The 104,662-nt window shown below is 41.7% G+C and carries 105 protein-coding genes and 3 pseudogenes; 46 read left to right on the top strand and 62 right to left on the bottom strand.

The features are described 5' to 3' along the window. Positions 1-877, bottom strand: a pseudogene (locus tag ICL16_RS44925) (hypothetical protein); the annotation flags it as partial. A 24-nt stretch (positions 878-901) separates the two neighbouring features. Next, entirely contained in the window at positions 902-1,207 is a 306-nt protein-coding gene (locus tag ICL16_RS24705; RefSeq protein ID WP_190833214.1) for a glucose-6-phosphate dehydrogenase, read from the bottom strand. Positions 1,208-1,509: 302 nt separating this feature from the next. Here ICL16_RS24705 and ICL16_RS47785 point away from each other — a divergent pair, with 302 nt between their 5' ends. The 4 genes from ICL16_RS47785 to ICL16_RS24725 all read left to right on the top strand — a co-directional run bounded on the left by ICL16_RS47785 (position 1,510) and on the right by ICL16_RS24725 (position 3,608). Next, positions 1,510-1,851 (top strand): 2OG-Fe(II) oxygenase, encoded by a 342-nt coding sequence (locus tag ICL16_RS47785; protein ID WP_420485300.1) that lies wholly within the window; start codon positions 1,510-1,512, stop codon positions 1,849-1,851. Between the two features lie 155 nt (positions 1,852-2,006). Next, entirely contained in the window at positions 2,007-2,588 is a 582-nt protein-coding gene (locus ICL16_RS24715) for a tyrosine-type recombinase/integrase (RefSeq protein ID WP_190833226.1), read from the top strand. After that, a complete protein-coding gene (locus tag ICL16_RS44930) occupies positions 2,585-3,055 on the top strand; it encodes a hypothetical protein (RefSeq protein ID WP_202895711.1) in 471 nt (156 codons plus the stop codon). Before ICL16_RS24715 ends, ICL16_RS44930 begins: the two co-directional genes overlap by 4 nt. Positions 3,056-3,173: 118 nt before the next feature. Further along, on the top strand, positions 3,174-3,608 hold the full coding sequence (locus ICL16_RS24725) for a hypothetical protein (RefSeq protein ID WP_190833229.1): 435 nt from the start codon (positions 3,174-3,176) through the stop codon (positions 3,606-3,608). Between the two features lie 253 nt (positions 3,609-3,861). On the opposite strand, the gene ICL16_RS24730 is transcribed toward ICL16_RS24725, so the two are convergent. From ICL16_RS24730 to ICL16_RS24745, 4 genes are all read right to left on the bottom strand, one after another. Beyond that, the gene (locus tag ICL16_RS24730; RefSeq protein WP_190833232.1) at positions 3,862-4,449 is read right to left on the bottom strand and encodes a DUF4102 domain-containing protein; all 588 of its coding nucleotides are present in this window, start codon (positions 4,447-4,449) and stop codon (positions 3,862-3,864) included. After that, entirely contained in the window at positions 4,446-5,084 is a 639-nt protein-coding gene (locus ICL16_RS24735; protein WP_190833234.1) for a hypothetical protein, read from the bottom strand. The genes ICL16_RS24730 and ICL16_RS24735 overlap by 4 nt, the downstream gene beginning before the upstream one ends. 68 nt (positions 5,085-5,152) lie before the next feature. Next, positions 5,153-5,506: a hypothetical protein gene (locus tag ICL16_RS45955; RefSeq protein WP_238360942.1), complete on the bottom strand. Its 354-nt coding sequence runs from the start codon at positions 5,504-5,506 to the stop codon at positions 5,153-5,155. Positions 5,507-5,639: 133 nt separating this feature from the next. Further along, complete coding sequence (locus ICL16_RS24745) at positions 5,640-6,032, bottom strand: hypothetical protein (RefSeq protein WP_190833236.1); 393 nt, start codon at positions 6,030-6,032, stop codon at positions 5,640-5,642. 138 nt (positions 6,033-6,170) lie between these two features. Between ICL16_RS24745 and ICL16_RS24750 the strand changes: the two genes are divergently transcribed. From ICL16_RS24750 to ICL16_RS24785, 8 genes are all read left to right on the top strand, one after another. After that, positions 6,171-6,353 carry a hypothetical protein gene (locus tag ICL16_RS24750; RefSeq protein ID WP_190833238.1) on the top strand — a complete coding sequence of 61 codons (183 nt, stop codon included), beginning with the start codon at positions 6,171-6,173 and terminating at the stop codon, positions 6,351-6,353. A gap of 93 nt (positions 6,354-6,446) precedes the next feature. Then, a complete protein-coding gene (locus ICL16_RS24755) occupies positions 6,447-6,638 on the top strand; it encodes a hypothetical protein (RefSeq protein ID WP_190833240.1) in 192 nt (63 codons plus the stop codon). Positions 6,639-6,643: 5 nt separating this feature from the next. Beyond that, positions 6,644-6,838 carry a hypothetical protein gene (locus ICL16_RS24760; RefSeq protein ID WP_190833242.1) on the top strand — a complete coding sequence of 65 codons (195 nt, stop codon included), beginning with the start codon at positions 6,644-6,646 and terminating at the stop codon, positions 6,836-6,838. A 97-nt stretch (positions 6,839-6,935) separates the two neighbouring features. Further along, the gene (locus ICL16_RS24765; protein WP_190833244.1) at positions 6,936-7,268 is read left to right on the top strand and encodes a hypothetical protein; all 333 of its coding nucleotides are present in this window, start codon (positions 6,936-6,938) and stop codon (positions 7,266-7,268) included. 5 nt (positions 7,269-7,273) lie between these two features. After that, positions 7,274-7,756, top strand: a complete 483-nt coding sequence (locus ICL16_RS24770) for a hypothetical protein (RefSeq protein WP_190833246.1) — start codon at positions 7,274-7,276, stop codon at positions 7,754-7,756. After that, on the top strand, positions 7,753-7,989 hold the full coding sequence (locus ICL16_RS24775; RefSeq protein WP_190833249.1) for a hypothetical protein: 237 nt from the start codon (positions 7,753-7,755) through the stop codon (positions 7,987-7,989). Before ICL16_RS24770 ends, ICL16_RS24775 begins: the two co-directional genes overlap by 4 nt. Positions 7,990-8,329: 340 nt before the next feature. Continuing rightward, positions 8,330-9,700 (top strand): IS110 family transposase, encoded by a 1,371-nt coding sequence (locus ICL16_RS24780; RefSeq protein ID WP_190833252.1) that lies wholly within the window; start codon positions 8,330-8,332, stop codon positions 9,698-9,700. Positions 9,701-10,144: 444 nt separating this feature from the next. Next, a complete protein-coding gene (locus ICL16_RS24785; protein ID WP_190833254.1) occupies positions 10,145-11,509 on the top strand; it encodes an NAD(P)/FAD-dependent oxidoreductase in 1,365 nt (454 codons plus the stop codon). Here the strand turns inward: ICL16_RS24785 and ICL16_RS47790 are convergent. Further along, the gene (locus tag ICL16_RS47790) at positions 11,491-11,583 is read right to left on the bottom strand and encodes a hypothetical protein (RefSeq protein ID WP_420485301.1); all 93 of its coding nucleotides are present in this window, start codon (positions 11,581-11,583) and stop codon (positions 11,491-11,493) included. The two genes, ICL16_RS24785 and ICL16_RS47790, sit on opposite strands and share 19 nt — an antisense overlap. Here ICL16_RS47790 and ICL16_RS45960 point away from each other — a divergent pair. The 6 genes from ICL16_RS45960 to ICL16_RS24820 all read left to right on the top strand — a co-directional run bounded on the left by ICL16_RS45960 (position 11,548) and on the right by ICL16_RS24820 (position 15,618). Next, entirely contained in the window at positions 11,548-11,760 is a 213-nt protein-coding gene (locus tag ICL16_RS45960; protein WP_238360943.1) for a hypothetical protein, read from the top strand. The two genes, ICL16_RS47790 and ICL16_RS45960, sit on opposite strands and share 36 nt — an antisense overlap. 123 nt (positions 11,761-11,883) lie before the next feature. Next, positions 11,884-12,093 carry a hypothetical protein gene (locus ICL16_RS24800; protein ID WP_202895712.1) on the top strand — a complete coding sequence of 70 codons (210 nt, stop codon included), beginning with the start codon at positions 11,884-11,886 and terminating at the stop codon, positions 12,091-12,093. Beyond that, on the top strand, positions 12,090-12,518 hold the full coding sequence (locus ICL16_RS24805; RefSeq protein WP_190833258.1) for a type II toxin-antitoxin system VapC family toxin: 429 nt from the start codon (positions 12,090-12,092) through the stop codon (positions 12,516-12,518). Before ICL16_RS24800 ends, ICL16_RS24805 begins: the two co-directional genes overlap by 4 nt. A gap of 294 nt (positions 12,519-12,812) precedes the next feature. After that, positions 12,813-13,706 (top strand): helix-turn-helix transcriptional regulator, encoded by an 894-nt coding sequence (locus ICL16_RS24810; RefSeq protein ID WP_190833260.1) that lies wholly within the window; start codon positions 12,813-12,815, stop codon positions 13,704-13,706. Between the two features lie 125 nt (positions 13,707-13,831). After that, the gene (locus ICL16_RS24815; RefSeq protein ID WP_238360944.1) at positions 13,832-14,728 is read left to right on the top strand and encodes an SDR family NAD(P)-dependent oxidoreductase; all 897 of its coding nucleotides are present in this window, start codon (positions 13,832-13,834) and stop codon (positions 14,726-14,728) included. A 278-nt stretch (positions 14,729-15,006) separates the two neighbouring features. Further along, positions 15,007-15,618 (top strand): molybdopterin-binding protein, encoded by a 612-nt coding sequence (locus ICL16_RS24820; protein WP_190833263.1) that lies wholly within the window; start codon positions 15,007-15,009, stop codon positions 15,616-15,618. A gap of 35 nt (positions 15,619-15,653) precedes the next feature. Here ICL16_RS24820 and ICL16_RS24825 read toward each other — a convergent pair whose 3' ends face one another. The 8 genes and pseudogenes from ICL16_RS24825 to ICL16_RS24865 all read right to left on the bottom strand — a co-directional run bounded on the left by ICL16_RS24825 (position 15,654) and on the right by ICL16_RS24865 (position 21,739). Continuing rightward, positions 15,654-16,085, bottom strand: a complete 432-nt coding sequence (locus tag ICL16_RS24825; protein ID WP_190833265.1) for a substrate-binding domain-containing protein — start codon at positions 16,083-16,085, stop codon at positions 15,654-15,656. Beyond that, positions 16,086-18,497 (bottom strand): annotated as a pseudogene (locus tag ICL16_RS46905) (TonB-dependent siderophore receptor). A gap of 75 nt (positions 18,498-18,572) precedes the next feature. Then, positions 18,573-18,911, bottom strand: coding sequence for a hypothetical protein (locus tag ICL16_RS24840; RefSeq protein WP_190833271.1), 339 nt, complete (start codon positions 18,909-18,911; stop codon positions 18,573-18,575). A 20-nt stretch (positions 18,912-18,931) separates the two neighbouring features. Beyond that, entirely contained in the window at positions 18,932-19,867 is a 936-nt protein-coding gene (gene modA / locus ICL16_RS24845; RefSeq protein ID WP_190833274.1) for a molybdate ABC transporter substrate-binding protein, read from the bottom strand. A gap of 186 nt (positions 19,868-20,053) precedes the next feature. Continuing rightward, a complete protein-coding gene (locus tag ICL16_RS24850; protein WP_190833276.1) occupies positions 20,054-20,611 on the bottom strand; it encodes a hypothetical protein in 558 nt (185 codons plus the stop codon). Then, on the bottom strand, positions 20,568-20,801 hold the full coding sequence (locus ICL16_RS24855; protein WP_190833278.1) for a hypothetical protein: 234 nt from the start codon (positions 20,799-20,801) through the stop codon (positions 20,568-20,570). The genes ICL16_RS24850 and ICL16_RS24855 overlap by 44 nt, the downstream gene beginning before the upstream one ends. Beyond that, a complete protein-coding gene (locus ICL16_RS24860; RefSeq protein ID WP_190833281.1) occupies positions 20,764-21,315 on the bottom strand; it encodes an ABC transporter substrate-binding protein in 552 nt (183 codons plus the stop codon). The genes ICL16_RS24855 and ICL16_RS24860 overlap by 38 nt, the downstream gene beginning before the upstream one ends. Before the next feature lie 139 nt (positions 21,316-21,454). Then, on the bottom strand, positions 21,455-21,739 hold the full coding sequence (locus ICL16_RS24865; RefSeq protein WP_190833283.1) for a DUF7219 family protein: 285 nt from the start codon (positions 21,737-21,739) through the stop codon (positions 21,455-21,457). A gap of 399 nt (positions 21,740-22,138) precedes the next feature. Here ICL16_RS24865 and ICL16_RS24875 point away from each other — a divergent pair, with 399 nt between their 5' ends. The 3 genes from ICL16_RS24875 to ICL16_RS24885 all read left to right on the top strand — a co-directional run bounded on the left by ICL16_RS24875 (position 22,139) and on the right by ICL16_RS24885 (position 24,092). After that, entirely contained in the window at positions 22,139-22,486 is a 348-nt protein-coding gene (locus tag ICL16_RS24875) for a hypothetical protein (protein ID WP_190833285.1), read from the top strand. 281 nt (positions 22,487-22,767) lie between these two features. Then, positions 22,768-23,709: a type I restriction endonuclease gene (locus ICL16_RS24880; protein ID WP_190833287.1), complete on the top strand. Its 942-nt coding sequence runs from the start codon at positions 22,768-22,770 to the stop codon at positions 23,707-23,709. 26 nt (positions 23,710-23,735) lie between these two features. After that, positions 23,736-24,092 (top strand): hypothetical protein, encoded by a 357-nt coding sequence (locus ICL16_RS24885; RefSeq protein ID WP_190833289.1) that lies wholly within the window; start codon positions 23,736-23,738, stop codon positions 24,090-24,092. 132 nt (positions 24,093-24,224) lie between these two features. On the opposite strand, the gene ICL16_RS24890 is transcribed toward ICL16_RS24885, so the two are convergent. Then, entirely contained in the window at positions 24,225-24,434 is a 210-nt protein-coding gene (locus ICL16_RS24890; RefSeq protein WP_190833291.1) for a TOBE domain-containing protein, read from the bottom strand. Positions 24,435-24,602: 168 nt separating this feature from the next. On the opposite strand from ICL16_RS24890, the gene ICL16_RS24895 reads away from it, so the two are divergent. Then, positions 24,603-24,980 carry a substrate-binding domain-containing protein gene (locus ICL16_RS24895; RefSeq protein WP_190833293.1) on the top strand — a complete coding sequence of 126 codons (378 nt, stop codon included), beginning with the start codon at positions 24,603-24,605 and terminating at the stop codon, positions 24,978-24,980. On the opposite strand, the pseudogene ICL16_RS24900 reads toward ICL16_RS24895, so the two are convergent. Beyond that, positions 24,966-25,171 (bottom strand): annotated as a pseudogene (locus tag ICL16_RS24900) (TOBE domain-containing protein). The gene ICL16_RS24895 and the pseudogene ICL16_RS24900 overlap by 15 nt on opposite strands. A gap of 382 nt (positions 25,172-25,553) precedes the next feature. Further along, positions 25,554-26,540 (bottom strand): methyltransferase domain-containing protein, encoded by a 987-nt coding sequence (locus ICL16_RS24905; protein WP_190833295.1) that lies wholly within the window; start codon positions 26,538-26,540, stop codon positions 25,554-25,556. 210 nt (positions 26,541-26,750) lie between these two features. Between ICL16_RS24905 and ICL16_RS24910 the strand changes: the two genes are divergently transcribed. After that, the gene (locus ICL16_RS24910; protein WP_190833297.1) at positions 26,751-28,100 is read left to right on the top strand and encodes an aromatic ring-hydroxylating oxygenase subunit alpha; all 1,350 of its coding nucleotides are present in this window, start codon (positions 26,751-26,753) and stop codon (positions 28,098-28,100) included. A gap of 36 nt (positions 28,101-28,136) precedes the next feature. Here the strand turns inward: ICL16_RS24910 and ICL16_RS24915 are convergent, their stop codons facing one another. Together ICL16_RS24915 and ICL16_RS24920 are read right to left on the bottom strand one after the other, a co-directional pair. Further along, positions 28,137-28,361: a hypothetical protein gene (locus tag ICL16_RS24915; RefSeq protein WP_190833299.1), complete on the bottom strand. Its 225-nt coding sequence runs from the start codon at positions 28,359-28,361 to the stop codon at positions 28,137-28,139. A gap of 130 nt (positions 28,362-28,491) precedes the next feature. After that, positions 28,492-29,376, bottom strand: coding sequence for a LysR substrate-binding domain-containing protein (locus ICL16_RS24920; RefSeq protein WP_190833301.1), 885 nt, complete (start codon positions 29,374-29,376; stop codon positions 28,492-28,494). Positions 29,377-29,480: 104 nt separating this feature from the next. On the opposite strand from ICL16_RS24920, the gene ICL16_RS24925 reads away from it, so the two are divergent. Genes ICL16_RS24925 through ICL16_RS24935 form a run of 3 tightly spaced genes read left to right on the top strand, consistent with a single transcriptional unit; the run spans position 29,481 to position 33,731 of the window. Then, positions 29,481-30,524 (top strand): zinc-dependent alcohol dehydrogenase family protein, encoded by a 1,044-nt coding sequence (locus ICL16_RS24925; RefSeq protein ID WP_190833303.1) that lies wholly within the window; start codon positions 29,481-29,483, stop codon positions 30,522-30,524. A gap of 12 nt (positions 30,525-30,536) precedes the next feature. Then, on the top strand, positions 30,537-31,967 hold the full coding sequence (locus ICL16_RS24930; protein WP_190833305.1) for a carotenoid oxygenase family protein: 1,431 nt from the start codon (positions 30,537-30,539) through the stop codon (positions 31,965-31,967). Positions 31,968-31,991: 24 nt separating this feature from the next. Further along, positions 31,992-33,731 (top strand): glycosyltransferase family 39 protein, encoded by a 1,740-nt coding sequence (locus ICL16_RS24935; RefSeq protein WP_190833308.1) that lies wholly within the window; start codon positions 31,992-31,994, stop codon positions 33,729-33,731. 12 nt (positions 33,732-33,743) lie between these two features. On the opposite strand, the gene ICL16_RS24940 is transcribed toward ICL16_RS24935, so the two are convergent. From ICL16_RS24940 to ICL16_RS24960, 5 genes are all read right to left on the bottom strand, one after another. Then, the gene (locus ICL16_RS24940; protein WP_190833310.1) at positions 33,744-34,094 is read right to left on the bottom strand and encodes a phage holin family protein; all 351 of its coding nucleotides are present in this window, start codon (positions 34,092-34,094) and stop codon (positions 33,744-33,746) included. Positions 34,095-34,373: 279 nt separating this feature from the next. Then, a complete protein-coding gene (locus ICL16_RS24945) occupies positions 34,374-35,573 on the bottom strand; it encodes a PQQ-dependent sugar dehydrogenase (protein ID WP_190833313.1) in 1,200 nt (399 codons plus the stop codon). A gap of 132 nt (positions 35,574-35,705) precedes the next feature. Next, complete coding sequence (locus ICL16_RS24950) at positions 35,706-36,530, bottom strand: SDR family NAD(P)-dependent oxidoreductase (protein WP_190833315.1); 825 nt, start codon at positions 36,528-36,530, stop codon at positions 35,706-35,708. Between the two features lie 98 nt (positions 36,531-36,628). Further along, entirely contained in the window at positions 36,629-37,183 is a 555-nt protein-coding gene (locus ICL16_RS24955) for a CAP domain-containing protein (protein ID WP_190833317.1), read from the bottom strand. A 95-nt stretch (positions 37,184-37,278) separates the two neighbouring features. Continuing rightward, on the bottom strand, positions 37,279-39,306 hold the full coding sequence (locus ICL16_RS24960) for a cation:proton antiporter domain-containing protein (RefSeq protein WP_190833319.1): 2,028 nt from the start codon (positions 39,304-39,306) through the stop codon (positions 37,279-37,281). Positions 39,307-39,732: 426 nt separating this feature from the next. Here ICL16_RS24960 and ICL16_RS24965 point away from each other — a divergent pair, with 426 nt between their 5' ends. From ICL16_RS24965 to ICL16_RS47795, 6 genes are all read left to right on the top strand, one after another. Next, positions 39,733-41,394 carry a mechanosensitive ion channel family protein gene (locus tag ICL16_RS24965; protein ID WP_190833321.1) on the top strand — a complete coding sequence of 554 codons (1,662 nt, stop codon included), beginning with the start codon at positions 39,733-39,735 and terminating at the stop codon, positions 41,392-41,394. Between the two features lie 260 nt (positions 41,395-41,654). Beyond that, positions 41,655-41,987: an ArsR/SmtB family transcription factor gene (locus ICL16_RS24970; RefSeq protein WP_190833323.1), complete on the top strand. Its 333-nt coding sequence runs from the start codon at positions 41,655-41,657 to the stop codon at positions 41,985-41,987. Continuing rightward, positions 41,972-42,520, top strand: coding sequence for an SRPBCC family protein (locus ICL16_RS24975; RefSeq protein ID WP_190833326.1), 549 nt, complete (start codon positions 41,972-41,974; stop codon positions 42,518-42,520). The genes ICL16_RS24970 and ICL16_RS24975 overlap by 16 nt, the downstream gene beginning before the upstream one ends. Next, a complete protein-coding gene (locus ICL16_RS24980) occupies positions 42,517-43,125 on the top strand; it encodes an ATP-dependent Clp protease proteolytic subunit (RefSeq protein ID WP_190833328.1) in 609 nt (202 codons plus the stop codon). The genes ICL16_RS24975 and ICL16_RS24980 overlap by 4 nt, the downstream gene beginning before the upstream one ends. Before the next feature lie 242 nt (positions 43,126-43,367). Then, positions 43,368-43,586 (top strand): hypothetical protein, encoded by a 219-nt coding sequence (locus ICL16_RS24985; protein ID WP_190833467.1) that lies wholly within the window; start codon positions 43,368-43,370, stop codon positions 43,584-43,586. Between the two features lie 70 nt (positions 43,587-43,656). Continuing rightward, complete coding sequence (locus tag ICL16_RS47795) at positions 43,657-43,752, top strand: GAF domain-containing protein (protein WP_190833452.1); 96 nt, start codon at positions 43,657-43,659, stop codon at positions 43,750-43,752. A gap of 8 nt (positions 43,753-43,760) precedes the next feature. Here ICL16_RS47795 and ICL16_RS24995 read toward each other — a convergent pair whose 3' ends face one another. From ICL16_RS24995 to ICL16_RS25055, 13 genes are all read right to left on the bottom strand, one after another. Next, positions 43,761-45,416, bottom strand: coding sequence for an alpha/beta hydrolase (locus ICL16_RS24995; RefSeq protein ID WP_337907117.1), 1,656 nt, complete (start codon positions 45,414-45,416; stop codon positions 43,761-43,763). A 148-nt stretch (positions 45,417-45,564) separates the two neighbouring features. Then, a complete protein-coding gene (locus ICL16_RS25000) occupies positions 45,565-46,818 on the bottom strand; it encodes a glycosyltransferase (RefSeq protein ID WP_190833330.1) in 1,254 nt (417 codons plus the stop codon). 80 nt (positions 46,819-46,898) lie between these two features. Continuing rightward, a complete protein-coding gene (locus ICL16_RS25005) occupies positions 46,899-47,390 on the bottom strand; it encodes a HugZ family pyridoxamine 5'-phosphate oxidase (protein ID WP_190833332.1) in 492 nt (163 codons plus the stop codon). Between the two features lie 9 nt (positions 47,391-47,399). Further along, entirely contained in the window at positions 47,400-49,013 is a 1,614-nt protein-coding gene (locus ICL16_RS25010; protein WP_190833334.1) for an AAA family ATPase, read from the bottom strand. Positions 49,014-49,134: 121 nt separating this feature from the next. Beyond that, entirely contained in the window at positions 49,135-49,509 is a 375-nt protein-coding gene (locus ICL16_RS25015) for a hypothetical protein (RefSeq protein WP_190833336.1), read from the bottom strand. A 3-nt stretch (positions 49,510-49,512) separates the two neighbouring features. Continuing rightward, positions 49,513-50,751, bottom strand: a complete 1,239-nt coding sequence (locus tag ICL16_RS25020) for a vWA domain-containing protein (RefSeq protein WP_190833339.1) — start codon at positions 50,749-50,751, stop codon at positions 49,513-49,515. A 43-nt stretch (positions 50,752-50,794) separates the two neighbouring features. Beyond that, entirely contained in the window at positions 50,795-51,826 is a 1,032-nt protein-coding gene (locus ICL16_RS25025) for a cation-translocating P-type ATPase (protein WP_190833342.1), read from the bottom strand. A gap of 250 nt (positions 51,827-52,076) precedes the next feature. Then, positions 52,077-53,885, bottom strand: a complete 1,809-nt coding sequence (locus ICL16_RS25030; protein ID WP_190833344.1) for a hypothetical protein — start codon at positions 53,883-53,885, stop codon at positions 52,077-52,079. Positions 53,886-53,941: 56 nt separating this feature from the next. Further along, complete coding sequence (locus tag ICL16_RS25035; protein ID WP_190833347.1) at positions 53,942-54,823, bottom strand: hypothetical protein; 882 nt, start codon at positions 54,821-54,823, stop codon at positions 53,942-53,944. Next, positions 54,807-55,706 (bottom strand): TRAFAC clade GTPase domain-containing protein, encoded by a 900-nt coding sequence (locus ICL16_RS25040; RefSeq protein WP_202895713.1) that lies wholly within the window; start codon positions 55,704-55,706, stop codon positions 54,807-54,809. The genes ICL16_RS25035 and ICL16_RS25040 overlap by 17 nt, the downstream gene beginning before the upstream one ends. Then, positions 55,693-56,445, bottom strand: coding sequence for a GTPase domain-containing protein (locus ICL16_RS25045; protein WP_190833349.1), 753 nt, complete (start codon positions 56,443-56,445; stop codon positions 55,693-55,695). Before ICL16_RS25045 ends, ICL16_RS25040 begins: the two co-directional genes overlap by 14 nt. 9 nt (positions 56,446-56,454) lie before the next feature. Then, positions 56,455-57,009 (bottom strand): 4Fe-4S single cluster domain-containing protein, encoded by a 555-nt coding sequence (locus tag ICL16_RS25050; protein ID WP_190833352.1) that lies wholly within the window; start codon positions 57,007-57,009, stop codon positions 56,455-56,457. 2 nt (positions 57,010-57,011) lie between these two features. Then, a complete protein-coding gene (locus tag ICL16_RS25055; RefSeq protein WP_190833355.1) occupies positions 57,012-58,091 on the bottom strand; it encodes a hypothetical protein in 1,080 nt (359 codons plus the stop codon). A gap of 71 nt (positions 58,092-58,162) precedes the next feature. Between ICL16_RS25055 and ICL16_RS25060 the strand changes: the two genes are divergently transcribed. From ICL16_RS25060 to ICL16_RS25070, 3 genes are all read left to right on the top strand, one after another. Continuing rightward, a complete protein-coding gene (locus tag ICL16_RS25060; protein ID WP_190833357.1) occupies positions 58,163-58,342 on the top strand; it encodes a hypothetical protein in 180 nt (59 codons plus the stop codon). Positions 58,343-58,438: 96 nt separating this feature from the next. After that, the gene (locus tag ICL16_RS25065; protein ID WP_190833359.1) at positions 58,439-58,936 is read left to right on the top strand and encodes a glycine-rich domain-containing protein; all 498 of its coding nucleotides are present in this window, start codon (positions 58,439-58,441) and stop codon (positions 58,934-58,936) included. Between the two features lie 122 nt (positions 58,937-59,058). Beyond that, positions 59,059-60,171 (top strand): M48 family metallopeptidase, encoded by a 1,113-nt coding sequence (locus ICL16_RS25070; protein ID WP_238360945.1) that lies wholly within the window; start codon positions 59,059-59,061, stop codon positions 60,169-60,171. A 26-nt stretch (positions 60,172-60,197) separates the two neighbouring features. Here ICL16_RS25070 and ICL16_RS25075 read toward each other — a convergent pair whose 3' ends face one another. Next, complete coding sequence (locus ICL16_RS25075; protein ID WP_190833367.1) at positions 60,198-62,528, bottom strand: helix-turn-helix domain-containing protein; 2,331 nt, start codon at positions 62,526-62,528, stop codon at positions 60,198-60,200. A 503-nt stretch (positions 62,529-63,031) separates the two neighbouring features. Between ICL16_RS25075 and ICL16_RS25080 the strand changes: the two genes are divergently transcribed. The 4 genes from ICL16_RS25080 to ICL16_RS25095 all read left to right on the top strand — a co-directional run bounded on the left by ICL16_RS25080 (position 63,032) and on the right by ICL16_RS25095 (position 67,897). Further along, on the top strand, positions 63,032-65,584 hold the full coding sequence (locus ICL16_RS25080; RefSeq protein ID WP_190833369.1) for a protein kinase domain-containing protein: 2,553 nt from the start codon (positions 63,032-63,034) through the stop codon (positions 65,582-65,584). A gap of 11 nt (positions 65,585-65,595) precedes the next feature. Further along, positions 65,596-67,134, top strand: coding sequence for an NB-ARC domain-containing protein (locus tag ICL16_RS25085; protein WP_190833371.1), 1,539 nt, complete (start codon positions 65,596-65,598; stop codon positions 67,132-67,134). A gap of 72 nt (positions 67,135-67,206) precedes the next feature. After that, complete coding sequence (locus ICL16_RS25090; protein WP_190833373.1) at positions 67,207-67,542, top strand: type II toxin-antitoxin system RelE/ParE family toxin; 336 nt, start codon at positions 67,207-67,209, stop codon at positions 67,540-67,542. Positions 67,543-67,552: 10 nt separating this feature from the next. Then, positions 67,553-67,897, top strand: coding sequence for a helix-turn-helix domain-containing protein (locus ICL16_RS25095; RefSeq protein WP_190833375.1), 345 nt, complete (start codon positions 67,553-67,555; stop codon positions 67,895-67,897). Between the two features lie 36 nt (positions 67,898-67,933). Here ICL16_RS25095 and ICL16_RS25100 read toward each other — a convergent pair whose 3' ends face one another. From ICL16_RS25100 to ICL16_RS25115, 4 genes are all read right to left on the bottom strand, one after another. Continuing rightward, a complete protein-coding gene (locus tag ICL16_RS25100; RefSeq protein WP_190833376.1) occupies positions 67,934-68,560 on the bottom strand; it encodes a hypothetical protein in 627 nt (208 codons plus the stop codon). Positions 68,561-68,635: 75 nt separating this feature from the next. Beyond that, entirely contained in the window at positions 68,636-69,826 is a 1,191-nt protein-coding gene (gene bioF, locus ICL16_RS25105) for an 8-amino-7-oxononanoate synthase (protein ID WP_190833378.1), read from the bottom strand. A gap of 59 nt (positions 69,827-69,885) precedes the next feature. Beyond that, entirely contained in the window at positions 69,886-70,527 is a 642-nt protein-coding gene (ruvA, locus tag ICL16_RS25110; RefSeq protein WP_190833380.1) for a Holliday junction branch migration protein RuvA, read from the bottom strand. Next, positions 70,524-71,273 carry a sucrose-phosphate phosphatase gene (locus ICL16_RS25115; RefSeq protein WP_190833383.1) on the bottom strand — a complete coding sequence of 250 codons (750 nt, stop codon included), beginning with the start codon at positions 71,271-71,273 and terminating at the stop codon, positions 70,524-70,526. Before ICL16_RS25115 ends, ruvA begins: the two co-directional genes overlap by 4 nt. 265 nt (positions 71,274-71,538) lie before the next feature. On the opposite strand from ICL16_RS25115, the gene ICL16_RS25120 reads away from it, so the two are divergent. Next, on the top strand, positions 71,539-73,281 hold the full coding sequence (locus ICL16_RS25120; RefSeq protein WP_190833385.1) for a sensor histidine kinase: 1,743 nt from the start codon (positions 71,539-71,541) through the stop codon (positions 73,279-73,281). 64 nt (positions 73,282-73,345) lie between these two features. Here the strand turns inward: ICL16_RS25120 and xseB are convergent, their stop codons facing one another. The 4 genes from xseB to ICL16_RS25140 are packed head-to-tail and all read right to left on the bottom strand — an operon-like array spanning position 73,346 to position 76,647. Then, the gene (gene xseB / locus ICL16_RS25125; RefSeq protein WP_190833387.1) at positions 73,346-73,555 is read right to left on the bottom strand and encodes an exodeoxyribonuclease VII small subunit; all 210 of its coding nucleotides are present in this window, start codon (positions 73,553-73,555) and stop codon (positions 73,346-73,348) included. Beyond that, entirely contained in the window at positions 73,552-74,814 is a 1,263-nt protein-coding gene (gene xseA, locus ICL16_RS25130) for an exodeoxyribonuclease VII large subunit (protein WP_190833389.1), read from the bottom strand. The genes xseB and xseA overlap by 4 nt, the downstream gene beginning before the upstream one ends. A 26-nt stretch (positions 74,815-74,840) precedes the next feature. Continuing rightward, a complete protein-coding gene (locus tag ICL16_RS25135) occupies positions 74,841-76,265 on the bottom strand; it encodes a sensor histidine kinase (RefSeq protein ID WP_190833391.1) in 1,425 nt (474 codons plus the stop codon). A 7-nt stretch (positions 76,266-76,272) separates the two neighbouring features. Continuing rightward, positions 76,273-76,647: a response regulator transcription factor gene (locus tag ICL16_RS25140; protein WP_190833393.1), complete on the bottom strand. Its 375-nt coding sequence runs from the start codon at positions 76,645-76,647 to the stop codon at positions 76,273-76,275. Between the two features lie 264 nt (positions 76,648-76,911). On the opposite strand from ICL16_RS25140, the gene ICL16_RS25145 reads away from it, so the two are divergent. Continuing rightward, positions 76,912-78,201, top strand: coding sequence for a serine hydrolase (locus ICL16_RS25145; RefSeq protein ID WP_190833461.1), 1,290 nt, complete (start codon positions 76,912-76,914; stop codon positions 78,199-78,201). Positions 78,202-78,369: 168 nt separating this feature from the next. Then, positions 78,370-78,744, top strand: coding sequence for a hypothetical protein (locus ICL16_RS25150; RefSeq protein ID WP_190833396.1), 375 nt, complete (start codon positions 78,370-78,372; stop codon positions 78,742-78,744). Positions 78,745-78,849: 105 nt separating this feature from the next. Here the strand turns inward: ICL16_RS25150 and ftsH3 are convergent, their stop codons facing one another. The 4 genes from ftsH3 to ICL16_RS25170 form a co-directional block, all read right to left on the bottom strand. Then, a complete protein-coding gene (gene ftsH3, locus ICL16_RS25155) occupies positions 78,850-80,715 on the bottom strand; it encodes an ATP-dependent zinc metalloprotease FtsH3 (protein ID WP_190833404.1) in 1,866 nt (621 codons plus the stop codon). Positions 80,716-80,808: 93 nt separating this feature from the next. Next, positions 80,809-81,630: an aminotransferase class IV gene (locus tag ICL16_RS25160; protein WP_202895715.1), complete on the bottom strand. Its 822-nt coding sequence runs from the start codon at positions 81,628-81,630 to the stop codon at positions 80,809-80,811. Positions 81,631-81,651: 21 nt separating this feature from the next. Beyond that, positions 81,652-83,826, bottom strand: coding sequence for a caspase family protein (locus ICL16_RS25165; RefSeq protein WP_202895716.1), 2,175 nt, complete (start codon positions 83,824-83,826; stop codon positions 81,652-81,654). Positions 83,827-83,972: 146 nt separating this feature from the next. Then, positions 83,973-86,723: a CHAT domain-containing tetratricopeptide repeat protein gene (locus ICL16_RS25170; protein ID WP_238360946.1), complete on the bottom strand. Its 2,751-nt coding sequence runs from the start codon at positions 86,721-86,723 to the stop codon at positions 83,973-83,975. 326 nt (positions 86,724-87,049) lie between these two features. Here ICL16_RS25170 and ICL16_RS25175 point away from each other — a divergent pair, with 326 nt between their 5' ends. Further along, positions 87,050-87,307, top strand: a complete 258-nt coding sequence (locus ICL16_RS25175; RefSeq protein ID WP_190833409.1) for a hypothetical protein — start codon at positions 87,050-87,052, stop codon at positions 87,305-87,307. 283 nt (positions 87,308-87,590) lie between these two features. On the opposite strand, the gene ICL16_RS25180 is transcribed toward ICL16_RS25175, so the two are convergent. From ICL16_RS25180 to ICL16_RS25190, 3 genes are all read right to left on the bottom strand, one after another. Further along, a complete protein-coding gene (locus tag ICL16_RS25180) occupies positions 87,591-87,869 on the bottom strand; it encodes a toxin-antitoxin system HicB family antitoxin (RefSeq protein ID WP_190833411.1) in 279 nt (92 codons plus the stop codon). 93 nt (positions 87,870-87,962) lie between these two features. Beyond that, positions 87,963-88,247, bottom strand: a complete 285-nt coding sequence (locus tag ICL16_RS25185; protein ID WP_190833413.1) for a type II toxin-antitoxin system RelE/ParE family toxin — start codon at positions 88,245-88,247, stop codon at positions 87,963-87,965. Then, positions 88,244-88,459 carry a hypothetical protein gene (locus tag ICL16_RS25190; RefSeq protein WP_190833415.1) on the bottom strand — a complete coding sequence of 72 codons (216 nt, stop codon included), beginning with the start codon at positions 88,457-88,459 and terminating at the stop codon, positions 88,244-88,246. The genes ICL16_RS25185 and ICL16_RS25190 overlap by 4 nt, the downstream gene beginning before the upstream one ends. A gap of 304 nt (positions 88,460-88,763) precedes the next feature. On the opposite strand from ICL16_RS25190, the gene ICL16_RS25195 reads away from it, so the two are divergent. Next, entirely contained in the window at positions 88,764-89,276 is a 513-nt protein-coding gene (locus ICL16_RS25195; protein ID WP_190833417.1) for a hypothetical protein, read from the top strand. On the opposite strand, the gene ICL16_RS25200 is transcribed toward ICL16_RS25195, so the two are convergent. The 7 genes from ICL16_RS25200 to ICL16_RS25230 all read right to left on the bottom strand — a co-directional run bounded on the left by ICL16_RS25200 (position 89,269) and on the right by ICL16_RS25230 (position 97,241). Beyond that, on the bottom strand, positions 89,269-90,420 hold the full coding sequence (locus ICL16_RS25200) for a glycosyltransferase (protein ID WP_190833420.1): 1,152 nt from the start codon (positions 90,418-90,420) through the stop codon (positions 89,269-89,271). The two genes, ICL16_RS25195 and ICL16_RS25200, sit on opposite strands and share 8 nt — an antisense overlap. Positions 90,421-90,561: 141 nt before the next feature. Further along, positions 90,562-92,859, bottom strand: coding sequence for a polyprenyl synthetase family protein (locus tag ICL16_RS25205; RefSeq protein WP_190833422.1), 2,298 nt, complete (start codon positions 92,857-92,859; stop codon positions 90,562-90,564). A 93-nt stretch (positions 92,860-92,952) separates the two neighbouring features. Then, complete coding sequence (locus tag ICL16_RS25210; RefSeq protein WP_190833424.1) at positions 92,953-93,741, bottom strand: hypothetical protein; 789 nt, start codon at positions 93,739-93,741, stop codon at positions 92,953-92,955. 240 nt (positions 93,742-93,981) lie between these two features. Continuing rightward, entirely contained in the window at positions 93,982-94,623 is a 642-nt protein-coding gene (locus ICL16_RS25215) for a type I restriction endonuclease subunit R (RefSeq protein ID WP_190833426.1), read from the bottom strand. A gap of 236 nt (positions 94,624-94,859) precedes the next feature. Further along, complete coding sequence (locus ICL16_RS25220; protein WP_190833434.1) at positions 94,860-95,474, bottom strand: PEP-CTERM sorting domain-containing protein; 615 nt, start codon at positions 95,472-95,474, stop codon at positions 94,860-94,862. 284 nt (positions 95,475-95,758) lie between these two features. Beyond that, positions 95,759-96,013 (bottom strand): MerR family transcriptional regulator, encoded by a 255-nt coding sequence (locus ICL16_RS25225; RefSeq protein ID WP_190833437.1) that lies wholly within the window; start codon positions 96,011-96,013, stop codon positions 95,759-95,761. Beyond that, the gene (locus tag ICL16_RS25230) at positions 96,003-97,241 is read right to left on the bottom strand and encodes a tRNA nucleotidyltransferase/poly(A) polymerase-related protein (RefSeq protein ID WP_190833439.1); all 1,239 of its coding nucleotides are present in this window, start codon (positions 97,239-97,241) and stop codon (positions 96,003-96,005) included. Before ICL16_RS25230 ends, ICL16_RS25225 begins: the two co-directional genes overlap by 11 nt. 86 nt (positions 97,242-97,327) lie before the next feature. On the opposite strand from ICL16_RS25230, the gene ICL16_RS25235 reads away from it, so the two are divergent. Continuing rightward, on the top strand, positions 97,328-97,576 hold the full coding sequence (locus tag ICL16_RS25235) for a Ycf34 family protein (RefSeq protein ID WP_190833440.1): 249 nt from the start codon (positions 97,328-97,330) through the stop codon (positions 97,574-97,576). Between the two features lie 120 nt (positions 97,577-97,696). On the opposite strand, the gene ICL16_RS25240 is transcribed toward ICL16_RS25235, so the two are convergent. Then, positions 97,697-102,106 (bottom strand): nSTAND1 domain-containing NTPase, encoded by a 4,410-nt coding sequence (locus tag ICL16_RS25240; protein WP_190833442.1) that lies wholly within the window; start codon positions 102,104-102,106, stop codon positions 97,697-97,699. Positions 102,107-102,411: 305 nt separating this feature from the next. Between ICL16_RS25240 and fusA the strand changes: the two genes are divergently transcribed. Continuing rightward, positions 102,412-104,409 (top strand): elongation factor G, encoded by a 1,998-nt coding sequence (gene fusA / locus ICL16_RS25245; RefSeq protein ID WP_190833444.1) that lies wholly within the window; start codon positions 102,412-102,414, stop codon positions 104,407-104,409. Positions 104,410-104,662 lie beyond the last annotated feature (253 nt).

The following is a 104,662-nucleotide window of genomic DNA, read 5'->3' on the forward strand; positions in this document are numbered from 1 at the left end:
ATACAAGTCCCGTAAAGGTTCTAGCGCTAATGGTACGTTTTAGAGCCTCAATTTTTTGAGGACTATCATTTTCAAAAACGGGATTCCAAGTGGCATATTCCTTACCGCCAAAATATGGTGGAGGTGGTTCTGGCTCTGGTTCTTCTGGAGGAAACGCGGCATTGTAGACTGTATCCGCAATTATTCCACCAATCAATCCACCAACCAACCCACCAACCGGACCGCCTAATGCAGTACCAATGATAGTTCCTGCTAAACTACCGCCCGTACCATAAGCTGCTTGAGCTGGTGGCTGTCCGGCGGCTACGCGAACACCAAACTCGACTGCAGCACCAATAGCAAAGCCTCCTAAAGCATTTTTAGGCGCTGGTGTTGGTGCAGGAGGTTTAGCTGGTGGAGGTGGAACAGGTTCCGGTGGTGGCGGCGGCGGTAGTGGTGGCGGCGGCGGTGGTGGCGGCGGTGGTGGTGGGGTCGGCGCTGGTAAAGGAGCAGGTTTGGGAATTTTTGGCGCTGGTTTGTGAGGCGGATCAAGTCCAATCGTTTCTTGAGCAGGGTTGGGTAATGGCTTTGGTTCAACTGGCATCGGAACTGGGTCTAAACCAATTCCCCCAATTGATTCTTGAGCCAAATTTGGTATTGACTTTGGTTCAACTGGCATTGGAATTGGGTCTAAGCCAAATGTTCCTGGATTCGGGTTTGGTAATGGCTTTGGTAGCGGATTTTGATTAGGAACCAGACCTGGAGTAGAACCAATTGTTTCTGGAGTAAAGTCTGGTTTACCCAGTGGGGAGTACTGATAAGACTGAGGTTGATTGTAAACATCAAGAGGCAATGGTAACGGCTTTTGTACAGGTTGACGTTGTAATTCCCCGCTCATATCAAGTACTCCTTTTACTGTTTGTTAGGCCGCTACCTTAAATTCATTGGGAATTGCTGTCTGCGACAATGCTTCCGCATAAGTCCACGGATTGCTAGTACCTGACAAATGATCAGATGACATGGGCAAAGATACTCGAATTAACAATCTATGTTTATTGTCAGCATCAATGAAAAAAGTACCTGCCTGACAAGTTCTTTGTGAGTAGTTGGGAGCTTCTATCGCCGTCAATGTTAGGTTAATAGACGCGAGAGATAAGCCTACCCAAGCTGCAAGTTTTTCTAAAGTATCAATGTTCGATGGAATATCGCTGGTAGAGAAAGCAGTCATGTTAATTAATTTGTCTGTACATATATCTATTACTATTTAATAACTAATATTGGTTTTAGATAATTAGTAAAAATATTGGTTTTTTTTTTAGATCAAACTTACGTATGAATACTTGCTTTCGTATAGATAACTTTTTAAGCTTTAAAGAAAATCAAGCTATCTTGGATTGGGTACTTAACAACGAAAATAGGTTTAGCCAAAGCTGCGTTACAACTAAAGTCGAAGGTTACAGGCGTTCAAGAATTGCTCATATATTTCCGGTGGGAAGCTATGTGCTGCCTAAACTTATTGACCTCCTACCCATGATCACTGAAACCTTGGAGTTGACGTTTGAACTGGGAGTAATTGAATCTCAAATTACTTCAAGCAATGACCAGGATTACTTTAAAAGCCATTTGGACGCTTCCATAGATTGCCCAAAACGTGTGCTTAGCTACGTTTACTATTTTCACAAACAGCCCAAAGCATTTACGGGTGGGCAATTAGCACTTCACCATAACATAACAACTTTAATTGAACCACTCAACAATTCGTTGATCTGCTTTCCAAGTACATGTTTGCATGAGGTGTTAACTGTTCAATGTCCGAGCAAGATTTTTTCGGATGGGAGATTTACTCTTAACGGTTGGATTAATTGTAAGTAATTCCTCTTTTATGTAAATTCAGAACTACTTCTGATGACGTACATACCTTGCTATACATAGCATTGAAACAGTTAATAGCCCTAGCCAAAAATCAAAATGTTCCGAAATTATTACTCACAATAATAAATCCGGAACATTTAAGAAAGAAACAGCAAATGAAAAACAACCGAAATGGACAAGCATCCATTTTAAGTACCGAAGAATATTCTAAGCTTCGTAAACAAATCCAAAGTCAAAAATACAAACTTCTTTTTGATTTGGCATGGTTTACCGGAGAGCGGTGGGGAGCTTTAGTACAGCTGCGTGTTGAAGATGTGTACAACCAGGATTTAACTCCTCGCGAGTACATCACTTTTCGCTCGCGTACGCGAAAGGCGTCCCCCGACGGAAAGCGACAAACCCGACAAATTCCCACGCATCCTACACTGCTTGAATCGCTTAAGGCATACTCGCCCGATCCAGAATCAGTTTGGCTTTTTCCGAATAAGGACTCAACCAAACCCATCACCCTCAGATGGGCTGACGCTATCTTGCGCAAAGCCATAGAGAGAGCAGGATTTGAAGCAAAAGGCATTTCAACTCACAGTACCCGCCGGAGCTTTATCACTAAGCTCCACAAAAACGGGACTGACCTTTACACCATCAAGCGCATCACTGGGCATTGCAATTTTCAAGCCCTGGAACGTTACGTAGACATCGACTCTGACCGCATCAAAGGAGCCATCGCCACTTTATGAAACCATTGCTTTTGTTTCACAACAAGTTGGGAGACTCAAGTCAGTTGTTGGAGGGACGCCTACTGCTAATTGACTCAGAATCCAACACAATCAAAAACGTTTACCGCGCTACTTCCGGTAGTGCAGGTTGGCAGGAACATCACGAACTAGCGGTAAGGGGAAAGGGAAGTATACCACCCCAAAGCGATGTAAACATCCCACATTACACTGTTGCCACCAAACCAATTCCAATGCCAAAGCTCAAAGGAGTTGAAGGCAACTTTTACAAGATTGATCCGCATTTGGTGCGAATAAATGGTCAACAACGGGGTGATTTTGGTATACACCGAGATGCCAATGTTCCCGGCAGCGCCGGTTGTGTTGTATTAACAACAATCCCTGGTTGGGAAGGATTTCAGTTAGATATGCGAAATCTAGCAACCTCTGGAGTTCAAAAAGTTCCTTTACTCGTAAGTTACATCCGATGACAATACAGCAATCTTATATTTTCCTTCAAATTGAAGAATTCTAAGCCCAACTCCAGAACGGACAATTCGACCACCCACTGGACTTGGCACGATCACTCCAGGAGCTTGCCGACAAGGGATGGGACCAGGTAGAAGAACTTTACGCGCCCTGCATCTGCATAGTTCCTTAATCGCTACAATGCCGTGTAACAACGGCAATGTAGCGATGAAAAATAAAACTACCTGGACTAATATCAATGGCTCCTGGCAACATGGGAAAACTAAAGTTATCAGGGTGCCCGAAGCTCTGGCTGAGCGAATACTCGAATATGCTAGAGCAATTGATGCTTCTGCTCCTATATCTGACACGGCATACGACATCCCCGACCGCTACGGGGATGTTTCTCAACAGCAGGAAATTATTCTCCAAGCCCTGGCGTCATATGTTAAGTGGAAGAGGAAGAACTATCACCCAAACCAAAATTCAAAACAATTGAATACTGACACCAGAGCCTGGGATGAATTTAGAAAGTTTCAAACAATGGTTCAGGAAAACCCGGAATTGTTGATTTAGTTAACACTTAATCTGGTGAAAGGTTTTTTGACAGATTTGACAAATCCAATAAAGAATGGGAGTGCCATCACTTAAAACGCTTCCGCCATTTTGATTGGTTTCAATACTTAAACAAAATGGGCATTGTGCTATACGCTTTACACCTCTTCTTTGTTGGAAAGTTTTTCGGCAGTCTTGACAAAAATATCTTTGAACGATAATGCCATCGCAAAGGGTGTTACTGCCATTTTTGTAAGTTCGATTGGATTCGCATTTAGGGCATTGTGGTCTTTGGTTCATGATTTGAAAGTAGTAACTGCTTTATTTCACATGGTGACAGTCCCGACGCGATCGCAATCTCCACAGCTTCCTTTTTTGTTTGAGCGGCGCGAGATCGCACACTGCCAATGTAAATGCGATTGAGTTTGCGCCCCTGCATCCACATATAGCGGTAGTACCAATATTTATTCCCACCGCGCTGCACCCAATACTTCTCCACCCAGTGAGCGGTATCGTGTTGGGGAGCAGATTTTTTAGTATCTTGTTTAACTTGCTCCCCAACAAGTGAATCTACTAGGTCTGTTGTTGCATTTTCTGTAACTTGCTCCCCAACACTTTGGTACTGAGATTGGGTTAAAGTTTGTTGGGGAGCAGACAGGAAAGAAAGTTGCTCCCCAACAAAGTCATCGTGTTGGGAAGCAGTGCCGTAAAGATTACATTCGTCAAAGTTATCACAGTCCTCACTTTGGGACGACTCACGTAGAATTTCATCCCAGTAAGGATCGAGAATTGGTACGTAGGGATTTGACGGTTTCGTTGGAGCTATGTTGAGGGGAAGTTCTAATTGCTCGTGTTCTTTCATAGTGCCACCCCTATTTCTTCCCAATATCGCCACTGCAAACAATCGATTAGCCAACCTTGTGGATTACGGATTTTTTCATGCCCACCGCGAATGAAGAATGAAGCAATGGCTAGCTTGATTTCTTCTACTGAGTAAGTAAAAATTCTCGCTGGTTTATTAGGAGGATAATTGATACCAGCCTCGTTACAGATTTCCAGTATTTCCTCTTTGTCCCCCGCGTCATTGTGAGGATAGCTGCTGCTGTTAACCTCGTTTTCAATTGACTGCGGATTTGAGGTTTGTGAAGCGTAAATTTCATTCTGCTTTTGTAAGTTTTTTTTCGGTAGCAACCAGTCAAGTGGGCGTGTAACTATTTTGACAATCCGCCAAGTGTACTGTTTTATGAGGGTTATGACCCTACACTCTACGAGTTTGGCAAGTGCATTTTTGAGCGTGAGACGACAGTAGCCTTTACCTCGGTGCTTCTTTACCCAATCGTTGAATTCGGCTAAGTCTGGTTCGGTTTCTTCACCAATCCCTTGAATTATCAGCCACTGCCATAGAAGCTTGGCGGCGGGGGGAATTTGATTTTCTAAACAAAAAGCCTCGTGTTTTTGTGACCAGCTTGATAGTCTGTTTTTGGTTTTTTCTGTCATAATTTGGTTAGTAATTGTGCCATGAGCCGCTTGATAGTTGATAGATAAAAAGCGGCTTTTTGGTTTTTTTAGTGCCGATCGCGCTCTAAGTCGTAAATCACTTTCTCTAAGTACCAGTTATCTGACTTGCCTTTGTGTAGTTGTCGCTGCTGCTTTAGTAAGCGTTTAGCTGTAGCAATGTCACCGCGAAGTAAGCCGATAAGTCTATGCTGTAGTTCCCGGTTTCTCGGGTCATTGCGGTAGGATGATGACCATTTGCCCTGTCGCTGCTGTGGTGAACGTCGTGGCTTTTTTGGGATTTGAAAACCAATTGGTTCACGAGATTTGAAATAGTGCCTGAACCTTGCAAAGAGGTCTTCTACTGATGCAATTAGGTAAACTATCTGCTGCAACAGGTAGAGTATTTGTGTTAGTAATTCCATAGGTTTGAGTATTGAAGACTACTCAATCCAACTTGCGGGGTATTTCCTAGTACAGCATCGGGAAAACTCCGCATTTTCATTTGAAGAATTACCACATACATGAAAACCGTCCTACTTGTGGGGTGGGACGGCTCTATTCGGATTCCACTTCTTGTTCACCCAAAAGCTCAAGTACCTGCTTTTCTAGGTGCTGTATGGTTTCAATAATTTGGTTTCGGTGTTCTGTATCTGCAGCTAACTGAGATTCAAGGGATTTTCTGCGGTCGTCTAAAAATGCCAGGTGAGCTTTTTGTAAATCTCTCAACTGGCTAGCAATTTTCCCAGCACTTCCTTGTCCTCCACCAATATCTTCTTCTCCAAGTGAATCTCTCCGCGTGCTATTTGGGTTAGAAATTTGGTTCGAGTCATGCCCATCTGTTGAGCTTTGACTTGAAGGGCTTCCCAATCTTGAATTGACATTCTCAACGTTGCGTTTACGGTTTTCTTCTGCGGTTGCGAGTTTTGGTCTGTCATCGTTAGCTTGCATAATCATCCCCTTAAATTATTGCACGTGCTAATCAGCGAGAGTTTGCACGTGCTTGTTTAAAAAACCCTTGACTTTTACTTTTGCACGTGCAATTAATAATTACATACCAAGGTTATCACGTGCAAGTAGTTTTGCTAAGTGATACCAGCCCCCTCCCACGCTGCTTTATGCCTAGTGGGACACCCAAATAAACCGGGGCAAGCACCCATGACACTGCAGCGCGTGCCGTCGTGGAAACAACCTAAAACTGAATACACATCCATCGCGATCGCGCTTCTTGCTTCGCGCACTCAACCAAACCAAGGAGGACACTCTATGTAATAAAACACTCACAAACGAAACGTTCTTGCAAATCGCACCAGCTACCTGGGTGCTGATTTGTGCTGGTGCTTCTTAAAACTTGGATTCAATTTTATGACATTAGACAGTTCAACTCACAAACCGTGGGTAGTTTTCCGTGTGCTGAAAATTCAATATTGCCAGCCCGTAGGACGCTTCCGTTCGCGGGTCGATGCAGACTGCTACCTTAAAGTCGCGAGGAAATTGCAGCCGGGATGTTACACGACGGTTTGGCAGCCACCACAGCCACCAAAATCTGAATCTTAAATGATATGACTAAACCCAAAAACCACATTAAGCCGTGGGCAATTTTTCGATGGACCTCACCCGTCAATAGCTCTTGTATCATGCGATTCCGGCATCGAGGGGATGCTGAGGGATACCTGCAAATTTTGCGCCAGAATTCACCTGGCGCGAATTTGCGGCTAGTGTTTGACCATGATAGTACCACTGTCAAGATAGATTAACCCGGACTACATGTGAGCGAGGCTTTGAAACTCACATGTGGTCAACAGGATCTATCTACCTTAAAGCACAGTATAAGCGGCTCTTTCAGGAAATGTCATGCAATACAAGACCATTGTTTATGAACGAAGCAAGGGCGACAACTACAATCGCCAATCGCTTAGATTTGAAGTTCAAGTAGGCGAAAATGAGGATTTAGTATCAATCTTGGATTGCCTAACAGCAACCGTAGATCAACAACTGGGAATCAACTCGGAAATATTAGAGCGGGAAACCAAACGACTCGAAGGTAGGAAGCTCGATTTAACTAACGAGATTGAAAACATAGAATCTCAGCTTATTCTTGCCAAAGAACGCATTATGAAGGCAAAGCTTTTTTTAGAAAAGAATGGTATTCCCATACCAGGAGAATATGACCACTTACCATTTTAAAAGTCATGGCAACTCAAAAACATATAGCTCAAGCAAAGGAAGTAATAAAAGAGTATATTCGCAGCGCGGTAGTGGGCGGCGGCATCAGGATACCTGTAGAGGATGAAGCTAATTTGGCTCTTTTTCAGCAAGTCAACCGTAGTGCCGACATTCAAAGTATGGCAGCACAAAAGCACATCGCTGCCATAGAATTTTACATTCCCGACGTGGTAGGACAAGCCAAAGAACACATGCTGAAATACATTAATGGGGCAAGGAGTGAGGTCAGGCAAGTAATTTTTCCGTGCTTGCATCAAGACTACGTAATTTATCATCAAGCATTGCAATCAGATGAAATTCAACGCGCCTTACAGCGACGTGGGATAACTGCATCTTTGCGCACTGTAAGCAGGGATGGGGAGCCTTGCCCGGACATCATAATTGCGACTCTTGAAGATGCCCACAACGGAAAATTAAAACGCTTCTTAGAAAAGTTTGAAGGACCATGAATGAAACTTTAGAAAATAACAATCATCCCCTACCAGATCCAGCTTGGGATTACTACGAAACCTGGGAACAACTGCTCAAAGCTAAAGAGGAAATCGACAAAGCTCTTGCACTGATAAAAGTAGAAGAAGTAGGTAATGATGATTGCGACTTCCACGCTAATCAGCACGTACAAGACGCGATCGCGGCTTTAGACTCAATTGATTTTGGGATTGACAAGGAAGATTACAAATAACGCCCGATGAGTCGGACTAACCCACCGGCGAAACGGGTCAAGTTAGCGGTAAAGGGCGTAGCGGTCAATGCTGGCAAGTGGTGCTTTTTGGTATGCCACACTCGCACGTCTACCCGTCGCGTATTGGGTCCAAACCATTGCGTCCCGTTATCAGCAGGGAATGCGGTGTTAAAGAGGAAATGCGCCCCAAAGAGCGTATCGTTTTTCAGGCGCAGCTTCCCTGTTGAGCGCGGGTTTCCCAGTTCGTTAAGGAGTGAATCGCGCATCTTGTGTGAGGCGTTAGGGTGATTCTTGCGTTAACTGGGTCTTAAATTTAGACAAAACCCAAATTTACAGAACCATGACAACTGAATTAAAAGTGATCGGCATCGATGTTTCAAAATCAAACGTCACGGTTCACATTTTATCCGCTTATCCCAAAGGAGGGTTAAAAAACTATTGGGATAAAACTAGGAATAAGTCCTCAAGCTTGTACCCAGTTTTTTACAGCAACCCTCGCAATAAAGAAACACAGAAAAGTGCTTTTGAGTTTGCTGATTTTGTCAAAGAAAATCAACTCAATTTGGCTATATTGGAGCCAACAGGAAACCACTACAGTCGATTGTGGGCAATGATATTGTCAAGTTTAAAAGTCGAAATTCTTTGGGTAGGACACGTCGAGTTGCGGCGCTACCGTGAAGGCAAGAACTTGCCCAACAAATCTGACGCTGCTGATGCCCTGGCAATGGCTGCGTACACGTTAGATGTGGAACATCACACAGAAGATGGGGAATTGAACAAGCGATACTTCCTGCTGCACCGCCCTTACCCCATTGATGACCTCAGGGAGATGTGCCAGCAGTTGGAACATCTCAACCGAGTTCAAAACCCAATTATCAATTATGCCAGACAACTACTCGCTTGGCAGTTCCCGGAAGTCGCGCTTTCTCAATCAAGAACTACTTTAGAAGGAAAGGTCCCTCCACTGTGGGGATGGCTGGCATCTCGACAGTCCGAGGTAGCTCCTAACAGTTGGAAGCGTTTACAAAATCAGTACACCAAATCAATAGCTAACGCTTACTGCATCAACTTTGATCCATTTTTGAAGTTACATGCAGATTGGTTGTGTGACATTGAATTGTATGCTCAACAACTAGAGGGTAAAATCTCCCAGTTATTAGCTAACGAATGCTTTAGTGTTTACAACCGCATCTTTGATACATTTGGCTTTGGTTTACGAGTTCGCTCTAGGTTACTAAGTCGAATTTACCCATTTGAAGCTTTTCTGGTTGACAGCAAACCTCTCATTGAGTACGAGATCCGAGAAGTTAAAAAGGTAGAGAAACAGCGCATTGATGGAAAAACCGTCGTCAAACGTTCCCCTGGAGACAAGAAACGAATTAAACGCAACCGCAGCCGGGACGCCTTCAAAATGCGGCTAGGTATGGGGACGGTGCTTGAGTCGTCAGGTGATGAGTTGGTAGAGAAAGCTAGTGGTTCGGCGCTGTGCCGAAAATCAATTTGGCAATATGTGCTTTGCCAAATTGAAACCGGAAAGCTTCCCGTCAACAACATCACTCTTGAGCTTGTCAAATACAGGGATGACCTAAAAAATCTTACCAACTCCCAGGGCAAGCAACTTCTTAATGGTAAGCACTTGCAGGGCAAGCTGATGGCCAAAGTGGTCAATTTGCTCTTTCGGGAACTCGTAGCGGCGATCGCCAAAAAGTAGTAAGATTTTCTAACGCCTGGTGCCGCGTAATTTTAGGGAAGGCTAGAATTTAAAACCGAGGGGAGGAAGTGAAAACTTTCGCCTCTCAACCCAAAAATTATTAATTGAGCTTATCTAAATAGAAGCGATTGATTTCCGGCGGGAAATCAATCGTTTTCAGACTATCGGTTGCGAGAATCGTTTTATACTTGATACTTAACGCAGTTGACTAGAGTGAAAAAAGGTACGACATTAATTACCTGAGGAATATCCCGAATTGGCGTATCAGTTCCATTTCTAAGATTCACACGCCCGCCTTGATCGGCTTTCTGATTTAATTGCTGTAATTGAGACTACTTTTAGTATTTCTTCAAAGGTTGTAAATAAACGGCAGCCTTTATTCTAATTTTGCTAGATATTTGTTAAGAAAATTTACAAGCCCCTTAACAAAAGGAAATAGTTCTTATGGTAGTTGTACATGAGAATAATGCACTACATCACGTTGTGATCATTGGTGGAGGCTTTGGTGGACTGTATACAGCAAAGACTCTTGCCAAAGCGAATGTCAATGTGACTCTGATCGATAAACGTAACTTTCATTTATTTCAGCCGCTTTTATATCAAGTTGCGACAGGTACGCTATCACCTGCTGATATCTCCTCACCATTACGAGCTGTATTCAGGAAAAGCAAGAATACAAAAGTGTTGTTGGGAGAAGTAAATGATATTGATCCAGAAGCCCAAGAAGTTATTCTGGGTGATAGAACAATACACTACGATACATTAGTTGTTGCTACAGGTGCTAACCATTCCTATTATGGTCACGATAACTGGAGACCATTGGCTTCTGGCTTGAAAACTGTTGAAGACGCCATAGAAATACGTCGCCGGATATTTTCGGCATTTGAAGCAGCAGAAAAAGAAACTGACCCCGAACTACGCCGAGCTTGGTTGACTTTTGTGATTGTCGGAGCAGGTCCGACAGGTGTAGAGTTAGCAGGTGCGATCTCAGAATTGGCAAAAACTCTCAAAGAGGATTTCCGCAACATCGACACAACAGAGACTAAAATTTTATTACTACAGGGGGGCGATCGCGTTCTCCCTCATATGGCACCACAGTTATCAAAAGTAGCAAAAGAATCTTTGCAGAAGTTGGGTGTAGTTACCCAAACTAATACCAGGGTGACGAATATTGAAAATGAGATCGTTACTTTCAAGCAAGGCGATCAAGTTGAACAAATTACCTCAAAGACTATATTATGGGCAGCAGGTGTGAAAGGTTCCGCTTTAGGGCAAGTTTTGGCAAACCGTACAGGTGTAGAGTGCGATCGCTCCGGACGTGTGATTGTAGAACCAGACTTGACGATTAAAGGCTATAAAAACATTTTTGTCATCGGAGATTTAGGCAACTTCTCTCATCAAGATGGGAAACCCTTACCTAGTGTTGCACCCGTAGCCAAACAAGAAGGAGAGTATGTAGCTAAACTCATTCAAAAACGCCTTACTGGTCAAACACTACCACAATTTCGTTACAATGACGTTGGTAGTTTGGCGATGATTGGCAAAAATTTAGCTGTTGTAGATTTAAGTTTCATCAAACTCCAAGGTTTTGTTGCTTGGATATTTTGGTTAGTCGTTCATATCTACTTCTTAATCGAGTTCGACACTAAATTAGTAGTAGTATTTCAGTGGGCTTGGAATTATATCACTCGTAATCGTCGCTCCAGATTGATTACAGGTCGAGAAGCTTTTGGGGAAGCGACAACTGTTACCAACGATGTTCCGTTAACTACTATAAAAGTGCAAGAAGCTTACAAGGTAGGAGTCTGAAAAAATGGATATTTCAGTGAAAAGTTAAATGGGCTACAATGTCGAGAGTGTTCTATTTGACAGATATTTTTCAGATCACCATTAACCGACTCAATACAGAAATCATTCACGTCATGAAAATCTCACGCCAAGACGCACTCGTCGCAAAAAAACCTTGGCGTCTTGGCGTCTTTGCGATCGAGCAAAAAATAATTCATACACGAATTCAGCAACGCCGAAAAAGCTATACTTATGGTACGTATGCCAGTTGATGTCGTAGATGTTGACACACAAGAGATTACTCAATCGATAAGATAGCTCACCCTTTGAATAAAGAAATGCGATCGCATTCCCAATGGGCGCTAGTATTATAGAAGATTTGGTTAGTGAAAACTATGGAAACTAAACTTGTCAAAGATATGACTGTTGATGAACTCAAAGCTTTGATAGCTTCTGTTGTCGATGAGCGGCTACGTAATAAGGAACAACCAGGAGAAAAACGCTCTTTACAAGAGATTTTTGACTCTATCGATCGCCATAGATGGACACCACCACCAGGTGCAAAATCATCGCTCGAACTCCTGCGTGAGGATCGAGAAAGATGAAAGCAATCTATGTGGTAGATACAAGTGTAGTGATGCAGTATTTACTCACAGAGACTTACACCTCACATGCAATAGTTTTGGTACAGCAGTTGCAACAAGGCGCTCAATTATGCATACCAGAGTTTTGCCTACTAGAGTGCGCGAATGTGTTGTGGAAACAGGTACGCTTTCAGGGGATGTCACAAACAGAAGCCTCACTGCTACTTGTTGAACTTTTGGCTTTACCATTAGAGATTATGCCAGTAGGCAATTTACTACAACGAGCTTTACTAATTGGTCTAGACCACCAATTAGCTGTTTACGACTCATTTTACATTGCTTTGGCAGCTCGTCTTAGTTGCCCGTTGATTACTGTAGATCAAAGGCAAGCTCAAGCCGCAACGGCTAGCAATGTAGTTATTAAACCCATCACTGATTTTGTGTAAACGAGTGCGATCGCCTATTCAATTCAGGGTATAAGTTAAAGGATTTTTATAATACTTTGTCTATTAAAAAAGCCCCTATTTTGTAACGAATGGGGCTGAAAAATATTTACTAGCAAGAAGACAGATAGTTTATAGATAAAACTATGCCACCTTGCTAGTATTCTAGCAACAGGTTAGTTGCTCTTGCTATAAGAAGAAAAACTTAGCTAGAATTCTAGCAAAATGTATGCTAATCTTGCTATAAGACATTAAAAAAGGTAAGCATTTTGGCAATAATCGCCCTTCTAGTTGGACATGACCAGTATTAAAATCAGGCGTAGAGACGGTTCGGTTGCTGCTCTAAATACACTTGTTGATGGATTATCTAGTCCGGCGAAACTGATAGAAGGGATTGGATTTGTTCAACGTTTTGAGGTAGCTGCTGGGGAAACGTCGGAAATTATCCGACTCGATCACCACCTTACGCTCAATCGAAGAGGAAATTTTACGCTAACCTCAACTCATGAGGGGCAACGACTAGGGGCGTGCCTCGTGAGTGCAGGGCATATTCATTTCCGTCCGGCATTAATGCCACATTCTTCAGTGTGGGATGGTGAAACAGCATTTACGGTAATTGCGCTCAATCCTACTTTTGTTCAAACCTGTGCAATAGATTTTTTTAAGCAAGTCTGTTTTGCTACGTTTCGTCCAGTAATTGCACAACAGGATCAGTTATGCTGGGCGCTTGGTTCTCGCCTTGAAGCGGCTGCTTATGATGAAGTACAGTCTCCTCGCGTTTTTGTAGAGGAAGTTGCAACCCTGCTAGCAATGCATTTACTTCTGACTTACGGTAGCAGTGTTTCTACTCGTGCAGTGTCACATATTGCTTTAACTGAAACAAAACTCAAACAACTATATGACTATATTGAAGATCGTATTTGCGAAGATATTGGGTTGCATGAGTTGGCAAGCTTGTGTGGTTTAAGCAAATATCATTTCTGTCGCCAGTTCAAGCAAATTACTGGAATGACTGCACATCAATATGTTATTCATCGTCGAATTGAGGCGGCGAAACGGTTGCTTGCTAAACAAGAACTAACTATCAGAGCCGTGAGTGAATGTTTGGGATTTGCAAGTCACAGTCAGTTTACTGCATTCTTTCGTAGGTATACAGGTGTAACGCCTCAAGTATTTCGACAAAGGCTGTAGCTCTATCTGAAGAAGGATTTTGGTAAACAACCGCAACTTTTGATCAGCTTGGGCAAGATTTACTCAAGACAACTTTGAGGTAGCTTAGTAATCTCTGTATAGAGGTTTCAGTAGGCTAATAATTGATGAAATCTAAGACACGGCGTAGAGTAATCATTGGGAGTGGAGCTACTCTAACAGGTTTAACAGCTGGCACAATTACGGCAAATCAAACGAATGCTCAACCAATGCCTCCTGCTTCAAATTCACAAGGTGCAGGTCGATTTAGTAACAAGGTTGTGCTAATTACAGGTGGTACAAGCGGTATCGGTAGGGCAACTGTTGAGGCGTTTGCAGCTGAGGGAGCGAAAGTGACTTTCTGCGGACGGCGCGAACAACTGGGTAAGGAAGTTCAGGCGAACGTTCGTGCTAAGGGCGGTGATGTACTCTATATTCGTGCGGATGTGCTCAACCCTGATGATGTACAAGCGTTTGTGCAGAAGACGATCGCTACCTATGGTCGGATCGACATTGCATTTAACAACGCGGGAGTCTCCACTCAAGGCAAAGTTCATGAAACCTCTGAGGAGGAGTGGGATCGAGTTGTTGATACCAACCTCAAAGGCGTATGGCTTTCAATGAAGTATGAAATTCCGCAGATGCTCAAGCAAAAAAGTGGTGTCATCATTAACAACTCGTCCGTACAGGGGTTTGCAACTCGTCCTGGTGGATCGCCTTATGCTGCAACTAAAGCTGGCATTATGAGCCTGACTCGCTCGGCGGCTCTTGAGTATGGCACTTCTGGTATTCGAGTCGTTGCGATCGCACCAGGTATTATTGATACTCCATTGTTTCGACGCTATAGTGAACTGGCGAAAACTTCAGAGGGGCTTGCCCAAATTGCAGAAAATGTCGGTGGTTTAAAGCGAATTGCGATAGCAGATGAAGTAGCAAAGGCAGTGCTGCTACTCAGTTCTGACGAGGCATCTTATATTACAGGATCTCCCCACATCATTGATGGTGGCTTACTAGCAGGGTTTTGAAAACTGAACTATGGGAACGTGAAATATGATTCAAGTGAAATTTCCTTAAGATTAATTTGTTAAAGCTATATATATTAGGGTAGCTAGTTTTCTGGCTACCCTAAATATCTTTTTTACTTAGGGGAGTGAGTGTATAGTACCGTGTTGTGGTATAAACAAAGTTGGTAAAGTGGTTGGTAACTCCAATAGTTACTTTGTAGTAATTTCCAACTGGAAGTTAACGGCACTATCCTTAGCCAAACGGTTTAATTTTTTAATAGTAGGTAGACGTATAGTTTATGAACATTACTCGTGGGATTGCAATTGTATCTTTAACACTGTCATTACTAGGGGGATTAGGACAACCTACCTTAGCTAACCCTGTAGGAAAAAACTCAACCTCTAGGGAACAAACAGATTGTTCAGGTGGTAGGTCTGAGCAATTTGAATTGGGTGGTCAAGTCGTAAATCGCAGAACCTTCAACTTATCAGATTTGCAATCATTCCCAGCAATAGAAGTCAATGCCAGCTTCCGAACAATGCAAGGACAGGAAAATCGTACCTATGTCGGAGTGCCTTTATGGAATCTGATCCAAGCAGCAGGCGGACTTAGACCCAATCCCGATCCAACAGTAAGAAACAACTTCCTTCGTCAGTACATTGTGATTGAAGCTACTGATTGCTATCAGATAGTTTTGGCGGTGGGTGAAATTCAACCAAACTTTGAAGGTAAGAATGTAATAGTTGCTTATGCAACCAAAGACGATTCGTCTGATGATCCACAACTACTAGGAGATGATCTAGGATTTGCTCGTCTAATAGTTCCAGGCGATCAAGCCGGTGGACGTAATATTTTCTATATAAGGCGTATTCAAGTGCTATCTGCTCCTGATTTTCGTTTTAAACGTTAGAAAAGTCTTGAACATAATTAGCACTCTGCTTGATTTCAACTTTCAAGATTCAAGATATTTTTCCTCAAAACAACAACTATACCAACCGCAAGAAGAATTCCATATATATCTTGAGATTCTGGGATAGAAGCTGAAGCAGTACCAGAGGGGCTAGTAAAACCATACTTTGCTAGGATTTTTTGTCCAGATGGTGAAAGAATATAATCAACAAGTTTTGCTGTATCAGGGTTTGCATTTTTGATGATTGTTAAACCGTATTCGGCTTTAACTGCTAAATTCTCTGGTAATTCTACTACCTGTAGATTCGGTGACAATTCCAGTGCTGAAATGGCGCTGGTGTAATAAACGATTTCTGCATCTACTAGTTGAGTATCTTCAATAAAGTAGACAATACTACCACCTGAACTATTTCTTTCAGGTGGTAGTGTTCCTGACAAAATGATGGATTTTGCATCTTCGTTGTTCAATCAAAACTCTAGAGAAATTGTTCCTAAAATAGTGAGTGGCGCACCTGGAAAAATTTGCGTTCTGCTTTGTGCCGACTCAAAATAGCGGGTGTCAAATAAGTTTTTGATGTTGAGTGCGGCACGAAGATTGCCGTAGTTGTAATAAACAGCAGCATCAACGCGGGTATAATTGGGTAAAGTAAAACTGTTGTTTAAATCTCCAAACCGAGAGTCGGCTATAAACACACCAGCACCAAAACCTAATCCCTGCAAACTTCCTCCCTTTATTTCATAAGTAGTCCAAAAACTAAAGGTATTACGTGGCACACTAGCAAGGCGATTACCAGGAGTAAATGTATTATCTGAGGTAATAATTGCGTCGGTGTAGGCATAGGATGCGATCGCATTCCATCCTGGTAAAATTTCACCAATCAAATCAAATTATACACCACGACTGCGTTGTTCACCAGTTTGTATAAAAAAATTTGCCCGCTCAGGATCTGCTGTTAAAACGTTAGTTTTAGTGATTTGATAAAGTGCTAAGGTTGAGGAGAGACGACCATTAAACCAGTCAGTTTTCACACCCACTTCATACTGAGTTCCCCGTTCTGGTTTAAAAGGTGTACCATCAAAAGTACTACCAGACTGTGGTACAAAAGAACGACTGTAATTAGCATAAAGTGAGACAGCTTGAGTTGGTTGATAAACAATTCCGATTTGAGGGCTAAACGCTTCACTATATGTATTTGTGTTTGTACTTCGTAAATTGTCCTTAAGGTCGAAATTGACAGTATCAAAACGTCCACCTATCAAAAACTTTAGATTATTTGTCAATGCTATAAGGTCTTGCAGATAAATACCAAACTCTTTAGTTTGTTCATTTTGATCGACATTTTTTGTCAAGCTACCCACTGAGAAGCGGTATGTGGGGTTAAAAATATCAAAACATCCTGCATTGCCATTGAAATTTGTCACCCGTCTTAATTCTTGATTCAATTCAAAGCCAATTAAGGTCGAGTGCTTAATCGTACCTGTGGTAAATTTACCGACTAAATTGGTTTGAAAAGTATCTGTACTATAAAATTGCTTGCTGTCTTGAGCGGTTAAAGATACTAGATTATTCAGTTGTGACGGACACTGCAGCGCACCCGCACCAGAACCTTGCCCAGTACCTGCACCAGAACCTTGCCCAGTACCAATTCCCGTACCTTGCCCTGTACCAGTACCTGCACCAGTACCTGCACCAGTACCTTGCCCTGTACCTGCACCAGAACCTTGCCCTGCACCAGAACCTGCACCAGTTCCTGTACCAGTTCCCGCACCAGAACCTGTACCAGTACCTTGTCCCCCAAGTCCATCACCTGTAGCTAGAGGCACAATTGGAGTTAGAGGCACAATTGGAGTTAGAGGTACAATCGGACTGGTAGTTTGTGTTTGGGGAGAAATCTGGGACATACCTTGACCCATACCTTGCATCCCTCTTGGTTGAATAGCAGAAAAGTACTGGTCACTAGTAGTAGTACGGAAAGAACTCACCAAAAACCAATTGTTACTAAAACGATGTTCTACGGACACATAACCACGTCGTTGGTAAACATCATTTGTACGTGATGGATCGCCGATAAAACGGTTAATAGGGATGTCGGCAACTTTATTGCCTATAGCAACTAAGCCAAAATCCACAGGACGGCTGTCCCCAAGATATTCTCCAGATAAATTGAGTGTTGTCCGGGAACTAAGATCTAATGAAAATTTTGGTGAAATAAACAAACGATTGATTTCAACCCCGTCACGGAAGCTTCCAGAGTCTTCGTAGGCAAAGTTCAAGCGATATCTGGAGTTGCGTCCACTATCCAAAGGTGCTGTTAAATCTAATGTGGCACGATTGTAACCAAAACTACCCGCAGTGTAGTCAGCAGCATAACCAGGGAGCGCTAATGGTTGTTTTGTGACTAAGTTGACTACACCCCCTGCTTGGGCTTGTCCATAAAGCACCGACGCTGGACCCTTAAGAACTTCAATCCGCTCCAGGTTAGTAATTTCCGTGCTGACTCTGTTAGAGTTATTACCTTCCTTAAACCCATCCCGGAACTGTTCGGCAGTGAAACCCCGCGTTAAAAGGGAAAATTCGCCTCGCGCCCCTCCTCTACCTGAAAGAGCAAATCCGCTCACATTTCGGATCGGCTCTCCAATAGTCAATGCTCTTTGATCTTGAATAATCTGTTGTGGAATTACTTGTACATCAAAAGGCAAATCACGCAATGGTACATTTGTTTTTGTCACTGTCGCCGAGTTGGGGAAACTGTATCCGCTAGGTTCACCCGTGACAGTGAGTTCTATGGCATCTTGAGGTGGAGTCAAACTTAATACCAACTCTGTATCACCAGGAATGACCTGCACGAGTGGTACAGCAGTATCTCCAGTTACCCTCACTTGGATAGTACTGACATCAGTTTGAATTACACTAATTGCTGTAATCCCCTTAGCTGGTTCATTGGCTTGAAAGTCTTAACCATTCGACAATACCAAGACAGCATTAGAGATGTTGACAATTAATGTATTATTTTGTACTTGCGTTTTTGGTGATGATAACGTTCCTGCAGGTGTTTCTAGAACAACCTCAACACCAGTATCAGTTAGGTTAACTCTGACTCCTGTAACTTTTACTATTGTGGGTTCAAGGGTAAGTAAAGCAGCGGCATTGGCGATCGGTTTAATTTCACTAACATAGGGAATGTCAGATGCAGTTTTGCTTTGCACCTCAACCTGAGCTTGGGCTGATTCTACAAATACAACTAATACACCACTGGTTAGGGTCAGCAAACTAAGTAACTGAGATTTTTTCAAGGCTACTACTCATCTTAGGGTTAAACATCGCCAACCTTGACTTGCTGCTTTTGAGCCAATTTCTTCTGCAAAGCAAAAGCGACACCCAAAGCAAACACCATACCAACAACTCCTTGCCCTTCAGGTACAGATGTATACTGTGGACTTGTAAACCCATACTTTAATAGAACTTGTTGCCCCTCTGGCGAGAGGATATATTGTGCTAATTTCTCACTGTCAACAGAAGCACCTTTAAGAACGCTCAAGCCATACTTTGCCTCAGTTGCCAAGTTATTTGGCAATTCCACGATTTGCAGATCAGATGCAGCTGCTACTGATGCTAAAGCACTTGTGTAATAAACTAAACCTACATCCGCCGAGCGTTCATCAACGAGAATATACTTGAAGTTATCCACACCAGCAGGAGGTGTAACGCTTGTAGGAGCGCCACCTACCAGACGTAAAGCTTTACTATCTAAAATTTGAAAGCTACCTGGTTTGATACTATCAGCTTTTTGAAATATCTCTTGGGCGTAGTCCCCAGAAGGGTCTAGGATCGGTGTTGAGGTTGCTAACCTAATATTGGGGTCTAAAAACAAGTCCAACAAGTTGTCTGATGTTACTGATAAGCCTGGTTTGACAAGGGCTACCAGTCGGTTATCAATAAAGTTCACCACCGGACTACCCAAACCGGATTCAAACAGTTTCTGCGGGTTTCCGATATCCGCACTAGCAAAAACGTCTGCGGATGCTCCCAGCGATGAAAATTCTTGCTCGATGCGCGCGCGCAGTGAACCAGAAGGACCAGACACTTGTGTAACCCCAATGCCATATGTTTGAGTAAAGTTGTTAGAGATTTCCCCAAGCGCATTCCTCAAACTGCCTGCATTGTATAAGGTAACAGCCTGAACCTTACTAGCCAGCGTGGCACTAACAATACCAGTAATTAATGATACAGCAAATAAATATTTTTTCATGATTTTTAGCATTGTTTACAATCTTTGTAGAGACGTTCCGCCGGAACGTCTCTGAGCTTGTTTTTCACGCCTACAGATACGTTTATTAATGTTTAACTATAAACATTTATATGTACGTAATTTTTCTGAGCGAAGCTATCATACCAACAATATTGGCAAAAGTCAAATTGACTATGTTATCAAACCCTAACGAATGCGTTTTAACCCCAACACTACACCGGAACCTACCAAACCAGCAACAAGACCAAATAATAGATGAGTCACCAGTGGATAAATATATCCATTAGACAAAAAACCATACGACCAAACCCCACTGGCACTAACAATCATACGAGTTAAGGGTCGCAGCAGATGAACTAATCCAGCTACTATCGCCCAGAACCAAATTTGTCGTCGCCATTTTTTTCCCAAGTGGTAGGCTATATCCAAGAATTCACCCACGACTAAATAAAAAAACCAGTCAAAGGGATCATTTTTCACAGCAAATAATAGTGAGAACCCAGCAGCGCTCAAACTTACCGTCGAAGCAGCGCCAAAACGGGATGTCAACAGCCGTGTGGCTACCAGTGGTGTCAACCAGTAAAGTCCGCGCCAACCAGGTAATCGCAATGGCAGACGCAGGTTAGCTTGTACAAGGGCAATCATCAACCCAAGAGCGATCAACACACCTATTGAGTGCCATTTAACTTGACGCAGGCGCTTAATATCGACGGATAATGTTTTTGGGAGCCATTTCGTATTCATAGTCTTCTGTGATTTCAAGTTTATTACCAACCGCTTTGACTACCAGCATCACGGCTTGTCCATCAATCAGCACCGGACGAGGCCAAGGACTAGTGTTTATTCTGGTGCTGACGCTAACAAGTTCTCCTGCCAAATCCTGAATGCGATCGATGCTAGCTATTTGGTAAAGTTCGCTCTTTTGTATGTACACCGGAAAGGTCGTACAAACCAGGTACCCAAATAAACCGTCCATCGTTGCCATTTTTCCGTAAGCCAACGGCAGCAAGTGCGCCTATAATACCTTGTTTTGTGCCAGTTAAACCGAATAGGAATATACCAGAAACAGTTGCTACTCTAACAGCTTGTTCTTGGGTGAGTACTATTTCTTTTGCCTGCTGACCAAAAGCCTGTACTGTGGGACTTACCTGCTCCCACGCGGCTACACACAGTCCCACATCCGATTCCTCTTCGCTGTGGAGGAGCAGATATTCTCGGCAGTAGTCAGTCAGGGCCACCAACTCTTGTGATGTATCCACCATAATACAGGCGGAACTGTTGTGGGAAGTATAGGGAATTTCTGGACTCAGATGCAGTTGGTGGCGGGTAATGCCAATGGTTTGTGCTAAATTCTGTTCGGCAATTTCTTTGCTGAGTTGCCGTGCTAGCTTTCCTGTCCCACCACTGGTAAGATTGTCGGTATCATCTATGCCTATGAGGTAACGCATTTTCTTGTATCCTGCACCCTCAGCCTACGCTATCTAGTTTTAGATATTTTATCACCAACTATGTAGGTAGAATATGGTCAATTTTTTCATGCAGATGAGTAAAAGAGTTGTTACCACAGTTAGATGATTTTGCCTGACTTTAAAGTGCGTCTGGTGGTGGCTCCGAATCGCTCTGCGGCTGCTCGTCGCTAATTCCCAGTTCTTTTTTGCTGCGTTTCAACTGTTTCCAGAGCGCTTTAATTTGATTGTAGGCTTCTATTGCCGAGATTTTTCCCGAAGTTTCTAGACTAGTAATATATCCGACTTTCTGGGCAAATTGTTGCAGATTGGCATTAAATACTAGGGTTTCTGGCTTAAATTGACCGTAGTAGCGACTACGAGGGTAGAGAAAGTTTTCTTTGTCCATCGGGTCAGGCTGTTCCATCAATCAATTCCCCTGTTTATAGTTTTTCTTAAATTATATTTAATCTAATTTTAACCTATGTGTTTTTCATAACACCATAATTGACGACTAATTACGTAACATCCTCCCAAAGGAATAAATACCAAAATAGTAGGTTAAATAGTAAGCTTTCGGTGCCGTACTCTGAAGCGACGCGGGCAACCAGAAGAGGTGGCTGTGGGAATTGCGTTTTTATGTTCGAGGAAGATCGAGCTTTGTACTAGGTGCTAGCTGGCGAGTGGATGGTGGTTCGGTTGCAACTGTGTAGAGCTTCTCAATCTATCTTCATGAAATCTTAAAAAAAATCTTGAGAGTTTGACCTGTTTTCAGCAAAAGGTGCGAAGTTAGGTGTATGCACCCTCAAGATTGGAAAGGGCTTTTATGAGTAAACCTACCCTTCCTCCAGAAGATTTACCTCCCGTCAAAGCAACGCAGCTTGATGAGTTATTGCTCAGACAATTAGAAGAGGCGATCGCTAAGCGCTTTTACCAAGCTTGTGGTCCGATTACTCGTGTTGTGTTGTCCCATTGTCATTGGTATTTTACTACTAACTCCAGCGCCCTAACGCTGATTATGATCTGCTATGACATGGAAAGTTACTGGCATATTGACAATGCTATTCCTCAAATCATCAAAAAATTGATGTTGTTTTCCAACAATACCAGAATTCACATATCTCACCCCTTTAATACAGGGATTCTATGGCAAATTCCGGTAGATGAAGTTTAGCTAGTGGTAGTACAGTTTCACCAAATGTTTACTACACACGATCCCCCCAACCCCCCTTTTTAAGGGGGACACGGAGGGATCTGATTTTTTATACTTACCAACTTATTTGGAAATTTCATATATTTTTACCAACTAAACTGGTAAACTGCAGCTATTGATACAATTTTAGTGATAAATTTAAGGTTACATGATTACTAAGCAAGCTGTCTACGCCTAAAAAAAATACCAACCAATACCAGCTAGGCGGACTTCTGCATTGACTCAAAACATCTTCTATTCCGATGAATCGTGCGCTACTAAGAATAGCAACTGTTAATGCGACTAGCTTTCCTACAAAGCTCCGCCGTCGTTTTAACTCATCACCCTCGATTGCAGTACCAGATTTTCTCACTTGGTTTGAGGTAATTGGCTATACCGTATTGTTGGAATCAGATATAGCATCAAGACACAAAATAGAGTGTAGTTATGACGATGTGGTTTTGCGCAAAGAAGATGAGTGGAGCCTGTTTGTCAGACATCGACTACGCAGCGCACTCCAACGGATTAATCCCCAAATTCCACACCAGGTAATAGATACAGTTATCTGTACTTGTTGCACAAGTCATCCTGACTTGCCTAAAAGTAATTATCATTTTCACCAACTTTTGACTGAAGGTGTTGATGTTACCTATTATGACGGTGAGCAAACGGTTCATGACAAAGTGTGGCTGATTGATTCGTCTAATTTGCTGAACAACGATTGGTTAGTGATTCATCCGTTTAGTGTTACCTCCCCCAGTCATGCTCATCCCATTACTACGGTTGTCTTGATTAACGGTTTACCCTTAGCAGTCATTGTTCAAACTCACCCAAGGCATGTCCAAGCTTTGCGCAATGAAGCGTATCAAAGTCTTCAGAAATACATTCAACAGCAACAGGCTCTATTTTCCTACAATGCGTTGGCGATCGCCTGTTGTGGAAATCGCGCAAAAGTTGGTACATTAACCTCGAATTGGCAAGAGTTTTTGCCTTGGCGCTCAATTGACGGTGAAGATTTTTCAATTTCAGGAACAACCGAGCTAGAGGTACTAATTCAAGGCATTTTTGACAAGCGACGGTTCTTGGAACTAATCAAGGACTTCATCAAGTTTGAGGATACCGGAACCAGCATTAGCAAAAAGTTGCTTCGTCACCCTTTTTGTACGATAAAGAACCCAAAAAACTCATTGCACAATCGACAGTAAACAACAATGCTAGAACTAGTTTTATTATGAATAAACCCTCTGTTCATCCAGATGATTTTCCCCCAACCAAGGCAACGCTACTTGATGAGTTACTGCACAGACAACTAGCAGAAGCCACAGGCAGACTCTTCTTCCAAGCTTGCTGCCCCGTTATACGGGCTTTATTGTGCCATTGTCACTGGTATTTCAACGCCAAGACAAGCCCTTTGACTCTGATTATTATCTGCTATGACATAGAAAGTTACTCGCATATTGATGATGCACTTGCCCAGATTGTTGACAGGTTAAAGCGGTTCTCCAACAATGCCACAATCCGTATTTATCCTCCCAATAACAATGGTGTATACTGGGAATTTGGAATAGATGAAGTTCACGATAGCTAGTAGTCTGATGACTGAAAATAGCCTTGAGGCATAATGATTATTCCAAGATAAAAGAAGATGTCCTCGCAACTACAAAGCCTCCACCTAAATGGAGGCTTGACAGCTTTATGATGATCGCTTCTCTAGAAATTTTTAGTCAACAGCAACAATGACATCCGAAGATTTAATTATGGCGTAAGCATCTTTACCCTCAACTAGTCCCAGCTTTTCTGCCGATGATTTAGTAATGATTGCCGTCACCTCTACTCCTGGAGCAATTTCTAGTATCACCTCAGCGTTAACTGCTCCATCCACAACTTTTTTCACTTTAGCCTTGAAAGCATTACGTGCGCTAACTTCCATTTTCTGATATTTCCTAAGCTTTGTGTGAACTTACTGATGCTAGCAGATGTTGGCTACCGAGTTGAAGATGGTAGCTGTTAAAGTCAATATTCTTAACTTGTTCTTAACTTACTTACAATTAGCATCGCTCTCGTTGCTCTGGATTTATGGCTCATCTAAGTTGCAACAGTGGTACTAGGCGGGGATACAAGTGAAGTCAGAAAAAATACTTTTCTACAAATTGTGGAATTACCAGAAAACTTGGCAACTGATGCACCGTTTAGCTTGACTGTCCTCAAAGGTGCTTCTGTTGACGGTGAGAAATTGGCAGAGTATATCCTCTCAGCAGAAGGGCAGCAAATTCTATCAAAGTATGGGTTTCCCAGTCTGAACAAATCTACATCTGTACCTGAAGGGCAAGGAGTTACTGGTGTAGTACTTGCTTTCGGGTTGATGTATGCTCAAAAGAAATTAAGCAAGAGAGATTTCTCTAAAGAGGGAGTCAGGAGAGTCGTACATCATAGCTCTTGGCTCCTGTTTAAAAAGAAACGTTTACACCGCAATTAGTACGTCTGATGCTTTGATGATAGCGATCGCTTGCCCACCTTCAGTAAGGTGTAGATGTTCAGCAGACGCCTTGGTAATAATTGCAGTTATTTCTACACCAGGCGCAATTTCTAATATTACCTCAGTATTGACTGCTCCTGGTTAAGTTGCTTTACAGTTCCTTTAAAACTATTACGAGCGCTGACTTCCATATTAGTAATGCTCCCTACTTATGTGATGATCTAAGACTTCCTCATACTAGCAATTAGATATCTTGTGGTTATCTCCATTAAGTTAGATGCTTAATGCGAGCAAAAGCAATATCTCCACGGGAACAAATGAGAAATTAACGCTTAAAATAAAACAAAACAAACCAATTCATATTGCAATTAACTGCAATATTTTACGTGTGTTTTTGGCAGCGAACAATAGACAAATAATGGTAAAACCTAAAGTAATTAATGAGTGTAAAAACATAACAACTCTTATTGGCAATTACTAGTAATTGACGTAAGAATGGAGCGCAAATATTTCCTTGGTTTATTACCGCTTGGAGCCGTGGATTTTCTCTACTTAGTGATAATGTTTGATCGATTAAACTTGAGCAGTGTTAGAACTATCTTGTGTTAATTTTGGCAGTGAATTAGCTCGTAAAGCGCGAAACATTCCAAATCGGCAAAGACCAATGCCAAATGCTAGCCGCATCAGTAGAAGGGTTGGTACTTCGCGCAGAGATTTAATTAAACCAGGTAGACCAAAACGAACCAAACCTTCAGGTCGAACCACTCCCTGCCAGATAGAATCTAGCCAAGAAGGAAGTGTTTGTGCTGTCCAGTCTGCTGTTTCCACTCTTCCCTCGACGAATCCCGTTGCTTCTAAAAGTTCACCAAAGCCTTCGATACTAGAAAAGGCGGGATGGGACCATTGATCTAGGAGTTGCCGCATCACAATTTTCTCCCAAAAGTTAAGCGGGTGTTGGCGATCGTCCCTCTGATTCCAGTCAGCTACAACCAACACGCCACCCGGCTTGAGTACTCTCATTAACTCATGAGCAAAAATGGCTTTATCTGGCATATGAGGTCCCGCTTCAATTGACCAAACGACATCAAAACTTGCATCTGGGAAGGAAAGTGCCATAGCATCATCCACCTGAAACTGCACATCAAGTTCCTGGGGAGTTAACTGCTGTGCGCGTTTGACTTGTTGAGGACTGATAGTAATACCTGTGACGGCAAACCCGTAATCCCGTGCCAAAATGCGGCTGCTTCCCCCAATTCCACAGCCAACATCTAAGACGGTAGTGCCTTTCGGTAATTGATCTAAACCACTCCAACGCACCATTTCACGCACAAAGTCAGATTTGGCTGCCAAAAAATCCTTCCGTTGCGGTGGGGAACCATAATGACCTAAGTGGATATGTTCGCCCCAGTAAAACTCCAAAATACCGTCTTCAGTCCATTGGTCATAGGAATTGGCTACAGAATCAGAGGATTGATAAGGGCGAGCCGCGATCAAATAGAATACAACACCTAGTGTCAGTAGGAAAAAGATAAGTCCAAGCACCGAAAAAAACAAACTCATTAAGATCTAACCTTAATATTTCTTTGATAATCTTATTCTATTGCTAGATGACAAGCTCCAGTTTGTTCAGAGGGATAGCTGTTGGTGCGATTGATAGCCAGAGACATCAAACACGCTCTCTGTAGTAAGGGTGATGTTTTTTTAACTAATATTACAATAAGCTAAATTTCTGTTGCGGGGATTGAAATGAGAACTTGAGAAGAGGATGCTATGACCACCGTTGACTTTACTCAGCACGAGATGCAGACTGTCTCCGAACTGCTACAAAATGATACTAAGCAGGTGCCGTCTGTGCTGCTTGAGCAGTCGGTAGCAGATCTTGGCATCGCCGACATTGAGCGCGAGGTCTTTTTCTCGAAGCAGTACCACGACCTCGAGGTCGAAAAGCTCTGGAAGAAGGTTTGGCAGTGGGCCTGTCGCGAGGAGGAGATACCCTCTATCGGTGACTACGTGGTGTACGAGATCGCCGACCTCTCACTGATTATAGTGCGCAGCGCACCTAGCGAGATCCGGGCGTTCTACAATGTTTGCCTGCACCGGGGGACGCAGTTACTAGTCAGCGAGGGCAACGTCAAAGCGTTCCGATGCCCGTTCCACAATTGGACGTGGAAGCTTGACGGCACACTCGCATACATTCCCTGCCAATGGGACTTTGAACACGTAGAAAAAGAAGCCTTCCGTCTGCCCGAGGTAAAGGTAGCAACGTGGCAGGGCTTTGTGTTTATCAACTTCGACCTTGAGTGTGAGCCATTAGAAACCTACCTGGAGAACATACCCGATCACTTCAAGCACTTTCCCCTTGAGGAGCGTTCCAAAGCTGTACATGTAGCTAAGGTGATGCCAGCAAACTGGAAGGTTACGCTTGAGGCGTTCATGGAGGCATACCACTCGGTTGCAACTCACCCGCAGATCCTCAAGTTCACTGGCGACGCTAATTCCCAATACGACGTGTACGGACGTCACAGCCGCATGATCACACCGTTTGCAGTGCCGAGTCCACATTTAGGCAACCAGGTCGATCAGCAAGCGGTGGTCAAGGCAATGGCAGAGTTTGAGGGAACCGACCCAGAAACGGTGCAATTGCCGAACTCTATGACTGCACGCACATACGCAGCCTCGGCTGCTAGACAGCGTATGAGCGATCGCATGGGAGTTGACTGCTCAAACCTGTCCGACACCGAGATGCTCGACGCCATTGAGTACTTTATCTTCCCCAACTTCATGCCGTGGGCAGGTGTAGGAGCGCCGCTCCAGTACAGGTTCCGTCCCAACGGCAACGATCCCGATTCCTGTATTATGGACGTGCTACTGCTCCTGCCGTACCCGCCCGGGATGCGCCCAACACCAGCTAAAATTCACTGGCTTACACCAGAAGAAAGTTGGACTAACGCACCCGAGTTAGGCGGACTTGGTCCAATCTTCGACCAGGACACCTCAAACTTGCACCGCATCCAGCGGGGCTTGAAGGCGTCCGCAAAGCCAGGGGTTACGCTCTCGCGATACCAAGAGTCCCGTATCCGCCACTTCCACCTAGTGCTTGAGCGCCAGTTGCGGTCATAATTCAGAGTTTTTGTGAAATGGTATGATTGTTGAGTGTCAACTGTCAACCTTTTCGTTCCCAGTTTCTGTCTCACCAGGACGTTCGAGGGCGGGAGGAAAGTCTACAAATTCTTGGGTTCTTGTGGTATTGGTAGTTGCACCTTCTAATAGAACATCTTCGGGATCTACTGATTTGTCAGCAGCAGACACGTTAATTTGACCTGATGTGTTTACGTTGGGTTTGTCAGAAGTACCTTTATGACTTGCATGACCGCTAGGCATAGTTAATTCCTCAAGATTGCTATGGTGTTTATATCCTCTCAGCCTAGACTTGTCGTTAATGAGGTACACACTATCATAAGGCTTAAATCTAGATTGGTAAAAACTGTTACTAATGGTAGGTGCTGAACAATTATGTGATTTGATGAGACTGTTTCACTACATTCAAAAACTGATTCAAAACTAGAGAATTTTTTTCCTTTCGCCAAGCTACGGCAATCTCTAGGCTAGGGACTGGTTCAGCAAGGGGGCGATAGATGACTTGTGTTTTGTGTCTCTTCTCGGCACTCGTTGCAACCAGGGAAATCCCCATCCCTGATTCTACTAACCCAATTAAAACTTCAGGTGGACTAGCTTCTTGAACTATCCTGGGTTGAAATCCGGCTTGTTGACAAAGATTCAAAATTTGGGTGTATAAGTCAGGCTTTACTTGTTTTGGGCAAAGAACAAACGGTTCTAAGGCAAGCGATCGCAACTCTATTTGCTTTTGTGCTGCCAAATAGTGGTTCGGAGGTAAAGCAACCACTAATAATTCACTAAAAAGATTTATGGAGATAAGTTCTGCTATATTAACAGGTCCATGCACAAAAGCAACGTCAATTTCTTCATTAAGTAAAGCTTTAATTTGTGATTCTGTAGACATCTCTATTAATTTTACTGTCACATCGGAAAATTCTTGACGGAATGCTTGAATAATTTCCGATAAAACGCGATTAAAAATGCAGATGGAAAAGCCAATCACCAATTTTTCTGATTGCACGACTGCTTTCTTCGCTGCTTTTACTGCTCGCTCTGCTTGGGCAAGAGTCAGTCGTGCTTCATCCAAAAACGCTTGCCCTGCTTCAGTTAAAGTCACACCACGTTTACTGCGCTCAAATAATTCTACCCCCAATTCTTCTTCCAAAGAGCGAATCTGCCGACTTAAAGGCGGTTGTTCCATATAAAGACGTTCGGCTGCACGTCGAAAGTTTAATTCTTCTGCAACCGTCACAAAATACTTCAGATGCCGCAGTTCCATAAAGAGTATTGATACTTTTTAAGTATCAGTTTAGCTTAAAAGAGATCTTGGACAAAATTCCCTACATTACCTGATACTCAAAACTATAGAGTTTGAACACAGCAATGAAAGTAATTGAACTTTGTGCAGGTTTTGGTATCAACAATCTCCAGATGACAGAATATCCCAAACCAACTCCGCTTGCTGGGGAAGTATTAGTCAAAATGGAAGCTTTTTCTTTAAACTATGTAGACTTGCTCGTTGTTAAAGGGCTACTGAATCCCAATCTGTCACTTCCTTACATTCCCGTATGTGATGGAGCGGGTATTGTTGAAAGCGTAGGTGAAGGTGTAACAACGTTTTCGCCTGGTGACAAAGTAGCAACAACGTTTATTTCTAATTGGGTAAGCGGCTTTCCTACACCTGAAACTGTTGATTTTGCAACTCGGCAGGGGCTTGGTGGTGTTCCCGGGCAACTTTCTGAGTATAAAATATTTCAAGTTAATCAGTTAATCAAAAGCCCGAGCAATCTTTCTACCGCAGAAGCTTCTACTCTTCCTATTGCCGGGTTAACTGCTTGGAATGCTTTGCGCTACGGCAATTTGAAAGCAGGTGATACTGTATTGCTACATGGTACAGGTGGAGTGTCAATTTTTGCACTCCAATTTGCTAAGGCACAAGGGGCAAGGGTGATTATTACATCAAGTAGTGATGAAAAGTTGGCAAGAGTGCAGCAATTGGGTGCAGACTTAACTATCAATTACAAAACTACTCCCGATTGGGATGCGAATGTCATAGAATTTACAGGTGGTGCAGGAGCAGATTTGGTTGTGGAGACGGTAGGCGGTAAGAATCTGCAAAAGTCTATTAATGCTTTGCGCATGTCTGGGCATATCTCAATTATGGGGTTACTTGATGGCTTCGACACTAGCATAAATACTCTCTCTCTAGAGGTTAAACAAGCTACTATTAAAGGTATGGAAGTTGGTAGCACCAGTGATTTTGAGTTTATGAATCAGGCGATCGCCACTAATAACATTCACCCTATAATCAACAAAACCTTTTCTTTCCATCAAACCAAGGAAGCGTTTGAGTATCTCGACAAAGGTTTGCACTTGGGAAAGGTGGTAATTGCTGTTGAGCAAGCTAAACTCTCATCATCAACATAGTTAAAATCTGATATGCATACAATTGAGAAAAAGTCAAATAAAAAAGCTTGGGCAGGTGCTCTAGCTCAACCAGCCCAAGAATTTCCTCACACTCAACTGCAAATCCTTTCTGGCGAAATTCCCGCAGGCATACGCGGTACACTTTATCGCAATGGGCCAGCAAGGTTAGAACGAGGTGGTATTCATGTGGGACACTGGTTTGATGGAGATGGCGCAATTCTTGCCGTACACTTCACCGACGCGGGTGCTACGGGAGTTTATCGCTACGTGCAAACTGATGGTTACAAAGAAGAAGCAGCATCAGGTAAACTGCTTTACGGCAATTATGGCATGACTGCACCAGACCCAATTTGGAATCGATGGTTAAAACCAATTAAGAACTGTGCCAATACTTCAGTACTAGCATTACCAGATAAATTACTAGCACTGTGGGAAGGCGACAACCCCCACGCCCTAGACTTGCAAACGCTCCATACTTTGGGCAAAGATGATTTAGGTGGGTTAGATAATGGCTTAGCTTATTCCGCTCATCCCAAAATTGATCCCAAAACGGGGGAGATTTTTAACTTTGGTATTTCTCCAGGATTAAATGGCAAGCTGAATATTTACAAAAGTGATTCCACAGGCAAAATTAGGCAAAAAACATCATTTGAACTTGATGGTATTCCCTTAGTACACGATGTTGTCCTCGCTGGGCAATATCTTGTATTTTTCGTTCCCCCTGTGCGAGTAAATCCAATACCCGTGTTAACTGGATTTAGCTGCTACAGTGATTCTTTGGAATGGAAACCGTCCCTTGGTACTCAGGTTCTTGTTTTTGAACGTGAGAGTTTATCTCTAGTTAGTCGCGGTGAAACTGAACCTTGGTATCAGTGGCATTTTGGTAATGGGTACGTGGATGATTCTGGATTGGTAATTGTTGATGTTGTTCGCTATGAGGATTTTCAAACCAACCAATATTTAAAAGAAGTGGCGACAGGTGAAACTCATACCACTGCTGTTAGTACTTTATGGCAAGTGCATCTTGAACCTAATACTGGGAAAGTACACACAATACAGGAAATTATGGATCGCCATTGTGAGTTTCCTATAGTACCACCATCAGATCGAGGACAAAACGATCGCCAAACTTATCTTAATGTACATCGCCCAGAAGATCAGCACAAACAGATTTTTACGGCGATCGCTCGTTTCGATCACAACACCGAAACTCTGACAATAGCTGACTGTGGAGAAAATCGCTATCCTTCCGAACCCATCTATGTCCCAGATGCCAATAACGTAAAGCAAGGTTGGGTGATAACAGTAGTGTATGATGGCAATACTGATAGTAGTGAAGTCTGGATTTATGATGCTATGAGACTAGATGACTTACCAGTGTGTAAATTAGCATTACCTAGTGTCATTCCCCACAGTTTCCACGGTACTTGGAAACCAATTTAAAAAACTCACAAATATAGTACTTTGATGTTTCCAGCGTTTTCTAAAAATGATTGGCTTCATCTTTTACTGCTTTTAATTTGGACATTATTAGGATTGGGTTTACGCTTTACCAATTTGATGGAAAAACCTCTGTGGGCAGATGAGTTTTCCACAATTGTGTTCAGCTTGGGTAACAGCTTTCTGTCAGTGCCGCTGGATGAGGCGCTGACAGCACAACAACTGCTCAGCCCTCTTGTGCCTAATCCTCAAGCAAATATCAGGGCAGTAGTAGATCACTTGTTCGACGAAAGCAATCATCCACCACTGTATTTTATCTTGTCTCATTTCTGGTTCAAGTTATTTCCCACTGAAGATGGATTGGTGACAGCGCTGTGGGCGCGATCGCTATCAGCCCTTTTCGGTACCATGACAATTGGGGCAACCTTTGTTTTGGCACGGATGGCATTTCGCTCAAGCGTAGTAGGGCAAATTGCAGCTGCATTCATGGCAGTTTCTCCCTTTGGAATTTATTTAGCACAGGAAGCCCGTCACTATACCTTGGCAATTCTTTGGGCGATTGTTTCTCTATACTGCATGGTGAGGGCAGCCCAAACCATACATAATCGCATCCCACTGCCACTTTCCATCTGTGTGATTTGGATTGTTGCCAATGCGTTGGGAGTTGCTACCCATTTCTTTTTCTGTCTGACGTTGGCGGCAGAAGCAATATCAATGGGCAGTTTGGGGCTGAGAGAATGGCGACGTGGAATTAACCTTTATGCTGTTTATTGGCAAAGGATTTGGGCAGTAGCTGCTGGTACGTTTGTTACTTGCTTAGTTTGGATACCTTTGCTCCCAAAGCTTTCTAACAACGAGCTAACTCACTGGATTTATAAAGGCTCGCGCTCGGGATTAGACTGGTTAGATCCTATATTGCAAGCAATCGCAGGTTGGATAACCATGCTCTATCTGCTACCGATTCAATCTGAATCTCGTCTAGTGGCGATCGTTTCTGGGATACTACTGATTGTACTTGCAATCTGGACAATACCTAAACTCTGGCGGGGATTGAAACAACTTTACAACCGTGATGAAGAGCGGTTTACTGTCTATGTTCTTGTCAGTTTCGTTGGGGCGGCAATTTTTCTGTTTTTTGCGATTGTCTATTTTGGGAGTATTGATTTAACAAAAGCATTTCGCTATAACTTTGTTTACTTTCATGCCGTCATAGTTCTGGTAGGAGGCGGACTAGCCAGTGCTTGGAATGACACCACTAAAATTGTTCAAAGTCAAATACATTGGCTGAGATTATTTAGCATTAGTGGGCGGCAAACCGTAATCCTGATTTGGCTTGTAAGTTTATTAGGGGGATTGAGTGTGGTGACAAATTTGGGTTACCAGAAAACCCATCGCCCGGATGTAGTAGCTGCAACAATTCGGCAAGAATCTCAAGGAACTGTGTTGATTGCCATACCCCATTACCATCACGGGCAAACAGGCAGACTGATGGGTATTGCTTTGCAATTACAGCAAAATAAGTGTGAGGGAAAACCCTTAAATCCTCTGTTTTTGTTAGCCCATCAAACTCAAAATCCACTGTCGGCACTCACCACTCTCAACCAGTCATTAACTCAGTTACCTCATCCTCTCGATTTATGGCTAGTTAATTTTCAACAAGTACCTGAGCAACCGCTTAACACGCTCCTTGTTCAACAAAGTTGTGCTACCAGTGATCAAGCACATTCTATCGATGGTTATCGATATCAACTTTATCATTGTTTTTAGTCAGCAAATTGTTTAGGCAATTGATGCTAACAGCTTCAAGAGAACAGAGTTCACTAATGATAAACAAATTGAACCGAGAAAAGCGCTCCAAATACCGGTTTTGAGGCGAAATCCTTCTACCAAATAAGCGGCTAGACAGAAGATAATTGTATTCAAAATAAAGAAGAATAACCCCCAAGTAGATACAATGAAAGGCAAGGTTAACAGAGTTAGAATCGGTTTGAGAAGAGCATTTAAAACTCCAAAGACTGTTGCACAAATGAATACTTTCTCAAACTTATCTATTTCTACTCCGATTGGTAATTTAGAAATAATCAAAAAACTCATAGCGGTTACCAACCAGGTAATAAGCAGATCAAGCATAGTAAAATCTCCTGCCTAAAGTATTTCCAGCCAGCAGGTTTGTGGTATCATAAACAACAAATAAAGCTAACCTAAATTTCCCATAACTCTGGTTAGCTTTTAAATGATTTATAATACTTTTGGCGCTACAATAAATCAGCTTTTAGATAGATGACTAATTGATGATATTATGCTTAGTCAATTCAATAGATCCCCGACTTCTTAAAGAAGTCGGGGATCTGAAACCGCCATGTGTTAAAACGGACTAAAAATCAACAATTGGTGAAAAGATGGAAATATTTACTTACTTTCTCCGGTGTATGAAACGCGGTAAATTACACCATTGGTATCATCGGTGAATAACAGCGCACCATCAGGTGCGATCGCTAAACCAACCGGTCTACCAAACTGTGCCGTTCCTTCTTCGTTTAAGAATCCAGTGATAAAGTCTTCAAACTCGACTGGTTTGCCATCTTGGTAACGCACCCGCACGACTTTGTATCCTGAAGGTGGTAAACGATTCCATGAACCGCGCATAGTGACAAAAGCATCATTCTGGTATTCTTGGGGAAACTGAGATCCCGTATAAAAAAGCAGTGCTAACGGTGCACTATGTGCTGTGTAGGTTAGTACTGGTGGTTCTGTATTGGCGCAATATTGCTCCTTGGTTGTGCCTCTTGGGTTTAGTTGGAAATACACATCCGGACGGCGATCAGCATAACAGAAGGGCCAACCATAATTTACGCCTTGACGAATCAGATTTAATTCTTCTGGTGGTTGCTCATTACCACGCCAGTCAGTACCGTGATCCATCCCCCACAATTCCCCTGTTTCGGGATGCCACGCAAAGCCAATGGTATTGCGTAAACCAGAGGCATAAATTGTCCGATTGCTACCGTCGGGTTGTGCCTGTAGCAGGGTGGCGCTTTCTGGGTTTGTATCATTGCAAGCGTTACAAGTGCTACCTACTGAAATATAGAGTAACCCATCAGGACCAAAGGCAAGGGTACGATTTGGGTGTTGCCCTGCATCAGGTAAGTTATCAATTAATAGTTGTGGTTCGCCTTCTATACCTTCAGTTGCTAAAGAAGCAACGTAAAGTTGTTTATCTGTGACAAAGTAGAGACGATTCTCATGAATTGTGATGCCGTTAACGTATGGTAAACCTGATGCAACAGTATTGTAACCGTCGGCACGACCATCGCGATCGCGATCGTACAATGCCAAAACATCTTCTTGATCCCTACGTGTAACGTAGACAGTACCATCAGGAGCAACTGCCAAGTTCCGGGGATTGCCCAAGTTTTTGGCAAATACTTCAATCTGAAATCCTTCTGGTACTTTCAACTGTGACAAAAGTGATTCATCAAATTCTAGGCGCTCAGGTGTTGCTAAGTAGCCTTCAACTTGCTCTACCCTTTGTTGTTGCACTTGTTGTGCGCCTGCAGGGATGATGCTGAGCAGTAATGCACAACCGACGAGTAAGCTTGTTACTTTCACGGTATTTTTCCTTTAAATTTTGGTAAATGAATTACCGTGAAACAGCTTAAAATTTTGTATATAAAACTACATCCTTCTGATGGAATAAGTAATATTACTTTCTGTGTTTATATATACCTTTAAAAAAATAAATTAATGAGCGAGGCGATCGCTCATCCCAAATATTCGGCGAAAAATTGGCTTCATCAAGCCGGGAAATAAGTGAAAAGCTGATGACCAAAAATTTGCTGTACCAACGACTACATTGGCTTTTTTATATTTGACTCCGCGCCAAATTGCTTTTGCTACATCCTCTGGTTTTTCTAATAAGGGACTGTTGAATGCTGTGTTTATTAACTGATAACGAGCTTGTTTTGTCTCCTCACTTTTACCGCGAAAGATTGCTCTTTCCATCAAACGAGTCCGAATGAAACTGGGATAAATGCCACAAACATGGATGCCTTTTGGGGATAATTCTGCATGTAGCGATTTGGTTAATCCAGTGATAGCATACTTACTTGTTGTGTATGGTACTTGATATGGAATTGGATCAAGACCACCGATAGAACTCACGTTGACGATTGTGCCAGTTTTGCGCTCTAAAAAATGGGGTAAAAGTGCATGAATGGTGTGAATATAACCCCACAGGTTTGTATTAATTATTTGTTGCCAATCATTGAGCGAACTTTCGTCCACAGGTCCCATATAATAAATACCTGCATCATTAATCAATACATCTACATGACCGAAATGAGCAAGTGCTTTTTCCACAAGATTGTTCACCTGTTCGTAATCTCTTACATCTGTGGAAATGGCAAGTGCTTGTCTACCGAGCGATCGCACCTCTGCTGCTGTAGTTTCTAAGCGCTCTAGTTGACGAGCTGCCAACACAATATCATACCCTTGACGGGCAAATTGGAGTGCTGTTGCTTTACCAATACCTTGAGTTGCCCCAGTGATGATTACTGTGTTAGCCATACTAGATTGTTTTTGATCATAGGTGTCTTGTCCCAGTTTGCTACAGAAAACTTGAGAAACCTTCTAACAAAAGTTAGAAGTTGTGACACAAACACTCTTTAGCGACGCAAAAATAACTGAGTAATGTAGTAAGTGTTACCAGTCCGCCAGACGCCTACGCCTGTTTCTTTCCAACCGGGGCGTAAAATGTTCTCGCGGTGTCCTTTGCTTTTCATCCAACCCTCAACTGCTGCAGGTACAGGTTGAGGAATATTTGTACTGGTGAACAGATTTTCACCCACTACCCAGTAAGAGATTCCCCCAGCACGTACTCTCTGGGGAAGAGTACTGCCATCTGCTCCGGTATGACTGAAGAAGTTTTTTTCTGCCATCTGCCTACTGTAATTACGGGCAACCCGTGCTAGTTTTTCATTATTTTGCAAGGTTGTTAACCCGTTTTGCTGACGTACTTGGTTGATGCGTTGTCGAACTGCTGCCTCAATGTTATTAGTTGTACTTGTTTGGCGTGGTATTGGTTTTGGGGTTTGTGTTGATGGGATTTCGACTCTGGGTAGTGGTGGCAAATATTCAATTACCTGCTCACATCCCGTGGTTAAAAGTGCGAGTGCCACCCCAAAAGCCCAAAACATTGGGGATAATAGGCGGTGTTTCATAATTAATGCTCTCCATCCTATATATTGTAGTGTGAGCAATATGACAAAAAAATGACATGAAGATGAAGTGGTGGGGATGTGGAGAAGTTTTAAGTTTAGAAGGGAAAGTGAATGACAATAATAGAGGTATGTCTGTGAGTGCGTGCGATCGCCTTTGGTGCAATTCCTAATGCTGACAAATGAAATTCGGGATTAGTACCAGCAATTAATATTAATAAATCATCAGGTTCGAGCATTTTTGATACTTGGCTCACAAAGTTACCCTGCAACTGCACAATCGGAATATCTAATTGCCAATCATCTATTTTTGTCTTTGGATTACGTCGCGATCGTGCCGTAACTTGTAAAATTTGCAATGTACCTTTCAGTTCGACAGCAATAGTTTGTGCTAGCGTTACTACTTGCTCAAATATAGGAGATGTACTTTTAATTTCAGGAATTGCTAAAAATACTCGTTTTGTATTTTTTATGGAATGAGGAAATCGAGCAATTAGCAGCGGCACAGTTGTGCGACGTACCACATAGTCAAGCACACCACCAAACAAATTTTCACGGGTAGTAGAATACCCTTTCCAACCACAAATAATCAGACTAGCATCACGTTCTTGAGCAGAGCGCACAATTCCTTTCCCAATTGAATCATCCACCCGCCCAATTGGTTCAACGGAAGTAACAGCACCATGAGCTATTGTTTCTGCCGTGGCTAATAATTGATTTTGCCGTATTTTTGCTTCCGCTAAATTCGCTTCCTGACTCTCAGGAATAACGTGCAGTGGTAGTAGAGTTCCTTCTGTCGCTTTAGCTAAAATTAAAGCAAGTTGCAGTAAGTTATCTTCAGTATTTGGGTTAGCTACTGGTACTATAACACGAGCGCCTAAAAGCTTTTTTTCCTGACTAACAGAACTTGCTACCTCTGCTTTGATACTTTTTCCCCAACGAGCGGTAATCCAAGGTGAAGCAATGCAGGTAACTAGAATCATTGCAATAATACCATTAACGGTTGGTTGATCTACTATTCTAATTTGGTAAGCAACTGTAATCGCTGCTAGTGTTGATGCAGCTTGAGCAACGGAAAGACCAAACATTACCATAATACTGTTCCAGTCAAAACCAGATACTTTACCGCTTACCCAGGCAGGAAGAAACTTGGCGATGATTGATACAAAAATCATTACTGCTGCCACTAGTAAAGATCGAGGTTCACTCACTAAAATTTTTGGGTTAATCAGCATCCCAACTGAAATCAGAAAAAATGGTACGAATAAAGTATTACCAATAAACTGAATTCTATTCATTAATGGGCTAAGTTGCGGTATTAACTGAGTAATAGCAATTCCTGCTAAAAATGCTCCAATTATCGGCTCAATTTCAATTATTTCTGCTACATACGAAACAACAAATAAAGTTGCTAATACAAACGTAAATTCTGCTCCTTCATCATGCCCAAAACGCCGAAAGAACCATCGACCAATTCTTGGAACTCCCCATAAAGTAGCCCATGTATAAATTATCAAAGATGGAATGAGAAACAACCAAAAACTAAAGGAGAGAGTACCTTGATGAGCCTTGACAACAACAGCCAAAACCAGTAGTGCTAAGACATTAGTAATTAAAGTACCGCCCAAAGTAGTGGTTACAGTCTGAGTTCGCATAATTCCCAATTTACTAGCAATTGGCAAAGCTAAAAGTGTATGGGAAGCGAAACAAGAAGCTACTAAAATTGATGCTAAAAAATTGTATCCCAATAGGAGCATAGCAACTGTACCAAGCAGCATGGGAATAGCAAAAGTAGCTAAACCAAAAATCACTGCTTTGTCGGCGTTGTATTTTAAATCATCCAAGCTGGTTTCTAATCCAGCCATAAACATCAGAAATAGTAATCCTACTGTACCTAAGAGAATAATTGTGCTATCTCTTTCCAATATCCCTAATCCATTAGGTCCGACAACGACTCCGGCTAAGATTAAGCCAACAATTCCTGGTAGTTTCACCCGCTCAAATAACAGCGGTGCAACCAGCATAATTGCCATAATTATCAGAAAAACTGGTACTGGATCGGTGATCGGACCAGATAGTACTGAGGGAGTTAACAATTCCTTAAATGAGCGCACCCAGCTTTCCATGCAATACCAAAATATTTTATATTAGTAATCATACATTTATATTGAATCGTAAGTTTTTTTCTATCTATATTAGGTTAGATAACAAGAAAAATATCAGATGCACAGTAAATGATCCCAACTTTATATAAGAAGTCGAAAGTAAATATGATCGAAAAGTAACAGCATTGCTGACACACCGCTAGCAATCAAACATGAATAGTTAGTTATTTAGATATACTTTGTTGATTTAGCTATAATATATCCGGCTAATTAACCTGACAAAAACCCTCTATCCAGGAGCTTTTTCCAAATTAGAGGATCTGTATTGAATATATCCGTTTTAACCATTACTGTGGGGGGATGTGTTATTTATAGTATGTCAATAAAATTCGGGAAATGGTTATAATAGTCCGCTACCTATACAGCCAAACCATGAGCTGATAGTTTATGAGTCGTCATCGCTGCTTGCGGAGAAATTCCACTATCCTTGCCATTGCTTTGATGGTTATCCAGGGATGTTTTCTCACTTTAATACCGGTGCAAGCCCAACAAAAACAAGTAAATGCTCCCATCATATTGGATGGCTACAAGCTATTTGAAGTTAGTCAATCTGGGCAATTCAGTGCTGAAGATCGCGCCGATGATGCTAACTTGATTTTAAAACAGGTAGTCCGCTCCACTAAGCCGGTGAAGGTGGAGATTGTCAAAAGCAATCAATTACCTGTGATTCGGGTAAATGGTCGTCACTTGCTGAGTGTGACGCAACAAGACACTCCCACAGGAAGAACAGAACAGGAACAGGCTGAAATCTGGGCGCAACAGATTGCGGAAGCACTTCAACAAGGTCAAGAACAGAGAAAGTTAAGTTATGTGTGGAGAGCTATACTGTTCGCAGTCTTGTCTGGGTTAGGTGCTTACGCTCTCCATCGACTTTCCGGTTGGATTTGGCGTTACTGGCTACGACAGTTGGTGCCAAGAGCCGCAAGCGATCCCGACACGGGAGCGCAACCAAAATCAATAGAATTATTTCTGCTGTTGACTCTAACTGTAGTGCGTGCTGGAATATGGTTAGGGACGACTATTTATATTACTAACTTATTTCCTTTGACACGGTATTGGAGTCAGCAAATTACCAGTATTCTCTGGTTGAGCCTGACATCACCTGCGATTTCTTTAGGGAAAAGTTCTTATTCAGTCATAAATTTAATTATCCTGTTTTGCTTATTTTTTGGAGTGGTAGCTATTGCTGGAGCAGTCACAAATCTGTTGCGATCGCGAGTACTGCGCATCACTCGTGTTAGCCGAGGCGTTCAAGAATCGATTGCGCTGATTTTCAACTATAGCCTAATCTTTATTGGTGCATTTGTTTTACTGCAAATTTGGGGTTTGGATATCAGTTCCTTAGCAATAGTAGCCAGTGTTTTGGGTGTGGCGATTGGATTTGGTTTCCAGGGTATTGCTAAAGAGTTTATTAGTGGCTTAGTTATCACCTTCGAGCGAGCGATTGAAGTCGGGGATTTTATCGAAATTGGCAAGTTTATGGGAACAGTGGAGCGATTAAATGCTCGCAGTACTCAGATCCGTACTTTAGATGATACATCAGTGATTGTGCCAAATTCTCATCTGTTAGAAAATGAAGTGGTGAATTGGAACCATCAGAGCCTCGTTTCTCGGTTAGTACTACCTGTACGTGTAGCTTATGGCTCGACATTAAGTAATGTGCGTTCTGCGCTGCTTGAAGCTGCTAAGGATAATCCTAATGTATTAAAAAAACCAGCGCCTAACGTCTTTTTTAAAGGATTTGGAGAAGATTTTTTGGATTTTCAGTTATTAGTTTGGATTTCTCAACCGCAGAAACAATTTCAAATTAGGAGCGATTTGTACTTTCGCATTGAGGAAATGATGCGGCTTCATCAGGTTCATATTCCCTTTCCCCAACGCTCTGTGCATGTGCAATCGGGAAATCTACCCCTGCAGCTTTCACCAGAGTTAGAAGAGTCTTTGTCTCACCTTTCTCAAGGGTTGACAGCTTGGTTGAATCAAACACAGAGTGAGAAATTCAATGGTTCAACTAATTCATCCACAAAAAACCAACCTGATGAGCGGTAATACCATCTGTTTTTACAACCCTCTTAAAAAACAACATCTAATGTTGTAGAGACGCGCTTTTTGAATGCCTTCACGAATGAATTTAATTTTGTCCAACTACTTACAGTAATCGCTCTTGACATTTAAGCAAATGCTTATCTATAATCAAAACAGTTAAGTATTCACTTAAATATTTTGGTCAACCTCATGATAACATTTTTGTTTTGTCAAGCTAAACGATCATCTCGCCCCTAAGAAAGCAATGCACAATCCAATATCTTATGAGTAGACTTGCAGCTAGTGCTGATGTGTTTGCAGCGATCGCCGATCCAACTAGACGAGCGATATTGGATCGGTTGCGTACTGGTGAGCAACCAGTCAAACAGTTAGCCGAGCCTTTTGCCATGAGCTTGCCAGCGATTTCTCAGCACTTGCAGGTTTTGTGTGAAGCTGGCTTAGTAAAAATACGCAAATCAGGACGACAACGCCTGTATAGTTTAAATCCAGAACCACTCAAGCTGGTATCTGATTGGATTGGCGATTACGAGCAATTCTGGCAAGAAAAACTGGAAGCCCTGGGCAACTATTTGGAGGATTCATGCTCGGAAACTTAAAGATAGAAACTTTTTACCCTCATCCACCCCAAAGAATTTGGCAAGTATTGACAAATAGCCGCACTCTTGCTGCATGGCTGATGGAAAATGACTTTGAGCCGCGTCTGGGACATAAATTTCAATTTCAACATACAACACTACCAGGATTGGATGTTCGTATTGATTGCGAAGTAATTGAAATAGATGCGCCAAAACGGCTTTCTTATACTTGGCAAGACAAATTTATGTGCCAGCCTTCTATTGTTACTTGGACGCTAGAAGCTGTTGATAATGGTACTAAACTACAGTTATTGCATCAGGCTGTAAAGACGTTACATGTAACGTCTCTACATAAATCAATGCGCTATGCTCAACCGTGGCAAAATCAATTCGTCCAAACACCAACAGCAGTAACTCAAACGCCTCTTTTACAATCAATGCCTGTTGGGAGGTATGAGGCTTTGGATAGTGTAATTCTCAACTCTTTTCTCAATGGTGGTTGGGATTACAAGTTGAATGAAAGAATGCCACAAATTTTGATACTAATACAATGAACTTACAACATCAAAGCAACTTACCGTTTGTGATTCAAGCATCAGATAAAGGAGAACGCACATTTGATATATATTCGCGCTTACTTGTAGAGCGAATTATATTTTTGAGAGGTGAACTGACAGATGAAACAGCTAACTTAATTGTTGCACAAATGCTGTATCTTGATGCTGAAGCTCCAGAAAAAGATATCACTTTGTACATTAACTGTTCTGGAGGAGAAGTAATGGCAGCTATGGCTATATACGATGCCATAAATCAAATTCGTTCAGAAGTATGTACAGTCTGTATTGGTAATGCAGTTGCAATCGGCGCATTATTGCTTTCTTCAGGTACTAGGGGTAAAAGATACGCTTTGCCCAATGCTCGAATTACCATCCGTCAACCTTCAGGAGGCACTCAAGGAAAAGCTAGTGATATAGAGGTAGCAGCTAGAGAGATTCTGTATCTTAGAGAATCAATAAACAGAATACTCGCTATCAACACTGGTCAATCAAAAGAGCGAATTGAACGTGACTCAGAACGAGACTTTTTTATGAGTGCCGAAGAAGCTCAAGCCTACGGCTTAATTGACAGTATCATCAAAAGAACACCTACACCTATTTAATCCTCAACCAGCCGCTCCCCAAGATCCCCAAGATCCCCGACAAATAAATGCGTTGTCAGGGATCTTACTGTCATATAATCACAAAGTTTACTAAATTTTTAATTTTACTCTAATTTTTTTTAAGTATTGTTACTGAAGTTATTTGTCATTAAAAATACGAAAATAGCAGTGGTTTTATACCATATTGTTTGGTACATGCCAAGTTATTTCATACCGTTACGTAATTATAACTTTAGTAAAAAATGAATAATTGTCCAACTTGTGATACCGTGCTTCTACGACATGTACGTGAGACAGGAGTCTACTGGTTCTGCCGCTCCTGTTGGCAAGAAATGCCTGTACTAAGTTGTAAAAAAAGCAATTTCTTACCAGAGGATCTCACAGGGGAATTACCTAAAGGACTTTCTCGGCAACACAAAACTCATCTCACTGTTTCTTTGAGTAGAGCGAAAAGTAGCTAGGCAGTAATATTCTTCACGTATATTTAAGTGAACTTTATAAACATCAGAAGCCTACTTTCTCCGCAACAAAATTGCTAGAGCTTGTGGTGTAAAAAATGCGCTGGGAATTCCGATGATGGATAGAGGTGAAGTTTGGGCGGTTCTTACCTTTTTTAAAACTGTTTAAAAAAACTTTCACTGTGAACTTTTATTCACAAACTGCTTCACCACTGTCATCGCATCCTGGGGAATTTCTCTGACTAAATGAATGGGAAAAGCCTGAGTTGAAGCAGATTGAGCATACTCAGGCGTGAGAAAAATTGCATATTTATCTGCCTCAGTTGTCATTTGCGCAGCAAAAGCCAAAGTGATAGCTTTGATGTATTTGCGAATATCAACAGCTTGTTCGCCAAACACTTCATCCCCAGCAAAGGCTGTACTTGGTTTTGTCGCCTCATCTTGAGTGGTGCTAGGGTCTTTTACACTAGCATGAGTTGCCCCAACTATACCAACCAGCCATTTGTCCCTGGGAATTTTGTTAAAACCAATAATTTGTTCTGTCAAAGCTGGAGTAGATTTGTCGGCGGATGATGCTAGCATCAGCAGCGGAACTTGTACTTTCTCTAAACCAGTCTCGCCAAACATCAGGGAACTGACGGGGTTAAGAGCGATCGCTCGTTTTACTCTTGTATCTCGTAGTTGATAACTATTTTTTGGCAACGCTTGCGCAGCACATTGTAAACCTTCAGCATAGTTAACACTTGCTAAGTTTTTCTGACAGCGTTTTTTCAAGTAATCTATTTGTAATTCAGCCCCAGCAATGGATAGTGTTGTTCCACCCCCAAGGGAATGACCTACTAGAATAGTTTGATCAACTTTTAGTTTACCACTCAACGGATTATTTGCTGTTTTATTTAGCTTTTCTAGTTGATCCAAAACAAAACTAATATCTCTAGGACGTTCTAAAAACTCCTGTGGTTTGATAATTCTTACCTTGCCCTGAGTTGCCAAGTTATCATAAGCTTTGTTACTACCAGGATGTTCTAAAGCTGCTACTACATAACCATGAGACGCTAAATGCTCGGCAAGGTAGCGCATATCTGTACGTAGAGAAGAAAACCCGTGACTAAAAACAATGAGAGGTTTAGTATTATTTGCATCTTTTGACCAGTATATATCAACGGGAATTTGGCGTTGGCGTTTTGTATCTTTCCAGTTAAAGTTAAGAACTTGTACTTGGGCGCTTCCTGTTTGGCTAGGATCAAATGGTGGATTTATTTGAGTTAGTTTTCGCTCAAGCTGAGGAGCAATAGCTGTGATAAACTGCTGAGTTTGCTTAAATGAGGTGTTGAGATTACCAGCTACTTTGAATGCTTGCTCAACATCTATAATGATCCGCTCGCTTGGATAAGCTTTGATAAAGCTGGCGATCGACAAGCCACCAGGTGCAGTAGAACCTCTGATGATTCCACTTCTGAGCGCCTGCATTCCGGCATTATCTTCTCGCGCTATCACTGTAGATAGATCCTGAAGTATCGTGCTTCCAACTTTGGAGTTAAGTAATTTATCAATATATAAAAGATTGACTGGAAATTTTGTCCGTAGTGCTGTTAATACTTGGCTACGTTGTGCATGCGACAATCGTTTAGAGTAAGATTCGTAACCTTCAGGAGCTTTTCCAGTTTCTGCGATTTTTTCTAATTCAGTTACTGTGATAGACTCTTCTAATGGACCAATACGTAACACAGCGGTTTCTGCTGCTTGTGCGGAATTATTTGTGTTGCTTTGTGTAATAGCAAGTGCGCAAAGTAAACCCACACCCATTTTGATACTGTTAGAAATTTTGCTCACGCTCGCACCCTGTTTGAATGACTTCTTGATGATATAGTGGATTGTGAGGATGACTTATGCACTTTAAGGCAGAAGTCAGGAGGAGCCAGTGCTGCTCTCTACCCCACAAGAATTATCCCCTAATTCAGCAATGCCGACAGGTTGCAATTTAAGTGTGTGATAACTTCTCTTCAATGATATCAACAGCCAGTTTGACTCCATTAGCTTTGCTGATTGTTGCTTGTAGGCGACGGGCGTTTTGACGATAGGAGTCGTTGGTTAACACTTGATGTACGAGAGTTTTTAAGCGATCGCGATTAAAGTTTTTTACGGTAATATACTCACCAGCGCCCACCCAAGCTAATCGTGCAGAAATACCTGGTTGATCGTCACCTGGTGGAATTGCTACCATTGGTACTCCGGCACTAAGTGATTCTAGCACTGAATTTAAACCTGCATGGGTGATACAAAGGCTGGCGCGTTTGAGGAGTTCTAGTTGTGGGGCGTAGTTGACGACTATTGGTGAACCTGGTAATTCTCCCAACGCTTCAGCAATTGAAGCACCACCTAAAGATATCAGGAGTTGTACATCTTCGCGATCGCAAGCGGCGGCTATCCCTTGAAAGACTTCGACAAAACGATTTTTTAGCGTTCCTAATGAAGCATAAATTAGGGGTTTTTCGCTCAATTGTTCATAGGGAAAATCTACCTGCTTACGTGCTGTTGGGTTAACAAATGGTCCTGTATAATAAAAGTGTTCTGGTACGATGCGCGGAAAGTCAAATTCAGTCGGTAGTTGGCTAATTTGTGCTATTGTTGACCAAACATCTGTCAGCTGAGAATACAGAGGTAAATTCCACTGTTTGCGGTAAGTTTGAACGATTTTGAAACCTGGTAAAAATAATAGGTTGATCAGCGAGTATGTAATTTGATTACGCCACTTCGCCCACCACACAGGTTGATAGCTCCAGGTTGTGAAAAAAGGTGGTATATTTGGTTCGGGATTCATCGGTAGGGCAATACAGATGGTGATGAAAGGAATGCCCAGATAATCGGCGATCGTACCTCCTTCTGGAGAAACTTGATCCACTAGTAATGCTTCAATGCCTGCATCTCTGATTACATCAGGAGCATTTTGTAACCTAATTTTTGCTAAATCTGTAAAGTAATTTATAGTGAATTTGAGCGCAGCAAAACCACTTAACTCACCATCAATTTTCTGTAGTTCTCGTGTTTTTCCTAAAGGAAATTCTTCCGGCGCTATGACTCGGAATTCTACTCCAGCAGCTTGTGCAGAAGCTTCAGCATCAAGAAAATTAATCAGTGTTACTCGATGTCCGCGCTCTTGAAGTTCCCTTGCCAAAGCAATCATCGGATTGAGATGACCAGAAACTCCTGGACAAATTATACCAAAGTGGGTCATCTGACGCTCCAATTAATAATGATTATCCCATCACTTCTTTATTAATTCATAACTTTAAATTTGTAAATTAAACTTAAGAATTACGAATTTGTAATCTGAATTAAGGTATCAAAGTTATTAGGATCTACTTCATAAGCAGCACCAAAACCGATCACAAAGCGACCATTGTTTGGCGTAAGTTTAAAAATGCGAAAATCTGGTAAACTACGAAACATTTGAATCAGCTCGCCAAATCGTGCTTCAAAATTATCAACTATTTGGTTCCATAATTCCGTATCACGTTCAACCAAACTTGCTGAACAATCAAATGTCAGGCGACGACGAGCAAAGATTTGCTTAGTTTGAGATTCATCGTCAATAAACAGTACACTTACTCTCGGAACTGCATAGAGATTTTGAGTGTGGGGAGAAAGACCACTAACATATATATAGATATTTTTGCTCTCATCAATGACGAAAGGAGCATAACTAGCATTGGGAAGGCCATCTGCACTTACCGTGCTGAGCATAACACTTTGGAACTGGTCGGTAAAGCCTTGATAGGCGGCAAGGGCGTTTTCAAATTGTGACATGAGTCTATATTACTTATTTTGTGCTAAAATCAAACTTTCCAAAAAACCTACTTCCAAAGCAGATGCAGGTTTACTGCCCCCATCTTCTAATAACCTCAGATACTTTTGCAACAGGCTTTGCATTTTAGGAGTACGGTACTGGGGGGCAATTTGAGCTAAAGCTTCCTGCCAATGAGCTTCTGTGGGTAAGTAACCAATTCCAGATCGATAAATTGCTTCTTTAACTAGCTTATCTAACTCTGCTCCAGAAAAGCCATTTGTATACTCTATCAAGAATGCTAATGTAGGTTCGGGAATGGGAGGAAGTTTGTAGGCTTGGGCGCGTTTGTGCAGAATTTCGCAACGCTCGTGTAAATTAGGTGGCATGATAATGAAAGTTTCATCAAATCTACCTGCACGGAAAAGCTCTGGAGGAAGTGCGGTTCTATCATTAGAAGTGGCAATAAAAAAGATCGGATATTGATGATCGTTGAGCCAAGATAAAAAAGTGCCAAACTGTCGCGTACTTACTCCAGAGCTATCTCCTCCTACCCCAGCAAAGGCTTTTTCAATTTCATCCATAAATAGAATATTAGGGGCTGAAGCTTCAATTGCACGTAAGGCTTGAAATGTGTTGCTTTCTGATTCGCCTACCCATTTGGATTGCAATCGTGATATTTCAAAGTTGATTTGTGGTACGCGCCATTCTTGCGCTATGGCTCTGGCAATAAATGTTTTGCCACATCCAGGAAAACCTTCGAGTAAAATGGCACGGGGGCGCATTTCTGGGTTGGTGTCTTGCTCAAACCACTGCTGGCGACTTTCAATCCACGTTTTTACGTTTTCTAATCCGCCAACTTCTGTTAATCCTTGCCCTTGGGGGACGAAGTATTCTAAAACTCCTGTTTTGCGAATTTCTTGCTTTTTTACTTCTAGTAGTAATTGTCCCGCTTCTTGTGGTTTTGACCACAGGTTTCTGGCGGTGATTAATCTGGCTGTTTGCAATGCTGCTTGTAAGGGCATTCCCTGGGCTTGTTCGGATAATTTTCTGGCTTGATTTGCGCTTAGTTCTGTTTTTTCGCTGACTATGCTAAAGACATCTTGATATAGTTCTTCTCCAATGGGTAGGGGTAAGTCTTGAATGTGAACGCTGTTGCGCAGGATTTCGGGTATTGTCCAATCTGCGCCGATGACTATTAATGTTAGCCTGGGTCGGGGTCGTTTTTCTTCGATCGCGATCGCTAGTTCTTTGAGTTTGCGAGCTGTAAAATGGCAGTTGGGTTCGATTAATGTTGACCAATCTGGCAAGATGTAGGTGTATTGTTGTTCTGGGTTTTTGCCTGCGTGATTTTGTAATCGAGATTGGAGAAAGTTGAGGGCTGTGAGTAGGGGTTCGGTGTTGGGTTCTGGTGCTGAGCCTGTGCTTTGCCAGATGTCTTCTCCTGTTAGTCTTTGGAATCCGTCGATGCTACTCCATCTGGCTATTTCGCCGTTTTTGATGTTGGTTGTGGTTAGGGTTTGATGGGCGGCGATGGCACAGTTGATTGCTCGGCTTTCTTCGGATGAGCGGAGGAAGATGAGGGGGTATTTTGATTTTAGCAGGTCTTGTAGTTGGTTTTGGCATTTTTGTAGTGGTAGTTCCATATTCTAAAGCACCTGTTACACGAATTATCTTTATCGCTGCCACAAATTAGAACCCCCCAGCCCCCTTACCAAGGGGGGTTTAATGCCCCCCTTACAAGGGGGGTTGGGGGGTTCTACGGTATTAACCATCGAATTCAAATTTGTTATTTTTTGCCCGCTTTTCGGTTGTGGGTTCTGGGGTTGGTTTGAGGGGGGGTTTTGGTTGTGGGGTGGTTGGGGGTACTGGAGGTTCTGTGGGTAGGTTGATGGGAATGGTTGTGCGGCGTAGGTTTTGTTTGATGTCTGATGTCCATTGTTGTATGATTTGTTTTAGTTGGGTTTGAGTTATTTGGCGGGCTGTTTTTGTTTGTAGGGTTGTGTGTAGATTGGTTTTGTTTTCTTGTATTTCAAAGTAGTCTTCGGGATAGGCTTCGTGGGTTTCTGTAAGGTTGATTGTATGGGATATTTGTTTGTTGCCGGCGTTGGGGATTTTGATGATTAGGGTGTATTGGGGCATTTTTTAGTTTTGTAAGTTGTGTTCTGCTTGTTGTTTTAGGTGGTGGCTCCATTTGATGTAGGTGAGTGTTCCTATGCTGGCGAGGGTGGTTGTGAAGGCTAGTATGTTTATGCGTTGGAGGAGTGATATTTGCTGGTAGTGAAAGTTGGATATGCGTATGGTTTGTGGGTTAGAGGTTAGTTTGTTGATTTGACGGGCGGGGGAGTTTATTTGTATTTTTGTTTGATGGATTGTGGCTCTGTCGGCTCCTGGTTGTTTGTAGATTAATTGATATTCTCTTAGGGTTGTGAGAAAGTCTGTTAGGCTTTTGGCTATTTCGTTGGCGTTGGCTGAGAGTTTGTAGATTCCGCCTGTGGCTGTGGCTATGTTTTTGAGCAAGTTTTCGTCGATGATAAATTCACGAATTTCTCGCTGGCTTAAGCGACAATATTTACTTACTGTGTCTGCTGTAAGTTGATCGTTGGGGGGTATTAATATGGTACATTGGGCGCGATCGCGTAGTTGACTTAAGGATTCTCCATACCCTAATGAGTGAACTGTTACGGGTGGTGATTGCTGTAAGAAGTTTGTGAGTTTTTGTATTTGCTCTTGTTTGGTTGAGTCATAGCCGTCAGAAAGTAGAATTATTGCTAGTCTGGGTTGTGTTTCTGGATTTACGTTACTGGTTATGTTGGCAAATTCATTTTTTAAGTAATTTGCGGCTGCTTGTAGTGGTAGATGTAAGTTAGTTGAAGCACAAACTGGGATATTTGCTAATTCTTTGAGTTGGGTTTTTAAGTTATCGTTGGTGATATCATGAAAGGGGGATTTTTGGGCGATTGTTTGTTGAGTAACTTCATATAAGTGTGCGCATTGATTACCGCCTTTATATCCAAAAGGCACAAGAGCTACTTTGACGGGAATTTTGTTATTCTTGGCTTGCTCAATAAATTGATCGATTGCCTGAATGGCTCCAGTAAGTTTTTTGGTTCCTCCTGAATCGTTGTGTTGCATACTGCCGCTCATATCTAATAGAATAGCGACATATGCAGGGTCAGGTTGAGATTGTCTTTCTGGAGGTATTAAGTCGAATTTGATCGTTGAAGGTTTGACAGGTTTGCCTTGACTATCTGTGGAAAGAATTTGCATGTCTTGGCGATTTAAGCCTTGGATAGGTATGTTATTATGATCGAAAACTCTGAATCTTAAGGTGACGCGATCACTTTCGGTACTAGAACGAGATATATCTATAGTGTTAGCCATGACTGGGAATGGTAGCAAGCCAAGCAAGACAAACGCAATTAGCTTAAGCTTGTGGATCGAGAAATCTATCATAGAAAACAAAACGGTAATATTTTTCGTCGTCATGGGCATGATAAAATGTGAGAATCTGGTTATGTGTTAACGAAATTGGTTTTGCTCTTTCAAATAAAAGCCGGGATTGAATTTTCACAGCAGCGTCGGTAAGGCAAGTGAGTGTGACGTGGCGATCGCGTATAGTTAAAGATGCAGCTTTTCTGGGAATATTAGGAATATGGATATCCGCTTCCAAAGAAGAACCAATAATTATCGATGTTGTTGTTGCAGGTAGTTGAATAGATAAACCCTCTTCAATAAATTCGTAGTCATCTCCAGTCACGAATTGGAGGTTGGGGTTGTTAAGATAGGGGCGGGGACGATTTTTATCTTCACTAGAAGGATCTACCGCTTCAAAACCCTCGCCTGCCCTAAGAGCCACTAGATAAGTAGGAGAAGTAGCAAAACTCAAACCATATCCTAAACAAAGTCCCAAAATCAAGAATCCCAGAGCATCTTCATATCCTCCTAATTTTTGAAAGCCGCGCAGAATCTCTACTAAAACTGCAGCGATAAATCCGGCTCCCAATCCATACAAAGTTGCTCTTTGAATTCGTTTAGTAGCTTTTCTCGTTCCCCCTTCGATACTCCGCAGACGCCAACTAACTCCTTCGCCTAAACCTGTAAATAAACCAATTAGACTCCAGCAGACAATCCTAACGCTCCCAGCAGGTGCTCCAGTTTGGTAGAGTATTTTAGTTAAGACAGAGGCAACTAATCCTGCTATAATGCCAGTCCACAATGCTACCCAAAAGTAGCGTGGTAATACGCGCCTATTGGCTCTATGTCGAGTGGGGTTACTGAGAAAAATCTCTGTTACTACCATTGCTATGGCAAGGCAGGCGGCTTCGATGGGAAGTAAAATAAAGTCTGGATTGAGTGGAGTTTTGTTAGTTCCTAAATCGATTAATAAGATTTGGCTTAAGCTCCAACCAAGTAGAGCGGAGACAATCCCGGATATGGTGTAGAAATAAAATCTCATGGTTGATTTGTTGTCTATGAGGTGGGTTGTTTTGAACCGCAGAGAACGCAGAGAACACAGAGGAAAGAAAGAGAAACAGAATTGTCGAGTGGGCAATACCTACCCTACGTGTATTTCTATATGATTTTGAGTTTTAGTCCGTTTTAACTGACTTTGCTATTAGCTCGGAAATTTATTTCTGGGTGGGCGTGAATGTAATCAAATAACCATAATTGCCTTATTCATCTTAATTTTTACAAAATAGCGAATTTCATTTATTTTCTCTTAGTAATCTAATTTTTTGTAAATGAATCTCATTTAGTAAGTTTGGGTTTTCCACAATCAAAAAGGCAGCAGATATAAGACTGAGGATCGAGAAGAGAATAGCAAAGTGAACCGCTGTATCTCTAGAGAATAAATTGGATACAGAAGATAACCAGTTTCTTTCTTTTGGCTCAACTCTTGTTGTGGGAATGATTTTTACATAGTCTCTGTCATATATTTTGGCGGGAACTCTACCATCGCTTAGCTGATAGAAAAATGCAGATAAACAGTAGTTTTTCTGTTGAGCAAATAAATAAGCTAAACGTGTATATTGTGGAAAGTGTTTTATAAATTTATACTTTTGCTTCCATTCTTCCCTTTCCTTAAATGTTTCACCGATTTTGTTGTAAAAACTGTCATCTTCTACTTGTTCTTCACGGATTAACCAATACACAAGATTAAAAGCATAATTATCAAAGCCTTCACACCATATACTATTAGACTTAACTAACAACCATTCAATAGCTTGATATTGCTTTTTCTCCTCTTTAGAGTAAAAAGTATTTAATGAATGACATTTTAATAGCAGTTCAATAATTCCAGCATATAAATAATTTAAGAGTTGGCGGTAAGCATTATTTTGATCTAGTTTTTTGGTAGTCACAATCAGTCGTTTCTGTAGAGTTAGAGAAGTAATTAAAGATTTCTTGTCATCATTGTCATCATTGTGTTCACTCCACCAGTTTAGCCAGTCAGGTACTTTTATATAGCCCAGAATAGTTAGTAATGCTCTATATCTTGTTGTATAGTAATTGGCAGAATTACTCATAGTTATTTTATCAACAATAGCGTCCCAATCCCAATTGGCGCTGGGATATCTATCTAGATATGTGGCTAAATGTGAGATCTGTGTTTCATTATCTCTCGCAATATCTAATAGTAACTTTTTAATTAGATGCAAAGTTTGCTTGTCTATTTCTCTTTGTTCTTTTTCTTGAGTAACATTGGAAGTGTCAATAGGTGAATTACTATGTCTATCTGCGTTTTTTTCTGATTCTAGAGTAAATGATGTAGGAGAAATTAATGATTTTAGGCGAGTTTTGATATGACTTGTATTTTCTTGATAAGCTTTTTCATCAGCACAGTATATTAAAAGGAATCTTTCTGGGTAATCTAGCAAACGAACATTCCAAGCCCAAGAGAGAGTAGTATCATATTGTTTTTGTAGTTGTAAAGCCAGAGTGTGCAATATCCAAGGTAGAAATTCTCTAAATGATTCAGGTTTAAAAACATAGGGATAATGCTTAATTTTAGATAAAATTTCTACTACTTGTAAACTACATTGCTGAAAGTATACATCAAAATCTTCTCTAGTATAGTATTGAGCATTTGAGTTTAGCTTTGAAGACGATTCACTAACTTGAAACTCAAAGCATGGTTTTCCGGATCTCAACCACCATAATAGTAATGTACCCACTCCATCTATATATTGAGCCGATTTTTCCAACCAGAAATACCGATAAGCAACTAGAGGGCGCTCCCCTTTATCATCTATTTGCCGCGTAGCTACCGCTAAAACAGAATATTCATTTATGTCCCTAGCAATTAGAGCATACTCTCCATCTTGCGGAGGATAATTATCATTAATCCGAAAATCACCCTTGTTAACAGCTTGTTGAATCTCTTCCGGAACAGCGACATCAGATACTCCCACCTCCTTACCAAATCCACCAGAAACATACCTTCCATCCTTTTGAGAAACATCAATCAATTCTCTAGAAAACTCATGAATCTGAACAACATTTTGTGATACCATAAAACTCCTCTATATCAACTCTCTCTTCTCTGCTTTCCTGGGGTTAAAACCCCAAGCTATATTGTTCTCAACCGCCGATCATCCTTACCCGTATATAACCAATAAATAGGAGCAACCAAACCAAAAGGTTGCCAAACAGCAGGATTAGCGATCGCCGCATAAGTCCCGCCACTATCTGTTGATTGCACTTTGACATTTGGGCTTGGAGGACTTCCCTTCATCCCAAAAGCCGAACAAAAAAAGTAATTAACCGAACAACCCCAACTTTTCACCCAGATTCTTAACGTTTCTTTAGTCAAAGGAAATTTTCTATTCACAAATTTTTGCATCTCATGACGATGAATCCAAACCTGAGATTGCTCTGCTTTAGAAAAAACAACAGCTACACGATAATCTCTCAAATTCTTATTCTTCCCCACCAAACGCTCGTTCAATTCTGTTTGCAACCGCGCAAAAGCTTGAGAATAATAATTATCTTCTCTAGAAGTACCATCTATTAAAAGTAACAAACTAGAAGAATTAGCACAATCATCTAAATAGTTACTCAGATTAATACCAGAAGACTCACCGCGTAAATCTTTAATAATTTCACCTGAGTATTCCCGACAAGATACTTGAAATCTGACATTTGAGCCAATAATAAATGCTGGCTTAAGTTCAATCAATAAAGTGTACAAAGGCAAGTTATACACATCTTCATCTGGACGTGTAGGAGCCATAGACAAACCATTTTCTAAAATATCTTTTGCCATAGCAATCAATTTGCCTGATTGATCGTCAAAAGGATTCACTGACTGAATTGCACCATCGGGTTTAGCATTGGGCCAACGAGCCAAGGATGCCATGAATGTTGTTTTACCAGCACTACGGGGACCAACAATCCTAATGTCAGGACTCCCTGATAAATCTCGCGGTAGTCTTCTAAAGGTGTTGATCATGTAAAGTTTTTCCTGTACTCAACCAATAAATCGGAGAAATTAAACCGAAAGGATGCCATTGGCTAGGACTTCTTAAAAAGGCGTTGTAATCGGCTGGGCTACCATCATCGGGAATGTAGCGATTGGGACGGGGATCGAAATCATTAGGGCGCGAGCTAAGTACCCCAAAGGAAGAACAGGCAAAAAACTTTAACCTGTTAGTACGCGGTGGAAATTTTTTAGTTAAGAACCGATAAGTTTGTGGTAATCGAACTTTGAATAAATCTTCTTCCGGTTCCAAACGACAAGGCCAAATTTCACCTCTCTCACACTTTGACATCACAACTGCTATCCTTAAATTTTTAATCTCTCGATTCACCTGTTCTCTTTCAGAAATTTCTTGACAAAGCTTTTCCAAAGCAGGTTTGTAAAGGCGAGTATCTTGACTTGGTTGCCAATCAGTCAGCATCACCATCCAGCTTTGTGCAGTAAATAAGTCGTCAATATATGACTGAATTTCATGCCATTTATGTTCGAGGGGGATATCGTGAAATATTTCTCCTGCGAAATCTCTCACCGTTAACTCGATTTCTGTTCCTGGCAAACCTTTACGCGATGGTATTTGAATTCGGAAGTAGTAATAAGGTAAGTTATTTACGTTTCCTCTATTTGTTCCAGCTAATTTAGTGCCTTTTTTGATAATATCTTCTGCCATTCTGGCTAACTTACCTGCTTCTGAGTTTTTGTCGTAAGTGACTGCTAAACCAGGAAATTGGCTTTCTAGTTGTTTTTGATGAGGTAAATGAGCGAGGGTAGCAAGATATGTAGTTTTGCCAGAAGAACGCGCTCCGATGAGCCGAATTTCTGTTGTTGCCGGATAACGTGCCATTTTAGATGTTAGCAAGATATGAACCCAGGTAAATCCAAGGAAGTTCTAATAATGAGGGATGATCTGTGGTAGTGATGAAGAATTGCAGGTTAGATGGGTAATGACGTGAATTGTATTGTCGAATTAAATCGTTAGCTGCTGTAAAGTAAGTTTTGAAGATGTAGTTGTTATATTCATATAAAAGAGAGTTTCTGGAGTTGTCATAGCGCCACTTTTTGCCTTCGTATTCAATATCACAAAAAGTATCTGCTCTATGAATACAAACTAAAATATGTTGGTAGTTGGTACAATTTTCACTGAAGAAATTTAGCCAGTGTTCTAATCGATTTACCCAAGCTTGGTTGATTGGCAAGTCATTTGTATCTGTTCGCTCATCTAACCGATTTGGTTGAATTAAATCGCGATGAGGTGGTAGCAGCAAAATTACTCCGGCTGACTGACTAATTTGTTGTTTGATGTCTCGCCAAGCAGTGGGATTGTTTGTTTGCCACTCTCTGTTGGAAAAGGCTTCACCAGGGGTGTCTATCCACAAAACCTGGATTTGCCTTTGCCCAGATGGCAAGTCAATATTGATCAGCAGGGTTTCTTGCGTCATCTGAGCCGTACCTGCGATACGATTTTCCTCAACATTGAAACGTCTTGCTATTATTTCTGGATTGCTGACGACTTTAACGTGCTTTGTTGCTGATTTCGCTAAGGCTACTACCATACTGGTTTTACCAATACCGCGATCGCCTATCACCACAACACTCATCCGCACCTCCTAAATTGGAAATCCTGTGTAAGTCACTGTCTGTTGATTCATCACCCACTCTTGACGCGGAATATCTACCAAATCTGACGCGGTTATTCTTCCTGATAAAAAATGTAACTTCTGATTGCGGGAACCACGTAGCACTAAATCATCTGTTTGTTCTTGAATAAAAAGACCATCTATCAACAAATCTATATGCTTTAGTAAAGCTGTTGAACCTGGTATTTTTCCTGTTTGTAATTGTTCTAAAGAATACCCACTCCAACACACAACCGTTTTTCCTGCTTCTTGCACTCGGCAAGCCAAATCCGCCAGCGCCACCGCTTGAGCAAAAGGTTCACCACCAGAAAAAGAAATTCCCGCCAATGGAAGTTGCTCAAACACTTCCCACACCCGATCTACTGTAACGATCCGATGCGGTCGAAATTCCAAATAGTCGGGGTTCTGACACCCCGAACAGCGAAACGGACAACCTTGCAGCCACAACACCATCCTGGTTCCCGGTCCATTGGCACGAGAACGCAACAGCCATGATGCTACATTTAATAGTAGGGGAGTAGTCATTTCTAATATCCCAGACTTTGTTGACGACGTACAGATGAATAGGAAGTAGTGGCTGATTGTTGAGGTGTCGTAGAATAGATGTGCTGCAATTCTTCAGAAACTGGTTGACCATCCCATTGAGTCCATTGAAGTTGATAACCTTGTTCTTGAAAGATTTTCAGTGCTTCAACGGTACGAGTTGCACAAGAGTCTGTTTCTTCTGGTGGTCCAAATAAGTCAATTTGTTGACCTTCAAATTGTACCCGCATTTGGGTATTAGCACCTTCATGAGTTTCTACTTCAATCACGACATCGCCATCATCTGTGTCTAAAACACGCGCTGCATAACCCACTTGAAGCCAAGAAGCAACTAAATTTTCCGCCATCTCGTGAATTTGATCGGCTTGAGTTTCTAAGTCGGTAAGAAGTTGATGCAAATCTTCTATATAAATATCGGATTGTTGTTGATCAATTCGGTATTGCATTGCGGCAAAAATAGAGTAGGGAATGCGCGATCGCAAACCATCCAACCTTTCTTGTAGGTATTGAACATGCTTCTTTAGTTGCTCAGAGCGCAATTGCATAACTTGAATACGCATGTCATCCAAAGCTTGCAAATAAGCTTCTGCAGCCGCCAAATTATTAGCATTCAAAGCTTGTTGCGTATGAAGCAGTGCTTGTTCGACAGTTTGTGCATCTAAAAGTTGTTGCTCGATCAGCGTTTGATACTCTGTTCTGATTTTAGGCAGTCTGTTGTTCAGTTTATCTACTCGTATTTGAGCATCTTTTCGCTCAGTAGTATCAGGTAGTACCGCCACTTTCGTAGAGACGTTCCATGAAACGTCTTTACGGGAACCAATCCCAGCTCTAATTTGCGCAATCCGCTGCTGAATTTCCGACTCTCGTTGCAAAGCAGCTTCTCGTTCTCTATTTCTTCGCTCTTGATAAGACTGAAGTGCTTTACCAGTTAAAGAAACAACTGCACCCGCAGCGATTACTACTCCTACAACTCCCCCCACCACAGCAGCTCCAGCAACTAAAGCTCCCAATGATGCAGTAGGTGAAACACCCGCCGTGACAACAAATGCTTTTGAACCACTCATACGAGGACTCCTGAAAAAAGCTTTATTTACTTGTGCGTCTTTTATCTAATCGTTTGCCACTTTCAAGTTTTATGCAGATTGTTACAAAACTTTACATATGGCTGGCGATCGCGCTCGATTTCGACTTGAGCGCTTTGCTGAACTTTTTGGTGAACAATTATCGAACCAAAACTGGGACTAGTCAGCTTATTTGCGATGTTGGAATATTTATCGTAGAAAGCCGCGCAAGGCTTTCTGGTACTGAAGAGTAAATCTTATTTGTCGCAGGTTAACTGCAAACCCTATTACCAAGCATAAAACGAGCTCTCAACCGAGATATAAATCTAACACACAAAAGGAGAAAAGCTATGCAAACGCTCAAAGCTCCAGTAACTATTATCGTTATCGCCTTAGCTGCCATGACTTTAGGAATGCAGAATCCAGCAAACCAAACTTTTTTCGCTCAGCTTAAAGTCATTGACTGGCAAACAATATTTCTGAGACTGATGAGTTCTGATGAAGGTCAAAAATTTACCCTAATGCAAGCGGCGATCGCAATTAGGCGGTATGGATTGTTTTTATTTTTGCTCCAAAAGTACCCACATTTGAAGATGGTTCCCAATCAGGAGATTGATGCAGTTTTACACGCTCATATTGCCAACGCTCACCAGTTTCAAGAAGACTGCCAAAACCTCTTTAATGTTTGCCTCAAGCATGTTCCCGAAGTCGGGTTAGGAGGCGAAGTTGAACAGCAGGAATGGCTACTTACTTTTGCTCACACCCAAACATTATTCGAGCAAAATTTTGGACAGGGTGCAATGGGTAGTTCTGTTGCAGCTTGTTGCGAAATACTCTTGAATGCATAATTTTTACAATACATCGCCTCAACTCGTATAAAAGTAGGTGCATCCAATCAAATGTTGCAGATTGAATTTTGTGGTTTTGACATCTCAACCTAACTCATTTTATTCACAAACAATAACGTTTTATGGCACAGCAAACATTGGACAAAACAAACTTTCAATTTGTTCGTTTAGCTAGATTTTTGCTTGTGAACGTAGTAACACTTGTTGCTACTACTATTGGTACGATGAGCTTCACTAATATTTCTTGGGGTGATTCCAATCGTGCCTCTGCCCAAGTTCCAGAGATTAATAACCAAGATTCAATAAGTTCCTCTACTAAAAATGCACTATCACCAATTTCAGTTCAAATCTTATCCAAATCCAATCCAGCAGTAATTGAAGATGAGAAGTCGATTTATCCTATTGCAGAAAAGTTAATACGTGCTAATGGAATTGATGAGCACCCGTGGCGAATTAAAGTAGAAGATGTATATGATGATAATGCTTTTGCTAGCGATCTCAACCAAGTTACGATTTTTTCAGGATTGCTAGATAAATTGCATGGTGATGAAGCTGCTATTGCTTTTCTCCTCGGTCATGAAATCGCCCACAATACACAACGTCATACGTATACGCGAACTGCGTTTGAGGCTAAGTTAAATAAAACCGTGCAAGTAGAAGCAGACGCAAAAGTTCAAAATTTAATCACAGAAGAAAAAAGAAAATTTAGTGCCAAGAAAAAAACAAGTCGTGAAAAAATATGTCAACGTCAAGCTCAAACTAAAAAAACATCAACATTTGCTACAGAATATTTAGTTCTCAACTGCCAAGGACAACCTGACACTGATAAAGTTGAGCGCCTAAAACAACAAATATTTGATGACAAACAACAAGAGATTGAAAGCACAATTAAAAAACTAAGTCGCCAGCAAGAGTTTGAAGCTGATGCATTCGGTTATATGTATATGGTACGGGCAGGCTACGACCCAGAAGGTGCATTGCGAGTGCTAAATCTCATGACACGTTTACCTTATTATGACGCAGATGATAGCACTCATCCATCCTTTATTGATAGAATTAATGCTATCAAAGAGCTAATGAAAAAGTATCCCCCATCAACTCTAGTAGCTGAGGGTGCAATTCGCTTGCGTCAAAATCCCAATCCTCTGACATTTGATGTTTCAAATGATGGCGAATCTTTGCGCATTAATTCTCGGTTTGGTTCGCAACAAACTCAACCATTAGCTGAGAATTAAAGTAGAGACGCTTGGGGATAGCTTCTCTACAGCGTTTGAAGTAAAATTTGTGTTTCCTCTACTTCTGGTAGCATCCCCAGTTTCTCGAAATTTTCCACAGCAGCGTAAGCCCAACTACGAGCCGAAACTAAATTCCCTTGCGCCTTTGCTAAACTAGATAATGAGCGTTGACAAAATGCACTTCGGCATTTATCCCCGTTAGCTTCAGCAACGCGCAGTCCTTGTTTGAGAAGTCGATCTGCTTCATCTAACCTGCCTTGCTTAATAGCAATGTCAGCTAACCAATTTTGCGTACAGAAAATGGCACGTCTCCAGTCCATTGACTGTGCAAGTTCTAAGGCTTCTTGAAAAAGAATTTTCGCATCGGAGTACTCTTGTTTCTTGAAGAAAATTTCACCTTGATAATAACGAATTTGAACTAATTGCTCCAGTCGCTGCTGTTCTTCCAATTGTGTTTGTTCTAGAAGTTCTATCGCCTGAGTGAGCTCCTGTTGTGCCTCATCAAACCTCTGTTGTTGAATGCGTAAAACCGCAATGTTTCTAGCCAAGCTTAACCGGAATAAAGGTTCTTGGTGGTGACGAAGTTCCCAAGCTTGTGCAAACAGTGAGTCTGCTTCAAGTAAATGTTTTTGCTTTCCCATTGAAGTGAGAGTCCAAGCACGATCGACAATCACCTTTGCTGCTGCTAACCAGTCTCCACGTTGCTCTGCTGCTTGAATTAGCCATGCAGTCCAAGTCAGGCGATCGTCCCAGTAGCGCAAGCGGCTTTCTCTTCTACCCATAATGTGGGTGTATGCTTCAATATTTTGCCAAAACTTGAGCATCTCAGCATATCGCCCCTCAACCATACACCACTCAATTACAGCTTGCAGATTTTGCCATTCAAGATCTAAACCATCGAACTGTTGCCACTCCTTGGCGTCTTGTCCAAAGTACTTTTGTGAAAAGCTTAAGTACCAACCAATCCATCTCTCCCGCGCTTCCCGTTCAAAGTTGGGATGAGCTTTAAGTTCGGCAAGGGCATATTCACGAGTTAATGGCAGCATACTGTAGCGATGATTTTCCTGTCTCACTAAAGAAAGTCCACGCAATCGAGCTAAATCATTATTTATAGTGCTATCAGCATCTGGTACTGCAACTTGCACGAGGGCATCCTGTAAAGCAGGCATTGGGAATAGGGCTAATGCCATTAGTAACTGATGCGCTGATTGTTCGGACAATGGTTTGACTGAATTTTCAAAGCAAAAACGGGCGACATCTCCTTTCGAGTGAGATACCCGTTCCAATACTTCCTGAATCGGGTAGCCATTGGCTAACTGTCCAATTGCGTAGCTGATGGCTACCGGAATGCCACCCGTCACATGATAAAGTGCCATTTGATCTTGATGTCTAAGTGATACCCCCTTGGATTGGGCTTCATGTTGAATCAGACAAACACCATCTTTCTCAGGCATTGATGTGAGACGAACGGGAACAAACACAATCTGTTCGCGGGTGGTGATGACTGCTTTGACAGTTGGCGGTAGCTCATATAAAAACGCCAGAACATCTTGCTGGTTCTCCACTGTCTCCAAATTATCCACAATGAGCAGCGTGCGTTGGTACGAGAGAGCATCTTTAATTAAGTCTAATTGCTCTTCAAAACTCGCCCCAGTAATGTCTAGTTGATCTAACATCCGCGCAATCTGCCGGAAAATATCACGTAGAGTCCGTCGCGGAGCCAAAGAAGGCAATAAACCAAAGGACGTGAGGTAATATTGCTTGGCTGAGGTGAAGATAATGGTATCAAAGGTAGGCACACCCAAGAAAGCTTCGTTGTTGTCGCTGGCATTTAGGCAACGGTAGGCTGCTTCTACCACCAGAGTTGTTTTGCCTACACCGCCAATGCCATCAACGCTAACCAAATGTGCTGAATGTCTGGGTGAAAGCAATTCTAAAAGTCTAGCAATTTCTTCTTCCCGACCAATAAAAGTAGTACAACTGGGAGCAGGTAGGTTGTGACGCAGGCGTTTGGGGATGACAGGTGGAGGAACTGAAACCGCTTCGATTGGGATAGCAATTTCGCTTTCATTGTTACTACCGGATTTTTGTTTTAATATCTTATCTAACACTAATATAATAGTATTAATACGTACTTTTTGTTTTGTAGCTTCTGACAATAGTTCCCAAAGTTTTGGGCAAAAGACTCGCTGCACAGTACTGTCGGAGTACCCTGTTACCTGAATATCTTTGAGCTTCTTTCCTTCCATAACTTGCTGAAGGATACGTTTTTGAACATCTGTTAAAGACTTTCCTGTTTGAGAGTCCACTAAATTGTTTGCTACTGTTATGAGTTCCGATATTTTTTCTTTGTTCATAGGTTAATTTTAAATTACTCCTTTTAATGAGCTTATCCTAGATTGCCGAAATAATTTTATACATTGAATAAATTGAGCAAACAAGCTGAAAATGTTGAAGATGTTGAACTAATAGCTGAATATACAGCTGAAGTTCAAGCCAAAAAACGAACGAAAGTTCTAGTACTTTAGTAGCAAAGTCTTAAAGCTGAACTCGTAGCTTTGGACATATTTAACATAAATGACATTTTACATCTTGCCAAAATGTTGACTTTGTTTAAAAATTTATACTTAAGTAAGAACTAGGAGGAAATAAACGTACTCTAATATAGTTACAGGATTACTATTTGATTTTTGAAATACACGTAGGTAGGGCGCAAGCACACATATCTGAGCTTTGTGCGGCGTCCTACCTTAGTTGTTCTCCGCCGCGCTTGAGGATAGATACGCTAAAACGAAGTATTGTCCAAGTCCAAACTGTTCGTCATCCAGTGTGTAGCTAGAAAAAAGCTAAAGGTTAAGTAATGGTTAAAAGCGCTCCTATTCAAGTTTACTGCACTCGTCCGAGTTGTAGCGACCCTATAAATTATATTCCAGAGACATTACTCACTCCTGGTTCTATTGCACAGCGATATTGCAGTTGCTGTCAAATGCCCTTGATTTTGAAGGGGCGTTTCTTACCATTGAGATTATTGGTTCCTGATGACGAACGTGGTGGATTTGGGAGAACATTTTTAGCGTTGGATTTGCATTCTCCACAACGACGAGAGTGTGTTATCAAACAGTTGCACCCTCTAAACACTCCTCGACCATCAGAACTTGAAAAAATAGAGCAATTATTTCGCCGAGAGGCAGATGTTTTAGATAAACTTAGTCATGATCAAATACCAAGAGCATTGGCATTTGATGTAGTACAAGCTCCTACCCATTCACAGAAGCAAGATCTTGGCACATCTAACAATCAGCAGAAGTTTTTTTATTTGGTACAAGAATATATCGAAGGACAAAATTTAGCTCAGGAGCTAAAGCACAGAGGAAATTTTTCAGAGGAAGAAGTTATTGAGCTTTTGAAACAAATTTTGAATGTACTAAATTACATCCACAAGAAACAAATATTAAACTATCAGGGAATTATCCATAGAGATATCAAACCTCACAATATTATCCTTCGTCAGAGTGACAATAAGTTCTTTTTGATAGACTTTGGTGCGGTTAAGCAGGTAGTTGTTGCAGGAGTATCTACCGAGACATCATGTGTATTGGGAACACCACTTTATGCTCCTCCAGAGCAGGTTAGTAGAAGGCCAGTGTCTCCTTCATCTGATTTATATTCTTTAGCTGCAACTTGTGTTTGTTTGCTCACAGGCAAAACTCCGCAAGAGCTTCGTCATGGGGATAAGTGGGATTGGAGAAAATATGCTAGTTTAAGCAGCGATCGCCTTGGGGAAATTTTAGATCTGATGCTATCCCCAGATCCAAATGTTAGGCTTCAGTCTGCTCAAGAGGTAATTGATGCTCTTGCTCCTGTAACACCTGATCCTGTGACACCACCTGTGACACCACCTGTGACACCACCTTCTAAGGGACGCCAAAGAATGAGGTGGCGTTGGGTAGGGTATGTGTTTTTGGCTGTGGTAGCGTTGGCGATCGCGTTTGCAATCCACTATTTTTTCTTCCGACCTTGTTTGAAGTATAGTTGCAATATTAATGACAACTTCAGTTGGGGAGAGCAAGTCCTGATTGAAGACAAAAGTTCCAAGGAAAAAAAGGCAGGAACAAAAGCATTTGAAAAAGGCGATTACGACACAGCCATCACGCACTTCAAAACATCCCTCAAATCAAATCATAATGATCCAGAGGCACTAATTTACCTAAATAACGCCTATGCTGCTGCTCGCAATGATAACCTCATTAGAATCGCAGTCAGCATCCCAATTAGCAAAGAAGTTCCCGGTATTGCTGAAGAAATGCTGCGTGGAGTTGCTCATGTCCAGAGTGAAGTTAACTGCGGTATTGGAAACTATCTGAATGGATTAGATACTAATATTCAATTTAATTGTAACCAAAACGGCGGCATTAATAGACGATTTCTGCAAGTTTTAATTGCTAATGATAAGCTAGATTATAATACAGTTGAAAATGTAGCTAAGACTTTAGTAGACAATCGAGATATTTTAGGGGTTATCGGTCACTATTCAAGTAAATTAACCTCTAAGGCTGGAGAGATTTATGGAGAGAAAACACCAAACAACGACGATAAACTCGTTCTAATTTCTCCAACAAGTACGGTGATCAGAAAGGAGCTTAAATTTAGTAATTACGTTTTCCGCACAGCTTCCACTGACACCACTGCTGCTGAAGACCTGGTAAACTATATGAAACAGTTAGAACCCTCTCTGACGAGAGCGGCTATTGTTGTCAAAGACCCAACAGATCCTTTTAGCAAATCTCTAAGTGGAGAATTTGAAAGGATACTAAGAGAAAAACAGGGTCAGTCTGTTGCTTGTATTTGGGATAATAGTGGGGCTGTGATAACTGATTGTATCAAGAGAAATAGGAATGCAAATGTGATACTACTAGCCCTGAAAAGAGAAGACTTAGAAAAACACGCAAAAGATGCTTTTATCGGTAACCACCAACTGAAAGTACTAGGCGGGGATACTATGTATTCCGCAAATCTACAGTCTGTTGGTCAAGAAGCAATCAACAAACTGGTCATGGCTGTTCCCTGGCAGAGAAGTAATGAGAATGATTATTTTGAGAAGACTTCTTATCAACTTTGGAGCGCAAAGGTAAACTGGCGCACTGCGATGACATATGACGCAACTAAGACAATGGTTGAAGCACTTAAGCGGACGGGAGATAATCCTTCTCGCCTAGAATTGTACAAAGCTTTATCAAAAGTTGATTTTTCTACACAGGGTGCTACAGGACAAGTGAAATTTGATCGCATTCACGATCGCAAACCATCCACAGGTATTGGGGTTCTAGTAAAAGCAGCAAATTCTCATCCTGACTCTACTATAACTAAGCTTGATTTTGTTATTTTGGAAAAACCAGAAAGAAATAATATTTAGTATTTATACATATGAGACAGCGTGCAACTTTGAAAGCTTCCGAACAAGGGAAAAATTTAATTAACCAAGCTAGGAGAAGCAGAGGTTGGATTATAGAGGATGAGAACTGGCTCATTGAAGCAAGCAAAATTCTAGATCCTAATCTGCCTCCCGGAGTCTACGCCTCTGGTGTTTCGCTAACTACTTGGAAACACTTCCTGCGAGCAAGCCGTGCTATTTATGCGAGCACTTTTAAGGCTTTCTGCGAGGTTTTAGAGTTAAACTGGAAGAATGTAGTAATTCTCAACATCGATTTAACTGACGCACCCGAACTTTCTAGTTTCTATGGGCGCACCAATGAGTTAAAAAAACTTCATCACTGGCTTCAAGAACGTAGTCGGTTAGTCGTCATCCACGGAGTAGGGGGAATTGGGAAAACTGCCTTGGCTCGCCAGTTAGGAGAAAATATTGCCAGCAAATATGATTACATAATCTGGCGTTCTTTGGATTACACACAAACATTTCAACAACTTTTAAAAGAATTGGTGCAATTCCTTTCCAAAGGGCAGGATCAAGAAGTTGATATTTCGCGACTAATGAAGTATTTACGCAATCATAGATGTTTACTCGTGCTGGATGAATGGAAAGAAATTATAGACAAAAATAGTCAAGATTATCAAGATTACAGCCATTTACTAAGACGAGTTGGAAAAGAAAATCATCAAAGCTCTTTATTATTACTCAGTCGAGAAAAACCTCAAAATATTGAAAATTTAGAGGGACAATTGATTCATTTCTTAAAATTGGAAGGTTTGAGTAAAGAAGAAGCTAAGCAACTTTTTATAGCAGAAGGTATTTCTGGTAAAGAAGATGAACTTGATAAATTAAGTAGTCGTTACACTAATCCTTGGATAATCAAGCAAGTTACCAAGCAAGTGAAAAGAGTATGCGGAGGTCAAATACCAAGTCTTGTTGGGGAAATATCATTGTTTTTTACCGATACTATTGTTAGCTTTTTAGATGAGCAATTCAAAAATCTATCACAACTAGAAATAAATATTATTTATTGGATAGCTATTAGGCGGAATTCTGCTTCAATGGAACAACTAAGAAGAGATACATTACAAACCCTATCTGCTCTTGAGCTTTTTAATAATTTAGATTTTTTGATAGAAAGGTACTCACTTGTTGATAAAACTATAAATGAAGAAGACAATTCAATTTTCTACACATTAGACCCTGTAATTATGAAATATATCACTAACAAATTTGTTGAAGATAATTGTCAAGACCTTCTTAAAATAATTCCAAATCAAACAATAGAAGGTTATGAGCTTTTTATAAGTCATAGTTTTATCACATCAAACCCTGAAGATGAGCAATTAAAACAGGAGCAAATTACACGAATTGTTAAACCCATTCACAAAAATCTATTGGCTGAGTTGCGCAGTCAACAGCGAGTCGAGGAGGAATTGAGAAAGATTATGTCTCTCTTGCAAGATAGAGGATTTTCGCAAGGATATGCAAGTGAAAATATTTTGCACTTGATTTCGGCTTCCGGGCAAATCTAGTTCTAGGTGTGTTTACTATGCTGTTAGGTTAACCCACGATGTAGAATATATCAGATATGATATAACATAATTATGGACGATGATGATAAACCTCTAGTTTGGCTGCATGGAGAAGTCAAAACCCCACCCTTTAGTCAAGAAGCCCGTATAGAGACAGGTGTGCTGCTCAGACGATTACAGCAGGGTGACAACCTTGGAATGCCTTACTCAAAACCGATACCCAAGATTGGAACACATTGCTATGAGTTGAGAGTTCGGGATGCAGACAAGAATTGGCGAATCATCTACCGAATTGATGAAGATGTAATCTTGATAGTCGAGGTATTCAACAAAACTACTACAGCAATACCAGACAAAGTGATTGAGATTTGCAAAAAGCGACTGAGCAAGTATGACTTGGATAAATAGGAATAGCGTTATGGATGAAGCTAAAAGAGAACGCCTAGAAGCAAAAGGTTGGAAAGTTGGAACCGTATCAGAGTTTTTAGAATTAACACCTCAAGAGGCTGCTTTAGTTGAAATAAAATTAGCTCTCAGTCACTCTCTAAGACAACGGCGGCAAAACCTGATGACGCAGGCTGAACTGGCAGAAAAAATTCACTCCAGTCAACCACGTATTGCAAAGGCTGAAAATGGAGATGCTTCAGTATCTATCGAATTACTAATCCGAGCAATGTTGGCTACAGGTGCAACTCCTCAAGAAATTGGACAGGTGATTGCCAGTACAGGAAGGATATCAGCAAGCAATCCGCCATGTACTTAAGTACATGGCGATCGTGTATAGAATGAAATAGCCCTGTCAAATAGGAGCGCTGTATATTTTATTTACTTGTAACTCACACTGCTGAAAAATATAGTTGACGGCAGCAAATAACTTCTCTAAATCCTGAATTACATATAAATTTTTATTTCTAGTAAAAACATCGTAATTAAGCTTACCAAATTGCCATATTTTTCCATTAGAAACAATCCCAAAAACATCTTGTTTTAAATCATTATTTATTCGCTGTACTGCGATCATCTCAGCTAAACACTGACCCCAACCTTCTTCAAACTTATCTTGTTTAGCTTCAACTGTCAAAAAATAGGGTTGATCGAAAACAATACTACTAAGAGGATTTCGTTTGGTTACTATATAATCAGGTACGCCTGACAAGTCTTCATCGTAAGTTAGTGTTTCATGACTCCAAAGTGTTAGTTTACTTCGGTAAGATTTCCATACTTCTTTCAAAACTGGATAAATGAGATTTTCACAAATAGCATCCTCGGAATTATCAATAACTCCATCTGTAAATAGTAAATCTAATTCTTCTTGGAAAGAGTTTTTAACTGGAAATTCTACTTCCAGCATAAAGTTAGCCTGCACATACTTTATTTGAAACTTTTTAATAACTGCACTTATACTTTTGTAATTACTAAATGCCATTGTAATTTACCTTCCGTTGAAACTCTGTCACTGTCTGAACGTAAGTGATGTACTTTAATTAACCTAGCATCTTTTTTAGGTAACGAAGCTGTTTTTACTTATGTCTGCGTACAAAAGTGTTTCTACCAGCTTCTCAATGTGAGTCAGTTCATGAGTTGCCATGACAGAAAGCCGTATTCGACTGGTGGGAACGGTGGGTGGGCGAATTGCTGGAGCAAAAATGCCAGCAGATTTTAATTGTTGTCCAACTTTTAAAGCTTCTGTAGCATCTTTTAATTGAAAACAAACAATTGGTGATTGTGATGGTAGTAACTTGAGGTGAGGTAGCCTTTGTTGCAGCAAATGTTTCAAGTAATCAACATTGCGCCATAATTGGGCGCGTAGTTGCGGTTCAAGTTGCACTATATTAATTGCTGCTAAAGCTGCCGCCGTGTCAGCTGGTGAAAGCGCGGTAGTATAAATCCAACTAGGGGCGCGGTTGCGCAAAAAGTCAATTAAAGTTTTGCTTCCTGCTACGTATCCACCTAAACTACCTAAAGCTTTACTTAATGTACCAATTTGAATTAATTGCCGCACTGTACAATTAAAATGTTCTACGCATCCTGCACCAGTTTTTCCCAGTACCCCGGTAGCATGAGCTTCATCAACTAGCAGCATACAGCTAAACTCTTGGGTTATATCTAATAATTCAGGTAGTTGACATAAATCACCATCCATGCTAAAGACGCTATCTGTAATCATCAAACAGCGTCGATAGTTTTGTCGATGTTGATGCAGTTGGGTAAGTAGCTCTGCAACATCACCATGAGGGTACTCAATGATTGTTGCACCACTAAGAATTGCTCCATTTTTCAAGCTGGAATGATTGTACTGGTCAGATAAAATTAAATCACGTTTGCCGACTAGGGCAGTGATCGTACCGATATTAGCAAGATATCCAGAACTGAAAACTAGAGCATCTTCTGTTTGTTTGAGAGCAGCGATCGCCTCTTCTAACTCTCTGTGTATTTCCCTATTTCCACTAAGTAATCTAGAACCAGTAGTACCCGTACCTAATTCTTGAATAGCCGCAGTAGCTGCCGCCATCAAGCGCTGATCCCCCGCTAGTCCAAGATAATCATTGCTGGCAAAATTAATCACCTCAAGTCCTTCTAAAACCACCGTAGCGCCTGGGCAACCGTGGATGGTTTGTACTGAACGATACCAATCAGCGCGATGAATTGTTGCCAGAGATTCCTCTAACCAAGCATAAGGGTCAGCAGACATTTTCCGTAGTGGTTTTAGTGGTAATATTAACACTGTACAGACGTTCCGGCGGAAAGTCTCTACAATTGCTGACTATATTCGGAGCTAAGGTGAGCGATCGCCTGTTTGATCCAATCTTCCACATAGGCATCCTTAGATAGTCCAATGTCTTCGCTCACCACATGTAAAGCGTGACTAACTTCGTTAGCAGTATACCCCAAAGCGAGGAGAGTCATTTGCACCTCATCAAGAATACCAGGTGCGGGACCACCTGTAGCCACAAAGAATCCTGCCGACTTACGCCACTCAATTAACTTAGTTTTCAACTCCAAACAAATACGTTCTGCTGTTTTCTTGCCCACACCAGGGGCTTGAATTAATAATTGAGTATTGGCACCGATAATAGCTTGAACTAAATCTGGTAATTCCAAAGTATCCAGCAGAGCAATTGCACCTGCTGCACCAATACCACTAACACTCAACAGGTGACGAAACAGATCTCTTTCCCCAGGCGAACCAAAACCGTATAGTAACGGAATTTCTTCACGTACTTGGTAATGAGTAAAGATTTGTACTTCACCGCCTGAATTTGGCAATTGCTGTGCTAGTCGTGCGGGAACTTGTAAATCATACCCGATCCCATTCACCTCAAGAGTGAGAATATGGCGATTACCACCATTGTTTTGGACACCAGCAACAATTCCTTTAAGATAGCTAATCATTCCACGAAACCAAAATGTTTTAGACCTTCTAGTATTCCACCTGCACAAAAATTTTGTGCGAGGTAACGGTAGTCGGCGGGATTTTCATTGTGCCATTGAAGTAACTCCTGTTTAGCATTCCCGACAATAATTCCTATGACTTCACCAACGGCAAACAAAGCAATATCATTGCCAGAATCACCGCAAACAACTGTCCGCTCTGCTACAAATTTCCACTTTTGACGTAGAAACTGTACTGCTTGACCTTTATCGCTATTGCGCGGTACTATGTCAAGGTCAACGCCACTACTGTAAATTAACTTTATATTTAAACCACATTTTTGCAACTCTGATTCAAGTTCTGGTAAAATTTTTTCAGCATCCTCCTGATCAAGGAAAAAACTCACCTTGAAAGAGCGCTGTTCTGTGTCTGGTTGTGGCTTTAACTCCACAAACTTGCTAGTTGTAGCTACAACAAGATCGCGGTTCCACCCAGGAGAAAGTAACTCTGACCAACTCGACTCAGGTATTTTACTACCATCAAGGTAAATTTCAGTCCCTACAGCTAAAATCAGAGCATCTGGTTCTAAAAGATTCTTTTCCTCTTTTAGTTCTTGATATAGAATAGGCGATCGCCCAGTAGCATAAACAATCTTTGTACCATAGTCTTGGCGATGTTGAGACAAGCGATTGTTCAAATCGACCAAAGCGCGATCGTCTCCTACAAGAGTATTATCTAAATCTGTAACAAATAGAAACTCAACCACAGTGACCCCTTTGATTAGCTTTACACAAAAAAGTTTATGCTGTTTTGGTACTGATCTTTTATGTGTAGTTGCGCTATATATGTACACAAAACTTGACATAACTAAAGAAAAATAGAAAAATAGTAGCCCAAAAAGCTATAACAGAGTTGGCACAAAACAGTAACGTTCTGGAGTGGCTTGAATTTTGAGGTTTTCTCTTCACTTAGCTACCAAGCTCAATCCTCACCATAGTCTAAGAAACCGCTTAGGACTAACAATCTGTAGTATGGCTTTTGTGTTATCAATTTTAGTAAGTTTAATTGTGGGAAATACAGCCAGTGCTTATGTCACATCAGACGTAGGTCAGTCATTAGCAGAACTAGCATATCAAATCACCAACCAATTAGATGGGGGGATATTTGAGCGCTACCGAGAACTGCAAATTATTAGTACACTGGATGTACTCCGCGATCGCAATTCTGTATCACAACAGCGTGCGCTCTTAGAAAAGTTACAAAGCACTGACACAAATTACGCTTGGATTGGCTTAGCGGATAATCAAGGTAACATAGTTGCCAGTACAGGAAAATTGCTAGAAGGCAAAAACATTGCTCAACAATCTTGGTTTGTCAAAGGACGTACAGTAAATTATGTGAGTGATGTGCATGATGATGCCGTAAAACTAGCAAAATTGCTACCCCAATCAAATAGCGAACAACTGCATGTCGATATAGCAGTTGCCATCAAAGATTCTACTGGAAATCCACAGAGTGTACTAGGTGCTCATCTCAGGTGGACATGGTCTAAAAAACTTCATAAATCTTTGCTAAACTCAGTAAATAACGCCAACAAAGAGATATTTATTCTCAGTCATGATGGTAATGTACTGTCAGCGCCACCAGAGTTTCAGACCAAAAATTTAGTCTCACTCCAAAGTGTTAAAGCAGCGCAATCAGGATTAAAAAGTTACCTAACAGAAACATGGTTTGATCGACAAACTTATTTAACAGGCTTTGCCCAGAGTATTGGCGATCGTAATTATCCTGGATTAGGATGGATAGTACTTGTCAGACAAAAGACTAAAACAGCATTTACCCCAATACGACATTTCCAACAGCAAATCTTCACCTGGAATATGATGGGAGGGGGATTGTTTGCTGTTATCAGTTGGTTCTTAGCCCGGTTGCAGATGCAACTCACCTCAAAACTTTTAGCACAGGAAATGCGTTGTCAAAGCGAAGAGAAACTTCAGCAACTAACACAAAAAATTCAAAGCGATCGCAAATTTGCCGAAGAAACACGTATAGCGCTGTTAAAAGAAAAAGAAATCAGTGAACTCAAATCCCGATTCATCTCCATCGCCTCCCACGAATTTCGCACACCACTAACCAGCATTTTCCTAGCTTGCGACACCCTACTAAAATACCAAGAAAAACTACCTAGAGAAAAACAGCGTAAAATATTACAACAAATTCAATCCAGCGTCAAACACTTAAATCAAATACTAGAAGACCTTCTCCTCATCGGCAAAACACAAGCAGGAAAACTAAAATTCAACCCAGTCCCCATCAATCCTATCAACTTTTGTCAAGAAATAATCGAACAACTACAACTTTGCGCAGGCACTCAACACAAACTCAAATTTAGCAGTCAATCAACCGAAAATTCTCCCACACAAAACCTCACCCTACTAGACGAAAAACTACTGAGACAAATCCTCACCAACCTACTAACCAACGCCATCAAATACTCACCACAAGAAAGCGAAATTCAAATCAACCTAACTTGTGACAAAAACAAAGTTATTTTGCGCATACAAGATCAAGGAATAGGCATACCCAAAGAAGATCAACCAAACCTATTTAACCCATTCTTCAGATGCAACAACACAAAACACCTTCCCGGCACAGGACTAGGACTAACCATAGTCAAAAATGCCGTAGAATTACACAACGGACAAATCACAGTCCAAAGTGAAGAAGGACAAGGTACAACAATAACCGTAACCTTACCAATAAATTACAGTTAATAGTTAATTATTAATAGAAGCTAACTGAAAACAATTAACAATTCCCCAGTTAACAACTTACCATCTACTCATCCTTCAAAGTCTCAACCAACAAATCAACCTGCTGTTGTCGCCCCTGCAAAAAACCCTCACACTCACGCAAACACTCAACAGCCCGCGCAAACCGATCAAAAACCTCCTGCAACTCCAACTCACCCCGCTCAATAGAAGCAATAATACTCTCCACCTCAGCCACCTTAGCCTCATAACTCCAACCAGACTCAAACTCCTTCATAAAAACTCTTGGCGTCCTTGGCGCCTTGGCGGTTCATTTATTTCCACAACCCTAACTATAACCTCACCCTCACCCAACTGCACCAACAACTCATCCCCCAAACCCACCTCATCAACAGAACGAACAACACCATGCTCCCCCCTCACCACAGCATAACCACGCCGCAAAACAGCACTCGGATCAAGACTCCCCAACTTTTCTTGTAACATCAAAACATGCTGCCTTGCCGACTGCAACCGTTGATTCGTCACCTGCACCAAACGTTCCTGCCGCCAAGAAAGCGCCTGTAACTCCTGCTGCACCTGCCTTTCCAACCGCAAACGCCGCAAGCGATCGCCCAATTGTTGCAATTTATTTCGCGCCCTATTCAATTGCTCATCCACCCCATCATGCAAAGCCAAAACCCGCTGCCGATGTTGAGCATAAAGCTCCCAGAGCGAAGGCACAACTAACTCAGCAGCAGCAGTAGGAGTATGAGCACAAACATCAGCAACCAAATCAACCAAAGACTCATCCCGTTGATGCCCAATTCCAGTTACCACAGGAATCGAACAACTAGCAACCGCCCTTACCACCCGTTCATCATTAAAGCAAGCCAACTCCTCAACAGCACCACCACCGCGTGCTAAAATTAACACCTGAGCGCGTCCATCTCGCTCCACCCGACTAATAGCTTGAGCAATAGATTCAGGCGCAAGCTCACCTTGCACAATTGCCGGAGAAAATAAAACATGTAAACCAGGATACCTTTGGTTCAGTGTTTTCTGTATGTCTCCCCAAGCAGCAGCAGTAGGTGAAGTGACAACAGAGATCGCACTAGGATGAGTCGGAAGCGATCGCTTTCTTTGGGCATCAAACAAACCCTCATCTGCTAAACGGTTACGCAGTTGTTGAAAACGCATAGCTTGCAAACCAACACCAGCAGGTATGGCTTGCCAAACTTGCAGCTGATATTCACCGCGATCGCGATAAACTCGAATACTGCCCAAAACGATCAACTGTTCACCGACTTTGGGTACTTGTGCGAGTTTTGCCACCTGGCTACTCCATGCCACACACTTAATCGCCGCCCCTGCATCTGGATCTTGCAAAGTAAAAAATAACCCACTGCGATGGTTGTGAGCGCTAGAAACTTCTCCAGTCACCCAAACACGCTGCAACTCATCATCTTGCTCCAAGAGAAATCGAATGTAGTCAGTCAACCCACCTACTGATAAAGCTGTTTCGGCAATGAGAGTATCAGGTAAATCGTAATTCATAACCTAGTATATGGAAATTTTACCGCTCAAATATTAGTAATTGATAATGGTAGATAAATAGAGAAGGTAGCTCCTTGACCAACTTTACTACTGACACTAATGCTACCTCCATGAGCTTCAACAATGCGCTTAGCGATCGCCAAACCTAACCCGACTCCCCTACCTTGACGAGAGCGATCGGCAGTGTAAAACTGCTCAAAAATACGAGAGAGATCGCTTTCCTTAATCCCTTGACCTTGATCGCGAATTGTCACAACAGCTAGCTTACCTTGCCTATATCCAGAAATGAATATACGAGAATTGGGAACTGAATGCTTAATAGCATTGTCTAACAAATTGAGAAATGCTTGCAAAAGCCGTTCTGAGTCACCCCGTATTTGCAACTCAGCCACATTTACCAACACAGAAATGCGAGAATTTTGCATTCGCGATTCTACCGCTCTCACCGCACGGCTAATTAAGCTGTTGAGATGTATAGTTTGCTGTTCTAAGGTAGTCACTCCAGCTTCCAATCTTCCCAGATCGAGCAAATCGTGAATTAGCCTTGACAGTCGTTTGGTTTCATCTTCTACATTTTGGAAGAAGCGATCGCGTACTGCCGGATCTGAAGCAGCCCCACCACGGAGGGCTTCCACAGTTACCAAAACATTGCTAATTGGGGTGCGGAGTTCGTGAGACACGTTTGCTAAGAAAGCACGACGTTCCTGATCGAGTGAAGCCAACCGTTCACTCATGCGGTTTAACTCCTGTGCTAACTGCTCCAATTCATTACTTTGACGAATTTCGAGCTTATCGCCAAAATGTCCACTACCTAAGCGGATTGCAAAGTTTCTCATTGTCTGAATTGGACGGGATAGGCTACGCGCTAACCACTCGCTCAGCAAAGTACAAAGTAAAAGGGTGAAAGCCAACGTTCCCAGCACAGTCCAAATCACTACCGCAAACTGCCGTTGAAACTGTTGCAGGGTAATAGACATCCGCAATACACCCAACAACTTACCGTTACGCACAATTGGTTGGGCAATGTACAATCTATCATCGTTGGACAAGACTCCTTTTGCCACACCTTGCTCTTCTCGATTTTTTAGCGCTGCCTTGATCCCAGGTACTACCAGCCAGTTCGTTACTTGTTGATCGCTAGGGCTAGACGTAGCCATGAGTTTACCATTAGGATCAAAAACTCGGATGGTAATGCTTTCTGCTGCACCATAGCGTTGCACCAGTAATTTTACTCGTTTGATGTCATCTTTTTCCAAAGCGTCAGCAGCACTTAGGGCGATCGCCTTACTCCAGTTTTGCATTTCTGCCTGCCTTGTTTTCATAAAGTAGGCATGAAAAGACCACAGAACGTATCCTGCCATGAAAGATGTTCCCAAAGCTGTCAGTAGCAGGTAAGTAGCCAATAGCTTGGTGTGAATGGAATTCCACTTAATTTGCGGTATCCAGTTCATGATAAATTTACGATTGCTTCTCAGCGCGACGACGTAAAACTGCTTTGATGCGTGCCAAAAGTTCACGAGTATTGAAGGGTTTGGTGACATAATCATCTGCTCCTGCTTCCAACCCCCATACTTTGTCAATATCTTGGTCTTTAGCAGTAAGCATGACAATCGGCACATCCGAGAAAGCTCGAATTCGCCAGCAAACCTCCATCCCGTCAACCTCTGGCAGCATCAAGTCTAACAAAATCACGTCTGGCACTTGTTTGTGAAATTGTTTGATTGCACTTTGACCATCTGCCGCTGTCGTCACTGTATAACCTTCTTTTTGTAAAGAGTAGCTGAGGCTTTCTCGCAAAGGCTCTTCATCATCTACTAATAAAATGTGAGGCATTGTGCATTACCGCTACTTTTCTTAATAATTCTTACTTTAATGTAATATCTCAGACATTTTGCTCTGGATACAACACATACAAAAATATAGCAAACCTTGTTTGCGTGGAACAATTATATTACGGAAACGTCTTTACTTAATCTTAAAAAAAAGATCACTCTAATGGTAGTTTTTTTTCCGGAAAACACTGAAATTTCTTCCGGAGAATATAGAAATATACATGAAAAGTTTTCCAAGCAAATAAAGTTACTTAAAAATCAACGCATGAGATTACGCTTGTTGTTCCTTAGCGTCATCAGTATTTTACTGCTATCAATTCCGGCAAAAGCAGCTCGGTTGGAATCATGGTACTTTGATCAAGCGCAGAATCAGTTAGACATAACCACTGATTCTGGAGTTAAACCCACGGCTTTTTTGATTGATAACCCCAGAAGACTGGTAATTGACTTACCAGGAACTACTCTCGGTGAAGATACAGTCCGTAAAAGCTTTGGTGCAGCTGTGAAAGAGATACGAGTCGGACAGGTTAACGACAAGACAGCCAGATTAGTAGTTGAGTTAGCACCCGGTTATACTGTCTCCCCAGAAAATTTACTAATTAGGGGCGATTCTACTTCGCACTGGATAGTTAAATTCTCAGCGATTGAGCGTGTAGGTGTTAACATAACTATTTCATCAGATTCAACGTCAGATGAAGAACCTATTCCCGTTCAAATTGACAATGCTTCAACTTTTGCTGGAGTGGTTTCATTAAATAAAGAACTATCGCCGCTCATCTCTCAAGTTAAAACATTGATGGCTAAGAACAAATCCCTTTCACCAGGAATGTTTTTCCTCGATTTAGAGACAGGCAATTATTTGGATATTAATGGGGAAAAAGTGTTCTCAGCCGCCAGTACCATTAAATTTCCGATTCTGATTGCGTTGTTTCAAGAGATAGATGCTGGTAGAGTCAAGCTGAATGAAACCTTAGTTATGCGAGGTAGTTTGATGACTGGGGGTTCAGGAACAATGCAGTATAAACGAGCTGGAACTCGGTTTAGTCTCAAAGAAACTGCAACTAAGATGATGACTATTAGTGATAATACGGCCACAAACATGATTATTGACCGATTAGGCGGTAAAGCTGTGTTAAATCAGCGGTTTCGGAGTTGGGGGCTGCAAAATACTGTAATTCGTAATCTGTTAGGTGATTTTAAGGGAACTAATACGACTAGTCCTAAAGATTTGGTAAGACTGTCGGCATTGATTGCTAACAATAAGTTAATTAGTCAAGCTAGTTACTCTCAGGTACTAGATATCATGCGCCAATGCGAAAACAGGAGTCTGTTGGCAGTCGGAGTTGGTAAAGGTGCGGTAATTGCTCATAAAACAGGAACTTTAGGAGTTATTCTTGGTGATGCTGGTATAGTTAAGACAGCAAAAGGTAAGCGTTACTTAGCTGGGATTATGGTGAGAAGACCTTTTGGTGACGCTAGAGCAAAGAGTTTTATTAATCAAGTTTCTAAATTGGTTTATGGTTATTTAAATCAATCTACCGTCGCCAGTAAATAGAAAACCCCTCCCTAACCCTCCCCTTGCTAAGGGGAGGGCTGGGTGGGGTTCCTTTAATATTTGTACCTAAAAAATTGCAATACTTTACAAAAACGATTTTAATTTACTTTGTTAAAATAATAAAAGTAATAAGCCTGTGACCAGTTGCAAAAAATGAGGTCATAAAAAATGCTTAAGCTAATCAAATTTGCGGTTTTGGGACTGTTTACTGCATCGACGGCACTATTGAGCATTCCTGAAGCTGATGCTTCTGTTTTAAATACACGTAATGAAACACAAGCTATTTCTAGTGAAAGTGTTCCTTTAATTGCTCAGTATCGCGATTATCCCGTGTATCGTTCTCGTAGATATCCCAGGTATCGTCGTGTCTATCGTCGGTATGGTGTTTCTCCCAGGTATCGTCGTGTCTATCGTGGATATGGTGTTAACCCGCGTCGTGTCTATCGTCGGTATGGTGTTTCTCCCAGGTATCGTCGTATCTACCGTGGATATGGTGTTTCTCCGCGCCCTCGTGTGTATCGTGTATACAGATACGGTTATTAGAGCGTAACGTGTAAATTTTGCCAAAAAAATGTAGAGACGTTCCATGGAACGTCTCTACAAAATTGGCATGGATAGAGACGTGATATATCGCGTCTCTACGACGAATTACGCAAATGCTGCGGTTTTCACGTCGTTGTTGGCAAGTACGTCTTGCAACTCTTCAGCATCCACAGTTTCTTTTTCAACCAGCATGGAAGCAAGTTGATCGAGAATGTGGCGGTTACTTACTAACACTTCTTTGGCTCGTTTGTAAGCTGTATCTACTAGCTTACGAACTTCTTCATCAATTGCAGCAGCGGTTTCTTCAGAGAAATCGCGTTCTGCCATGATGTCTCTACCAAGGAACATGTTACCTTGCTGACGACCGAGGGCAACTGGTCCTAAGCTATCGCTCATGCCAAAGCGTGTCACCATCTGACGAGCTACACGGGCGACTTGTTGCAGGTCGTTAGAAGCACCAGTGGTTACTTCTTCATCACCATAGATTAATTCTTCAGCAATGCGACCACCCAAAGCTACAGCCATTTGATTTTCTAGATAAGCACGGCTGTACAAACCAGTATCCATTCTGTCTTCACTGGGGGTGAACCAAGTTAAACCACCAGCGCGACCGCGAGGAATAATGCTAATCTTCTGTACTGGGTCATAATCTGGCATCAATGCACCAACCAGGGCATGACCTGCTTCGTGATATGCTACCAGTTGTTTGCGTTTTTCGCTCATTACCCGATCTTTCTTTTCTGGACCTGCTAACACACGATCAATCGCGTCGTTAATTTCATCCATCGAAATTTCGGTCAAATTGCGCCGTGCAGCAAGAATTGCGGCTTCATTGAGCAGGTTGGAAAGGTCTGCACCAGTGAATCCAGGGGTACGGCGGGCGATTCTTTCCAAGTCCACATCTTTTGCCAAGGTTTTACCACGAGCGTGAACTTTGAGAATTTCCACTCTTCCTGCGTAGTCTGGACGATCTACCACAACTTGACGGTCAAAACGACCAGGACGCAGTAATGCTGCATCAAGTACGTCAGGACGGTTGGTAGCAGCGATAATAATGATACCAGTGTTACCTTCAAAGCCGTCCATTTCGGTGAGTAACTGGTTGAGGGTTTGTTCGCGCTCATCGTTACCACCGCCCAAACCAGCGCCCCGCTGACGACCTACGGCGTCAATTTCATCAATGAAGACGATACAAGGAGCATTGGCTTTTGCTTGCTCGAACAAGTCACGCACGCGGGATGCACCTACACCCACGAACATTTCTACGAACTCTGAACCAGAGATGGAGAAGAAGGGAACTCCTGCTTCACCAGCTACGGCACGAGCTAGCAGGGTTTTACCAGTTCCGGGAGGTCCTACTAACAGTACGCCTTTGGGAATTTTTGCGCCAACGGCTGTGAAGCGATCGGCATTTTTAAGGAAGTCTACAACTTCGTTTAATTCCAGCTTGGCTTGGTCAATACCAGCAACATCACCAAAAGTTACTTGGGTTTGCGGTTCCATTTGCACTCTGGCTTTGGATTTACCAAAGTTCATTGCTTGGCTACCAGGACCATTTTGAGCGCGGCGTAGCAAGAAGAACAAACCAAACAGAAGTAATACTGGGAAAAATAAGCTGCTCAGTGCTTTAAACCAAAACCCTTCGTCGGTTTGGGGCAAAACTGCTATATCGACGTTGTTTTGAGTAAGAGTATTAATTAGGTCTGGATCGTTGACTAATGTAACGAGTTTCTTGTTGGGGTCATACTTGGGAGTAACAAGAGCTGTAGACCGATCTGCACTCAGGCTAACTTTTTCTACTTTGCCTTTTTGAACTTCTTGAATAAACTGACTGTAGCGCCATGTCTCTCTGCTTTGTGGTTGTTTGTCGAAAAACGCTGTTCCCAGCGCAATTACCACAATAAACAGCAGCGCGTACAGCCCCGCATTTCTCCATTTTTTATTATTCACGCTTGGTTGATCCTCCTGCATTTTGTGTGCGATCGCGTAGCTTCTCTGTCGAGAGGGCTTTTTAAGAATTATGTTAACTTATCTTAAGTTATACCAAATATTGCTCCTCTAATGCTATAAAAAATAATCCCGTATTTGTGAAAAACATTTGTGGTGGGGATTATATTCTAACTGTCCTAACGGTTGAACGACAGTATGGATAGGGACGGCTTCTACTACACTGTTACTGATAGCGATCGCCTCAAACCCAAGGACTAACTCTGCTGTCCAAGGTTCCTCCCGAACTTGTTGCTGACGATCTAATAACCATTGTAAAAGCTGCGCTCGTACTACTCCCGGCAAAATCCCTGCTGTCAAAGGAGGAGTCCACCAACAGCCATCTCGCCACCCCCAAAGATTACCCGTGCTAGTTTCCAACCAATTTCCTTGGCAATCAACTAATATTGCTTCAGTTGCTCCCACTTGCTGGACATTTGCCCGCGCCAACCAAGTACTCAGATAATTTCCGGTTTTATGAGATGGTAGACAGCGATAAAATTCAGGTGGTGCAAAGGCTGCTATTATACCATTATTTTGCTGTTCTGTCAAATCAACAGGTAGTACCCTGCCAGTTATCCATTCCCTACCATCAGGAAAGATGGTAATTCTGAGAACGGGGAAATGTGCCATAATAATTTGTGCGCCTTCACGTACACGCCCCCAGTCTGGTTGTTGCCAAGCAAAAGTTTGCAAGCTGTGTTGCAGGCGATCGCAATGAGAGTACCAATTAGTTAAACGATGCTCAAGAGAATTGCCATATACCCGCAACGTGGTAAAAACCGTCGCACCATAAAGTAACCCAGGATTACTAATGTCTATTTCCAGGGTTTGGGATTGGATGAGTCTGCCATCGTACCAGAAAATAACCTTGACCTCAACAAAGTAGGGTGCACCCAAAGCAATCTACAATGAGGTGTCTTAACCCACGGCAAAACTAATTGACAAAGTAGCAATATCTGCCACTTTTACTTCTTTATATTCTACACTGATACCACGTTCTCCACTCAAATCATCAAGCAAATCACTAATTACCTCAACAGGCTCTCTGCTAATATCTATTGCTTCAGAACCGCGATTTTGTTCTACTACCAGAGATTGCAACGCCTTCACTGCTTTCTTTAAAGGAGAACGACTAACAATCACCAATGCTTCCGCCGATCCTTTCTCTACTGCTTGCAACTCCATCTGTCCTCTTTGACCAGCTATTAGTGTAGCACTGGGCTTCAGTAGCAGTGTATTATTATTGATATTTTTTCGATAAGGAAATACCACCAATAAGTCACCAGAGGAGTCAACAAGGAGAATAGCGACATAAAGATTATCATTCGTGTTGTTAGTTACTTGAAACTGAAACAGTTTGTTTAGAGGTAATCGATTAGGATAAACTTGTATTGATTGAGCGCTATTATTTTTACCCTGTAATGTTGCTGTTCTGGCAAGAACTTTATTTGGTTGTTCAACTAAATTCAACACCACTTCTACATCCAACTGGGAAGAATTGGTATTCAAGGTTTTCTTGATAATGAACGTCGCCAGTAAGGATTTAATTTTAGCTTCCAAACGAGACACTGCTGCTGTTATAGTTTCCCCAGGTTGACCAAAAGATTGTGATACCAATTCTAATCCTTGGGTAAATAAACCAATACTGCCAACTGCTGGTATGTTCCCCTGCTTTTGTAATTGACGATAATCTGCTGTCATCCGACTCAAAATATACTGTACTTCGCTTGGATATGGTGAATTTCCTTGTTTTGCAGGTACAGCTTGTATACGATTAATTTTAGAAAGTGCAGCTTGTGCTGTGCTTGCTTCCCCTGCTAAAGAGGAATCTAAACCGATAGTTAACTTTAAATCGGCAGGTATAACCCGACTAGACTCTTGCAGTAAAGTTCCAGGTTGGAGAGAAATATTCGTTGCTTTTTCTACCAGTTTTGCTTCTGCAACTAAACCGCTACGGGGAGATGTTAACTCTAGTTTTCCTGATGCTTTTCTTGAATTATCAACTACAGCAAAAGTAGCGCCTCTTTGAAACGCTGTTAAACCGTCATAATCTACCCCTCCCAACCACAAAGTTATTTTTTCCCCTTCTACTTTGGAAATTACAGCATCTGAGGACGCCGTTTGTTTACTACTAATAAAATAAATTGGCTTGCTTTCATCCCCATCTACTACAGGAATTTGAAAAGAAAGTGGTTTGATGTTTCTAATTTCAGCAATAGTGCCACCTACAGTATTCTTTTGTTGCCAGAGATACTGAGTCAAAAAGTAAGTAAACGCACCAGCATCAAAACCATCAAACTTGGCATCGGCGGCTTCCTTGCCTTTTTCGGCTGAAGCAATTACTACCCCTTTACCTACTCCAGCACAACGTCGCTGTCTTAGTTCCTCTTCGTTTAATCTTAACTGTTTCATCCAGCGTTGCTGATAAGCAAGTTCTTCAGGAAGAGGTTCAAGATTATCACCAGGAACCGAACGCACTATAAAATTACCACGAGTTCCGCCACCAGAATAGCAACTATCCAAGACCATTGTCACATTATCTGTTTTTAAAGCAGATCTCAGTAGAAACAAAGTGCGTCCCATAATATCTGGCGCTAAGTTATTTTGACCTTCATCTGTAACCACTAAGGTACTGTTTAACTCATCAAATTTTTGAGTGTTACAATTTTTGATAGGATTAGGATCGCGCAAAAAGGAACCATGACCAGAAAAATGGAAGACAACTACATCACCTGGTTTTGCCTGGTTAATCAGGTGTTCTTCAAATTGTTTTAAAATATTTTTGCGAGTAGGTTGGTAATCAGGTGGTGAATCAGTGGTTAATTTGATGATATCTTTACGATTAAAGCCAAAACTGTGAACTAGAAGTTCTTCTTGCAACTTTACATCAGTGACACATCCTCTTAGGTTTTGGAAGGAACGCTTATTCGTGGGATATTTATTAATTCCAACTAACAGCGCTAGCTTGCGTGGAGTGCTTTGCGCCACAATTTGAGCGTAGCGGTTTCCTTGTTGGGTAATATCAAGATGGCTGAAACCGAGAGTGGCGATCGCTGAGCCTGTGAATTGTAAAAAATGACGACGATTTATCATAGCGATTTTGGATTTTAGATTTTGAATTACTCTATTGCCGCTAAAAGATTACCTATTCTCTGTAGAGACGCGAAATTTCGCGTCTCTACACATCTGAAAATTCTCACAAACAACCTTTAACCGAAATATTGCCCCCTCTTTGCTGCTTACTCCGCCTCGCCAATAAGTGTGAATGCAGCCCACTTTTTCGGTTCTTGGGGATGTTTGTCCTTTAACTTGAGCATTGCATTTCGTAATGCCTGCGCTTTGTCAAGTCTCCTTTGGAGCATATTTGTATAAAATTCGGTCATCAGTTCAGCTGTGGGTGCGTCAGGAACAGACCAAAGTGAGACAATGACACTGGGAGTGCCAGCACTAATGAGCGATCGCGATAACCCAATTACTCCATCACCAGTAATGCGTCCACGTCCGGTGTTGCAAGCACTGAGGACAACTAAATCTGCATTTAGTTTCTGGTTGAAAATTTCATCGGCGGTAAGTAAGCCATTATCTCCCCCAGAGGGAGCTAGCGCTACAGCACTTTGCAATCCCTGAAAGTCATCGAATAAGCCGTGGGTGGCAAGGTGTATAATTTTAGCTTGGGGTAATCTTGCTAAAACAGCAGCTTTAGTGGCAGCTTTACCAGTGAGGGCAAGAGTGTTGAGCAGAGTTGCGATCGCTTCGGCTTCTTGTTTTGCTCCTGGTAAGTCTCTGAGTTGTTGCGGTTTCTCTCCTGTTTTAAGTGGTATGCTTGGCATGGTAGGATTTCCCACAACTATTGCATCTTTAGTAGATGCTTGCTTGACCTTGGACTGTTGTTGACGAGTGAGTTCCAAAACCTGAATTGATGGAGAAGTTAAAATTGTATGTTTTTCAATTAGGTATTTACCCTGTTTGTCTTGCAGTGCGGGAAAGGGAACTAAAAATAGTTCATCTTGTGGAACAAAAATTACACGTTGATTGGGGTCAGTGGGAAGTAGATTAGCAATTGGTGCAATTAAAAGTTGATGCAATTGCTGTAAATTTTTGCTTTGGTCTAGTTCGTCAGTATCAAAAACTTTTTGGCTGATAATGCTACGGTTATATTCATCAAGAGAACGAGAAACATCTCGACCAGATACGCTACTGTCGTCTATTCCCATAGATTCACGAGTAGCGAAAACTAGGTCAAGCAGAGAGGTATTTTGTTTTTGCCACAATGGTTTAAGGTCCGCTTTACGAAATGTGACTTCACCTGTAGGTTTGATGACCCAAATGTAGAGTTCTGATTGTTTCCGTTGTTGTTTACCTGCAATTTTGAATAGATCGGAAGTTATGGAATATTGAACGATAGTAGCATTTTGAGCCTTGGCAATTTGCTGAATTTTGGCAATGGATGGACTATCAATCGATGTCTTACTAATATCTGTTGCGGATAAACGTGAGGCTAATAACTCGACAAATACTCTAGCGCGACCACGTTCAGCTACTTCTAAGGCAGGATCAGTTTTATTTTGAGCTATTAGAATTTGTTGTAGAGTGGAGTAAATCAGATTGACTTGCTCAAAAACTGATATTTTATTGCGATCGTCTAATCCACGCCGAAGAGATTCTAGCGCTTTAATGCCATCAATTAGAGTTTTCTCTGCAGCCGGGAGATTACCTGATTTGTAAAGAGTAATTCCCAGAGCATTCAAAGTTATCGCTTCGCTGTGACGATCTTCACTTTTTCTCGCAATTGCCAACCACTGTTTTAGGTACTCAGTCGCCTTGGGATAATTTTCTAGAAATAGGTAAGCAATACCAAGATTACCCAATGCTTTTCCTTCGCTTTGATATTCCTTAATACTCCTGGCTACCCTCAATTGCTGTTCAAGATATTCGATTGCTTTGGTATACTTCCCTAAGTGAATGTAAGCAGCACCCAAATTACCCAGTGCCTTCACTTCAATTGGAGGGTTTTTAATCTCCCTGGCAAGTGCTAACAACTGCTCAGAGAACTTAATTGCACCTGCGTAGTCACCCATTTTAAGGAGAGCAATACTAAAATTACCCCATGCCGTGATTATGCTTTGACGGTCTGTTATTTCCGTTGCAATTTCTTGCTGCTGCTGAAGTAACGGAATCCCATCTGCGTAATTTCCCAGATAAACGTAAGCAGTACCGAGACTACCCAGTACCTTTGCTTCATTTTGACGGTCTCTTATTTCCCTAACAATTGCTAACGACTGCTGAAAGTACTTAATCGCGCCCGCATAATCTCCCTTATAGGAGTAAGCATTTCCAATATTAGCTAACGCCAACCCCTCGCCTTGACGATCTTTAATCTCTATGGCGATTGCTAACCACTGCTGAGAGTACTCAATCGCCTTGGCGTAGTCTGCCCTATTTAGGTAAACAAGACCGAGATTACCCAGCGCTTTTCCTTCACTTTCACTGTCTTTTATCTTCCTAGCAATAACCAACTGCTGCTGAAGGTACTCAATTGCTTTGGCGTAGTCTCCTAAATAAATGAAAACAAGACCGAGATTACCTAACGCCTTCGCTTCGCTTTTTGGGTCTTTAATCTCCCTAGCAATTACTAACGACTGCTGAAAGTATTTAATTGCCATAGGAAATTCTCCCAAATTTAGGTATCCAAGACCGAGATTATTGAGCGTCACACCTTCGTCATAACGTTCGTTATTCTCCCTATCAATTGTTAACGACTGCTGAAAGTACTTAATTGCCATAGGATATTTTCCCAAATTTAGGTATCCAAGACCGAGATTATTGAGCGTTACACCTTCGTTATAACGTTCTTTATTCTCCCGAAAAATAATCAGTGCTTGCTCAAAAGACTGTATTGCCGCCTCAAATTTAGCGTTGTTGAATAGCTGTTTACCTTGCTGAAACAATTTATAAGCTTGTGCTGTCCGCTCACTGGCTGTTTGAGCCATCAACGTAGATTCCCTATATGTAATGGGATTCAACCAAAAAGGCTGCGATACGCTGATTAACAAAGTACCGGAAGCAATTAGGAACAATCGTTTTAGTACCATATACGCATTTATACGGTTAATGACCCACCAATATATATTTCTCACATCCGGGGGCTTATGCAAAAATTCCATCTGCAAATAAGGCTTTTAGGTTGAGCACACAAAAAAAGAGTCAGTGGTGGGCGCAACCTGGAACAGATTACTCCGCTTCACTAATGAGGGTAAACGCGGCTCATTGTACAAGCTATGATATAATCGTAAACAGCTCTGTGCTTTGTGAAAATATGACTGAGTTACTTCGACATGTGATTGCAGAACTTGAGAAATTACCAGAGGATGAGCTTGAAGCGATGTCTTACGACAAGCCGCTCCGCGTCTACGCAACTCGCATATTAGCAGAGATAGAGGATGAGCGGATGTGGAAGCTTCGTTTTGAAGCGACTACTGAAGAACAATGGGATCATCTTGCCGAAATGGTGCGCCAACAAATCACAAATGGTGAAACAGCTTCACTAGATGACGTATTCCCACCTCACTTATAAAATCAAGTGTTACGAAAACATTTCGCAAGCAACTGAATCAGCTTCCTGAGTCAGTTCAGGAACAGGCATCTCAAGCATATGCGCTCTGGCGAACAGAACCTACCATAAAAGTCTTCAATTTAAGCGTGTTAGTCAAAGGCAATCGCCTACGTAAAGTGGTAAATCATCCCAATGAATTGGAGGTTTTGCGCTGAGCAAGCAAGAGCGATCGCCGAATAACTGCCCCACATCCACCAATGCTTGCGTGCCGGGGTTGCTCAGGTGCGCTGTGGGGTTTGTCGATTTAAGTTTCTACATCACATGAATTATATTCATCTCCTGGTTGGGGCGGTTCACCACCAGAACGATTTAAAATTCGATGGAAAACAGTAAAGTCAGCTTTTTTCTTCCGTTCAAGGAAAAAATCAGATGTTTTTATAGCTGAAATTTTTTCTGCTACCGCAGTTGTGATGAATTGATTGACACTGATACCATCTTGCGCTGCTAAACGTTCGACCTCTGTCTTCAAAGAACATGGTAATCTTAAAGTATAATTTGCTGTAGTATTTTTTATTTCTTTCATATTTCAATTCCTGATTTTGTAGAGACGTTGCATTATCGTTCATACATTATTTTTGGAGATGTCTATTGGGTTTCGATAATCATCTCGTTGTCGTCAGTACACTTCATCATGCGTGCCGATATCAAGCAGCACAATTACCTCGCTTTCGCTTTCTTCGTCTTTCTCAATTGAAAATACAACTCTACAATCGTAACCACAAGAGCAAGCTCTTAAGCCAGCTAGCTTTCCTTCAAGTTTATGTGTACTCAACTCAGTAGCAAAAACATCCGATTGCATTTTTACTAGGGTTTCCTCAATCTGCTTTTGTAAATTGGTATTTCGTTTAACGAACTTCCGAAACGATCTTTTAAACTTGGGAGTTAAAACCAGTTGTCTCATTCTTGGGATCGACGCAGTTCTGAAATGATTTCCTCTACAGGTTGCGGTTTCAGTTTACCTGCGTGAAACGCCGCAATTGCCTCACGAGCATCAAGAGCAATTTCCTCACGACGACTTTCAATATGACGCTTGTGGATGATATCAACTAGTATCTGTTGTTGTTCGAGGGGAAGTTGCATGACGGTTTCAAGAGCTTGGTCAAGTGTAACCATGTTGATTGGCTAATGTAGAGAATTCTTTATGTCTTATTATAAAGCAATGAATGAAAATTATCTCAATAAGCCTTGAAATTGAGTAAGCATTCTGAGGCAAAAAACGGTTAGTCCTGTTAACCGTCTCACTTCCATATGTCTTTGCAAGGCTGAGGTTATGTATTTTTTTTCTACAGTGCGAGCAAAAGCATTTGACAGTTCAAATATTTATATGGCAAGAATTTGACTAATTTTTGCATAAGTTCCCAAAGCTCAGAGATAGATATATATAAGTACAAATCTTGCACTGCGGAGGAGAAAAAATATGAATTTCAAACAAACTGCTTCAATGGGAATTTTATTGTTGGGAATTGGATTGTTTGGCATGAAGTCAGCAGATGCTAAAAATCCTTTAGTACAGTCACCTGTACCCACACCTTCTGTGGATGTTACTCAATCCTCATCATACACCATTGCTCAACTGGTAGAAGCAAATTCTCCAGTTAATGGAAGTTGGAAACTAACATATAGCGTTGATGGAATTGTTTATCAAAGTGTTCTCTTAATGAACGGGTATACCGGAGCGATGAGGATTAGATATTTTGACCCTAATCTAAGAAAGACGCAAGCTGTAGATCAATCACTACGACTCAAATCTTCACCACAAGGATTAGTTTTATTAGGATATAACCCTGTCTATGCTGGCACTTCCAGAAGGCATCCTACTTATTCTGCTGACAACTTTTTGTTTTCTATTCGACCTGATGGTAGTCCCGCAGTATTTGTTTGCGATTATGCACGACGGTGTTCGGCTGTAGATGTAGAAACAATTAGATAACTGATGCTGTAAGGGTGGGAGATAAATTATTTTCTAATAGTGAACAAATTAACTCGGCTGCTTCAAATACAGCCTGATGATATTCTTTTTTTGCATTCTGGTGATAGGAGGGAGAAGTTAAAACCTCATTAATTGCTGGTACTAAATTATCCAGGCGATCGCATATCTTGCCTACGCCATGCTCTACCACCCATTCTTCGTTACCGCGTTGTACAGGTTTCATCCCGCGACTCTTAATTATAATTAAGGGGGTTCCGGTAATTAGCGATTCAGTAATAGTCATGGCTCCAGGTTTGCCAATCACAAAATCTGCTAGTTGCAGATAATGAATTGGCGTTTCCTGAGTATAACTAAGTACAACTTTTCGATAGGGTGTATTCAAGTGACTTAACTCTTGAAAAACCTGTGAATTACGTCCGCACAAGAAAATCATGTTGAATTGGAGATGGGATTGTGATATTTTCTTGGCAATATCAGTCATCAGTACACATCCCTGTCCCCCGAAGGAGACTAACCCAGTCGGTAATGTGGGATCAAGCCCTAGTTCCTTCTCTATAGTAGAGGTTTCATAGCACTTGGGATCAATAATCATTCCAGAAATGCGATGATTAAATGCATCAATGACTCCAGCGGCTTTGGCTTGTTCAACTAAGCGATCGCTACCGTTAAGATAGTGCTGTTGAATCTTCGGTGTAAACCAGTAACGAGGTTTGACTTGTTCAAAATCAACCGGAATGGTAACGTAAACAGTGTTGGGGTTAGCCAGAAGGACACTACGATACAACGCTGGATTGTACATGGGAGTCACTGAGGCGATCACATCAGGAGGAGAATCAGACCAAAACCTTGCAATCTGTTCAATATCTCGTGGAGATAGCAAATCGTGAAACAGTAGAGAAAGATTAATTAACCCCTTGAGATCGAACACCCGATCTCGCTGAAGCTGCCAATTAAAATAGTTAATACCAGCCCGAACAATTCGACCAAATCTTTTGTGATAGTCAAACACATCGACAACATTGACTGTGCGGATTTGCCAGTTTGATCGCAAATTGGAAAGCGCAGATTGCAGTCCCATAGCTGCTGAGCGATGTCCCGAACCTGCATCGAAATAGATAATGTCTATTTTCTTTTGATGACTCATATCAGATATTAAATGTCTTGCATTCCCAAGCGATTAATGGATATTTATAACCACAGATGCACACAGATGAACACCGATAAATTATCTGTGTGCATTGGTGTTAATCTGTGGTTAATTCTCACTACACCCCACACTCAGTAGTCAATAATGTCTTGCTAAAACATACCAACTAAAAGCACGCAGCTTGATTTTGATATCTGAGTCGGGGAACAGGGAGTCAAGTCGTTTCCAGGCAGATTCAACTAAGTCGTTTGCCTGTTGAACGCTTGCATTGATCGCACCACAACTTTCCAGTTTTTCAATTACCGCAGAGATGATATCTGCGTTTGTTGGTTTTGATGCTATTGTTTGCCACAGTATTTGTCTATCTAATTGCGGTAACTTCGCCATTGCTTTGGCAACAGGAAGGGTAATTTTGCCACAGGAAATATCTTCACCTTGAGATTTTAAATTATTCTGAAAACCCCGTAGGTTAAGAACATCGTCAATAATTTGGAAAGCCAAACCCAGGGATTCAAAGAAATTTCCCAAAGCCTCGATTTGTAAGGGTGTGCCTTTACCCAAGATAGCGCCAATCTGAGCCAGAGAACTTGCGGGAACACCAGACTTAAGCCGATACATTGCCAAAATCCGTTTTTCTAAAAGTTCACTTTTACCTTGCTTAACAACTTCTTTCATTAACGGATGGAATCCATCAATATCAATTGCTTGACCGGCATGTGCTGCACGCAAAGTTTCAAAATAAAGCTCGTAAACTTTGAGTTTGTCAGCATCAGATAACTGAGAGTTAAGTAAAAGGACTTGTCCTAAGAAGTAACTAGTAGTACCAGCGTTAATCGCTAGCGCTTCACCATAGAGTTGGTGGCAAGATAAATCACCCCGGCGAACACTTGATTGGTCTTGAACATCATCTACAATTAGGGAACCAACATGTAGCAGTTCAGGTACAGCTAACCAGTTAGCGAATACTTGTGAATCACCACCAACAATATCCAGGCAAGCAATCAACGCATATGAACGCCAAGATTTGCCACCGCGATCAACTATTTCTCGAATTGGTTGAATTAGCGATCGCGAATATTGTTCGTAGTCAAGCCCATCAAGATAGTGTTCGTGCGCATCGCTAGCAACGAGTTGGCAAATTTGTGCGTGAGTGGGAAACAAAGGTAAGAGAGTATGAATTGATTTTCTCGTTTCACTACCAACCGCACTTAAAAAGTCATTAAGATTCTCTATTGAGTCAAAACCGCTACGCTCTACGAATCCAAGCCCAGTAATCTGTTCACTATTAATGATACCTGAAACATTGACGCGACCTTCCCAAAATGCTGGCTTGGAGATGATGGTGATGAATTCTTGGGTTGGAAATGCAGCTTCAACACAGAGGTAAAGATTAGCTTCTGGAACCTCAAGTTGCCATGCGATCGGATAAGTGTTAAATGTACGAGAGCTTGTCCAACTGTCTAGAGGCTGGAATGTAAACTCTGAATAGTTTTTGCTGTTACCTTCTGGATCGATGATAATTACCCAACGTCCACAGTTAGTGCCATCATTATTATCGAATAAGTCGTATGCTGTTACTTCATAACCATTGCTGAGTTGAGCCGAAATCCAGTTCCAGGCAATATCTTGCTTTATACTACCTTCTGGCTCGTCTAGTATCGGTTTGCTGAACTCGTGATCATACCACCCTGTAGCTGATTGGACTTGTACAGATTGATTATCAAGAGTTAGTGTTCCTTCAACACGACATCGGGGGATGAAGTAGTAAAACATATCTTCGCCCCCAGTACTATTAACTACACCGTTGTCGCCATGACAAACCGCTGACTTCTGGGGTTGGAAGACAAGTTCACAACTTATATTTTGTGGGTGAATCAGAGTTAGTTTGTAACTACCGTTGTCTAGTTTGACAAAACGATTTCCATCGAAGTCAAGCTCTAATTTATCGGTGTTGACAAATGCTTCTGTTGTCATGAGACGATCTGGAAGTGGGACATTACCCTTTTCAAACACCTCACGTAAAGCACTCTGTAACATCGGGTCTGCCTTGCTTTCACCGTTATCCAGCATTTTTAGTCCTACCTGGGGCGCACATCTATCTACCACAGAGTCTGTGTAGTATTTTTGCGTCTCAACATTACTAAGTCCCCACGTTACCGTATGGGCATAAACTAACTTTTTATCTTCGTTACGGGCGCGTGCCATACGGAAAAAGGATGCAAATAGCGAGAATTTTCTACCATCAATCGTTGTGATATGACTATTGACGTACCACCATTCTATATGTGATGAATCGTGGGGTAAATCTTGAATAGAAAGATCGATTACTCCTTTGTTATGCCAGTCTTCCTGTAATTTATTGAATTGCCTAGAGGGATTAATTAGTAAGTTTGGAGATGTTGGGAATGATGCTGGATGATTTAATTGTTGCACCATGAAAATCTCAAAGATTCCTGTAATTGTGATTTACGCTTTAAGAAATAAATGTTAGCATCCAACCTACCTTACAAATGTCTTTAACAACACAAATCAATCTTTTTTAGGAAGTTCAATCTTAGTACTACCATCAGGTAAGGTAACGACTTTTGCACCTAAAGCTTCTATCTTACTCAGCGCTATCTTACGAGTCTTCTCATCTACTTGATTATTTAATACCATAGTCCAAGTAGCAATTTGAGCAAATCTACTTTGTGGATTACGCGCCAGGAAATTAGCAGTTTGTTGGGAGATAGAAGCTATTTGCTTACTTTCGGCGTCAGAATGCTTATCTGCCCAGTCTGCCGCCATTGTAAATGATTCCTTGGCTGCACGCGAATCTCCTAAAAATAATAACTCATCAGTTCCTTTATAACGCCAGACATAATAAGATCTTTCGGGAACAGAAGGAGATAGGGATTTTAAACCTTTTGCCGTCAATTTTACAGAACGTTCTGGCATCCCAGCATATAATGATGTACTCGTAGAAAGACCTAAATAGGCATTTAAAAATCTTGGATCTCGTTGTAAAATAACTTCAAAATATTCTGGACTAAGACTGTAACCTGTTTTAGCACGAGCTTCATCATCACCAAAATATTGTAAAAACCTTAGATATACCCAATTTCCTATTATATTAGAATAACCAAAGCTGGGTAGTTGTTTAAGTAAGTTAAGACTAGTTTTTTCTGCTTGAATTTCTCTTTGTAAAGCTTCTATAGAAGCATTATTTTTACTATTCAGTAATTTCCGCATCCGGGGAAATTGTAGCAAGCCAATTCCCGACACGCACAAACAGATTACGCAAGATGCAGCAACAGCTTGACGAGGTAGAGAGAACATTTTTGTTAAAGCAATGTAGGGTTATATCTATACTTCCCAAAAATCCTGCTAAAATTAACAGCGTTGTGAATCAAGATATGAATAAGCAAAAATCACAATCGTGTAGAGACGTACCATGGTACGTCTCTACAAAGGCGATCGCCGCAAAATACTCTAACCTACTGCTACAGAAAATACACCACCTCCGGCTTGAGCTTGCACCGCCGAGGTAGTCGCAAAGGGAGACGTAATAGATTAAGATTAGGTAATTATTTGACCAATGCGTTTGAGAATTTGCAAAACGTTGTACAACTGATTACGCAAGGGAGCAGGCGAAAACGTACCCGATACATCATACTGTGGCGTGCCTTGTGGACTTAGTTTGACAAAAACAACTGCATCGCCATTTGTGATCATGCCGAAAACAGGTTTATCTGGTTGTGGATTTGCCATCATGTACGCCAAGGTTTGTGGCAGTGCCGACATCACAGAAATAGTAGTTCGTTTCGACTCTAGTAGCGCCACCCAAAACTGATTTTGTAAAACTAAAGCATCAATCCTTCCTCGTAGAGTTTCTACTTCGTCATCATCTTCATCAAAAACAAGTTCAACAGAAGCCTCACCTCGAATCTTAAAGGGATAATCGTAAAAACCTGCTTTTTCTAATAAAGGCGAACCGATGAGTAGCGTTACTGTTCCTTCAGTAAGATTTCCATCAGCCAGATGATAAAGGTATCTTCGTCTGATGATATCTAAAGATGCTTTTTCCTCGTCTGTAATTTCCGGTAAATTCTCATACCATTCCGTGAAAAATTGCTCATCCTCAGTCCTTCTCAGGTTGAAACGAGATTCTACCTCAGCTAAACTTTTAATAACTTCTGTAATTGCTGTTTTCTGTACCATTGCTTAATTACACTGTATATAATGTTATAATATATACTAACAATAACTTACTAACTAGCGAAGTTTTTGACCCCACCAAGTCTATTCTCACGCAGAACCAGCCATTGTACGTCTCTACAAGGGCGTTCGCCGCAAAATACTCTAACCTACTGCTACAGAAAATACACAACCCCAGCTTGAGCTTAAACCGGGGTTGGAGGCAATTTTATGGAGAATTAATCAAAAATAGACAAATTCTAATTAAATTGCTGTTTACGCTTAAGGATGGAACCTATACCTACAACACACAATGTTAATACACCTAAAGTAGAAGCAGGTTCAGGAACAGGCGTAATCTTTGTCAAGGCATTTACGGAAGATAGGGTTGCTCCTGTAGGAGTATTGATAAGTGCCAATGCTGTTGATGGAGCAGTTTGTAGATCAGATAAAGCATCAGAGCGCAGAGAATTTGGCGCGAAAGCGAACGTAGCCAAAAATTGAGGATTGCTAGGATTGAAATTTCTAAAATCATCAAAACCGATTACGTCGGCACTTAAGCTACTATTATCAGGTCTGGCAAAATTACGTGCTACTACAATTGAGTTGGAAGAACCTTGAAAAACATTATTGCCCACATTAATATTGTAATTTGGGCTGGCGTTTCCATACAAAGTACCGCCATCGGGTGTTCTTCCTGCGGGGATTGAGTCATCAATAACAAAGTTACCGCTAACTGGCTCACCAGTTTCTTGAGCGTTGAACTGAAACTGAAAGTCAAAAAGAGCGGCTTGCGCGGGAGCGTTACTTACTGTTCCCAGTAATGTCACGATCGCTCCAACAGCAGCCATGAATAACCTTTGCTTAGCTTTCATCGGAATCGCTGCTCCAAAAAAGTAAATGTTGGCTATGAGTAAACTTCAAATTGTCGTTGTAATTACCGTTCTTGTTTCAATTCCACTAGTTTCCTTAGGTAGTAGAAACCAATATTGATAAACTTAAGTGTTTAATTTAACAATATACGTTTACGTAAAATCAAAAACAAATTATTTTTTGCTAAATTTGATATATTTTTGTTTCTTTTAAAATGGGATTTCTATCTCGTCATCATCTTCATCAAAAACAAGGCATCATAAACTACCGTCAATTTTGACATTTTTTAGTAACCCATATTAAGTTCTTGCGCTTGGGCTGCAAGCTCATTAAGGGCTTTCATGCTTTCTGAATAAGATAAATTTTTATATTTAATGACATCTTCATATCGCATTTTCCGGATGTCTTTTACTATCTTATATGTAATTTTTCCAGCTTCTAATAAATCCCACATATAATCTTTAGAAACACCCAAAATATCTGCTGCTTGATATATATCTAATTCACTGGGAATGGGAGTTACCTTTACCCTAACTATCAATTAGCTGACGTGCAAACTCGATCGCCTCGGATGGTGTAGATATTTTGCCTTCTATCTGCGCTACGGCAATTTCTGTCAACATTTTACCAATGAGGGGTGACGCGGGAATATTTAGTGCTATAATTAGGTTTTTCCCACTAATCAATAGCTTGGGATGCGCGACCGGATCATCAGGGTTAAGGTAGCGGGTGATTAAGGGTGCAAGACCCTCTACCCGATTATAGTGTGCTGCGGCTAAAACTACAGTAGCAGGAAATACAATTCCCGCTTCCAGGAACAGCAAATACTGTTCTCTTAGTGTCATATGGGGTGCTTTTAGCCGTGTAAACAGTCTCAAAGCGGTGGTTACAGCTTTAATTTCTGCACGACTGTAGGTAAGTTGCTGTAACTCTATTTCCGCTATTTCTGGTTCTGGGTTTACAAGACAAGCAAGTTTGGCGATACCTAACCAAGTGCTTTTAACGGTGTCGCGCACGTAGTTACGCAGTTCCTCTGCTAGTTGCTGCCATTGTGCAAGTTGAACTGTTGCTGTGTCAACTGCTGCTATGTGAATGAAACTTTCTTCTGTAGCGTACTTGAAGAAAGCATTTAGTAAACCATCTTCCCATGCAGTCGTTAGCCAGGGAGTACCACTAGATGCAGATAGCATGTAGTTTAATTCTACCCGCACTCGTTCGGCGGCAACTTTAGTGATCTGCTCTGCCAATGAGCAAATTGCTGCTCTAGTATTTGGTTCGATGGTAAAATTAAGTTGAGAAGCTTGGCGATATGCTCGCAGTAACCGCAAAGGGTCGTCTTCTAAGTTGCGTGGTGATACCATTCGCATTAAACGCTGTTGTATATCAGCATATCCCTGTAGTGGATCGATGATTTCTTGCGTGTGGGGGTTGTAGGCGATCGCATTTACAGTAAAATCTCTTCTGTGCAAATCAGTTTCTAAATCCCCCGATTGTTGGGCAAAGTCAACTGTAGCGTGGGGAAACACTACACGCGCAATTTGTCTTTCCGCATCAAGTAAAACAAAACCTGCTTTGTAATGCTTCGCTATCTTCCTAGCTACCTTTACCGCCCCAGATGGGAGAACAAAATCTAAATCCAGGTACTCGCGGGTTCTTCCCAAAATGGCATCCCGCACAGCACCACCTACCATGTAAGCTGGTTGTGGCAATAATTCTAGACTAAAAGGCCAAGCTTCGGGCGTGAGAATAGAAGAAGCTGAAAAGTGCATTGTAATAAAAATAAACCCATCGGCTAGTGAATAATGGTTTAGCTTAAGCTACATTAACAATAAAGCTCCCTGGAGTTGGTTGTATTATGTGTATTTGTGTGAACTGCCACTATGTAGATAGCTGTATAACCTACCACGCGGTAGAAGGGCAGCACCAACAACCCCACTTAACTGAAACACCTAATTTTGAACCAAATGAACCCTCAATCAACGTTAACATCCGTCCACGGGAAGATGTAATTGAAATGGAATGGGATGTAGTTGGTTGTCTTAGCTTCAAGCGGGAGATGGGCAAATGGTCTAAATTGCGTCCAGGTGAATTAGTGCCAACTTGATCTTTCATTAATACTGTCATTAGTCATTAGTCCTTTGTCAACACTCTTGACCAATGACTAATGACAAAGGACAACCCGTCAGGAGTCAATATACATTTTCAATACGTCATAGCTTAGACGCTAATTTTTCCGAATGTCGTCGCAGAGACGTCGTTCTTCTTGGTTGAGTTTAGGGTTGTTGTGCAAATAATTATTTACCCAAGCACAACCACTGTTCAATAAATTATTTAAATCCAATAACTCCAAGTTCCACAAACGTATAGTTTGATCTTGACTACTTGAAGCCAAAGTCTTGTTATCGGGACTGAATTTAACGCTATAGGATGAAGCACCCAGCCATTTAAAAGTAGTAATTTCCTTACCTTCCATAGTCCATAGTTTGATAGAGTTGTCCGAACTTGCTGAAGCTAACATCTTACCGTTTGGGCTAATATTGACATCAATAACTCTATCTGTATGTCCATTAAATGTAGTGATTTCCTTGCCAGACTCCAAACTCCAAAGTTTGATAGTATTGTCCCGACTACCAGAAACAACCTGCTTACCGTTTGGAGTAATGCTGATGCTATGTACAGCATCTTGATGTCCTTTGAGCGTCATAATTTCTTGATCATTTTCTAGATTAAAAACTTTGATAGTATCGTCATCACTAGCCGCCACCAATTTTTTGCCGTTGGGGCTGAAAGTAATACTATTGAATGAAGCCTTTTTCTTAATCGTTTTAATTTCCTTGCCTTCTGCTACACTCCAAAGTCTGATGGTATGATCTGAACTAACAGAAGCAATCTGCTTGCCATCAGGGCTAAAGGTAACGCCGTACACTTTGTCTTGATGCCCTCTAAGCGTCTTTATTTCCTTGCCATTTGCTACATTCCAAATTTTAATAGTTTGATCGAGACTTGCCGAAGCCAGCATTTTACCCTCTGGGCTGTAGCTGACGTAATTAATAGTATTTTCATGCCCCTTGAGTGTCTTAATTTGCTGACGTTTTTCCAAATTCCAGACTTTGATCGTATTATCTCCACTACCAGAAGCTAAAGTTTTGCCATCCGGGCTGTAACCGATACCATATACTGCAGCAGTATGACCTATAAGCGTCTTCATTTCCTTACTTTCTAAACTCCACAGTTTGATGCTAGAATCATTGCTACCGGAAGCTAAAGTCAAGCCATCTGGGCTGAAGCTGGTGCTATTGACCGAAGCAGTATGCCCTGCAAGTGTAGCAATTTGTTTACGGTCTTCCATCCGCCAGATTTTGATGGTGTTGTCAGCACCAGCCGAAGCGATTAACCCCCCTTCGCCCCCCTTTGCAAGGGGGGTTGGGGGGTTGGGGCTGAAATTAACGCTAAACACTTTTTCTTGATGCCCGGTGAGAGTGGCGATTTGTTTGCCATCAGGTATAGTCCAGAGTTTAATCGTCGTGTCAAAACTCGCTGAAGCTAGCATTTTGCCGTCTGGGCTAAAGCTGACTCCCATCACCTCGTCCTTATGTCCGAATAATGTTTTTAGTAGCTTACCGTTCAAACTCCATAGCCGTACTGTTCTATCCTTACTTGCTGAAGCAATTAACCCCCCTTCGCCCCCCTTAATAAGGGGGGTTGGGGGGTTGGGACTAAAGGTGACTCCATAAACCCCAGCTTCATGACTTTTGAAGGTTTGGAGTTCTTTACCATCCTCGACTCGCCAAAGTTTAATGTTATTGTTTTTTTTCAAATCACTTGCTACTAGTGTCTTGTTATCGGGGCTAAAGCTGACACTAGAGACACGATCTTTATGCCCTTCTAAGGTTATAATTAATTTGCTGTCTTCCAAATTCCAAATTTTTATGGTATGGTCGCGGAAACCTGTTGAAGCGAACATTTTGCCATCTGAGCTAAAGCTGACGCTCTTTACCCCACCTTTATGCGCTTTTAATGCAGAGATTTCTTTACCATCCACCACCCTCCAGAGCTTTATATTACTATCACCACTGCTAGCCGAAGCCAATATGCTACCATCTGGGCTAAAGCTGACTTTCTGTATAGAAGCCTCGTGTCCTAACAAGCGATCGCGCTCTTTAATCTGGTAAATTATTTGGTGTAGCGTAGACATGACCTTAATTTTGGTATCAGCTTGTATACCAACTGTAGATTTCATTTTTTTCAGAGCTTTCAAGCCTTCTATTAATGCGTCAATCTGCTTGTTTGAAGCAAACAGTGCTTCGCTTGATGCAGCTAAAGTTCTCAGCTGGGCATCTTGGTTTTGAGTCCATTGAATAAAAGCAAATCCCAATACAAGCGCAAACGTACCAGCAACTAAAGTAAATGTCCGTAAACGATTTTTTTCTTTCTGCTGAATGCTGCTGTTCACAAACTCCGACTCGACAGTGTTGAGCCAATTATTTTTCGACTCAAATACTTGCCTCACAAACGGGAGGCGAGGATCTTGATCCCACAAAAAACCAGTAGCCTTTTTATTTTGCTTCTCCATGCACCATTTATGGGCGATTAATGTTAACTCACGTTGCAATAGCAAAGAGCCTAACTCTTTATCTTTCCAAGTTCGTAGCCTTTGCCATCCTCGAACTAAGAAATCGTGAGCAGGTTCAATATACTCTTGATTCTCAGTATTTCGTCCTTTCACTAATAAACGAGCAGCAACAAAGTGTTCGATCGCCAACTTCACCCGTGTATTTTCTGGTTCTGGATACTCCAATTCTGTACATAGCACTTGTCTGCGAGCTAATTCACTCTCACCCACAGCTACCATCCGCAACATCACATGTTTGATAGTTTGGGCATAGGCAGGATCGAGCTTGACTAGCTGTGTATATTCATCATCTGCTCTTTGGGTGAGACTGCGCGTCACTCCTCCCAATTCCTCATAATCTTGTTGGGTAATTGCCCGATTATTCCGAGTGCCATCGAATGTACTTCTAATGTACTTCAAGTAAAGTTCGCTGAGCGTAAAAGATAGCAATGGCATTGCACCAGGCATTTGTACCACTTCATCAATTAATTGATCCACTAAAATTGGTGGTTCAAAATACATTACTCTTGTAGTGGCTGGTTCTACAATCACAGAGCGCAGTTCCTCTCGTGTCATGGCGGGAACAATAAAGCGTGCTTGTTGCCAGTAAGGTTCTAAAGCTGTATCCTGAAATTGCGGTTCAAAATCTGAACGTAAAGTCACCACAATGCGTAACTGTTTTGGAAAAGCGGCGATGGCTCTTGCTAATCCACCCAAAAACTTTTCCCGCTCCAAATCATCGCGGCTCATAGTAACTAATTCTTCAAATTGATCGATTACTAGCAGCAGCTTAGTATTAGGATGCTCATCACTCCATGCTCTCACTGACTGTGCTAATGTTTGCAACTCATGCTCAAAAGCTATGATTGGCATTTGAAACACGGGCAAATTTTCTTTATTTAGAGTATTATTCAAAGCAGCGAAAGGAGACTCACCCGGACGAAAGGGAGCAAGAATGCGCCACTGTTGATCCTTGAGTTGTGGAATCAAGCCTGCTTTTACCAAGCTTGATTTTCCCGTTCCGGAAGCCCCCAGCACCACCGTCAACGGCTGGTTGCTCACAAATTCAGGCAACTTGGCGATTAAGTTTGTTCTACCATAGAAAAGTTTGCTATGTTCGGACTCAAAAGATTCCAACCCGCGATAAGGATTATTACTTTCATCTAGTGGAGGTGCTGGTTTTAAATTATCGGGGTCAAAATCACCGAACACAAAGATATACTCGCCTTTATCATGGCGTTTAAGTTGACTAAATCCTGGAGTTTGTTTGAGGTTTGTTTTACCTAACTCACTATGTAAATATACATACAACTCTGTTGCTGTCATTACACCGTCTTTGCTTAAATCAGCTTCTCCCTCCAGCGCCTTCAAAAGTAGTTCAGCAAAAGGTGAATGTCCTTCATGCTCACTCCTTTGTCCGAATCGATACAGCGAATCGGCTGATTTTTCGTCATCTGCTGCTGAGGTAATCACTTGGTGGGCATAACCAGAGATGAAGCGTTCATAACGTTCGCGATACATGTTTGAGCGTCGCACAGCTTCGCGATTTCCTGCCCAGCGAAATGCCCCAGCAAAGCAACAGTCCAGAATCACTAACAAATGACGGCATGGTAGTTTGAGCAAAGCATTATGCAGTCGCGTCATTGGCAGTAAGCTACTATGATTATCCATGTGCGCATCTTGAGGAACTAAGTAGCCATGAGGACCATCACTATTATCTAAAGCATCTAAAGCAATGCCATGTCCAGCAAAGTAAAAAAGAATACGGTCATTTTCATCAACCTGGATGTTACTACCATTTGGTAAGGGGAATATTTGCTTGTCCAAGGCAGTAAATAAATTGTTGAGTTCAACACCAGTTGCAGCAAAATCCAATATTAGTAGAACTTGGTATTGGTATTTAGTCTCCAGGATGTGAGCAATTTTAGTGGCATCTTTAACTGCGGTTTTGAGCATCGGAATACCATTAACGTATTGATTGATACCAATAACCACTGCTAGACTGCGTTTAATCTCTGCCATAGATGCGGTACAGGTTGATTGCTTCTATATTCCTATATAAATGTAAGTGAAATCAACTGATGCTGTTGTGAAGGACGGGCAAGATGCCCATCCCACAAGAAATGTTTGAAATGTTTGTAGTGAGCGCTTCAGCGCTCAAGGGAAAGATTTTAAGCGCTTCAGCGCTTACTACAAACTTCTATTTACGCCTTGTTACTTAGCTTAAATGAAATGTGTACTTGACTTTTATGTATTATAGTTGTAATATAAAATATTATTACCGCATATGCGGTGACAGTTGTTTGCTTAAACAGAAGGAAGTTGTTATGGTTCCCCGAGGACGAATCCGCAATATTGGTATTTCTGCCCACATTGACTCTGGTAAAACTACACTATCGGAGCGGATGCTATTCTACACTGGCAGAATCCATGCTATTGAGGAAGTACGGGGTGGTGGTAAGGGTGCCACTATGGACTTCATGGAGTTAGAAAAAGAACATGGTATTACTATAACCTCGGCAGCCACTACCTGCCAGTGGAAAGACACGCAGATTAATCTGATTGATACACCAGGACATGTAGATTTCACTATAGAGGTAGAACGTGCCTTGCGGGTATTGGATGGAGCAGTGATGGTGCTGTGTGCGGTAGCTGGTGTGCAGTCTCAATCAATTACTGTAGATCGTCAGATGAAACGTTACGGTGTGCCGCGTTTGGCATTCATCAACAAGATGGATAGAACCGGAGCAAACCCTTTTTCAGTGGTGCAAGCAATGCACGACAGATTAGGGCTGAATGCTGTGTTACTCCAGTATCCTATCGGTAGCGAAGATCGGTTTGAGGGGGTGATCGATTTAGTCGAGATGACAGCTGATTACTTTGAGGGCAACAATGGAGAGCAATGGGTGAAAAAGCCCATACCTGAAGCGTTGGAGAATGAGGCACAACAAGCACGCTCTAAAATGCTGGATGCCTTGTCGCTGTTTTCGGATGCGATGACGGTATTGCTGTTGGAGGGTAAGGAAGTTCCTAAACAACTGATTTGGGAAACAATCCGTAATGCCACTTTGAGTTTAGAACTTACACCAGTGTTACTGGGTTCAGCGTTCAAAAACAAGGGTGTGCAGAATTTATTGGATGCGATCGCTCTATATTTACCTTCTCCTCTAGATCGGGTAGAGACGCGATATGTCGCGAACCCAGAAGATCCTGTAGTGGCTTTAGCATTTAAGCTGATGGTGGAGTCTTTTGGGCAGTTAACTTATATCCGGATCTATTCTGGAACTTTAAAGCCAGGTGATACTGTATATAACTCGCGGACTGGAAAACGGTTACAAATCGGTCGCATACTGAGAATACACGCTAATAAGCGAGAGGATGTCACTGTCGCCGTTGCGGGAGATATCGTTGCTCTAGTGGGTATAGATTGTGCCTCTGGTGATACTTTGCATTCCTCTGAAACACAAGTATCATTAGAAGGAATGTTTGTACCTGAACCAGTGATTACACTGGCAATTACTCCGAAAAAACAGGAGGATGCAGACCGTGTTGCTAAAGCACTTTACCGCTTTCAACGGGAAGACCCCACATTTCGGGTTAGTATAGATCCAGAATCAAATGCTACCCTGATTTCTGGGATGGGAGAACTCCATCTGGAAATCTACATTGAGCGGATCAAGCGGGAGTATAACGCTCTTGTTGATGTTGGTAAACCAGCAGTAGCTTACCGAGAAACTATCTCAAAACAAGCTACTTTTGACTACCGACTCAAGAAACAGTCTGGAGGTCCCGGTCAGTTCGCCCATATTACTGGATGGATTGAACCTTGCGACGAACAGTTTGTGTTTGAGAATCGCGTAGTTGGTGGTACAATTCTTAAAGAGTTTATTCCTGCTTGTGAGAAAGGTTTCCTGGAAGCAATGCAATCGGGATTGCTAGAAGGTTATCCTGTGACAGGAGTGAAAGTGGTTCTTTCAGGAGGTTCCTATCACCCGATTGATTCGTCGGAATTTGCCTTCCGTGCAGCGGCGCACCAAGCGTTTGCCCAAGCGTTTGCTCAAGCCAAACCCCAAATTTTAGAACCCATTATGCTTGTAGAGGTGGAAACACCCCATGAGTTTGTGGGAAGAGTTCAGGGGGATCTTTCTTCCCGACGGGGTTTGTTATTGGGTTCTCAAACTTTACAAGGCTACTCGGTTATTCAAGCTGAAGTACCGCTAGAGCGAATGTTTGGTTATTCAACAGACTTGCGATCGCTCACCTCTGGTATGGCAACATTTTCTATGGAGTTTAGTTGCTACAAACCAGGAACAGCAGTCAAATAGACAAACAATGTAGAGACGTTCCGGCGGAACGTCTCTACAAGGGTTGTAGACAATGCACAATTAAATTCGGTTGATGTCTAGTGTATGTTGTCCAATCGCTTGAATTACCTGAACAAGTTCATCTGTTGGCGTGGGTGGTAACAAATTTTCTGCCACAGCTGCTTTTTCAAGTAATAACTCCCGGTTCGCCCATTTTTTCAGGAGTTAGATAAAAGGGAGCAAAAGTGTAAAGGCAGAAATTACGTGTCAGTAC

Origin of the sequence: Iningainema tapete BLCC-T55 (assembly GCF_014698965.1) — a bacterium.
GTDB lineage: Bacteria > Cyanobacteriota > Cyanobacteriia > Cyanobacteriales > Nostocaceae > Iningainema > Iningainema tapete.

Bases quoted from the DNA above. Each gene is read 5' to 3' on its own strand.
- ICL16_RS25010 (WP_190833334.1), bottom strand. From the start codon at position 49,013: ATGGAACTACCACTACAAAAATGCCAAAACCAACTACAAGACCTGCTA.
- ICL16_RS25210 (WP_190833424.1), bottom strand. From the start codon at position 93,741: ATGTTCTCTCTACCTCGTCAAGCTGTTGCTGCATCTTGCGTAATCTGT.
- ICL16_RS47785 (WP_420485300.1), top strand. From the start codon at position 1,510: ATGATCACTGAAACCTTGGAGTTGACGTTTGAACTGGGAGTAATTGAA.
- ICL16_RS25095 (WP_190833375.1), top strand. From the start codon at position 67,553: ATGGATGAAGCTAAAAGAGAACGCCTAGAAGCAAAAGGTTGGAAAGTT.
- ICL16_RS24985 (WP_190833467.1), top strand. From the start codon at position 43,368: ATGAATAATTGTCCAACTTGTGATACCGTGCTTCTACGACATGTACGT.
- ICL16_RS24965 (WP_190833321.1), top strand. From the start codon at position 39,733: ATGAGTCGTCATCGCTGCTTGCGGAGAAATTCCACTATCCTTGCCATT.
- ICL16_RS24785 (WP_190833254.1), top strand. From the start codon at position 10,145: ATGGTAGTTGTACATGAGAATAATGCACTACATCACGTTGTGATCATT.
- ICL16_RS25230 (WP_190833439.1), bottom strand. From the start codon at position 97,241: ATGCACTTTTCAGCTTCTTCTATTCTCACGCCCGAAGCTTGGCCTTTT.
- ICL16_RS25185 (WP_190833413.1), bottom strand. From the start codon at position 88,247: ATGAGACAACTGGTTTTAACTCCCAAGTTTAAAAGATCGTTTCGGAAG.
- ICL16_RS24805 (WP_190833258.1), top strand. From the start codon at position 12,090: ATGAAAGCAATCTATGTGGTAGATACAAGTGTAGTGATGCAGTATTTA.
- fusA (WP_190833444.1), top strand. From the start codon at position 102,412: ATGGTTCCCCGAGGACGAATCCGCAATATTGGTATTTCTGCCCACATT.
- ICL16_RS25060 (WP_190833357.1), top strand. From the start codon at position 58,163: ATGCAGATTGTTACAAAACTTTACATATGGCTGGCGATCGCGCTCGAT.
- ICL16_RS24810 (WP_190833260.1), top strand. From the start codon at position 12,813: ATGACCAGTATTAAAATCAGGCGTAGAGACGGTTCGGTTGCTGCTCTA.
- ICL16_RS24875 (WP_190833285.1), top strand. From the start codon at position 22,139: ATGAGTAAACCTACCCTTCCTCCAGAAGATTTACCTCCCGTCAAAGCA.
- ICL16_RS24745 (WP_190833236.1), bottom strand. From the start codon at position 6,032: ATGCAAGCTAACGATGACAGACCAAAACTCGCAACCGCAGAAGAAAAC.
- ICL16_RS24865 (WP_190833283.1), bottom strand. From the start codon at position 21,739: ATGGAACAGCCTGACCCGATGGACAAAGAAAACTTTCTCTACCCTCGT.
- ICL16_RS45960 (WP_238360943.1), top strand. From the start codon at position 11,548: ATGTCGAGAGTGTTCTATTTGACAGATATTTTTCAGATCACCATTAAC.
- ICL16_RS25240 (WP_190833442.1), bottom strand. From the start codon at position 102,106: ATGGCAGAGATTAAACGCAGTCTAGCAGTGGTTATTGGTATCAATCAA.
- ICL16_RS25090 (WP_190833373.1), top strand. From the start codon at position 67,207: ATGGACGATGATGATAAACCTCTAGTTTGGCTGCATGGAGAAGTCAAA.
- ICL16_RS24860 (WP_190833281.1), bottom strand. From the start codon at position 21,315: ATGCGTTACCTCATAGGCATAGATGATACCGACAATCTTACCAGTGGT.
- ICL16_RS24780 (WP_190833252.1), top strand. From the start codon at position 8,330: ATGACAACTGAATTAAAAGTGATCGGCATCGATGTTTCAAAATCAAAC.
- ICL16_RS24850 (WP_190833276.1), bottom strand. From the start codon at position 20,611: ATGAATACGAAATGGCTCCCAAAAACATTATCCGTCGATATTAAGCGC.
- ICL16_RS25025 (WP_190833342.1), bottom strand. From the start codon at position 51,826: ATGAGATTTTATTTCTACACCATATCCGGGATTGTCTCCGCTCTACTT.
- xseB (WP_190833387.1), bottom strand. From the start codon at position 73,555: ATGAAGGAGTTTGAGTCTGGTTGGAGTTATGAGGCTAAGGTGGCTGAG.
- ICL16_RS24925 (WP_190833303.1), top strand. From the start codon at position 29,481: ATGAAAGTAATTGAACTTTGTGCAGGTTTTGGTATCAACAATCTCCAG.
- ICL16_RS25140 (WP_190833393.1), bottom strand. From the start codon at position 76,647: ATGCCTCACATTTTATTAGTAGATGATGAAGAGCCTTTGCGAGAAAGC.
- ICL16_RS25055 (WP_190833355.1), bottom strand. From the start codon at position 58,091: ATGAGTGGTTCAAAAGCATTTGTTGTCACGGCGGGTGTTTCACCTACT.
- ICL16_RS25005 (WP_190833332.1), bottom strand. From the start codon at position 47,390: ATGTCACAATTTGAAAACGCCCTTGCCGCCTATCAAGGCTTTACCGAC.
- ICL16_RS24715 (WP_190833226.1), top strand. From the start codon at position 2,007: ATGAAAAACAACCGAAATGGACAAGCATCCATTTTAAGTACCGAAGAA.
- ICL16_RS24950 (WP_190833315.1), bottom strand. From the start codon at position 36,530: ATGGCTAACACAGTAATCATCACTGGGGCAACTCAAGGTATTGGTAAA.
- ICL16_RS24910 (WP_190833297.1), top strand. From the start codon at position 26,751: ATGACCACCGTTGACTTTACTCAGCACGAGATGCAGACTGTCTCCGAA.
- ICL16_RS25000 (WP_190833330.1), bottom strand. From the start codon at position 46,818: ATGACCCACTTTGGTATAATTTGTCCAGGAGTTTCTGGTCATCTCAAT.
- modA (WP_190833274.1), bottom strand. From the start codon at position 19,867: ATGAAAAAATATTTATTTGCTGTATCATTAATTACTGGTATTGTTAGT.
- ICL16_RS25030 (WP_190833344.1), bottom strand. From the start codon at position 53,885: ATGGTATCACAAAATGTTGTTCAGATTCATGAGTTTTCTAGAGAATTG.
- ICL16_RS24935 (WP_190833308.1), top strand. From the start codon at position 31,992: ATGTTTCCAGCGTTTTCTAAAAATGATTGGCTTCATCTTTTACTGCTT.
- ICL16_RS24760 (WP_190833242.1), top strand. From the start codon at position 6,644: ATGACTAAACCCAAAAACCACATTAAGCCGTGGGCAATTTTTCGATGG.
- ICL16_RS25150 (WP_190833396.1), top strand. From the start codon at position 78,370: ATGCTTAAGCTAATCAAATTTGCGGTTTTGGGACTGTTTACTGCATCG.
- ICL16_RS25075 (WP_190833367.1), bottom strand. From the start codon at position 62,528: ATGAACAAAGAAAAAATATCGGAACTCATAACAGTAGCAAACAATTTA.
- ICL16_RS24820 (WP_190833263.1), top strand. From the start codon at position 15,007: ATGAACATTACTCGTGGGATTGCAATTGTATCTTTAACACTGTCATTA.
- ICL16_RS25235 (WP_190833440.1), top strand. From the start codon at position 97,328: ATGTGTATTTGTGTGAACTGCCACTATGTAGATAGCTGTATAACCTAC.
- ICL16_RS24940 (WP_190833310.1), bottom strand. From the start codon at position 34,094: ATGCTTGATCTGCTTATTACCTGGTTGGTAACCGCTATGAGTTTTTTG.
- ICL16_RS25145 (WP_190833461.1), top strand. From the start codon at position 76,912: ATGAGATTACGCTTGTTGTTCCTTAGCGTCATCAGTATTTTACTGCTA.
- ICL16_RS44930 (WP_202895711.1), top strand. From the start codon at position 2,585: ATGAAACCATTGCTTTTGTTTCACAACAAGTTGGGAGACTCAAGTCAG.
- xseA (WP_190833389.1), bottom strand. From the start codon at position 74,814: ATGAATTACGATTTACCTGATACTCTCATTGCCGAAACAGCTTTATCA.
- ICL16_RS24970 (WP_190833323.1), top strand. From the start codon at position 41,655: ATGAGTAGACTTGCAGCTAGTGCTGATGTGTTTGCAGCGATCGCCGAT.
- ICL16_RS24975 (WP_190833326.1), top strand. From the start codon at position 41,972: ATGCTCGGAAACTTAAAGATAGAAACTTTTTACCCTCATCCACCCCAA.
- ICL16_RS25035 (WP_190833347.1), bottom strand. From the start codon at position 54,823: ATGATCAACACCTTTAGAAGACTACCGCGAGATTTATCAGGGAGTCCT.
- ICL16_RS25220 (WP_190833434.1), bottom strand. From the start codon at position 95,474: ATGAAAGCTAAGCAAAGGTTATTCATGGCTGCTGTTGGAGCGATCGTG.
- ICL16_RS25135 (WP_190833391.1), bottom strand. From the start codon at position 76,265: ATGAACTGGATACCGCAAATTAAGTGGAATTCCATTCACACCAAGCTA.
- ICL16_RS45955 (WP_238360942.1), bottom strand. From the start codon at position 5,506: ATGGAATTACTAACACAAATACTCTACCTGTTGCAGCAGATAGTTTAC.
- ICL16_RS24915 (WP_190833299.1), bottom strand. From the start codon at position 28,361: ATGCCTAGCGGTCATGCAAGTCATAAAGGTACTTCTGACAAACCCAAC.
- ICL16_RS25050 (WP_190833352.1), bottom strand. From the start codon at position 57,009: ATGACTACTCCCCTACTATTAAATGTAGCATCATGGCTGTTGCGTTCT.
- ICL16_RS25020 (WP_190833339.1), bottom strand. From the start codon at position 50,751: ATGGCTAACACTATAGATATATCTCGTTCTAGTACCGAAAGTGATCGC.
- ICL16_RS24920 (WP_190833301.1), bottom strand. From the start codon at position 29,376: ATGGAACTGCGGCATCTGAAGTATTTTGTGACGGTTGCAGAAGAATTA.
- ICL16_RS24905 (WP_190833295.1), bottom strand. From the start codon at position 26,540: ATGAGTTTGTTTTTTTCGGTGCTTGGACTTATCTTTTTCCTACTGACA.
- ICL16_RS24765 (WP_190833244.1), top strand. From the start codon at position 6,936: ATGCAATACAAGACCATTGTTTATGAACGAAGCAAGGGCGACAACTAC.
- ICL16_RS24770 (WP_190833246.1), top strand. From the start codon at position 7,274: ATGGCAACTCAAAAACATATAGCTCAAGCAAAGGAAGTAATAAAAGAG.
- ICL16_RS24880 (WP_190833287.1), top strand. From the start codon at position 22,768: ATGAATCGTGCGCTACTAAGAATAGCAACTGTTAATGCGACTAGCTTT.
- ICL16_RS25195 (WP_190833417.1), top strand. From the start codon at position 88,764: ATGAATTTCAAACAAACTGCTTCAATGGGAATTTTATTGTTGGGAATT.
- ICL16_RS24755 (WP_190833240.1), top strand. From the start codon at position 6,447: ATGACATTAGACAGTTCAACTCACAAACCGTGGGTAGTTTTCCGTGTG.
- ICL16_RS25190 (WP_190833415.1), bottom strand. From the start codon at position 88,459: ATGGTTACACTTGACCAAGCTCTTGAAACCGTCATGCAACTTCCCCTC.
- bioF (WP_190833378.1), bottom strand. From the start codon at position 69,826: ATGTCTGCTGACCCTTATGCTTGGTTAGAGGAATCTCTGGCAACAATT.
- ICL16_RS25200 (WP_190833420.1), bottom strand. From the start codon at position 90,420: ATGAGTCATCAAAAGAAAATAGACATTATCTATTTCGATGCAGGTTCG.
- ICL16_RS25175 (WP_190833409.1), top strand. From the start codon at position 87,050: ATGACTGAGTTACTTCGACATGTGATTGCAGAACTTGAGAAATTACCA.
- ICL16_RS25205 (WP_190833422.1), bottom strand. From the start codon at position 92,859: ATGGTGCAACAATTAAATCATCCAGCATCATTCCCAACATCTCCAAAC.
- ICL16_RS24705 (WP_190833214.1), bottom strand. From the start codon at position 1,207: ATGACTGCTTTCTCTACCAGCGATATTCCATCGAACATTGATACTTTA.
- ICL16_RS24885 (WP_190833289.1), top strand. From the start codon at position 23,736: ATGAATAAACCCTCTGTTCATCCAGATGATTTTCCCCCAACCAAGGCA.
- ICL16_RS25045 (WP_190833349.1), bottom strand. From the start codon at position 56,445: ATGAGTGTTGTGGTGATAGGCGATCGCGGTATTGGTAAAACCAGTATG.
- ICL16_RS25120 (WP_190833385.1), top strand. From the start codon at position 71,539: ATGGCTTTTGTGTTATCAATTTTAGTAAGTTTAATTGTGGGAAATACA.
- ICL16_RS25070 (WP_238360945.1), top strand. From the start codon at position 59,059: ATGGCACAGCAAACATTGGACAAAACAAACTTTCAATTTGTTCGTTTA.
- ICL16_RS25170 (WP_238360946.1), bottom strand. From the start codon at position 86,723: ATGGCTCAAACAGCCAGTGAGCGGACAGCACAAGCTTATAAATTGTTT.
- ICL16_RS24815 (WP_238360944.1), top strand. From the start codon at position 13,832: ATGAAATCTAAGACACGGCGTAGAGTAATCATTGGGAGTGGAGCTACT.
- ICL16_RS24960 (WP_190833319.1), bottom strand. From the start codon at position 39,306: ATGGAAAGCTGGGTGCGCTCATTTAAGGAATTGTTAACTCCCTCAGTA.
- ICL16_RS24725 (WP_190833229.1), top strand. From the start codon at position 3,174: ATGGGACCAGGTAGAAGAACTTTACGCGCCCTGCATCTGCATAGTTCC.
- ICL16_RS25015 (WP_190833336.1), bottom strand. From the start codon at position 49,509: ATGCCCCAATACACCCTAATCATCAAAATCCCCAACGCCGGCAACAAA.
- ICL16_RS25180 (WP_190833411.1), bottom strand. From the start codon at position 87,869: ATGAAAGAAATAAAAAATACTACAGCAAATTATACTTTAAGATTACCA.
- ICL16_RS24890 (WP_190833291.1), bottom strand. From the start codon at position 24,434: ATGGAAGTTAGCGCACGTAATGCTTTCAAGGCTAAAGTGAAAAAAGTT.
- ICL16_RS24980 (WP_190833328.1), top strand. From the start codon at position 42,517: ATGAACTTACAACATCAAAGCAACTTACCGTTTGTGATTCAAGCATCA.
- ICL16_RS24930 (WP_190833305.1), top strand. From the start codon at position 30,537: ATGCATACAATTGAGAAAAAGTCAAATAAAAAAGCTTGGGCAGGTGCT.
- ICL16_RS24735 (WP_190833234.1), bottom strand. From the start codon at position 5,084: ATGACAGAAAAAACCAAAAACAGACTATCAAGCTGGTCACAAAAACAC.
- ICL16_RS25065 (WP_190833359.1), top strand. From the start codon at position 58,439: ATGCAAACGCTCAAAGCTCCAGTAACTATTATCGTTATCGCCTTAGCT.
- ICL16_RS25215 (WP_190833426.1), bottom strand. From the start codon at position 94,623: ATGGTACAGAAAACAGCAATTACAGAAGTTATTAAAAGTTTAGCTGAG.
- ftsH3 (WP_190833404.1), bottom strand. From the start codon at position 80,715: ATGCAGGAGGATCAACCAAGCGTGAATAATAAAAAATGGAGAAATGCG.
- ruvA (WP_190833380.1), bottom strand. From the start codon at position 70,527: ATGATTAGCTATCTTAAAGGAATTGTTGCTGGTGTCCAAAACAATGGT.
- ICL16_RS24775 (WP_190833249.1), top strand. From the start codon at position 7,753: ATGAATGAAACTTTAGAAAATAACAATCATCCCCTACCAGATCCAGCT.
- ICL16_RS25085 (WP_190833371.1), top strand. From the start codon at position 65,596: ATGAGACAGCGTGCAACTTTGAAAGCTTCCGAACAAGGGAAAAATTTA.
- ICL16_RS24955 (WP_190833317.1), bottom strand. From the start codon at position 37,183: ATGAAACACCGCCTATTATCCCCAATGTTTTGGGCTTTTGGGGTGGCA.
- ICL16_RS24730 (WP_190833232.1), bottom strand. From the start codon at position 4,449: ATGAAAGAACACGAGCAATTAGAACTTCCCCTCAACATAGCTCCAACG.
- ICL16_RS25165 (WP_202895716.1), bottom strand. From the start codon at position 83,826: ATGATAAATCGTCGTCATTTTTTACAATTCACAGGCTCAGCGATCGCC.
- ICL16_RS24800 (WP_202895712.1), top strand. From the start codon at position 11,884: ATGGAAACTAAACTTGTCAAAGATATGACTGTTGATGAACTCAAAGCT.
- ICL16_RS25100 (WP_190833376.1), bottom strand. From the start codon at position 68,560: ATGGCATTTAGTAATTACAAAAGTATAAGTGCAGTTATTAAAAAGTTT.
- ICL16_RS25080 (WP_190833369.1), top strand. From the start codon at position 63,032: ATGGTTAAAAGCGCTCCTATTCAAGTTTACTGCACTCGTCCGAGTTGT.